General features: G+C 62.9%; 102 protein-coding genes and 1 tRNA gene (1 of these 103 only partly in view). 56 read left to right on the forward strand and 47 right to left on the reverse strand.

Going from position 1 to position 113,370, the window contains the following annotated elements; genetic code table 11:
- Positions 1 to 50: 50 nt before the first annotated feature.
- The 4 genes from RCO31_RS03810 (at position 51) to RCO31_RS03825 (ending at position 4,550) form a co-directional block, all read left to right on the forward strand.
- Complete coding sequence (locus tag RCO31_RS03810) at positions 51 to 1,025, forward strand: glycerophosphodiester phosphodiesterase family protein (RefSeq protein ID WP_308966897.1); 975 nt, start codon at positions 51 to 53, stop codon at positions 1,023 to 1,025.
- 173 nt (positions 1,026 to 1,198) lie between these two features.
- Positions 1,199 to 2,368 carry a phosphoserine transaminase gene (locus tag RCO31_RS03815; protein WP_308966898.1) on the forward strand — a complete coding sequence of 390 codons (1,170 nt, stop codon included), beginning with the start codon at positions 1,199 to 1,201 and terminating at the stop codon, positions 2,366 to 2,368.
- A gap of 133 nt (positions 2,369 to 2,501) precedes the next feature.
- A complete protein-coding gene (gene serA, locus RCO31_RS03820; RefSeq protein WP_308966899.1) occupies positions 2,502 to 4,094 on the forward strand; it encodes a phosphoglycerate dehydrogenase in 1,593 nt (530 codons plus the stop codon).
- Between the two features lie 12 nt (positions 4,095 to 4,106).
- On the forward strand, positions 4,107 to 4,550 hold the full coding sequence (locus RCO31_RS03825; RefSeq protein ID WP_308966900.1) for a GNAT family N-acetyltransferase: 444 nt from the start codon (positions 4,107 to 4,109) through the stop codon (positions 4,548 to 4,550).
- Between the two features lie 15 nt (positions 4,551 to 4,565).
- On the opposite strand, the gene RCO31_RS03830 is transcribed toward RCO31_RS03825, so the two are convergent.
- On the reverse strand, positions 4,566 to 5,009 hold the full coding sequence (locus tag RCO31_RS03830; protein WP_308966901.1) for a nucleoside deaminase: 444 nt from the start codon (positions 5,007 to 5,009) through the stop codon (positions 4,566 to 4,568).
- A 113-nt stretch (positions 5,010 to 5,122) separates the two neighbouring features.
- Here RCO31_RS03830 and RCO31_RS03835 point away from each other — a divergent pair, with 113 nt between their 5' ends.
- Together RCO31_RS03835 and rsmD are read left to right on the forward strand one after the other, a co-directional pair.
- Positions 5,123 to 7,036 carry a pseudouridine synthase gene (locus RCO31_RS03835; RefSeq protein ID WP_308966902.1) on the forward strand — a complete coding sequence of 638 codons (1,914 nt, stop codon included), beginning with the start codon at positions 5,123 to 5,125 and terminating at the stop codon, positions 7,034 to 7,036.
- A gap of 54 nt (positions 7,037 to 7,090) precedes the next feature.
- Entirely contained in the window at positions 7,091 to 7,645 is a 555-nt protein-coding gene (gene rsmD / locus RCO31_RS03840; RefSeq protein ID WP_308966903.1) for a 16S rRNA (guanine(966)-N(2))-methyltransferase RsmD, read from the forward strand.
- 5 nt (positions 7,646 to 7,650) lie between these two features.
- Here the strand turns inward: rsmD and mutL are convergent, their stop codons facing one another.
- A complete protein-coding gene (mutL, locus tag RCO31_RS03845) occupies positions 7,651 to 9,477 on the reverse strand; it encodes a DNA mismatch repair endonuclease MutL (protein WP_308966904.1) in 1,827 nt (608 codons plus the stop codon).
- Positions 9,478 to 9,646: 169 nt separating this feature from the next.
- Here mutL and phnF point away from each other — a divergent pair, with 169 nt between their 5' ends.
- The 6 genes from phnF to RCO31_RS03875 all read left to right on the forward strand — a co-directional run bounded on the left by phnF (position 9,647) and on the right by RCO31_RS03875 (position 15,673).
- The gene (gene phnF, locus RCO31_RS03850) at positions 9,647 to 10,366 is read left to right on the forward strand and encodes a phosphonate metabolism transcriptional regulator PhnF (RefSeq protein ID WP_308966905.1); all 720 of its coding nucleotides are present in this window, start codon (positions 9,647 to 9,649) and stop codon (positions 10,364 to 10,366) included.
- A 141-nt stretch (positions 10,367 to 10,507) separates the two neighbouring features.
- Entirely contained in the window at positions 10,508 to 11,818 is a 1,311-nt protein-coding gene (locus RCO31_RS03855; protein ID WP_308966906.1) for an extracellular solute-binding protein, read from the forward strand.
- A 56-nt stretch (positions 11,819 to 11,874) separates the two neighbouring features.
- Positions 11,875 to 13,056 carry an ABC transporter ATP-binding protein gene (locus tag RCO31_RS03860; protein ID WP_308966907.1) on the forward strand — a complete coding sequence of 394 codons (1,182 nt, stop codon included), beginning with the start codon at positions 11,875 to 11,877 and terminating at the stop codon, positions 13,054 to 13,056.
- Entirely contained in the window at positions 13,053 to 13,988 is a 936-nt protein-coding gene (locus tag RCO31_RS03865; protein ID WP_374991417.1) for a carbohydrate ABC transporter permease, read from the forward strand. The genes RCO31_RS03860 and RCO31_RS03865 overlap by 4 nt, the downstream gene beginning before the upstream one ends.
- Complete coding sequence (locus RCO31_RS03870; RefSeq protein ID WP_308966909.1) at positions 13,985 to 14,806, forward strand: carbohydrate ABC transporter permease; 822 nt, start codon at positions 13,985 to 13,987, stop codon at positions 14,804 to 14,806. Before RCO31_RS03865 ends, RCO31_RS03870 begins: the two co-directional genes overlap by 4 nt.
- Before the next feature lie 21 nt (positions 14,807 to 14,827).
- Entirely contained in the window at positions 14,828 to 15,673 is an 846-nt protein-coding gene (locus RCO31_RS03875) for a phosphodiesterase (protein WP_308966910.1), read from the forward strand.
- A gap of 140 nt (positions 15,674 to 15,813) precedes the next feature.
- Here RCO31_RS03875 and arfB read toward each other — a convergent pair whose 3' ends face one another.
- The 6 genes from arfB to lspA all read right to left on the reverse strand — a co-directional run bounded on the left by arfB (position 15,814) and on the right by lspA (position 22,117).
- Complete coding sequence (gene arfB / locus RCO31_RS03880; RefSeq protein WP_308967057.1) at positions 15,814 to 16,233, reverse strand: alternative ribosome rescue aminoacyl-tRNA hydrolase ArfB; 420 nt, start codon at positions 16,231 to 16,233, stop codon at positions 15,814 to 15,816.
- A 122-nt stretch (positions 16,234 to 16,355) separates the two neighbouring features.
- Positions 16,356 to 17,696 (reverse strand): glucose-6-phosphate isomerase, encoded by a 1,341-nt coding sequence (locus tag RCO31_RS03885; protein WP_308966911.1) that lies wholly within the window; start codon positions 17,694 to 17,696, stop codon positions 16,356 to 16,358.
- A 283-nt stretch (positions 17,697 to 17,979) separates the two neighbouring features.
- Positions 17,980 to 19,302, reverse strand: coding sequence for a pitrilysin family protein (locus tag RCO31_RS03890; RefSeq protein ID WP_308966912.1), 1,323 nt, complete (start codon positions 19,300 to 19,302; stop codon positions 17,980 to 17,982).
- Complete coding sequence (locus RCO31_RS03895) at positions 19,299 to 20,699, reverse strand: pitrilysin family protein (RefSeq protein ID WP_308966913.1); 1,401 nt, start codon at positions 20,697 to 20,699, stop codon at positions 19,299 to 19,301. The genes RCO31_RS03890 and RCO31_RS03895 overlap by 4 nt, the downstream gene beginning before the upstream one ends.
- 114 nt (positions 20,700 to 20,813) lie before the next feature.
- A complete protein-coding gene (locus tag RCO31_RS03900) occupies positions 20,814 to 21,518 on the reverse strand; it encodes a hypothetical protein (protein WP_308966914.1) in 705 nt (234 codons plus the stop codon).
- A 101-nt stretch (positions 21,519 to 21,619) separates the two neighbouring features.
- Positions 21,620 to 22,117, reverse strand: coding sequence for a signal peptidase II (gene lspA, locus RCO31_RS03905; RefSeq protein ID WP_308966915.1), 498 nt, complete (start codon positions 22,115 to 22,117; stop codon positions 21,620 to 21,622).
- A 163-nt stretch (positions 22,118 to 22,280) separates the two neighbouring features.
- Here lspA and RCO31_RS03910 point away from each other — a divergent pair, with 163 nt between their 5' ends.
- A complete protein-coding gene (locus RCO31_RS03910) occupies positions 22,281 to 23,168 on the forward strand; it encodes a TauD/TfdA family dioxygenase (RefSeq protein ID WP_308966916.1) in 888 nt (295 codons plus the stop codon).
- A gap of 104 nt (positions 23,169 to 23,272) precedes the next feature.
- On the opposite strand, the gene RCO31_RS03915 is transcribed toward RCO31_RS03910, so the two are convergent.
- Positions 23,273 to 24,715, reverse strand: a complete 1,443-nt coding sequence (locus RCO31_RS03915) for a glutamate synthase subunit beta (RefSeq protein ID WP_308966917.1) — start codon at positions 24,713 to 24,715, stop codon at positions 23,273 to 23,275.
- Positions 24,716 to 24,805: 90 nt separating this feature from the next.
- Positions 24,806 to 29,548, reverse strand: a complete 4,743-nt coding sequence (gltB, locus tag RCO31_RS03920; RefSeq protein WP_308966918.1) for a glutamate synthase large subunit — start codon at positions 29,546 to 29,548, stop codon at positions 24,806 to 24,808.
- Between the two features lie 447 nt (positions 29,549 to 29,995).
- Here gltB and RCO31_RS03925 point away from each other — a divergent pair, with 447 nt between their 5' ends.
- Positions 29,996 to 30,721, forward strand: coding sequence for a hypothetical protein (locus RCO31_RS03925; protein ID WP_308966919.1), 726 nt, complete (start codon positions 29,996 to 29,998; stop codon positions 30,719 to 30,721).
- Between the two features lie 72 nt (positions 30,722 to 30,793).
- On the opposite strand, the gene RCO31_RS03930 is transcribed toward RCO31_RS03925, so the two are convergent.
- Positions 30,794 to 31,255 carry an Hsp20 family protein gene (locus tag RCO31_RS03930; RefSeq protein ID WP_308966920.1) on the reverse strand — a complete coding sequence of 154 codons (462 nt, stop codon included), beginning with the start codon at positions 31,253 to 31,255 and terminating at the stop codon, positions 30,794 to 30,796.
- Positions 31,256 to 31,448: 193 nt separating this feature from the next.
- On the opposite strand from RCO31_RS03930, the gene RCO31_RS03935 reads away from it, so the two are divergent.
- Positions 31,449 to 32,396, forward strand: a complete 948-nt coding sequence (locus RCO31_RS03935) for an alpha/beta hydrolase (RefSeq protein WP_308966921.1) — start codon at positions 31,449 to 31,451, stop codon at positions 32,394 to 32,396.
- A 25-nt stretch (positions 32,397 to 32,421) separates the two neighbouring features.
- On the opposite strand, the gene RCO31_RS03940 is transcribed toward RCO31_RS03935, so the two are convergent.
- On the reverse strand, positions 32,422 to 33,192 hold the full coding sequence (locus RCO31_RS03940; protein WP_308967058.1) for a sulfite exporter TauE/SafE family protein: 771 nt from the start codon (positions 33,190 to 33,192) through the stop codon (positions 32,422 to 32,424).
- A 59-nt stretch (positions 33,193 to 33,251) separates the two neighbouring features.
- Here RCO31_RS03940 and RCO31_RS03945 point away from each other — a divergent pair, with 59 nt between their 5' ends.
- The gene (locus tag RCO31_RS03945; RefSeq protein ID WP_308966922.1) at positions 33,252 to 34,142 is read left to right on the forward strand and encodes a LysR substrate-binding domain-containing protein; all 891 of its coding nucleotides are present in this window, start codon (positions 33,252 to 33,254) and stop codon (positions 34,140 to 34,142) included.
- A 6-nt stretch (positions 34,143 to 34,148) separates the two neighbouring features.
- On the opposite strand, the gene hisN is transcribed toward RCO31_RS03945, so the two are convergent.
- Both hisN and RCO31_RS03955 read right to left on the reverse strand, forming a co-directional pair.
- Complete coding sequence (hisN, locus tag RCO31_RS03950) at positions 34,149 to 34,931, reverse strand: histidinol-phosphatase (RefSeq protein WP_308966923.1); 783 nt, start codon at positions 34,929 to 34,931, stop codon at positions 34,149 to 34,151.
- A gap of 444 nt (positions 34,932 to 35,375) precedes the next feature.
- Positions 35,376 to 36,263, reverse strand: a complete 888-nt coding sequence (locus RCO31_RS03955; RefSeq protein ID WP_308966924.1) for an N-formylglutamate amidohydrolase — start codon at positions 36,261 to 36,263, stop codon at positions 35,376 to 35,378.
- A 183-nt stretch (positions 36,264 to 36,446) separates the two neighbouring features.
- On the opposite strand from RCO31_RS03955, the gene cpdR reads away from it, so the two are divergent.
- Both cpdR and RCO31_RS03965 read left to right on the forward strand, forming a co-directional pair.
- Positions 36,447 to 36,809, forward strand: coding sequence for a cell cycle two-component system response regulator CpdR (cpdR, locus tag RCO31_RS03960; protein WP_308966925.1), 363 nt, complete (start codon positions 36,447 to 36,449; stop codon positions 36,807 to 36,809).
- 86 nt (positions 36,810 to 36,895) lie between these two features.
- Positions 36,896 to 36,970: transfer RNA gene (locus tag RCO31_RS03965), tRNA-Val, on the forward strand.
- A 51-nt stretch (positions 36,971 to 37,021) separates the two neighbouring features.
- Here RCO31_RS03965 and recQ read toward each other — a convergent pair.
- From recQ to RCO31_RS03985, 4 genes are all read right to left on the reverse strand, one after another.
- The gene (gene recQ, locus RCO31_RS03970; protein WP_308967059.1) at positions 37,022 to 38,881 is read right to left on the reverse strand and encodes a DNA helicase RecQ; all 1,860 of its coding nucleotides are present in this window, start codon (positions 38,879 to 38,881) and stop codon (positions 37,022 to 37,024) included.
- Positions 38,882 to 38,993: 112 nt separating this feature from the next.
- Positions 38,994 to 39,509, reverse strand: coding sequence for a SitI3 family protein (locus RCO31_RS03975; RefSeq protein WP_308966926.1), 516 nt, complete (start codon positions 39,507 to 39,509; stop codon positions 38,994 to 38,996).
- A gap of 12 nt (positions 39,510 to 39,521) precedes the next feature.
- On the reverse strand, positions 39,522 to 40,871 hold the full coding sequence (locus RCO31_RS03980) for a hypothetical protein (protein WP_308966927.1): 1,350 nt from the start codon (positions 40,869 to 40,871) through the stop codon (positions 39,522 to 39,524).
- A gap of 168 nt (positions 40,872 to 41,039) precedes the next feature.
- Positions 41,040 to 41,510 (reverse strand): Lrp/AsnC family transcriptional regulator, encoded by a 471-nt coding sequence (locus RCO31_RS03985; RefSeq protein ID WP_308966928.1) that lies wholly within the window; start codon positions 41,508 to 41,510, stop codon positions 41,040 to 41,042.
- A 101-nt stretch (positions 41,511 to 41,611) separates the two neighbouring features.
- On the opposite strand from RCO31_RS03985, the gene RCO31_RS03990 reads away from it, so the two are divergent.
- Positions 41,612 to 42,811 (forward strand): diaminopropionate ammonia-lyase, encoded by a 1,200-nt coding sequence (locus RCO31_RS03990; RefSeq protein ID WP_308966929.1) that lies wholly within the window; start codon positions 41,612 to 41,614, stop codon positions 42,809 to 42,811.
- On the opposite strand, the gene RCO31_RS03995 is transcribed toward RCO31_RS03990, so the two are convergent.
- Positions 42,808 to 43,842, reverse strand: a complete 1,035-nt coding sequence (locus RCO31_RS03995) for a LysR family transcriptional regulator (protein ID WP_308966930.1) — start codon at positions 43,840 to 43,842, stop codon at positions 42,808 to 42,810. The genes RCO31_RS03990 and RCO31_RS03995 overlap by 4 nt on opposite strands.
- Before the next feature lie 102 nt (positions 43,843 to 43,944).
- On the opposite strand from RCO31_RS03995, the gene RCO31_RS04000 reads away from it, so the two are divergent.
- From RCO31_RS04000 to RCO31_RS04015, 4 genes are read left to right on the forward strand one after another with little or no spacing between them, the layout of a single operon-like run.
- Positions 43,945 to 44,877, forward strand: a complete 933-nt coding sequence (locus RCO31_RS04000) for a tripartite tricarboxylate transporter substrate binding protein (protein ID WP_308966931.1) — start codon at positions 43,945 to 43,947, stop codon at positions 44,875 to 44,877.
- A gap of 25 nt (positions 44,878 to 44,902) precedes the next feature.
- Positions 44,903 to 45,340 carry a tripartite tricarboxylate transporter TctB family protein gene (locus RCO31_RS04005; RefSeq protein ID WP_308966932.1) on the forward strand — a complete coding sequence of 146 codons (438 nt, stop codon included), beginning with the start codon at positions 44,903 to 44,905 and terminating at the stop codon, positions 45,338 to 45,340.
- A gap of 11 nt (positions 45,341 to 45,351) precedes the next feature.
- Complete coding sequence (locus tag RCO31_RS04010) at positions 45,352 to 46,854, forward strand: tripartite tricarboxylate transporter permease (RefSeq protein WP_308966933.1); 1,503 nt, start codon at positions 45,352 to 45,354, stop codon at positions 46,852 to 46,854.
- Positions 46,851 to 47,618 carry a 5-oxoprolinase subunit PxpA gene (locus tag RCO31_RS04015; RefSeq protein WP_308966934.1) on the forward strand — a complete coding sequence of 256 codons (768 nt, stop codon included), beginning with the start codon at positions 46,851 to 46,853 and terminating at the stop codon, positions 47,616 to 47,618. The genes RCO31_RS04010 and RCO31_RS04015 overlap by 4 nt, the downstream gene beginning before the upstream one ends.
- Before the next feature lie 203 nt (positions 47,619 to 47,821).
- On the opposite strand, the gene RCO31_RS04020 is transcribed toward RCO31_RS04015, so the two are convergent.
- From RCO31_RS04020 to RCO31_RS04040, 5 genes are read right to left on the reverse strand one after another with little or no spacing between them, the layout of a single operon-like run.
- Complete coding sequence (locus RCO31_RS04020) at positions 47,822 to 49,105, reverse strand: four-carbon acid sugar kinase family protein (RefSeq protein ID WP_308966935.1); 1,284 nt, start codon at positions 49,103 to 49,105, stop codon at positions 47,822 to 47,824.
- Positions 49,102 to 50,385, reverse strand: a complete 1,284-nt coding sequence (locus tag RCO31_RS04025) for a ribulose-bisphosphate carboxylase large subunit family protein (protein WP_308966936.1) — start codon at positions 50,383 to 50,385, stop codon at positions 49,102 to 49,104. Before RCO31_RS04025 ends, RCO31_RS04020 begins: the two co-directional genes overlap by 4 nt.
- A gap of 1 nt (position 50,386) precedes the next feature.
- Positions 50,387 to 50,926: a VOC family protein gene (locus RCO31_RS04030; RefSeq protein WP_308966937.1), complete on the reverse strand. Its 540-nt coding sequence runs from the start codon at positions 50,924 to 50,926 to the stop codon at positions 50,387 to 50,389.
- 21 nt (positions 50,927 to 50,947) lie between these two features.
- Complete coding sequence (locus RCO31_RS04035; RefSeq protein WP_308966938.1) at positions 50,948 to 52,831, reverse strand: TRAP transporter large permease subunit; 1,884 nt, start codon at positions 52,829 to 52,831, stop codon at positions 50,948 to 50,950.
- 26 nt (positions 52,832 to 52,857) lie between these two features.
- A complete protein-coding gene (locus tag RCO31_RS04040; RefSeq protein ID WP_308966939.1) occupies positions 52,858 to 53,874 on the reverse strand; it encodes a TRAP transporter substrate-binding protein in 1,017 nt (338 codons plus the stop codon).
- Positions 53,875 to 54,018: 144 nt separating this feature from the next.
- Here RCO31_RS04040 and RCO31_RS04045 point away from each other — a divergent pair, with 144 nt between their 5' ends.
- The 5 genes from RCO31_RS04045 (at position 54,019) to RCO31_RS04065 (ending at position 60,735) form a co-directional block, all read left to right on the forward strand.
- Positions 54,019 to 55,062, forward strand: coding sequence for a LacI family DNA-binding transcriptional regulator (locus tag RCO31_RS04045; RefSeq protein ID WP_308966940.1), 1,044 nt, complete (start codon positions 54,019 to 54,021; stop codon positions 55,060 to 55,062).
- Between the two features lie 604 nt (positions 55,063 to 55,666).
- Positions 55,667 to 57,346, forward strand: coding sequence for an ATP-binding protein (locus RCO31_RS04050; protein WP_308966941.1), 1,680 nt, complete (start codon positions 55,667 to 55,669; stop codon positions 57,344 to 57,346).
- A 227-nt stretch (positions 57,347 to 57,573) separates the two neighbouring features.
- Entirely contained in the window at positions 57,574 to 58,323 is a 750-nt protein-coding gene (locus RCO31_RS04055) for a response regulator transcription factor (RefSeq protein ID WP_308966942.1), read from the forward strand.
- Between the two features lie 310 nt (positions 58,324 to 58,633).
- A complete protein-coding gene (locus tag RCO31_RS04060) occupies positions 58,634 to 60,043 on the forward strand; it encodes a type II and III secretion system protein family protein (RefSeq protein ID WP_308966943.1) in 1,410 nt (469 codons plus the stop codon).
- A gap of 14 nt (positions 60,044 to 60,057) precedes the next feature.
- On the forward strand, positions 60,058 to 60,735 hold the full coding sequence (locus RCO31_RS04065; RefSeq protein WP_308966944.1) for a CpaD family pilus assembly lipoprotein: 678 nt from the start codon (positions 60,058 to 60,060) through the stop codon (positions 60,733 to 60,735).
- A 1-nt stretch (position 60,736) separates the two neighbouring features.
- Here the strand turns inward: RCO31_RS04065 and RCO31_RS04070 are convergent, their stop codons facing one another.
- Genes RCO31_RS04070 through RCO31_RS04120 form a run of 11 tightly spaced genes read right to left on the reverse strand, consistent with a single transcriptional unit; the run spans position 60,737 to position 69,251 of the window.
- Positions 60,737 to 61,777, reverse strand: coding sequence for an EscU/YscU/HrcU family type III secretion system export apparatus switch protein (locus RCO31_RS04070; protein WP_308966945.1), 1,041 nt, complete (start codon positions 61,775 to 61,777; stop codon positions 60,737 to 60,739).
- A complete protein-coding gene (sctT, locus tag RCO31_RS04075; protein WP_308966946.1) occupies positions 61,774 to 62,592 on the reverse strand; it encodes a type III secretion system export apparatus subunit SctT in 819 nt (272 codons plus the stop codon). Before sctT ends, RCO31_RS04070 begins: the two co-directional genes overlap by 4 nt.
- Positions 62,593 to 62,608: 16 nt before the next feature.
- Entirely contained in the window at positions 62,609 to 62,881 is a 273-nt protein-coding gene (locus tag RCO31_RS04080; protein WP_308966947.1) for a flagellar biosynthetic protein FliQ, read from the reverse strand.
- A gap of 16 nt (positions 62,882 to 62,897) precedes the next feature.
- Positions 62,898 to 63,554: a type III secretion system export apparatus subunit SctR gene (gene sctR, locus RCO31_RS04085; protein WP_308966948.1), complete on the reverse strand. Its 657-nt coding sequence runs from the start codon at positions 63,552 to 63,554 to the stop codon at positions 62,898 to 62,900.
- Positions 63,547 to 64,650 (reverse strand): type III secretion system cytoplasmic ring protein SctQ, encoded by a 1,104-nt coding sequence (gene sctQ, locus RCO31_RS04090; RefSeq protein ID WP_308966949.1) that lies wholly within the window; start codon positions 64,648 to 64,650, stop codon positions 63,547 to 63,549. Before sctQ ends, sctR begins: the two co-directional genes overlap by 8 nt.
- On the reverse strand, positions 64,647 to 65,171 hold the full coding sequence (locus tag RCO31_RS04095; protein WP_308966950.1) for a hypothetical protein: 525 nt from the start codon (positions 65,169 to 65,171) through the stop codon (positions 64,647 to 64,649). The genes sctQ and RCO31_RS04095 overlap by 4 nt, the downstream gene beginning before the upstream one ends.
- On the reverse strand, positions 65,144 to 66,487 hold the full coding sequence (gene sctN, locus RCO31_RS04100) for a type III secretion system ATPase SctN (RefSeq protein WP_308966951.1): 1,344 nt from the start codon (positions 66,485 to 66,487) through the stop codon (positions 65,144 to 65,146). The genes RCO31_RS04095 and sctN overlap by 28 nt, the downstream gene beginning before the upstream one ends.
- Positions 66,484 to 67,116: a type III secretion system stator protein SctL gene (gene sctL, locus RCO31_RS04105; RefSeq protein WP_308966952.1), complete on the reverse strand. Its 633-nt coding sequence runs from the start codon at positions 67,114 to 67,116 to the stop codon at positions 66,484 to 66,486. Before sctL ends, sctN begins: the two co-directional genes overlap by 4 nt.
- Positions 67,103 to 67,765: a nodulation protein NolU gene (locus RCO31_RS04110; RefSeq protein ID WP_308966953.1), complete on the reverse strand. Its 663-nt coding sequence runs from the start codon at positions 67,763 to 67,765 to the stop codon at positions 67,103 to 67,105. The genes sctL and RCO31_RS04110 overlap by 14 nt, the downstream gene beginning before the upstream one ends.
- 27 nt (positions 67,766 to 67,792) lie before the next feature.
- The gene (sctJ, locus tag RCO31_RS04115; protein WP_308966954.1) at positions 67,793 to 68,668 is read right to left on the reverse strand and encodes a type III secretion system inner membrane ring lipoprotein SctJ; all 876 of its coding nucleotides are present in this window, start codon (positions 68,666 to 68,668) and stop codon (positions 67,793 to 67,795) included.
- 40 nt (positions 68,669 to 68,708) lie between these two features.
- Positions 68,709 to 69,251 carry a nodulation protein NolB gene (locus RCO31_RS04120; protein ID WP_308966955.1) on the reverse strand — a complete coding sequence of 181 codons (543 nt, stop codon included), beginning with the start codon at positions 69,249 to 69,251 and terminating at the stop codon, positions 68,709 to 68,711.
- Positions 69,252 to 69,430: 179 nt separating this feature from the next.
- On the opposite strand from RCO31_RS04120, the gene RCO31_RS04125 reads away from it, so the two are divergent.
- The 13 genes from RCO31_RS04125 to RCO31_RS04185 all read left to right on the forward strand — a co-directional run bounded on the left by RCO31_RS04125 (position 69,431) and on the right by RCO31_RS04185 (position 85,568).
- A complete protein-coding gene (locus RCO31_RS04125) occupies positions 69,431 to 70,216 on the forward strand; it encodes a secretin N-terminal domain-containing protein (RefSeq protein ID WP_308966956.1) in 786 nt (261 codons plus the stop codon).
- Between the two features lie 238 nt (positions 70,217 to 70,454).
- The gene (locus tag RCO31_RS04130; RefSeq protein ID WP_308966957.1) at positions 70,455 to 70,688 is read left to right on the forward strand and encodes a hypothetical protein; all 234 of its coding nucleotides are present in this window, start codon (positions 70,455 to 70,457) and stop codon (positions 70,686 to 70,688) included.
- Positions 70,689 to 70,893: 205 nt separating this feature from the next.
- Positions 70,894 to 71,094, forward strand: a complete 201-nt coding sequence (locus tag RCO31_RS04135) for a nodulation protein NopA (RefSeq protein ID WP_308966958.1) — start codon at positions 70,894 to 70,896, stop codon at positions 71,092 to 71,094.
- A gap of 129 nt (positions 71,095 to 71,223) precedes the next feature.
- Entirely contained in the window at positions 71,224 to 72,219 is a 996-nt protein-coding gene (locus RCO31_RS04140) for a hypothetical protein (RefSeq protein WP_308966959.1), read from the forward strand.
- A 30-nt stretch (positions 72,220 to 72,249) separates the two neighbouring features.
- Entirely contained in the window at positions 72,250 to 72,636 is a 387-nt protein-coding gene (locus RCO31_RS04145; RefSeq protein WP_308966960.1) for a hypothetical protein, read from the forward strand.
- A gap of 6 nt (positions 72,637 to 72,642) precedes the next feature.
- A complete protein-coding gene (locus RCO31_RS04150) occupies positions 72,643 to 73,047 on the forward strand; it encodes a histidine kinase (RefSeq protein WP_308966961.1) in 405 nt (134 codons plus the stop codon).
- Entirely contained in the window at positions 73,044 to 75,185 is a 2,142-nt protein-coding gene (gene sctV / locus RCO31_RS04155) for a type III secretion system export apparatus subunit SctV (RefSeq protein WP_308966962.1), read from the forward strand. The genes RCO31_RS04150 and sctV overlap by 4 nt, the downstream gene beginning before the upstream one ends.
- Before the next feature lie 30 nt (positions 75,186 to 75,215).
- Entirely contained in the window at positions 75,216 to 75,845 is a 630-nt protein-coding gene (locus RCO31_RS04160) for a tetratricopeptide repeat protein (RefSeq protein ID WP_308966963.1), read from the forward strand.
- A 141-nt stretch (positions 75,846 to 75,986) separates the two neighbouring features.
- Positions 75,987 to 79,163, forward strand: coding sequence for a DUF4781 domain-containing protein (locus tag RCO31_RS04165; protein ID WP_308966964.1), 3,177 nt, complete (start codon positions 75,987 to 75,989; stop codon positions 79,161 to 79,163).
- A 29-nt stretch (positions 79,164 to 79,192) separates the two neighbouring features.
- Complete coding sequence (locus tag RCO31_RS04170; RefSeq protein WP_308966965.1) at positions 79,193 to 79,564, forward strand: immunity protein YezG family protein; 372 nt, start codon at positions 79,193 to 79,195, stop codon at positions 79,562 to 79,564.
- A 360-nt stretch (positions 79,565 to 79,924) separates the two neighbouring features.
- Positions 79,925 to 81,232, forward strand: coding sequence for a DUF1521 domain-containing protein (locus RCO31_RS04175; protein WP_308966966.1), 1,308 nt, complete (start codon positions 79,925 to 79,927; stop codon positions 81,230 to 81,232).
- A 91-nt stretch (positions 81,233 to 81,323) separates the two neighbouring features.
- Positions 81,324 to 81,878 (forward strand): hypothetical protein, encoded by a 555-nt coding sequence (locus RCO31_RS04180; protein WP_308966967.1) that lies wholly within the window; start codon positions 81,324 to 81,326, stop codon positions 81,876 to 81,878.
- A 180-nt stretch (positions 81,879 to 82,058) separates the two neighbouring features.
- Positions 82,059 to 85,568 carry a LysM domain-containing protein gene (locus RCO31_RS04185; RefSeq protein WP_308966968.1) on the forward strand — a complete coding sequence of 1,170 codons (3,510 nt, stop codon included), beginning with the start codon at positions 82,059 to 82,061 and terminating at the stop codon, positions 85,566 to 85,568.
- Positions 85,569 to 85,598: 30 nt separating this feature from the next.
- On the opposite strand, the gene RCO31_RS04190 is transcribed toward RCO31_RS04185, so the two are convergent.
- Both RCO31_RS04190 and RCO31_RS04195 read right to left on the reverse strand, forming a co-directional pair.
- A complete protein-coding gene (locus tag RCO31_RS04190; protein WP_308966969.1) occupies positions 85,599 to 87,149 on the reverse strand; it encodes an AMP-binding protein in 1,551 nt (516 codons plus the stop codon).
- Positions 87,150 to 87,224: 75 nt separating this feature from the next.
- On the reverse strand, positions 87,225 to 87,974 hold the full coding sequence (locus RCO31_RS04195; RefSeq protein WP_308966970.1) for a haloacid dehalogenase type II: 750 nt from the start codon (positions 87,972 to 87,974) through the stop codon (positions 87,225 to 87,227).
- Between the two features lie 472 nt (positions 87,975 to 88,446).
- Here RCO31_RS04195 and ykgO point away from each other — a divergent pair, with 472 nt between their 5' ends.
- A complete protein-coding gene (ykgO, locus tag RCO31_RS04200) occupies positions 88,447 to 88,572 on the forward strand; it encodes a type B 50S ribosomal protein L36 (RefSeq protein ID WP_006611362.1) in 126 nt (41 codons plus the stop codon).
- 193 nt (positions 88,573 to 88,765) lie between these two features.
- Positions 88,766 to 89,329, forward strand: coding sequence for a tetratricopeptide repeat protein (locus tag RCO31_RS04205; RefSeq protein WP_308967060.1), 564 nt, complete (start codon positions 88,766 to 88,768; stop codon positions 89,327 to 89,329).
- Positions 89,330 to 89,445: 116 nt separating this feature from the next.
- Here RCO31_RS04205 and pyk read toward each other — a convergent pair whose 3' ends face one another.
- Together pyk and RCO31_RS04215 are read right to left on the reverse strand one after the other, a co-directional pair.
- A complete protein-coding gene (gene pyk / locus RCO31_RS04210) occupies positions 89,446 to 90,879 on the reverse strand; it encodes a pyruvate kinase (protein ID WP_308966971.1) in 1,434 nt (477 codons plus the stop codon).
- Positions 90,876 to 91,454, reverse strand: coding sequence for a DUF1036 domain-containing protein (locus RCO31_RS04215; protein WP_308966972.1), 579 nt, complete (start codon positions 91,452 to 91,454; stop codon positions 90,876 to 90,878). The genes pyk and RCO31_RS04215 overlap by 4 nt, the downstream gene beginning before the upstream one ends.
- A 221-nt stretch (positions 91,455 to 91,675) precedes the next feature.
- Between RCO31_RS04215 and RCO31_RS04220 the strand changes: the two genes are divergently transcribed.
- From RCO31_RS04220 to RCO31_RS04230, 3 genes are all read left to right on the forward strand, one after another.
- Positions 91,676 to 91,978, forward strand: a complete 303-nt coding sequence (locus tag RCO31_RS04220; RefSeq protein ID WP_308966973.1) for a DUF1244 domain-containing protein — start codon at positions 91,676 to 91,678, stop codon at positions 91,976 to 91,978.
- 79 nt (positions 91,979 to 92,057) lie between these two features.
- A complete protein-coding gene (locus tag RCO31_RS04225; protein WP_308966974.1) occupies positions 92,058 to 92,768 on the forward strand; it encodes a class I SAM-dependent methyltransferase in 711 nt (236 codons plus the stop codon).
- 212 nt (positions 92,769 to 92,980) lie between these two features.
- The gene (locus tag RCO31_RS04230; RefSeq protein ID WP_308966975.1) at positions 92,981 to 93,259 is read left to right on the forward strand and encodes a DUF2312 domain-containing protein; all 279 of its coding nucleotides are present in this window, start codon (positions 92,981 to 92,983) and stop codon (positions 93,257 to 93,259) included.
- Between the two features lie 27 nt (positions 93,260 to 93,286).
- Here the strand turns inward: RCO31_RS04230 and RCO31_RS04235 are convergent, their stop codons facing one another.
- The 3 genes from RCO31_RS04235 to RCO31_RS04245 all read right to left on the reverse strand — a co-directional run bounded on the left by RCO31_RS04235 (position 93,287) and on the right by RCO31_RS04245 (position 99,108).
- Positions 93,287 to 94,822, reverse strand: a complete 1,536-nt coding sequence (locus RCO31_RS04235; protein WP_308967061.1) for a DUF882 domain-containing protein — start codon at positions 94,820 to 94,822, stop codon at positions 93,287 to 93,289.
- A 268-nt stretch (positions 94,823 to 95,090) separates the two neighbouring features.
- Complete coding sequence (locus RCO31_RS04240) at positions 95,091 to 97,283, reverse strand: L,D-transpeptidase family protein (protein WP_308966976.1); 2,193 nt, start codon at positions 97,281 to 97,283, stop codon at positions 95,091 to 95,093.
- Positions 97,284 to 97,611: 328 nt separating this feature from the next.
- A complete protein-coding gene (locus RCO31_RS04245; RefSeq protein WP_308966977.1) occupies positions 97,612 to 99,108 on the reverse strand; it encodes a sigma-54 dependent transcriptional regulator in 1,497 nt (498 codons plus the stop codon).
- Positions 99,109 to 99,580: 472 nt separating this feature from the next.
- Between RCO31_RS04245 and RCO31_RS04250 the strand changes: the two genes are divergently transcribed.
- From RCO31_RS04250 to RCO31_RS04280, 7 genes are all read left to right on the forward strand, one after another.
- Positions 99,581 to 101,434 carry a M3 family oligoendopeptidase gene (locus RCO31_RS04250; RefSeq protein WP_308966978.1) on the forward strand — a complete coding sequence of 618 codons (1,854 nt, stop codon included), beginning with the start codon at positions 99,581 to 99,583 and terminating at the stop codon, positions 101,432 to 101,434.
- A gap of 184 nt (positions 101,435 to 101,618) precedes the next feature.
- Positions 101,619 to 101,771 carry an aa3-type cytochrome c oxidase subunit IV gene (locus RCO31_RS04255; RefSeq protein WP_308966979.1) on the forward strand — a complete coding sequence of 51 codons (153 nt, stop codon included), beginning with the start codon at positions 101,619 to 101,621 and terminating at the stop codon, positions 101,769 to 101,771.
- A 145-nt stretch (positions 101,772 to 101,916) separates the two neighbouring features.
- On the forward strand, positions 101,917 to 103,047 hold the full coding sequence (locus RCO31_RS04260) for a Re/Si-specific NAD(P)(+) transhydrogenase subunit alpha (RefSeq protein WP_308966980.1): 1,131 nt from the start codon (positions 101,917 to 101,919) through the stop codon (positions 103,045 to 103,047).
- A 12-nt stretch (positions 103,048 to 103,059) separates the two neighbouring features.
- Positions 103,060 to 103,380 carry a proton-translocating transhydrogenase family protein gene (locus RCO31_RS04265; RefSeq protein WP_308966981.1) on the forward strand — a complete coding sequence of 107 codons (321 nt, stop codon included), beginning with the start codon at positions 103,060 to 103,062 and terminating at the stop codon, positions 103,378 to 103,380.
- A gap of 9 nt (positions 103,381 to 103,389) precedes the next feature.
- Complete coding sequence (locus tag RCO31_RS04270) at positions 103,390 to 104,787, forward strand: NAD(P)(+) transhydrogenase (Re/Si-specific) subunit beta (protein ID WP_308966982.1); 1,398 nt, start codon at positions 103,390 to 103,392, stop codon at positions 104,785 to 104,787.
- Positions 104,788 to 104,952: 165 nt separating this feature from the next.
- The gene (locus tag RCO31_RS04275) at positions 104,953 to 105,762 is read left to right on the forward strand and encodes a hypothetical protein (RefSeq protein ID WP_308966983.1); all 810 of its coding nucleotides are present in this window, start codon (positions 104,953 to 104,955) and stop codon (positions 105,760 to 105,762) included.
- Between the two features lie 69 nt (positions 105,763 to 105,831).
- On the forward strand, positions 105,832 to 106,644 hold the full coding sequence (locus RCO31_RS04280; RefSeq protein ID WP_308966984.1) for an alpha/beta hydrolase: 813 nt from the start codon (positions 105,832 to 105,834) through the stop codon (positions 106,642 to 106,644).
- A 65-nt stretch (positions 106,645 to 106,709) separates the two neighbouring features.
- On the opposite strand, the gene rpsU is transcribed toward RCO31_RS04280, so the two are convergent.
- From rpsU to purE, 3 genes are all read right to left on the reverse strand, one after another.
- Positions 106,710 to 107,003: a 30S ribosomal protein S21 gene (gene rpsU / locus RCO31_RS04285; RefSeq protein WP_308966985.1), complete on the reverse strand. Its 294-nt coding sequence runs from the start codon at positions 107,001 to 107,003 to the stop codon at positions 106,710 to 106,712.
- Between the two features lie 158 nt (positions 107,004 to 107,161).
- The gene (locus tag RCO31_RS04290; RefSeq protein WP_308966986.1) at positions 107,162 to 108,274 is read right to left on the reverse strand and encodes a 5-(carboxyamino)imidazole ribonucleotide synthase; all 1,113 of its coding nucleotides are present in this window, start codon (positions 108,272 to 108,274) and stop codon (positions 107,162 to 107,164) included.
- Complete coding sequence (gene purE, locus RCO31_RS04295) at positions 108,271 to 108,759, reverse strand: 5-(carboxyamino)imidazole ribonucleotide mutase (protein ID WP_308966987.1); 489 nt, start codon at positions 108,757 to 108,759, stop codon at positions 108,271 to 108,273. The genes RCO31_RS04290 and purE overlap by 4 nt, the downstream gene beginning before the upstream one ends.
- A gap of 463 nt (positions 108,760 to 109,222) precedes the next feature.
- Here purE and RCO31_RS04300 point away from each other — a divergent pair, with 463 nt between their 5' ends.
- A complete protein-coding gene (locus RCO31_RS04300; RefSeq protein ID WP_308966988.1) occupies positions 109,223 to 109,783 on the forward strand; it encodes a GGDEF domain-containing protein in 561 nt (186 codons plus the stop codon).
- Here RCO31_RS04300 and RCO31_RS04305 read toward each other — a convergent pair.
- The gene (locus RCO31_RS04305; protein ID WP_308966989.1) at positions 109,773 to 109,979 is read right to left on the reverse strand and encodes a DUF465 domain-containing protein; all 207 of its coding nucleotides are present in this window, start codon (positions 109,977 to 109,979) and stop codon (positions 109,773 to 109,775) included. The genes RCO31_RS04300 and RCO31_RS04305 overlap by 11 nt on opposite strands.
- 256 nt (positions 109,980 to 110,235) lie before the next feature.
- On the opposite strand from RCO31_RS04305, the gene RCO31_RS04310 reads away from it, so the two are divergent.
- The gene (locus tag RCO31_RS04310) at positions 110,236 to 110,421 is read left to right on the forward strand and encodes a DUF465 domain-containing protein (RefSeq protein WP_308966990.1); all 186 of its coding nucleotides are present in this window, start codon (positions 110,236 to 110,238) and stop codon (positions 110,419 to 110,421) included.
- Positions 110,422 to 110,501: 80 nt separating this feature from the next.
- Here the strand turns inward: RCO31_RS04310 and RCO31_RS04315 are convergent, their stop codons facing one another.
- Positions 110,502 to 111,608, reverse strand: a complete 1,107-nt coding sequence (locus RCO31_RS04315; RefSeq protein ID WP_308966991.1) for an NAD(P)/FAD-dependent oxidoreductase — start codon at positions 111,606 to 111,608, stop codon at positions 110,502 to 110,504.
- Positions 111,609 to 111,813: 205 nt separating this feature from the next.
- Between RCO31_RS04315 and RCO31_RS04320 the strand changes: the two genes are divergently transcribed.
- Positions 111,814 to 113,370 carry the 5' portion of an EAL domain-containing protein gene (locus RCO31_RS04320; RefSeq protein ID WP_308966992.1) on the forward strand. The gene runs 1,083 nt beyond the window's last position, so 1,557 of the gene's 2,640 nt are visible here — the first part of the coding sequence; it begins with the start codon at positions 111,814 to 111,816; its stop codon lies off the right edge, out of view.

The raw sequence follows: 113,370 nt of genomic DNA on the forward strand, positions 1-113,370 counted from the left end.
CGCCTGAATTGGAAGTAGGGTGCGTCTCGCAGGTCACTGGGAGACGCACGTTGAGGTCCATCTGGGTGGTGTTGACGCTGATCGCACTGGTCGCGGCGGGCGTCTGGCTCAACAACTCCTCGCTGCTGCATGGACCATCGGCGGAGGCGACGACCCGTGTACTGGCCCACCGCGGCGTCCATCAGACGTTCCCGACGAAGAGCCTCGACAACGACAGTTGCACCGCGACGCTGATTGCGCCGCCGCGCCATCCGTTCCTGGAGAACACGATTGCCTCCATGCGCGCGGCTTTTGACGCTGGCGCCGATGTCGTCGAGCTCGACGTTCATCTGACGCCCGACGGAAAGTTCGCAGTCTTCCACGACTGGACGCTGGATTGCCGGACGGATGGATCGGGTGTCACTGAGCAAACACCGTTTTCCGTCCTGAAGACGCTCGATGTCGGCTATGGCTACACCGCCGATGGCGGCAAAAGCTTTCCGTTTCGCGGTCGGGCGAAGGGTCTGATGCCCGAGCTGACCGAGGTGTTCGAAGCCTTCCCGCAAGGCAAGTTTCTCATCAACTACAAGAGCAGGCGCGCGGAGGAGGGCACCGCGCTCGCAACGCTTATCGGCGAACGACCTGAATTCCGGGCTTCGATCTTCGGTGTCTATGGCGGCGCCGAGCCGACCCGCGCGGCAATCGCTTCGCTCGCCGGTCTGCGGGGCTATGATCGCGATTCAATGAAGGCTTGCATCATGCGGTACGCGGCGCTGGGCTGGAGCGGTTATGTGCCATCACAATGCCGCGAGACCATACTGGCGCTGCCGGTGAACATCGCGAGATGGCTGTGGGGCTGGCCGCATCGCTTCGTCGCGCGCATGCATGCGGCCGGAACGGAGGTCATTCTGCTGGGCCCGTGGGATGGCGGCGCGAGTGCCGGCATCGATCATGAGACGGAGCTTGGGTTGGTGTCTCCGAGTTTCGGCGGCCTGGTGTGGACCAACCGCACCGAAACGATGGCGAAGCCAATCAAAGAGCGCTGACGGCGGGCTCGAAAACCTGCGTTCCTGCGTCGTTTTTGCATCCTGCCCAAGCCGCAGCAGAGGTCCGGAAGTGGGATTCGGGCAGCTTGCGAAGGCGGGTCCTTTGCTATACATCCGGCGGCGGGAAACCTCTCCCCACCGAGAGGCAGCTATCTGGAAGGGTAGATCATAGAATGGCGACCAAGCCTGCTGTGCGGCCGTCTGTGCCGCATTTTTCTTCTGGCCCCTGCGCAAAGCGCCCCGGCTGGACTCCACAAAGCCTCAAGGACGCAGCGCTCGGCCGTTCGCATCGCGCGAAGGTCGGCAAGGCGAAGCTTAAGCTCGCGATCGAGCTGACGCGCGAGGTGCTCGAAGTTCCGAAGGACTATCGCATCGGCATCGTGCCGGCCTCCGACACTGGAGCCGTCGAGATGGCGCTGTGGTCGCTGCTCGGCCCGCGCAAGGTGACGATGCTGGCGTGGGAGAGCTTCGGCGAAGGCTGGATCGGCGATGTCGCCAAGGAATTGAAGCTGAACGATGTGGTGACGCTGAAGGCGCCTTACGGCGAGCTTCCCGATCTGTCCAAGGTCGATCCGGCGTCCGACGTCGTGTTCACCTGGAACGGCACCACCTCCGGCGTGCGGGTACCGAATGCCGACTGGATCAAGGCAGACCGCGAAGGCCTGACGATCTGCGACGCGACCTCGGCCGCCTTTGCGCAGAAGCTCGATTTCGCCAAGCTCGACGTGGTGACGTTCTCCTGGCAGAAGGCGCTGGGCGGCGAAGCGGCGCACGGCATGCTCATCCTGTCGCCGCGCGCGGTGGCGCGGCTGGAGAGCTACAAGCCGTCATGGCCCTTGCCGAAGATCTTCCGCATGACCAAGGGCGGTAAGCTCAACGAAGGGATCTTCGAGGGCGAGACCATCAACACGCCGTCGATGCTCTGCGTCGAGGACTATCTCGATACGCTGAACTGGGCAAAATCAGTCGGCGGCCTGAAAGGATTGATGGCGCGCGCCGACGCCAATACCAAGGTGCTGAGCGACTGGGCGGCAAAAACGCCATGGGTCGATTTTCTGGCCACGGATGCGGCGATCCGCTCCAACACGTCGGTCTGCATGAAGGTGGTCGATCCGCAAGTGACGGCGCTTGCCGCCGACAAGCAGGCTGAGTTCGCCAAGGCGTTGGTCAATGCGATCGAGACGGAAGGCGCAGGTTATGATCTTGGCGCCTATCGCGACGCACCGCCGGGCCTGCGTATCTGGTGCGGCGCCACCGTCGAGGCAAAGGACGTCGAGGCGTTGACGCAGTGGCTCGACTGGGCTTTCGCAGAGACCAAAGCGCAACTTGCGAAGGCGGCGTAACGCCACCTTTTTCGCTTCGTCCCGAACAGGCGGCCAAAGGCCGCGCGGCGCGGGCCCATCACCACAGCGGTGAGCTGGCCCCCGCCGAAGCGCCCAAGGCCGGGACGACAACCTCTTTGTCAGGAATACCTACATGTCCAAACCCAAAGTCCTCATTTCCGATGCGCTCTCTCCGGCCGCTGTGCAGATCTTCAAAGATCGCGGCGTCGAAGTCGATTTCCAGCCGAACCTCGGCAAGGACAAGGAAAAGCTCGCCGAGATCATCGGCAACTATGACGGTCTCGCGATCCGCTCGGCGACCAAGGCGACCGCGAAGGTCCTCGAAAAGGCAAAAAAGCTGAAGGTGATCGGCCGCGCCGGCATCGGCGTCGACAACGTGGAAATTCCGGCCGCCACGGCGAAGGGCATCATTGTGATGAACACGCCGTTCGGCAATTCCATCACCACCGCCGAGCACGCGATCACGTTGATGCTGGCGCTGGCGCGCGAAATTCCTCAGGCCGACATCTCCACCCAGGCAGGCAAATGGGAAAAGAACCGTTTCATGGGCGTCGAGATCACCGGCAAGACGCTCGGCGTGATCGGCTGCGGCAATATCGGCTCGATCGTCATCGATCGTGCGCAGGGGCTGCGCATGAAAGTGATCGGCTTTGATCCGTTCCTGTCGCCGGAGCGCGCAAAAGATCTCGGTATCGAGAAGGTGGAGCTGGACGAGCTGTTCAGGCGCGCAGATTTCATCACCCTGCACACGCCGCTGACCGACAAGACCAGGAACATCATCGACGGGGCGGCAATCGCCAAGATGAAAAAGGGCGTGCGCATCATCAATTGCGCTCGCGGCGGCCTGGTGGACGAGGCGGCGCTGCGCAAGGCGCTCGACTCGGGCCATGTCGCAGGCGCAGCCTTCGACGTGTTCATCGAGGAGCCGGCGAATACCAACATCCTGTTCGGACATCCGAACGTGATCTGCACGCCACATCTCGGCGCCTCCACGACCGAGGCGCAGGAAAACGTCGCCCTGCAGGTTGCCGAGCAGATGTCGGACTATCTGCTCACCGGCGCGATCTCCAATGCGGTGAATTTTCCGTCGATCACGGCGGAAGAGGCGCCGAAGCTTAAGCCGTTCGTGGAGCTTGCGGACAAGCTCGGCTCGTTCGCGGGACAGCTCACCGACACGGACATCGCCAAGGTCACGATCACCTATGAGGGCGCCGTCGCCGAGATGAAGATCAAGGCGCTGACGTCAGCGGCGCTGACCGGCCTGCTCCGGCCGATGCTGGGCGGCGACATCAACGTCGTCTCGGCCCCGGTGGTGGCGAAAGAGCGCGGCATGATCGTCGACGAAATCACGCGGGCGGCGATCAGCGATTACGAAAGCCTGATTACGGTGACGGTGACGACCGAGCAGATGGAGCGTTCGGTCTCCGGCACCGTCTACCACGACGGCAAGCCGCGTCTGGTCGACATCAAGGGCATCCGTGTCGACGCCGAGTTCGGCAAATCGATGATCTACGTCACCAACGAGGACAAGCCCGGCTTCATCGGCCAATTTGCGTCTCTGCTCGGCGACGCCAAGGTCAATATCGCGACCTTCCATCTCGGTCGCAACGAGCCCGGCGGCGACGCCATCGCGTTGGTTGAGGTCGATGGCGATGTTCCGGCCGACGTGCTGGCCAGGACGCTGACGCTGCCGCATGTGAAGCAAGCCAAGGCGTTGCGGTTCTGAAAGGCACGCGCGATGGCGTTGAGGGAAGCACGGCGCGAGGACGTCAGAGAGATCGTCGAAATGCTGCTCGACGACGATCTCGGCAAGACACGCGAAGATCTGAGCGACCTGTCGCCTTATCTGAAGGGGTTCGACGCGGTCGCCGCTGACCCGCTCAACACGCAGTATGTGTGGGAGGAGGATGGCGAGCTGCTCGGTTGTCTGCAGCTCACCATCATTCCCGGTATCGGCCAGCGGGGTCTCTGGCGCGCGCAGATCGAGGGTGTGCGGGTCAAGGGCTTACGGCGCGGCACCGGCGTCGGCCACAAGATGATGGCTGCAGTCGTGGCGATCGCGCGCGAGCGCGGCTGTGGTCAGATGCAGCTCACGACCAACAAGGTGCGGACCGATGCGCAGCGCTTCTACGAGGCGCTGGGCTTTGAAAAGTCGCACGAGGGTATGAAGCTCAAGCTATAGGCAGCGATGCGGGCGCTATCGCTTTGCCTTGAAGAAATCACGCAGCAGCGCTGCTGACGCCTCCTCGCCGACCGCGGAGTAGACCTCGGGAACGTGGTGGCAGGTCGGTGACGCAAAGAAGCGGACGCCGTTGTCCACGGCGCCGCCTTTCGGGTCACTGGCGCCGTAATAGAGGCGGCGGATGCGCGCGAAGGAGATCGCGCCGGCGCACATGGCACAGGGCTCCAGCGTGACATAGAGGTCGCAATCGGTCAGGCGCTCGGTGCCAAGAGCATGGGCGGCGTCCCGGATGGCGAGCATCTCAGCGTGTGCCGTCGGATCGCGGTCGGCAATGGTACGATTGCCGGCGCTGGCGATGACGGCGCCGCCGCGCACCACGACGCAACCGATCGGAACTTCGCCGGCCGCCTCGGCGGTACGCGCCTCTTCGAGCGCCAGATCCATGAAAGATTGCGTCATCTTCCTCGTGTCCGCCTGCAAACTCTGATATCAGCCCCGCAACCCTAGGGCACCCAGAAAGTGGATACCGGTCTTCGGACCGGTCATGCCCCGATGAATAAATGAGATTTTAGATGCCCCGCGACAATGACAGAGACAACCGGCGCTCGTCCGGCAGACGCGGCCCGCCGTCGCGCGGCGAGGGCCGGGAACAGCGTGGTGGGCGCGACGAACGCCGCGGCGGCGGCGGTTTTCGCAAAGGCGGCGGCGATTTCAAGCCCCGCGAGGGACGTCCCGGTGGCCCGTTCCGCAAGGAGCGGGATGGGGCGCCGCGCGGCGAGGGGCGCGATCGTACTGCCGGCAAGCGTTTCGGCGAAAAGCGTTCGTTCGGCAAAAGTGGGGGCGGATTCAAGAAAGACGGCGAACGCGCCCCGCGCCGCGAAGATCGACCAAAGCGGGAGTTCCGTGCCAGGGACGAGCGCGGCGACCGCGTTCCCCGTAACGACGCGCCGCGCGCCTCATACCGGAAAGATGGCGAGCGGCCGCCGCGTCGCGAATTCAATCGTGACGGTGATCGTCCGCCGCGCCGGGACTTCAGCCGCGACGAGCGCCCACGCGGCGGTGGATTCAAGCGTGACGACGCGCGCGGCGATTTCAAGCGCGGCGAAAGTCGTTCGGCAGATCGCGGCCCGCGCAGCGATTTCCGGCGCGGAGAGCGATCCGATCGCGGCGGCGACCGCGCAGGCGCGCGCGATGGTGGCAAACGCTTCGACCGGCCGCGCGGTGACAGGCCGTTTGTCGGCAAACCGCGCCATGGCAGGCCCGACGCAGAGCGTCCGCGCTTCTCCCGCGATCGCGACGATCGTACGCAGGGCGAGCGGCCAAGGCAGGAACGTCCGCGGACCGATCGTACGCCGCGCAAGAGTCACGTCTGGCGCGACCATCCAAGGAATGAGGGTTTCGAAGAACGAGACGAGCGCAATTACGAAGCTCGTCCGGCGTTCGGCGGGCGTGGCGAATATCGCGAGCGCAGGCCGGATCGGGATGGCCGGCGGCGCGAGCTCGCCGACGCTGCGCCGGCAAAGCCGAAGAAGGCCGGCGACCGTATTGCCAAGCTGATGGCACGCGCCGGGCTTTGTTCACGGCGCGACGCTGAAGAATGGATTCGGCAGGGGCGCGTCAGCGTCAATGACCGCATCATCACCTCGCCTGCGCTGGACGTGACTTCGCAGGACAAGGTGCTGGTCGACGGCGCGCCACTGCCGGAGCGTGAGCGTACGCGGCTGTTCCTCTATCACAAGCCGAAAGGCCTCGTGACGACGCACGCCGACCCCGAAGGTCGTCCGACCGTGTTCGACTCGTTGCCCGAGGGCCTGCCGCGGTTGATCAGCATCGGCCGACTCGATTTCAACACCGAAGGTCTGCTGCTGTTGACCAACGATGGCGGGCTTGCGCGCGTGCTCGAACTGCCGGACACCGGCTGGCTGCGGCGCTATCGTGTGCGAGCGCACGGCACGATCGCGCAGGACAAACTCGACGAGCTGCGCAAGGGTATCGAGGTCGACGGCGTGAAGTACGGCCCGATCGAGGCGACACTCGAGCGCGACCACGGCGCCAATGTCTGGATCCTGTTCGCGATCCGCGAAGGCAAGAACCGTGAGGTACGCAACGTCATGGCGCATCTGGGCCTCGAAGTGAACCGGCTGATCCGCGTTTCCTACGGGCCGTTCCAACTCGGCGAACTTGCCGAAGGTGCGGTCGAGGAAGTGCGCAGCCGGATGCTGCGCGATCAGCTCGGCGAGCGGATAGCGGCGGCGGCTGGCGCCGACTTCGGCCTTCCCACGCGTGAAAGCGCGGGTGAAGTGCACGGGGACGAGCCCGGCGAAAGACCGCGCAAGCGCGCCGGCCTGATCGCTGACCGCAAGGGACGCCGCGTAATGGTCGAGCGCTCAGGCCGTGATAGTGATGGCGACGACAGACCGCGTCGCAAGCCGCCCGCCGGCTACAAGGGCAAGCGGGATCGCGCGCCGAAACAACATGAATCCTGAGATGAGCGCGTTCGTGCCGGAAAATCGCTCCAGACCTTGCCGGATCACGTTCTGATGCGCGTGGTCGGAGGACGGCTGCGTGGCCGGACGATCGCCTCGCCGGCGTCGCGCGAGATCCGCCCTACCGCGGATCGATTGCGCGAATCGCTGTTCAACATTCTGGTGCACGGCTACGGCGATCCGATCAGCGGCGCGCGCGTGCTCGACCTGTTTGCGGGTACCGGTGCGCTCGGCATCGAGGCGGTCTCGCGTGGTGCCGCCTTCGCGTTGTTCATCGACAACGGTGCCGAAGCACGGGCGCTGTTGCGCCAGAACGTCGAGGCGCTCGGGCTCGGTGGCGTCACGAAAGTGTTCCGCCGTGACGCGACCAAGCTCGGTCCGGCACACCCGGTCGAGCGGTTCACGCTGGCGTTTCTTGATCCGCCTTATGGCAAGGGCCTGGCCGAACAGGCGCTTGCGTCGCTGAGCGAGGGCGGCTGGCTCGCACCACAGGCGCTGATCGTCGTCGAGGAAGCGTTGTCTGCAAAGTTCGTCGCCCCCGATGCTTTCGAGGAGCTGGAGCGGCGCGCCTATGACGATACGGAGTTTGTTTTTCTACGTGCGGTCTGAGCGCTTCATCGCCGCCCAAACAGCCTCTCGATATCAGCGAGCTTCAGCTCCACATACGTAGGGCGGCCATGGTTGCATTGGCCCGAATTCGGTGTGACTTCCATTTCGCGCAAGAGCGCATTCATCTCCTCCGGCCGCAGCTTTCGGCCGGCGCGCACCGAGCCATGGCAGGCCATGGTGGCTGCGACATGCATCAGCCGCCGCTCCAGCGGTAGCGACCCGTCCCATTCCGCCATGTGCTCGCCGAGATCACGCAGCAATGACTTGGCGTCGGTTTTGCCGAGCAGCGCCGGCGTTTCGCGTACAGCGACGGCGCCGGGGCCGAAGGATTCGATCGAGAGGCCGAACCTTTCAAGCTCGGCCGCCCGCTCGACCAGCCGTTCGACGGTGGCTTCGTCGAGTTCGACGATTTCCGGGATCAGCAGCATCTGTCGCGCAACGCCGTCACGCGCGAGCTGGGCCTTCAGCCGCTCATAGACAATGCGCTCGTGGGCAGCGTGCTGGTCGACGACCACCAGTCCGTCGCGGGTCTGCGCGACAATATAGGTTTCGTGGATTTGTGTGCGGGCGGCGCCGAGCGGGCGATCCAGCATGTCTGCCGATGCCACATCGTCCGGCCTGATGTCCGCGGACGGTGCGCCAACGTCGAATGCCGCCTGGGCGGCTTCGGCAAAACCTCTCATCGACGAGGCGTCATAGGTGGCGGGCGCAGGTCCGGTCGGGTAGGCGGGCGAGGTGCGCCAGTCCCACTGCGAACGTGGCACGTCGGTGCGCGGCAGGCCTTGCGGGCGGAACGACGTGATGACAGCGCCATCGCTGTTAGCCGCGGTGCGACGGCCTTCGCGGGCAAGTCCGTCCTTCAGCGCATGCACGATCAGTGCCCGGACAAGGCCTGCATTGCGGAAACGCACTTCGGTCTTCGCTGGGTGGACGTTCGCATCCACCTCGCGCGAATCGAGCGTCACGAACAAGGCCACGACCGGATGCCTGTCGCGCGGCAGGTAGTCGGCATAGGCCGCACGTACAGCGCCGAGAATCAATTTGTCACGCACCGGGCGGCCGTTGACGAAAAGATACTGGCCGAGCGCATTGGCGCGGGTCAGCGACGGCGCTGCTGCAAAACCTTCGACGACGGCGCCCTCGCGCTCGCTGCGCACCTCGATGGCATGGCTGCGGAAATCGCCGCCAAGAATAGCGCCGAGCCGGGTCAGCCGTCCGGCAGCGCCGGGCAGCGCTGCGTTCCAGGTGATCGGCGCGCGCTCTTCGCCGGACAGGGTGAAGGCGATGTCGGGTCGCGCCATGGCGAGGCGCCGGACGACCTCGCGGATCGCTTCGGCTTCTGTCCGATCGCTCTTCAGAAATTTCAGCCGCGCGGGCGTTGCGTAGAACAGATCGGCCACATCGACGCGGGTGCCGTCGTTCAGTGCCGCAGGCATGATGCCCGACTTGGCGCCGCCATCGACACTCAGGCTCCAGGCATGCGTTTCGCTCGCATGGCGGGTGGCGATCGACAGGCGGGCGACGGCGCCGATCGACGGCAGCGCTTCGCCGCGAAAGCCGAGCGTGCGAATGCGCAAGAGGTCCTCGTCGTCGAGTTTCGATGTGGCGTGACGCTCGACTGCAAGCGAAAGATCGGCACGGGTCATGCCGGAGCCGTTGTCCGAGATCGTAATCCGCCGGCGGCCGCCGCCATCGGCGAAGATGTCCAGTCGCGTCGCGCCGGCGTCGATCGCGTTCTCCACAAGCTCCTTCACGACACTCGCGGGCCGTTCGACCACTTCGCCGGCGGCGATGCGGTTGACGATGGTTTCGGGGAGCTGGCGGACCGGCATGCGCGGAATTTTAGGCGTTTGGCGAGGCTGAGGGGAGGGTGAATGCAGGCTTATCCGCGGTTGTTCGCGAAGCGGAAGGGATTGGGTAGAGCGTTCCTCAACCCCTTTCTAATCCCGGACTAACGATCTAGATGATTGATCGCCGGCAACCAAGGGGCAAGGGCATTCAATGCGAAAGGCGGGAGTCCTGCTGTGGCGTGAGGTCGAAGATGCATTGAGCCGTGACATTGCTGCGGGCGTGCATTCGCCCGGCTCACGATTGCCCACCGAGGGCGAGCTTGCCGTGCGGTTTGGCGTGAACCGACACACGGTTCGCAGGGCGCTTTCGGCGCTGCAGGAACGCGGAGCGATCACGATCGAGCAAGGTCGGGGCATGTTCGTTCGGACGCCGAAACTCGCTTATCCGATCACGCAACGTACGCGGTATTCCGAAAACCTCGCGCGGCTGAGCCTGCCTCTGGCCGGCCGTGTCTTGCGCAATTGGGAAATGCCGGCGACAGCCGCGCTTGCACGTGATCTTCAAATCGATGAGGGCAGTCTCTGTCTCGCGATCGACGACCTCCGCGACATCGATGGCGAGCCGATCAGCTTCACCACGCATCACTTTCCTGCCGCAAGGTTTGCTGGGCTGGCCGAAGCTTTTATCGAGCTCAAATCGATCACCGAGGCCCTGAGGCACTTCAATGTCACGGACTACACGCGGAAGTTGACGCGGGTGCATGCGCGCCCCGCGGACCTGGAGGAGGCCGCGGCGCTCAGGATCCCAAACGGCGCGCCTGCATTGGTCGTCGAAGCGATCAACGTGGATCAGGACGGCATACCCATCGAATACGGTTACACGCGCTCGGCTGGAGGCCGTTTCGAGCTGATCATTGAAGCTCAACGGTGAAATTGATCTATTCATCTAGATGTAATTACGGCGTCACGAGCCGGTTTTAGTTTCCAGGCTGTCCGCAAGCCGGACCCGAGCAGCGGATGGGCGGAGCAGGCGCTCCGCTTTGCACCCGTTGCCGACCTGAAGGGGACAGCTATGAAACAACATGTCAGCCGCCGCGGCGCCGTCGTCGTATTCGCCGCAACTGCCGCGGTCGCTGCGGGACTCGCGACGCCCGCCAGCGCGCAGCGTGCGATCGAAGTGGTGGTTCAGTACACACAGCCTCAGATCTTCGACAAAGTCTTCGATCAGCTCAAAGCCGATTTCGAAGCAGAAAATCCTGACATCAAAATCAAATTTCGCGGCGCTCACAAGGATTACACCGCCGGCATCCAGGCGTTGTTGCGCGAGGCGGTCGTCGGCGAGATGGCGCATGTGGATTACGTCGGGCTATCCTACGTTTCGACCATCGACCAGCGTGGACTTGCGGTGGATCTCGCCCCGCTGATGCGCGCCGACAATTCGACCTTCGAGAAGGGCGGTTGGACGCCACCGCTTCAATCGCTTGGCAAGGTCGGCGAGAAGCAGCTTGGACTTCCGTTTGCGCTGTCCATGTCGCTCGTCTACTTCAACGCTGATCTCGTGCGGAAAGCAGGCTTCGATCCCGCCGCAATGCCGCGGGATTGGGACGGCCTGCTGAAGGTTGCGGGCAAGGTGCGCGCACTCGGGCCCGACATTGCCGGCATGTATATGCCGTATGCGAGCAACTGGTACGGCGCGTGGTATTTCCAAGGCGTCTTGTTTGGTCTCGGCGGAGAGATGATGCCTCCCGGTGCGCAAGCCGTCGCCTTTGACAAGGATCCGCATTTTCAGAGGGCCTTCGGCCTGTACCGACGAATGGTCGATGAGGGCGGTTTTGTGCCGCTTGCGGACCAGGCTGCACGACAGCAGTTCATCGCCGGGCGGATGGGCCTGTTTATCGACTCCATCTCGCGTCTCAATAACTTTTCCGAATCGATCGGAGACCGCTTCAGGCTTGGTACGAGCCCGCATCCGGTGGGATCGGAGGCCGCGCGATTGCCGAGTGGAGGTAACGTTGCGATCATTACCAAGGCCGCCGAAAAGGACCCCGCGGTGCTGGCCGCAGCCTGGAAATGGCTGAAATACTCGACCGGACCTCATGGTACGAACCAGGTCATCCGCAATGTCGGATATACCCCGGTCAATGTCCTTGCACTGGAGGATCCCAAGCTCCTCAAGGGCTATTTCGATGATCGACCACTGCACAAGACCGCAGTCGACCAGCTTCCTCTGGTTCGCGAGTGGTTTCAGTATCCGGGCACGAACGCCATCAAGATCGATGAAGCCATCGGCCAGCATCTCGAGAGCGTCGTTGACAAGTCCATGACGCCGGATCAGGCGCTTGTGTCCCTGACCAAGGAGGTTAATCGCCTGCTGCCTCGATGAGTGTTCACAAGAGAAGGCGCCGGAACATCATCCTCGCTTGTGAGCGGAGCAATGCGATGACCGCGGTGAGCCTCACGGGCATCACAAAAGCGTTCAAGACGACGCCGGTGCTGCGCGGCGTCAACCTGACGGTAAATGGCGGCGAGTTCCTTGCGATCGTTGGTCCGTCAGGATGCGGAAAGTCGACGTTGCTGCGCATTGTTGCCGGCCTGGAAGAACACGATGGTGGTGAAGTCCGTATCGGCGGCGCTGTCGTTGACGAGCTTCCACCGGGCGCGCGCGACATAGCGATGGTGTTCCAGTCCTATGCCCTCTATCCGCATATGACCGTCCGCGAGAACATTGCGTTGCCATTGGCGATGCGTGATCTTTCCCGAGTCGAGCGGTTGCCGTTGACTCGCTATCTCAGCCGCCGTGTTGCCGACCGGCGCCTGAAGATCCGGGCTGCCGTCGCCGATGCCGCCGCGCTCGTCGCGCTTGACGGCCTCTTGGATCGAAAACCGAAGGAGCTTTCCGGCGGCCAACGGCAGCGTGTCGCGCTCGCCCGCGCACTGGTCCGTCGACCACAGCTTTTCCTACTGGATGAGCCACTGTCCAATCTGGATGCCGCTCTTCGCACAACGACGCGCGCCGAGATTGTAGAGTTGCAACGCCGTCTCGGCATCGCGACGATCTACGTGACGCATGATCAGGCCGAAGCGATGACCATGGCGGACCGGATCGCCGTCATGATGGAGGGCGCCGTCGTTCAGGTGGGAACTGCAAAGTGCCTGTACGATACTCCGGCCGATATCCGCGTCGCCCAATTCATCGGCACGCCGCAAATGAACTTTCTGCCGGCGATCGTCGCTCGCGGTGCCGTGCGCGTCGCCGGATTGCAGGCGCCGATCGGCCTCGCACCGACGGCGGCTGACGGCTCAGCACGGCTCGGTATTCGTGCGGAGCACCTGCGCCTGGCGATTCATGGGCGTGGCTGGCTTGCCGGCACGGTGCGGCATCACGAGTTTCTGGGCGCCGAGCAACTGATCCACGTGGTCGCCGACGGCATTGCAGCTCCACCGATGTTGGTGCGAGCGGCAAGTGACGATCCGTTGCCGCCATCCGGCACGCGGGTGGGGCTCATACCGGCATGGCACAGGATGCACCTGTTCGATGCGAGCGGCCGCAGGCACGAGATCGAGGCCGCTGAGTCGACCGCGACCCAAGCCGGCTCACGAAGTCTGTGGGCCACGTCGTGAGTCTCGCGCTTGCCGGTCATGCTAGTTCGGCCGCAGGTGTTCCGTCGGTGCGCGGTCGTCGCGCGCGCGAGAGGCGCAAAGCGTGGCTGCTCGTTGCGCCGCTATCCATCGGTTTGGTGCTGTTCCTGGTGCTGCCATGCCTGGGTGTCGTTGCGATGGCCTTTTCCGACTGGCATCTCGGCCAGGAGAATATTGGTTTTGCCGGGCTGGATAATTTTTCCGAGCTCGCGAACGACGCCGTGTTTCGCCGTTCGGCGCTGAACACCATCATCTACGCACTCTCGGTTACGCCGTTGTCCGTACTGCTCGGCTTGATGCTCGCGCTACTGATCGAAAGTTCCACGCTCGGTCGTGCCTTCTTCCGGTCGGCCTTCTTTCTGCCCGTGATCTCCACGACGGTCGCAATGGCGATTGTCTGGGAGTTTCTGCTTCACCCGTCACTCGGCCCGGTCAATGCTCTTATTGCGGCTCTCGGGTTGCCGCGGCAAGGCTTCCTGAACGACGCGGCGTTGGTCCTGCCGACGCTCGCCGGCATCGGCATCTGGGAGAACACAGGCTACAACATGGTCCTCGTGATGGCGGGGCTAAAGGCTATTCCGCAGGATCTCTATGATGCGGCGGCGGTCGACGGCGCGCACCGCCCATGGGAACGCTTCTGGACCGTCACGTTACCCCTGCTTGGGCCAACACTTGTCTTCGTCGTCGTCATCTCGTTCCTGCGCTCGTTTCGGGTGTTTGAAACAGTCGCAGCGATTACCCAGGGCGGGCCGCGACGCGCATCCGAGGTCATCCTCTTCACCATCTACCAGGAGGGCTTTGTCTTCTTTCGTATCGGTTATGCCTCGGCGTTGACGGTGGCCTTTGTCGTGGTGCTCTTCGCGCTGACGTTGGTGAAATTCAGGTTTCTTGATCGCAGGGTTCACTACGGATGAACTGTCGCGCGATACTGCGTCTCGCCTTGCTGATTGGCCTCGTGGTGCTCTTCCTGGCGCCGTACGCCTACATGCTCGGCTTTTCCGTGAAGCCGGCGAGTGAGATTTTCGGTGGCAGCCTCTCGCCGCTGCCGACGAGCTTTGCCGGCTTTGCCAACTACGTTGGCGTTATCCAGCGCCGCCCACTTCTTCTGCATCTTGCGAACGGCGCCGTCGTTTGCGCCGGGATCCTGTTCTTTCAACTGCTATTTGCGCTGCCTTGTGCCTATGCGCTCGCCAAACTCCGTTTTGCCGGTCGCGAAGCCGTGTTCGGCCTCGTGCTGTTTGGCTTGCTGATCCCAATCCAGGTCACTGCGCTGCCGATATATGCGGGCTTTGCCGGCCTTCGCCTGCTGGACACGTATGGCGCGCTGATCGTGCCGTTCGTGTCATCCGCCTTTGCGGTCTTCCTGTTTCGCCAGTTCTTTCGCAGCATCCCCGACGAAATGATTGACGCTGCCCGGCTGGACGGACTTGGCGAAATCAGCATCCTCGTGCGTGTTGTCCTGCCGCTCACCCTGCCGGCTGCCACCGCGTTCGGGATTTTTTCGGTCGTGTCGCATTGGAACGACCTGTTCTGGCCCCTGATCGTCGTCCGCTCGCCGGAACTCAATACGCCGCCACTCGGCCTGCTCGCGTTCCGGTCAGCGGAAGCCGGCGATCGTTACGGCGAGCTGATGGCGGCCACCGTTCTTGTGACGGCGCCGCTTATTCTCGTCTTCCTCGTCGCCCAAAGACGCTTCGTCGAGGGCATCAGTCTTGGCGCCCTCAAGGGGTGAATTTCCTGGGAGTAGCTTACCGTGCTGAAGGTTATCCAGATCACCGATTGCCACCTTTTACCGTCCGGCGAAACGGTCTTCGGCTCGAACCCTGAGACGCGGCTGCGTGCCTGCATCGCCGACATAAATCGCAATCATCCCGACGCTGCGCTCTGCGTTCTGACTGGCGACCTCGCCCATCACGCGGACCCGCGCGCCTACGCGATCCTGAGCAACTGCCTGAGGGAGCTCGTCATTCCCTATCGATTGATGATGGGTAATCATGATGACCGGGCCGCGTTGCGTGCCGCCTTTCCCGAGGTGCAGATGGACGAACATGGTTTTGTGCAGTCGACCTTCGTAACCCCTGAGGCGCGCCTGCTGTTCTTGGATACCACAGAGCCTGGCGTTCACACTGGCGCGTATTGCGAACGCCGGCGAGCGTGGCTGAAAGGCCGCCTCGATGAGCACAGCAGTGGGACGCCGGATTATTTGTTCATGCATCATCCGCCGTTTGCGATCGAACTGCCACATATCGACCAGTACGTTATGGCCGAAACAGACGCGTCGGCGCTGGGTGATTTGCTGCGGCAGCGGCGCGCCCCGCGGCACATCTTTTTTGGACACGTTCACCGGCCAGTCTGCGGCTCCTGGCTTGGCATCCCGTTCAGCGCGTTGCGCGGGACCAATCACCAGTCCTGGCTGGACTTTCATGCGGTCAAAGAGAACATCTGCAGTCTCGAGCCGCCCGCCTATGCAGTCATCTTCATCGGGCCGGATCGGACCATCGTCCATTTCCATGATTACATGGATGACACTCCGAAATACGTCTATGACCCGTCCGCACCGGTCGAGCATCAGGTCAGGCCGCTGGTGTCGATCGGCTGAAGATAGCGGCGGTTCGATACTCGCAACGACGTCGCTTCGCTCGCCCATGGAAAGCGGGGATCCACTATCCCAGTGCCGCAGCGTTCTTATCGCAATGTTGCGGAGTACTGGATGCCCGCCTTCGCGAGACTCATCATGTTCTAATCGTCGAACCTTCGACCGCCGCGCATCGACTTGATGTTGCCGCGCCGCTTCTTGCCCTCGAGCCGGCGCTGCTTTGAGGCAAATGTCGGCCGCGTCGCGCGGCGCGGCGTGGGTCGGATACTGGCCTCGCGCAGCATGTCGACCAGCCTGTCGATTGCATCCTGCCGGTTCCGCTCCTGAGTGCGGAAGCGCTGGGCATGGATCACAACCACGCCATCCTTGGTCAGCCGCTGGCCTGCAATGCGCGCGAAGCGCTCATGTACATCCGGCGCGAGATTGGCGCGGGCGATGTCGTAGCGCAATTGCGCCGCGGTCGAGAGCTTGTTGACGTTCTGCCCGCCGGGGCCGGAAGCGCGAACGAACGAAATATCAAGGTCGTTCTCGTCGACGACGATATCGCGGGTGATCCGCAGCATGGCTGCCCAACTAGAGCGCATTCCGTTCGGGTTGAACGGGGATACGCTCCAGATTCCTTTCATGGTCGCATTTTCTCGCAGAAAGCCGATGTCCGCCTTTCCGGAAAATGCTCTAGGGAGAATCAATCCTCTGCAATATAGCGCTTTGCGAGGATCTTGCCTTCTTCAACGGCAGGCTGGTCGAACGCATCGATGCCGAGCAGCTGCGCTGCGATCATCGTCTCCAGCATGTAGTGCATCAGGAATTCACCCATCGTCACTTCGTCGACGATATCCATATGGAAGGTACGCACCGGGCAGCCGTTCTTCGCCAGCGTCTCGGCGGTGGCGCGGCCCTGGGCGGCCACAAGATCGCCGATGGTCTTGCCGCCGAGCGCGTCCTCTCCGCAGAGCTTCGCCAGATCCTTCGGCATCCGCGGCCCTTTGCCCTTGGTGCCGACGGTCACGATGGTGAACAGCTTGTCACGCGGACCGGCGATGAAGAGCTGCAGCTGGCTGTGCTGATCGACAGGGCCTAGCGCCGCCAGCGGCGTTGTACCCTTGCCGTCCTTACCGAGGCTTTCCGCCCAGAGCTGCACGTACCATTTGCCAAACCACGCCAGCCGGTCCGCATACGGCATGAGCACCGTGATGGATTTGCCGGTCGCAGCCAGGGCAATCGACAGTGCGGCGCCGACTGCCGGCAGCACATCCGCGGCCGGCGTTTTCGCCAGCACCGGCGCCACCGCCCTTGCCGCACCTGCGCGGATCGCCGTTATGTTGAGACCGGCGACGGCCGCGGGTAGCAGGCCCACATTGGTCAGCACCGAGAAGCGGCCGCCAATGCCGGTGTGATGATCGAGCATCGGTACCTTGAAGTGCTCGAGCATGCTCCGCAGGCCGTTTTTGCCGCCTGCTTTGGCGGGCTCGGACAGGCCGAGCATCAAGTCGGGGATTTTTGCCTCCAGCCCTGCCGACTTGATGGCGTCGAGCACGGCCATCGTCTGCATCAGCGTTTCGCCGGTGCCGCCGGATTTCGAGATGGCGACGAACTTCGTCGTAGCAAGCGGGAGCTTGCCAAGCATTTCGGCAAAAGTTCGCGGGTCCAGGTTGTCGAGGAAATGCAGACGCGGCTTGTCGCGCAGCGCGCTGAGGCCGGGAATGTTGAAGTCAGCGAGCTGCAGCAGCGTCTGGCCGCCCAGGCTGGAACCGCCAACGCCGAGGAAGACGATGTCGCTCGCGCCGTCGCGCAACCGCTTCGCTGCGCCCTCGATGGCCGGCAGGTCGCCGCGCTCCTCGGGAATCTTCAGATGAGGCAAACTGCCGTTCGCATAGCCGGCCCGCAACCAGTCGAGCGCGGGCTCGGTGCGCTTCAGCATTGCATCGAAATCCTTCGTCGTCACACCGCGCGGGCCGACCCTCTCGGCACGCGCAAGCTCGATCGATTGGACAAGCGAAGTCGAAGATTTTGCGGCATCAGGCATCTATGGGATTTCCAGAAGTCGGGGGTGTATTCGAAAACGCCGTCGCCTTATACCAGTTCCGCGCGCGTGAGTGTCCTGTTTCTGACCCTCCCGCGACCTCGCCGAGAGGACTGCGTGCAAGCGCTAGAAACAACAAGGATACTGGCAACCTGATAATTCCGGTGTGGCTTTTGTTTTCTGACGTTCCGATGACTGAGATTGCAGCAGGGTGATCAGAACTCAGAAATAGCGCACAAGCCCTTGTCGACCAGGCAGCCGTGACACCTGCTTGCGGTTAAGGTGGTTAGTTGCCGGTCGGTTGCGCGACGCGGCCGACCGCAACGGTCAAAAACCGCTGGTCCCACAACCGTTTGGCGACCCGCTTGGCGTCGTCCAACGTCACGGCATCGATCAGGCCGTTGCGGCGGTCGATATAGTCGATGCCGAGATCGTCGATCTGGTATTGCAATAGCGCACCGGCGATCTTGGACGAGGTGTCCAGCGAGAGCATTTGCGAGCCCTTCAGGTACGACTTCGCTTCGTCGAGTTCCTTCTGGGAGGGGCCTTCCGCGGCGATGCGGTGGATCTCCTTCTCAATCGTGTCGATCGTGTCGTTGGCACGATCGGCGCGAGTCGCGGTCGACCCCATGACGAAGGCCGTCTGGCGAAACCAGACGAGACTCTCGGAGATCGAGTAGACGAGACCGCGCTTCTCGCGCACTTCGCGATAGAGGCGCGATGTCATGCCACCGGCCAGAATATGATTGAGCACGTAAGCCGTCATGAAATCCGGATCGGATCGCACGATGCCCGGTGCGCCGAACAGGACTACGGTCTGCGGTACGTCGAGCGTGACGTTGACGCGGGACGGCGGCACGTGCAGTTCGACCGGCGGAATCGGCTTCAGATCGGATTTTGCAGGAAGGCCGGCGAATACACGATCCAGCATCGCGCCGAGGGTTGCCGGATCGATATCGCCGACCACCGAGATTTTCACCGTGTCGCGCGCGATCACCCGCTTGGCGTGATCGCGCAGGTCGTCGGCTGAAATCTTCGGCACGCTGTCCAATGTGCCGCTGGGAGGCGACGCGTAGGGATGGGTGCCGAATCCGACCTCGAAGAAGCGCTTGCTGGCGATGTCGTTCGGGCTTGTGCTCTGGCGGCGCAGCGTCGCCATCACCTGCGCGCGAATACGCTCCAGCGCCTCAGCGTCGAAGCGTGGTTGCGCCAATGCGAGCCGCAACAGGTCAAAAGCCTCGTCACGATGCTCCTTCAGCGTCCGCAGCGACCCGCGCAGATGCTCGCGGGAATCATTGAAGCTGAGGTCGATAGCGCGTCTTTCAAGCCGCTCGCGAAACGCCTTGGCGTCGAGATCGCCGGCTCCTTCGTCGAGCAGGCTCGCGACCAGGTTGGCGACGCCGGGCTTGTCCGGTGGATCCTGGGTTGATCCGCCGGCAAAGGCGTATTCCATGGCGATGATGGGAACGGTCGTATCCTGCACGAGCCAGGCTTCGATGCCACCGGGCGAAACGACGCGCTGGATGTTGGTGGCTTGCGCAGATGCAAGCGACAGCAAGAGGCCGCAGACGGCAGCGATGCCGAGATACGACACGCGGGCGAGCCTCATGAGCGCTTGTCCTCGCGCTTCGCCGTAGTGTCCTTGATCAGGTAGCCGGTCACCGAGCGATTCTTCTCCAGCCATGTCCTCGCCGCGTCGCGCACCTGGTCACCGGTCACCGCGCGTACCCGATCCGGCCAGCTTACGATCTGGTCGATCGTCAGCCCGATCGTGAGCGCGCCGCCGTACCAGCGCGCCATCGTGCTCTGGTTGTCACGGGCGTAGGTCGCCTCCGAGATCAGCTGCGTCTTGACGCGATCGAGATCTTCGGCGCGCACGCCGTTCTGCGCAACGTCGGCGATCACCTTTTCGATTGCGTCCTCGATCTCGGGGAAGCCGATGCCGGGCTTCGGTACGGCAGACACCGCGAATTGCGTGGGATCAAGCGCCGAGCCATTATACCAGGCGCCGGTCGATATCGCGAGGCCACGCTCGACCACCAGCGAGCGATAGAGGTAGGAGTTGCTGCCCGCGCCAAGCACTTGCGCCAGCACTTCGAGCGCCGGAGCTTCGCCCGCAGCTGCCGTCACCGCCGACGGCACGAGATAATAGCGCCGCAGGCTCGGCTGTTCGACCCGCGGGTCGGCGAGTGTCACCGTGCGCGGTGCGATCGGCGTCGGTTCTTGCGGGCGGATGCGTTTTGCCGGGATCGACGGTTGCCGCACCTGCTGGCCGTAGGTCTTCTCGGCAAGCTTGCGGACTTCTTCCGGTTCGACATCGCCTGCGACCACCAGCGTCGCATTGTTTGGCGCGTAGAAGCGTTTGTAAAATTCCAGCGCGTCTTCCCGATTGAGCTGCTCGATCTCGTGCCGCCAGCCGATCACCGGGCGGCCGTAAGGATGATTGAGATACAGTGCCGCCATGATCTGTTCCGACAGCTTGGCGTCGGGATTGTTGGCAACGCGCATGTTGTATTCCTCGAGCACGACGTCGCGCTCGGGCAGCACGTTTTCGTCCTTCAGCGTCAGACCGGTCATGCGATCGGCCTCGAACTCCATCACGGTCGCGAGCTTGTCGCGCGGGACGCGCTGGAAGTATCCGGTGTAGTCAGTCGAGGTGAAGGCGTTCTCCTGCCCGCCAATCCGGATCACGGTTTGCGAGAACTGGCCGGCGGGGAAGCGCTTGGTCCCCTTGAACATCAGATGCTCAAGGAAATGCGCCAGGCCCGACTTGCCCGGCGTCTCATCCGCCGAGCCGACCTTGTACCAGATCATGTGGGTGACGACCGGCGTCCGGTGGTCGGGGATGACGACGATCTGCAGGCCGTTCGCAAGCGTGAAACTTGCGGGACGCTGCACCTCCGCCGACTGCGCGCGCGCAACTGTGCTGCCCAGAGCGACAAAAAAACTGAGAAAAGCGAAGATGGCGAATGACGCTTTCGGGGAACGTCGGAAGGACTGCGTCATAATGCCTTTTGGTGTCCGGGCCCCTGCGATTGATTAAGAGGTGCGGCACCTTCGGCCGCAACTCACGAGTTCGCGATCCCGCCTTACGAGTCAGTAATGTTTGGCCGCGTGAAGCTAAAATTTTCCGGGTGCAAGAATTCCGGAAGGATTCGTTACCTGTTCATTGAGCGGTTGCGCCCTGTCGACCTCAGAGATGCCATAGGCTTGATTGGATGAGGGCGTCTGATAACCGGGCGGCGGCTGCGTCAGGCTCTCGCGCGTCGGCTCGCTGGTGAAAGGTACGTTGTCTTCCCGCTTGGAACCGAACAGGCCGAAAAGGTTCTTCGTCACGCCAAGCTGCGACGGGCTGAGAATGCCGCTACCCTCGTTAATGAGCCGGCGCTCCTCGCTGAGACCGGGCTGAGGCGCGGCGGTCGCGGTCCGAGCACGTGCCTGCCCAAGCGGCTCCGGCTGGATCCGGATCTGCTCGGCGGGCTCATTCTCCAGCACCTTGTTGCGCTTCTTGATGGCTTCGCGCGCTGCACGGCGCTCCAGCACATCCGGATCCTTCGGCCAGTTCGCAGCGGTCGGCCGCTGGGTCTCTGGCGGCGGCAGCGTGAGCTGCCGCGGTACGACCAGCGGCGAGCGCTCGCGGTAGTTGATCCCGTTGGAGCCGTCAGTGGCGCCGAGCCCGCGCATCAAATTGCCGATGAAGCCCTCGTCGCGGGCCGGTTCGTCGTCATCGATCGCAAAGGCTGGCGCTGCCGTGAACAGCACGCCGATCGTGGCCACTGTGGCGATGGTGTAAAGCAGGCGGTTCGTGGTTTTAAAATCGCGCATCGAATGACTCACCCTGATCGCGTTTGTCTTCGAAGGGGTTTCCTTAGACCGGGCGATCCCGCGCCGTACGGTCAATTCCGACAATAGCTTATCGGCCGGGATCACGGCGCTTTTGCGGCTCCAGGACCAAGAACTGAATCATACAACAGGCCGATCACGCCGGCAACAATGGCTACGTCAGCAAGGTTAAAGACATACCAGTCGAAGCGGCTATCGCCCCATTGCAGGTGAAAAAAGGCAAAATCCATCACCGCGCCGTAGGCGACGCTGTCGATGCCGTTGCCGATCGCCCCACCGATGATCAGACCGAGGCCAAGTGCGGTGACGCGGTTGTGGGCGTGCCACAGCCAGATCGCTAGCGCCGCGATGGCCGCGACCTTGATCGCCAGCAACAGCGCCTGGGCCGCGGCCGTCTCGGCCTGAAACCAGCCGTAGCTGATGCCCCTGTTCCAGGTCAGTGTCAGGTCGAAAAACGGCGCCACCCTGACGGCACCGCGCGCCGCGATGTCGTAGACGAACAACAGGTACAGCTTCGACGCCTGGTCTAGAACGAGCACGACCAGCGCCGTCAACAGTCCCAGGCTGACTTTTGCGTTCATCTGCGATGCCGGTGTGTACACGTTGCGATTTTCGCAACAGTCCCTAAGCCAGCTCGGCGGGCTTTGCAAAGTGAGGCGGGCCAGCGTTGCAATCGGAAGGAGAAATGCTCATGCTGGTGCGTAACCGGCAGCCACACGCCGGATAAATCAAAGGAGGATCGCCATGCCCGTCAGCATCCGTCCGCTGCACGACCTGTTCGTCGGCGAAGTTTCAGGCATCGACATCGCAAAGCCGCTTACGCCGGACGAGGTCACGGCGCTTGAAACCGGCATGGATCGCTACGCGGTGCTGGTTTTTCACGGCCAGGCCCTTTCCGACGAGCAGCAAATGGCATTTTCGCGCAACTTCGGTCCGCTGGAGGATGCGCGCGGCGGCAACGTCACCAAGCCGGGAGACAAGCGCCTCGGCACCGGGATGAACGACGTGTCAAATCTCGGCAAGGACGGTAAACCGCTCGCGCGCGACTCCCGGCAGCGGCTGTTCAATCTCGGCAATTCGCTCTGGCATTCGGATTCCTCGTTCCGCGCCACGCCGGCGAAATATTCGCTGCTGTCGGCGCGTATCGTCAACAAGAAGGGCGGCAACACCGAATTTGCGGACATGCGTGCAGCCTATGACACGCTCGATGACGAGGTGAAGCGCGAGATCGAGGACCTCATCTGCGAGCACTCGTTGATGTACTCGCGCGGCTCGCTCGGCTTCCTCGACTACACCGACGAAGAGAAACAGATGTTCAAGCCAGTCAGGCAGCGTCTGGTGCGGACCCACCCGGTCACCGGCCGCAAGTCGCTCTACCTGTCATCGCATGCGGGCGGGATCGTCGGCATGCCGATGCCGGAAGCGCGGTTGTTGCTGCGCGATCTGAACGAGCATGCGACGCAGCCGAAATTCGTCTATGCCCACAAATGGACGCTGCATGATCTCGTCATCTGGGACAACCGCCAGACGATGCACCGCGTGCGGCGGTACGACGAAAGCCAGCCGCGCGACATGCGCCGCACGACCGTCGCCGGAGACGCGCCGACGGTTGCGCAGCAGGCCGCGGAGTGATGGCGAAGCCGTCATTGCGGGTCCGCATGGCCCGAAGGGCGAAGCCGGGGTCGCAAAGACGCTGAGGGGCTGTTGCGCAGTGGGTGATCCCCGCGGGCGCCTCGCTACAACGGCAGCGTTGACGACCCCATCAGGAAGCGATCGACCATGTGGGCACACTGACGGCCCTCACGGATGGCCCAGACGACCAGCGACTGGCCGCGGCGCATGTCACCGGCGGTGAACACCTTCGCCAGCGAGGTCTGGTAGTCATTGGTCGAGGCGCGAACGTTGCCGCGCGGGTCGAGCTCGACACCGAGGCCCTTGAGCAGGCCATCGTGCACCGGGTGTACGAAGCCCATTGCCAACAGCACGAGGTCGGCCTTGATGATGAATTCGCTGCCGACGATCGGCTGCATCTTGCTGTCGACGTGCACGCAGTGCAGCGTCGTGACCTTGCCCTTCTCGCCGGAGAAGCGCTGCGTGAGAACGGCGAATTCGCGCTTCGCGCCTTCCTGATGACTGGACGAGGTACGCATCTTCAACGGCCAGTTCGGCCAGGTCAGCAGCTTGTTTTCCCGCTCCGGCGGCTCCGGCATGATCTCAAGCTGCACAATCTGCTTGGCGCCGTGACGCGCGGAGGTGCCGATGCAGTCGGAGCCGGTGTCGCCGCCGCCGATCACGACCACATGCTTGTTGGTGGCGAGAATGTCCTTCCCGGTCAGCGGCTCGCCGCTGACGCGGCGGTTCTGCTGCGGTAGGAAGTCCATGGCGAAATGGATGCCGTCGAGGTCGCGCCCCTGCACCGGCAGGTCGCGCGGCGCCTCGGCGCCGCCGGTCAGCGCGATCGCGTCGTAGGTCTTCACGAGCTCCTGCGCGTCGACGGTGGTGCCGACATGCGCCCCGTAGTGGAACGTGACGCCTTCGGCTTCCATCTGCCTGACGCGGACGTCGATCAGGTCCTTTTCCATCTTGAAGTCGGGAATGCCATAGCGGAGCAGGCCGCCGGCCTTTGCATATTTCTCATAGACATGCACATCGTGGCCCGCACGCGCGAGCTGCTGCGCGCAAGCCAGGCCTGCCGGACCCGAGCCGATCACAGCGACCTTCTTGCCCGTCTTTTGTGAAGCCGGCTCCGGCTGCACCCAACCGTTCTTCAGCGAACGGTCGGCGATCTCGCATTCGATGCTCTTGATCGTGACCGGATGGTCGTCGAGGTTCAGCGTGCAGGAGGCTTCGCACGGCGCAGGGCAGATGCGCCCGGTGACCTCGGGGAAGTTGTTGGTCGAGTGCAGGTTGCGCGCGGCCTCTTCCCAGTTGCCGTTGTAGACGAGGTCGTTCCAGTCCGGGATCTGGTTGTTGACCGGGCAGCCGGGCGTTCCGGGCTGCACCGAACCGGTGCCGTGGCAATAGGGAATGCCGCAATTCATGCAGCGCGCAGCCTGATCACGCAGGTCCTGCTCGCTCAAAGGAACGACGAATTCCTTCCAGGTCTTGATGCGGTCGTTGACCGGCTCATAGACCCGGTCGCGCCGTTCGAATTCGAGAAACCCGGTCACCTTGCCCATAACTGAAACCAACGCCCCGAAACTTAAGTTACGTTCTCTGCCATCCCGACAGGCGCGCGAGGCGCGCCTTGCAGGGGTGACTTGTTTGCGCTACGCGCCGATCGCGATCTTGGGATGCTCCGCTTCCTTGACCTTCAATTCCAGCAATGCGCGCCGGAATTCAACCGGCATCACCTTACGGAATTTCGTCAGCGCGGTTTTCCAGTTGGCGAGAATGTCGGCTGCACGCCTCGAGCCCGTGTACTTCGCATGACGCGAGATCAAAATGTGCAGCCGTTCGACATCGAAGCCTGTGAGGTTGGCGAGCACGTCGACCCGGCCGTGCGCTTCCAGATCGCCGGACTGATGGAACGCACTTTCTGCGACCATCTCTTCCGACAGCAACGGCTCGAGCTCGACCATCGCCATGTTGCAGAGCTTCGGGAAGTCGCCCGCCTCGTCATAAACATAGGCGACGCCGCCGGACATGCCGGCCGCGAAGTTGCGCCCGGTCTTGCCCAGCACGACGACCACGCCGCCGGTCATGTATTCGCAGCAATGATCGCCGGCACCCTCGACCACGGCGACCGCGCCGGAATTGCGCACGGCGAACCGTTCGCCGGCGACGCCGCGGAAATAACACTCGCCGTCGATCGCGCCATACATCACGGTGTTGCCGACGATGATCGACTCTTCCGGAACGATGCCGGAATGAGCCGGCGGCCGGACGATGATCCTGCCGCCCGACAGGCCCTTGCCGACATAGTCGTTGCCTTCACCTTCAAGGTCGAAGGTGACACCACGCGCGAGCCACGCGCCGAACGCCTGTCCGGCCGTGCCGGTCAGCTTCACATGAATGGTATCATCAGGCAGACCGGCATCGCCGTAGATCTTCGCCACGGCGCCCGACAGCATCGCTCCGGCGGAGCGGTCGGTATTGTTGATCACGGCGTCGATCTTCACAGGTGCACCCCGGTCGAGCGCCGGCTGCGCCTTCGCGATCAGCGACCGGTCGAGCACCTTGTCCAGATGATGGTTCTGGCCTTCCGAACGATAGAGCGTCTCGCCCTTCGCCGCCTTCTGCTTGAAGAACAGCTTCGAGAAATCGAGGCCCTTGGCCTTCCAGTGCGCGACCAGCGCATTCTGGTCGAGCATCTGGCTCTGGCCGATCATCTCATTGACGGTCTTGAAGCCCATCGCCGCCATGATCTCGCGCACTTCCTCGGCGACGAAGAAGAAGAAATTGATCACATGCTCGGGCTGGCCGACGAAGCGCTTGCGCAGCAGCGGATCCTGGGTCGCGACGCCGACAGGGCAGGTGTTGAGGTGACACTTGCGCATCATGATGCAGCCGGCGGCGATCAGGGGTGCAGTGGCGAAGCCGAACTCATCGGCGCCGAGCAGGGCGCCGATGACCACGTCGCGGCCGGTGCGGAATCCGCCGTCGACCTGAACGGAAATGCGGCTGCGCAGCCGCTCGCGCACCAGCGTCTGGTGGGTCTCGGCGATGCCGATCTCCCACGGGCTGCCTGCATGCTTGATCGACGTCAGCGGGCTCGCGCCAGTGCCGCCCTCGAAGCCCGAGATCGTGACATGGTCGGCGCGCGCCTTTGCAACGCCCGCGGCGACGGTGCCGACGCCCACTTCCGAGACGAGCTTCACCGACACATCGCCGTCCGGATTGACGTTCTTCAGGTCGTAGATGAGCTGCGCCAGGTCCTCGATCGAGTAGATGTCGTGGTGCGGCGGCGGCGAGATCAGGCCGACGCCGGGGGTCGAGTGGCGGACGCTGGCGATCGTCGAGTCGACCTTGTGGCCGGGCAACTGGCCGCCTTCGCCGGGCTTGGCGCCCTGCGCCATCTTGATCTGCATCATGTCGGAGTTGACGAGATACTCCGTCGTCACGCCGAAACGGCCCGACGCCACCTGCTTGATCGCCGAGCGCATTGAATCGCCGTTCGGCAGCGGCTTGAAGCGGTCGGCTTCCTCACCGCCTTCGCCCGTGTTCGACTTGCCGCCGATGCGGTTCATGGCGATGGCGAGCGTCGTGTGCGCCTCGCGCGAGATCGAGCCGAACGACATGGCGCCGGTGGCGAAGCGCTTGACGATCTCCTTCGCGGGCTCGACCTGGTCGAGCGTGACCGGTTTGCGCTTGTCCTCTTCGGCGCTCTTGATGCGGAACAGGCCGCGGATGGTCAAGAGTCGCTCGGACTGCTCGTTGAGGATCTTCGCATAGGCACGGTAGCGCTCCTGCGAATTGCCGCGCACCGCATGCTGCAGCGTGGCGACCGACTCCGAGGTCCAGGCGTGGTCCTCACCGCGCGTGCGGTAGGCGTATTCGCCGCCGACATCGAGCGCGGTCTTGAAGATCTGCGCATCGCCGAAGGCGTCGGCGTGACGCCGGGTCGTCTCCTCGGCGATCTCGGTGAGACCCACACCCTCGATGCGGGTGTGCGTGCCGGCGAAATACTTCGCAATGAAATCTGCCTTCAGTCCGACGGCATCGAAGATCTGCGCCCCGCAATAGGACTGGTACGTGGAGATGCCCATCTTGGACATCACCTTCAGGATACCCTTGCCGATCGACTTGATGTAGCGCTTGACGATCTCCTTGTCGTCGAGCCTGCCCGGCAGGCGATCCTTCATCGCGATGATGGTCTCGAACGCGAGATAAGGATTGATCGCTTCCGCTCCGTACCCTGCGAGGCAGGCGAAGTGATGGACTTCGCGCGGTTCGCCGGATTCGACCACGAGACCGACCGAGGTGCGAAGTCCGGTGCGGATCAGGTGATGATGCACGGCGGCAGTCGCCAGCAGCGAGGGGATCGGAATACGATCCGAGCCCGCCATCCGGTCGGACAGGATGATGATGTTCACGCCTTCGCGGACTGCAGCCTCGGCGCGTCCGCACAGTTCGTCGAGCACCTGCTCCATGCCCGCGGCGCCGAGGCCGGCATGGAACGTCGTGTCGAGCGTGCGCGAGTTGAAGTGCGAGGTCGAGATTTCCGAGATCGAGCGGATCTTCTCCAAATCGCCATCGGTCAGGATCGGCTGGCGCACTTCGAGCCGCTTGGTGCCGGCGAGACCTTCGAGGTCGAACAGGTTCGGCCGCGGCCCAATGATCGACACGAGGCTCATGACGAGCTCTTCGCGGATCGGATCGATCGGCGGGTTGGTCACCTGGGCGAAATTCTGCTTGAAATAGGTGAACAGCAGCTTCGGCTTGTCCGACAGCGCCGAGATCGGCGTGTCGGTGCCCATCGAGCCGGTGCCTTCCTCGCCGGTCGAGGCCATCGGCGCCAACAGGATATTGATGTCTTCCTGGGTGTAGCCGAACGCTTGCTGCCGATCGAGCAGCGACAGGTTGGAAAGCGGGCCCTTGTTGCTGGTCTCGGGGAGCTCTTCCAGCACGAGCTGGGTGCGATCGAGCCACTCGCGATAAGGATGGCTTTTTGCGAGCTCCGCTTTGATCTCATCGTCGGGAATGAGGCGGCCCTGATCGAGGTCGACCAGCAGCATCTTGCCCGGCTGCAGTCGCCACTTGGTGACGATCTGGTCCTCCGGAATCTTCAGGACGCCCATTTCCGACGCCATCAGGATGCGATCGTCGCGCGTGACGAGATAGCGCGCCGGCCGCAGGCCGTTGCGGTCGAGGGTCGCACCGATCTGACGGCCGTTGGTGAAGGCGATCGCGGCGGGACCGTCCCAGGGCTCCATCAGCGCTGCATGATACTCATAGAAGGAACGGCGCTCCTCATCCATCAGCGGATTTCCGGCCCATGCCTCCGGAATCATCATCATCACCGCGTGCGGGAGCGAGTAGCCGCCCTGCACCAGGAACTCGAGCGCATTGTCGAAGCAGGCGGTGTCGGACTGGCCCTCGTAGGAGATCGGCCACAGTCGGTTGATGTCTTCGCCGTACAGGTCCGACTGCACCGAGGCCTGCCGCGCCGCCATCCAGTTGACGTTGCCACGCAGCGTGTTGATTTCACCGTTGTGGGCGATCATCCGATAGGGATGCGCCAGCGACCAGGTCGGGAAGGTGTTGGTCGAGAAGCGCTGATGCACCAGCGCCAGCGCGCTTTCGAAGTCCTTCTCGCTCAGGTCGGGGTAGTAGGTGCCGAGCTGATCGGCAAGGAACATGCCCTTGTAGACGACCGTGCGGCACGACAGCGACACCGGATAGTATCCGGCGAGGTTGCGGTCGCGGCGCTGGTAGATCGCATTCGAGATCGACTTGCGCAGGATGTAGAGGCGGCGCTCGAAATCGTCCTCGGTCTTGATGCGATCACCACGGCCGATGAACACCTGCATGTTGAAGGGCTCGGTCGGCTTCACGGTCTCGCCGAGCGTTGAATTGTCGGTCGGGACTTCGCGCCAGCCGAGCAGCTTCAGGCCTTCCTTTTTCACCTGCTCGGTGACGATGCTGCGGATCACCTTCCGCCAGGCGGTGTCGCGCGGCATGAACAGCGCGCCGACCGCATATTCGCCAGGCTTCGGCAGCGCGAAACCGAGCTCTTGGGCCTTCCGTGCGAAAAACGCATGCGGGATTTGCACCAGGATGCCGGCGCCGTCGCCGGCACGGGGATCGGCACCGACCGCGCCGCGATGTTCGAGGTTGCACAGCACCGAAAGTGCATCGGCGACGATCTGATGCGAGGCAACGCCCTTGATGTTGGCGATGAAGCCGACGCCGCAGGAGTCCCTTTCCAGTGACGGATCATACAGGCCTTCGGCCTCTGGTCGCAGAAACTGTTCGGGCGCGAAAATCGCGCGATCAACAGGTTTGGTTGCCGGGGCTGCCGACTGTGCATTGGCGACAATTTGATCGCGATCTATCCTGGCCCCGCTCATGTCAAACCTCGCACCCCCGAAACAGTCGGTTGCCAGCCGCACCTTTGGCGCTCCGCGGCACCCTTAAGGCCACCGCTCGCGCCCAAGCGAGCCGAATTCAGAAGATGCAGGCGCCGACGGTTACCGCGTTCGGTAAACGACCTGCCTGCCGCTATGCGTCCGCATCTACAGCCGAATTGCGCTGCAGACGTTATGCCGAGTTAGCCGGCAAATGGGACAGTGATGCTGTCCTAACGCACACACTGCCAAAATTCTGTCTAACACACAAGCGTCTGGAAGTCCTCTAAGCAACGAATTCCCGCCCACAACGTTGCGGCCGCGCAGAAACGAATTTAGGCGGCTCGTGCTCCGTTTCTCGCCCCGGCGCGGCCTAAGCTTGGCCGGAATTGCCCGCGAGTTTCATTCAAATCAAAGCTCACGCAAAGCCGATCGCAGGAGGCGATTTTGATGAAGCAGGGGACAACCGCGCTGATTGCAGCCGCCATCGTGCTGACGGGCACGAGCGCACTGATCGCACAGCCGCTCCCACCCATGGAGGGGCCGCCGGTCTATTACGGCGCGCGCGTCTATTACGGCCGATTGCCGCCGCCGCCGTATGTCTACGCGCCGGACGATCTCGCCGTGCCGCCTTACGAAGTCGCCGCGATCATGCAGTCGCGCGGATTTCGACCTCTGAGCCGGCCGGCGCGACGCGGCGACTTCTACGTCGTTTCGGCGATCCATCCCAATGGCGACGACGGGCGGCTGGTGATCGACGCGTATACGGGCCGAGTCGTGCGGTTCGTTCCGGCATCGGATGCGATCCGCGCCTCGCGCCGCGACGGGATGGAACAAGTCTATCGGGGGCCAACATTCCCGCCGCCGAATGCGCGAGCCGCGGCACCGCCGCCGAGCGCGCGGGGTGTTCCGCGGCCGCCTCGGGCGGTGCCGCAGGTAGCTAACCGCGCTCCGTCGGCAGCGCCGCTCGCGACGCCAAAGCCGCGTCCGCAGAGCGCCCCGCGACAGCCAGAGACGGCACAAGCGCCGCCCGTTCCGGCGCCGGTCGACACCAAGCCGGCAGCCGTATCGCCGGCGCTGGAAAAGCCGGCGGAAAAGAAACCGTCGGACGAGGCTGCATCGAAGCCTGCCGTGCAGCCGACACAGCCGCTGCCGCCGGTGCAGACGATGGAATAACCGCAAAACGAAAAGCGCCCCGGTCGATGACCGGGGCGCAAACGTCTAGAAGGTTGTTTCAGGTCCGAGGCCTCAGGCCGCGACGCTGACCTTCTCCGCGATCGCCTTGCTGTTGATCGGAATGCTGCGGGGCTTTTTCGCCTCCGGGATCTCACGCACGAGGTCGACATGCAGCAGGCCGTTCTCAAGCGAGGCGTCTTTCACCTGGACATGGTCGGCGAGCTGGAACACGCGTTCGAACGCGCGGGCGGCGATGCCACGGTAAAGCACCTCGGACTGGTCCTGGGCGTTCTCGTTGGCGGTCTTCTCGCCCTTGATCGTCAGCGTGTTTTCCTTCGTGACGATCGACAGCTCAGGCTCGGCAAAGCCGGAGACGGCAACGCTGATCCGGTAAGCGTTCTCACCAGTGCGCTCGATGTTGTAGGGCGGATAGCCGGGAGATGAAGATGAATCAGAAACCTGGTCGAGCAGCGAAAACAGCCGGTCGAAGCCGATGGTCGAACGATAGAAGGGGGTCAGATCGAAAGTACGCATGGGTAGTCCTCCATTGAGCGACTAAGATTTAGAGCCCGCCGCTATGGCCGGGCTTTCGTGCGTGCAGCCTAGTGGAGTGGCCTGCACGAGAATGATATGGGGAAAGCGCCTTTTGCGTTCAAGAGGTTCCGGAGTGATTCGGGGCCGATTGCAGGCCCGCCTCCATGATTTCCACCTCCACGCCCCTGGTTTCATGACACTGGTTTCCATCCCCGCAAATCCGGTCCCCGAGAACGCTGTGAGCGGGACGATCAAGACGCCGGATGGAGCCGAGTTGCGGTTCGCCCGCTGGTCGCCGCCAGCGAACCGCAAAGGTACGGTCTGCGTCTTTCAGGGACGTGGCGAGTTCATCGAAAAATACTTCGAGACGGTGCGCGACCTGCGCGCGCGGGGCTTTGCGGTGGCGATGATCGACTGGCGCGGGCAGGGCCTTTCGTCGCGGCGCCTGCGCGATCCGCGCAAAGGCTATGTGAGAGACTTTGCCGACTACGAGACCGACGTCGAGACGTTTATCCGTGACGTCGTAATGCCCGACTGCCCGCCGCCCTTCTACGCGCTTGCCCATTCGATGGGCGGCGCGGTGTTGCTGCGCGTCGCTCACGCGCAGAAGCGCTGGTTCGACCGCATCGTGCTGTCGGCGCCGATGATCGACCTGCCGGGGCGCACCACCGGCCTGCCGGCGCGCATGCTCTTGCGCGCCATGCGCTGGATCGGCCGCGGCGGACAGTATGTGCCAACGGGCACCAGCGAATTGGTCGGCACCGGCGCCTTCGTCGGCAACCCCGTCACCAGTGATCCGGTCCGCTACGCGCGCAATGCAGCGGTGCTAGCGGAGCATCCGGCCCTGGGTCTGGCGGCGCCGTCGATCGCGTGGGCGGACACTGCGTTCCGCGCCATGCACAGATTCAAGCAGACGAAGTATCCGTCGCAGATCCGTCAGCCAGTGCTGATGCTGGCGGCGGGCGCCGACACCATCGTCTCGACTGCGGCGATCGAGGAGTTCGCCTATCACATGCGCGCCGGTTCGCATCTGGTGATTCCCGGCGCCAAGCACGAATTGCTGCAGGAGCAGGACCGCTATCGCGAGCAGTTCTGGGCGGCATTCGACGCGTTCGTGCCCGGCACGCCGCTGTTCAAGTGAACGGCTGATCCGCTGATCGCACTGCTCAGCGCACCAGCGGTGCGGCGATGAGATAGATCCCGAGCAGCAACAAGCCGATGAAGAACCAGCGGCGGAACGTCGCCTGTTCGAGCCGCAGCCGCACCACCTGTCCAATCCACATGCCGGCGAGGGCTGCGACGAGTGCAATGATCGCAGTTGCTGCCAGCGACACGTTCAGGACGCCGGCGCCGATCAGGTTGAACGAGAGCGCAACGGTCGAGATCGTGAAAGACAGGCCGAGCGCCTGCACGAGTTCTTCCTTCTCGAGACCAATTCCCTGCAGGTAGACGATCGCTGGAATCACGAAGACCCCGGTGGCCGCGGTGATCAAACCGGTGAGCAGCCCAACGATCGGACCCAGCCAGGCCTCCTTGTCGTGCGGAACCTTGAAGCGCACGGCGCTCAGGCCAAGCACCGCATAGACGATCAGCGACAGGCCGAGGGCAATGGCGCCGAAGCGTGCATACGGCCCCGTCAGCCAGCCTGCGCCAAGCCAGGTGCCGATGCAGACGCCGGCCAGCATACCAGCGAGCCGTTTGAGGAGCCCGCGCAAGTAAGGACCGCCAACCATCTGCCAGAAGTTCGTAGCGAGCGACGGCACCACCAGCATCGCCGCGGCTTGGCCGGGCGGCATCGCGATTGCGAGCAATCCCATCGAGATCGTCGGCAGCCCGAGGCCGAGCACGCCTTTGACGAGGCCGGCCAGCAGGAATACGGCGGCAATGATGAGCGCGGCAAAGTCCAGCATGGGCCGGACATTGACGGCATGAGCCACCGCGCGCAATCTGGAGCATCCGGAGATTGCCTTCGGGAATGCCGAAGGATTGACGGCAGATGCATTTCGACCTGGTCGACCTGAGGCTGTTCATTGCCGTTGCTGAAGCGCGCAGCATCACCCATGGCGCCACGCGCGTTCATCTGGCGTTGGCGTCGGCAAGCGAGCGCATCAAGGGGCTCGAGGCTGCGCTGGGAATTGCGCTGCTTGAGCGCGGCCGGCGCGGCGTCACGCCCACGGCGGCTGGCGAAAGTCTGCTCGACCACGCGCGGCTGGTCTTGCGGCAGGTCGAGGTGATGCGCGGCGATCTACTCGGCTTCGCGCGCGGGCTGCATGCCAGGGTGAAGATCCTTGCCAACACCTCCGGGCTCTCGGAGCATCTGCCGAAAGCGGTGGCGAGCTTCCTGGCCGAGCATCCGACCATCAGCATCGAAGTCGAAGAGCGCGAAAGCGTCGATATCGCCCAACTGATAGCTTCCGGCGCTGCCGATATAGGCGTTGCGGTCGAGGACATGCTGCCCGCGACAGTGAAGCGATATCCTTTCTGCGACGACAACCTCGTCCTGGTGGTCCCGCGCACGGATGCGCTGGCGCGGCATCGCCGCGTCGCCTTCGCCGACGTCCTCGGCCGGGCCTTCGTCGGCTTGTCGGGGACGAGCGCGTTGCACGATCACGTCGTCAGGCAGGCTGTGCAGCTTGGCGCGCGCCTGCGTTTCCGGGTGCGGATGCGCTCTTTCGATGCAGTCTGCGAGCTGGTTGCCGCCGGCGCCGGGATCGCGGTCATTCCCGAGGCCGCCGCGCGTCGCTGCAGCCGCGGCATGGCGATTCAGCCGATCAGACTGCGGGAGCGCTGGGCGCAGCGGAAGCTCGTCGTGTGCACCCATGATGGCGGGACGATGTCGAAGCCGGCTCAGCAGCTGTTCGAACATTTGCGCCGTGCGGCCCGCTGACCGGGCTCAAGAATTGAGCAGCTTCATCGCTTCTTGGTGGATGCGCGGATCGCCGGCGGCGATGATGTTGCCGCCGCCATGGGCGGGCTTGCCGTCCCATGTCGTGACGATGCCGCCGGCGCCGGCGATGATCGGCACAAGGGCGGCGATGTCATAGGAGTTCAGCCCCGCTTCGATCACCAGGTCCACGTGACCGGCGGCGAGCATGCAGTAGGCGTAGCAATCGCCGCCATAGCGCGACAGCCGCACCTCTTGTTCGACCTGGCCGAACAGTGCGCGCTGTGCCTCGTTCATTAGCAGCGGTGTCGTGGTGTAGAGCGTGGCCTCGCGAAGCGAGGAGCAGCGGCGGACGCTGAGTTTGCGTTCGCCGACGGGGCCGCGATAACGCGCGGAGCCGTTGTCGCCGGTGAAGCGCTCGCGAATGAACGGCTGATGCATCATGCCGAATGCCGGCTCGCCGTGATGCAGAAGTGCGATCAGCGTGCCCCAGACCGGGAAGCCGCCGATGAAGGCCTTGGTGCCGTCGATCGGATCCAGCACCCAGACATACTCGGCGTCTGGACGTTCGCTGCCAAACTCCTCGCCGACGATCCCGTGTTGCGGGAAATGCATCGAGATCAATTTGCGCATGGCGGCTTCAGCCGCGCGATCGGCCTCGGTGACCGGATCGAATTCGTGCCCGGACTTCTTGTTCTCGATTCCAAGTGACGTGCGGAAGAAGGGCAGGATGGTCTCGCCGGACGCGGTGGCCAGCTTTTCGATGAAGGCCGCGAAATCGATGACCGTCACGGATGGGTCCTGTCAGAGGTGCCGGTAAAGCCCGGCCATCGTCCTCCATGGCCGTATAAGAAAGCCTGCGCTGCGGCAACGACGATTGTCAGTCGCAGCCTTTGCCGTTATTTCACCAACGCATGGCCCGCGGCCTCGAGCGTGCGGCGACTTCAGGAATCGAATCGACGGATTCCCCGCCGGTAGAAATTTACGCCTCGTTTCGTGACGATTTCGCCCATCGGAAGGGCGCAATACGGAAGAACCGATATGCGTAAATTGCATAAGTAACGGGTGATTAGGACTTGATTTTTGTGCGTCGCGGTCGCATATTGTTGCGGTGCGGTAGTGCTCTGCACCACCGCTGCCCTCCTTGGGCGTTTCCTCCCTAGACTTGGGCCGCTTGTTTTCACAAGCGGCCCTTTTTTCTTGCACGCCGTTTCTTGGGCTTCCGGTGGCTGAGGCTTACTCGGCCGCCGTCTGGAAAGGTCCAAGATCGGACAGAGGGATAGCTGCGCACGCCTCGGCAAGCGCCGCGAGGTCGGCTGCGACCTTTGCGAAATTCGCGTTACGCTCACGGGTACGCTCGTCCATGTAGATCGCACGGTTGAGCTCGATCTGGATCGCGTGCAGACCGCTGGCCGGATTGCCATAGTGCTCCGTGATGAAGCCGCCTGCATACGGCTTGTTGCGGCCGACGGTGTAACCGAGGCGTTGCATCGTATTCTGGATCACATCGGCGAGCAGCGGGGTGCAACTCGTGCCGTAACGATCACCGATTACAAGGTCGGGCCGGCGCGTCTCATCGCGCGAAACGCCGACCGAAGGCATCGAATGGCAGTCGATCAGGATCGCTGTCCCGAAGTCGTTGTGCACCTTGGCGATCAGCCGCCTGAGCGCGCGATGATAGGGCTTGTAGAGACTCTCGATACGCTGCAGGGCATCCTCGATGGAGAGGCGGTCCGAATAGATCTCCTGTCCGTCGCCGACCACGCGCGGAATGGTGCCGAGACCGCCGGCGACCCGCATCGAGCGGGTGTTGGCGAAGCTCGGCAGGCGGCCGGCAAACATGCGCGGGTCGAGCTCATAGGGCTCGCGGTTCACGTCCACGTAGGAGCGCGGGAAATTCACGTTCACCACCGCAAGGCCCCGGCCGCTCAGGCCCGCAATCAACTCGTCCATGAACGAGTCTTCGGACTTGCGGAGCGCGGCCATGTCGATGCGCGCGGCCATCAGGAATTCGTGCGGGTAAACGGTCCCGCTGTGAGGCGAGTTGAAGATGATCGGTGCCCGCCAGCGCGCGGGCTCGGTGATCTCGAAGGGCGGGGACAGATCGCCCCTGAATTCGTTCATTGCGGCGCGTTCGCTTCCACCAGAAATGCCGGCAAGATCCGGCTGGCTTTCGTCACTTTAGCCAGCCATTGTGGGTCAAACTTAGCACTCCTGCCAAGGGGCACCTAACCTTCACCCGAAATTTACCTAAAATCGGCCTAATAGGCGGCACTCTCCATGACGGCAAATCACCTCGAAGGCCAAATGAACAAGAAAATCCTGCTCGCGGAAGACGATAACGACATGCGACGCTTCCTGGCGAAAGCGCTGGAGAACGCCGGCTTCGAGGTTTCCTCCTTTGACAACGGCCTTTCCGCTTACAAGCGACTGCGGGAGGAACCTTTCGAAATGCTTTTGACCGATATCGTGATGCCGGAAATGGATGGTATCGAGCTCGCCCGCCGCGCTGCCGAGCTCGACCCGGATATCAAGATCATGTTCATCACCGGTTTCGCGGCCGTGGCGCTGAACTCGGATTCGCAGGCGCCAAAGAACGCCAAGGTGCTGTCCAAGCCGGTCCACCTGCGTGAGCTCGTCAGCGAGGTCAACAAGATGCTGGCGGCCTGAGGATTCGGGACACTAGGACCGCATTGCCGTCCTTGCCTGCCCCGGATTCAGTCGTTATAGGACGCGGACCCCAGAAGACCGGTCAAGGGCGCGTAGCTCAGCGGGAGAGCACTACGTTGACATCGTAGGGGTCACAGGTTCGATCCCTGTCGCGCCCACCACGCTTCGCCCTGAGGGGCTACGTGTCAAAGCCAGCCTTCGCCGGCTACCGCTCAGGTGTTTCCGTCAGCGCGCACCAACTGCAGCAGCGCATCGCCATAGCGCTCGAGTTTTTTGTCACCGATCCCGGGCACGGACCGGAGCTGGTCCCGGCTCTTGGGCGATGCCGCAACGATTCCCTCCAGCGTGGCGTCGTGCAGGATGACGTAGGCCGGCACGCCGAGTTCACGCGCCATTCCTGAGCGCCAGTTGCGCAATGCCGTGAGCAAGGCGGAACTTCCGGACCCGCCGGGGGCGCCGCTCGCGGGCACAGCCCTGGCTCGTCTGTTTCGCTTCGTGCTCGCAGATGTCTCCTCGCGCAGCATCACGGTGGTCTCGCCCCTCAGCACGCCGCGTGCCGATTCGGTCAGCTTCAGCCCGCCAAAGGCTTCGCTGTCCGATTGCAGATGGCCGTGCGCGACAAGCTGGCGGATCACCGCGCGCCATTGCCGATCGTTCAGCTCGGTGCCGACGCCGAACACCGAAAGCTTCTCGTGTCCAAGCTGCGTGACGCGCTCGGTCGAACGGCCGAGCAGCACATCGATCAGGTGCATCGCCCCAAAACGCTGTCCCGTCCGATACACGCACGACAGCACCTTCTGCGCCGCCACCGAGCCATCCCAGACGCGAGGCGGCGACGTGCAGTTGTCGCAGTTGCTGCAACTGGGGCCGTCGCAGGCCTCGCCAAAGTAACCGAGCAGCCGCTCGCGTCGGCAGCCCGCTGTCTCACACAATCCTACCAGCGCATCGAGCTTGCCGATCGAGACGCGCTTGAACGCGTCCGATCCGGTCGACTCGTCGATCATGCGCCGCTGCTGCACGATGTCGGACAGGCCATAGGTCATCCACGCGTTGGAGGGTTTTCCGTCGCGACCCGCGCGGCCCGTTTCCTGGTAGTAGGCCTCGATGCTTTTCGGCAGATCGAGATGCGCGACAAAACGCACGTCGGGCTTGTCGATACCCATGCCGAACGCGATGGTCGCGACGATGACGATGCCGTCTTCGTTGAGGAAGCGATCCTGGTGGCGGGCGCGCAAGCTTGCGTCCATGCCGGCATGATAGCTGAGCGCGGGGATGCCGGCTTTGACGAGCGCAGCGACGGTGTCCTCGACCTTGGCGCGGGACAGGCAATAGACGATGCCGGCGTCGCCGGCGTGCCGCTCGGCGATGAACTCCTGGAGCTGCGCCTTGGCGTTCCGCTTCTCGACGATCTCATAGCGGATGTTCGGACGATCGAAGCTTGCGATGAAGCACGGAGCGTCGTCCAGCCCGAGGCGCGTTGCGATTTCTTTGCGGGTGAGATCGTCCGCGGTGGCGGTCAGTGCGATCCTGGGCACGTCCGGAAACTGCTCTGCCAGCACCGACAGCCCGATATACTCGGGACGAAAATCGTGCCCCCATTGCGAGACGCAATGCGCCTCGTCGATCGCAAACAGGGCCAATCGGGTCCGCTTCAACAGGCTGAGGCAGCGCTGCGTCAGCAGCCGCTCAGGTGCGACATAAAGCAGGTCCAGGTGGCCTGCGAGCAGACGCTGCTCGACAGCCTGAGCTTCCTCCCACGACAGCGTCGAGTTCAGGACTGCCGCCTTCACGCCTGCATCGAGCAGCCCGGCAACCTGATCGCGCATCAGCGCAATCAGCGGCGAGACGACGATGCCGCAGCCCCGGCGCAGCAGCGAGGGCAACTGGTAGCAAAGCGACTTGCCGCCGCCGGTCGGCATCAGCACCATACAGCTGCCGCCGCCGGCGACGTGACTGATGATCGCCTCCTGCTCGCCGCGGAACGCGGGCAGACCGAACACGGAGTTCAGGAGCGAGATGGCGGTGGGAGCAATGCGACCTGCGTCGTCACTCGAGCCCGGTTCGAGCTGTATCGTCACTGGTCTCACTCGCTGGCGCCGTTCGGGGAGCTTGCTGATTCGAAGGAGCTCACTTTAGGATATCGAGGCAGCCGTGACGATTGGCGCCGGGACGGAGGAGACAGCTTCAGGAGGGGGCTTTGCCTGCTGTCTTTCGCCAGGGCTGAAGCGGCTCGAAGGTATAAGGAAGATCGATCAAAGCGAGGTAGGGCTGGCGCGACGCGTCCCAAAGCTGGCCGTCCTTCGCGTATTCCTGGGCGAGCACCAATCGCCCGTCCTTGCGTAGCAGCGCTTCCTTGTCGGAATAAGCCTCCAGCAGCGCATCTCCTGGAAAGGCTTTCAGCAACGCCACGACGGATGAGATCACGTCGACGTCAAATCTGTCGGAGATCGCGGTGTTGTGACAACGAAAAGAAATGGAACGCGTCGGTCTCACATCAAAGCTCAGCACCCTCGCCCTCGGCCCGCCCGGCCACTGCGGGTCGGGAAGCTCAGTGATGCTCAGAAGTGTTGCCTCGTTCTCTGCCTGCTTGATGTGCTTCCAATCCTCCAAGTCCTCGAAGCGGCCGAGCTGCATGACCACGTCCTTCACCGCAGCGGTGTCAGCTTCGGTGTCCATGTAGAAGTCGTGCTCAATCGCCATCGCCGTCTACCTTTAAGGAAAGGCGCGCCCGAGGCCCTGATCGGTGAGGGTGATCACCTCCTTCAGCCCGGGAATGGGGGTGGCGCGTATCGCCGCCCGCACGTCCGCCTCGATCACCGAGGTGCCGCGGAGGTCGACGACCACGCGATCGGTCTGGTTGTATCTGACCACCTTTTTGGCGATTCCATCCCTTACGCTGCGCACGTCATCTTTCTCCGGCGTGTAGATGTCGAACACCCGACCTTCGACCAGCAGATCAGGCTTAGCTCTTTCCCGCAAGCCGAGCGCCCGCATCCGCTCGGTCGTGAGAATCGGGTTTTCGCCTGCTGCCGGCTGTTCAATCACCCTATAACCCTGGGCCGCGAGCCTGTCGGCGACCTCCTGCTCGGATGCGATCTGGGCCTTATCGTCGGGGGTCGCCCCCTTGCGGTTGACCCGTCGCGTGCCGGTTGGAGCCGCTCCGATCTCGCCAGTGGGACGAGTCAAACCGGGGTCGCCTCTGTTTTCCAAGATCAACGGCCCAGGCTCGACCGGTGTCGAGTCAGGAACGGTCGGTAGCGGTGGTGCGACTGTGCGGCCCGGGAGCTGCGGGAGCGGTTCGGCCACCGGCAGCTCTTCGCCGCTGGGCAACGGCTCCGCTACCGGAAACTCTTCGCGGTTGGGCAACGGCTCCGCCGGCGGGATCAAGCCCGGCGCTGGCGGGATCGGCGGCGCAGCGGAGCGCTCGGCGCCCTCCCGCATGGCGCGCTCCTGCGCATCGTCCGGGATCGATCCGAAGTTGAAGACCTCCGAAGCAAGGCCCGCGACGAGCGCCGGCGTTCCCACGAACCGCGCGACCCATGGCAGGCCGCGGGCCAGGGCCTGCTGCGCGGTGGCCAGAGATGCGGAGGACATTTCCGGCGCGGCTGCCGTCGCGGCGACGCCGAGGGCGGCCGCTTCGGGTCGAAGCTCCGAAGCCGGCGATCCCGTGTTGCTTGATCCGGCTGATGGTGCTGCAGACGCCGGCGCTGTTGCAGACGCGGCTGGCGGTGGGATGAACAGCTCTGGTTCCGCCGGCGCGATAATGGGCGGCGGCGCTGGCAGCGGCAGCGGGACCGTCGGTACGGGCGGCGGTCCCATCACTCTCATCCGCTCGATCGTCGCATCGATCTGTTGCGACAGGCCGTTCACCGCCGCATTGATCTGCGCGTTGGTAGCTTGGAAGCCCGCAATGGGGTCGCCAAAGGAGCCATCGCCCGGCAACGAGGCGCTCGGCAACGGGTCGTCCGGAGTGACCTCTATCGGGTCAAGCTGAACTGGGTCGACCTCAATTGGGGGGAGCTCGACCATAACCGCCGAACCAATGCCGCCGATGCCGTCCATGGATTTGCTCCTCAGATCGCTCGTACCCTCCTTGGGCGCTGTCGCCCCACGATCTGAAGGTCCTCCCGACGCCTGACGAGAACCTGTCAGGTGGAGGGCGTGATCATCAAGCTTCTCGCTCTCGGTGGAGTGCGGCTCTCAGGCGCAAAGTTGGTTATCGAGATCAGATCAAGGCAGAGGAACCGACAAGCCCACCTTGACGCGATCCATTGCGATCAGGGTGCGGAAACGTTTGACGTTGTTGTTGCCGAAGAAAAGTTGTCGCGTGAGCGCCTCGTAGGCCGCCATGTTCGGAACAAGCATGACCAGCATGAAATCGAATTCGCCGGTGACGTAGTAGCATTGCTGCACCTCGGGCGCGGCGGAGAAGGCGCGTTTGGCGGCATCGACTTCATCGGCGCGTTCGCTCTCCATCTCGACTTCAACGAGGATCGTGATGGCGTGTCCGAGCTTCACGGGATCGACGACAGCGACATTGGCTTGAATGACGCCGGCCTGCTCCATGCGCTTGACGCGCCGTTGCACCGCCGGCGCGGAGAGATTGATCGATTCACCGATGACCCGCTGGGGCGTCGTGTTGTCCCTTTGGACCACTGCGAGGATCGCGAGGTCGAATCGATCGAGGCCGGCATTTGCCATGGCTCACCTGCGTAAGAAACAAACTTGCATTCGATGCCCGGATATTCAGCGCTTCTTTCGCTTACGTTGCAATATTGTTGCGACTGGCAGGAGAGACCGTCATGTTCATCAGCAATACGCATCCCGACTACAACACGCCCCTTGAGGCCGCCGATGTCGAAACCCTTGGGCCTGTTGCCACAGATCGGGTCGAGCGCGTGCTGGCCCGGCGCGAGAACCACACGCCGACTCCGTTGCACGCGCTTCCGGCCCTGGCTCGCGAGCTTGGCCTCGGCGCGATCCAGGTGAAGGACGAAAGCGTCAGGTTGGGGCTCGGCAGTTTCAAGGCGCTGGGTGGCGCCTATGCGGTGATCGTTCTGGTGCTGCAGGAGGCGGCAAAGCGGCTGAGCCGACCGGTGGATGTCGCCGAGCTTCACACGCCAGACGTTCGCAGCATTGCGGCCGGCATGACCTTCGCCTGCGCGACAGATGGCAATCACGGCCGCTCGGTGGCGCAGGGAACCAAATTCGTCGGTGCGAAATCCGTCATTTTTGTCCACTCGGGCGTGAGCGAGGAGCGCATCGCGGCCATCGCGCAGTTCGGCGCAGAGATGGTTCGCGTCGACGGAAACTATGACGACTCAGTTGTAGAAGCCGCACGTGTCGCGACCGACAAGGGCTGGGAGATCGTGTCGGACACCTCCTGGCCCGGCTATGAACGCATCCCAGGCCTGGTGATGCAGGGCTATACCGTGATGGTGCGCGAAGCGCTCGCGCAGATGGGCCGGCCGCCGACACATGTTTTCGTGCAGTCGGGCGTCGGCGGCGTCGCCGCCGCCGTGGCGGGTCACCTCGCTGTTCTGCTTGGCAACGAGCGGCCGATTTTCATTGTCGTCGACCCGGCTCGGGCGGCCTGCCTTTACGAATCCGCAAAAGCGAACAAGCCCGTGAAGATCGCCCATGGCGAGCCGACGGTAATGGCGATGCTGGAGTGCTACGAGCCATCACTCGTCGCCTGGCGCATCCTGAGTCACGTCGCCGACGGATTCATGATCGTGGATGAAGAAGACGCCATAGCCGTCATGCGCAGGCTCGCAAGGCCTGCCGGACGCGATCCCGCCATCGTTGCCGGCGAAAGCGGCGGTGTTGGCCTCGCGGGATTGATCAAGGCCTGCAAGACTCGCGAGTTGTGCGACAAGCTGGGTCTCGGGACGGCGGCTCGGGTGTGGGTGATCAATACTGAAGGCGCGACAGACGCTGCGCGATACCAGGCGCTTGTCGGTCTTTCGCCGGCGGAGGTTTTGGCGCGGCGCGCTCGCTAATCGCCGGGCAGCCGCCGCTCGCGATTGGTGCGCAACGTCAGCTTGCTTCCTTTGCGGGCTTGTCGGGAATGACGTCGACCCGTGTTGTTTTGCCTTTTGCCGGCGCGTGTGGGGTGATCGGCGCCGCTCCTGCGCCATAGGCCGGACGTCGAGCGGGCCGAATCCTGCAAGCACGCGACAAAAGCAGACAGCGAAGCAGGACGATGTCGTTCGAGATTCCAGATCGCCGAGACGGGCCGGTGAATAGGCTTGCCGGCGAGTGTCACCGGAACGGGTGGCGTCGAGCGAATGCCATTCGCGGCCGAAGACGACAGGATCGCGAGGCCGTGTCCTGCCTCGACCATGGCGACAAGCGCGTGCGGACTGTCGCTCTCAAGCACGATGCGCGGGCGGATGCCCGCCTTGCGGCAGGCCTGATCGAACATGTCGCGGGTCATGAAACCTCGCCGCAGCAGCAGGAAGGGCATGTCGCGCAACGTTTCGATCGGCAATGCAGACGCACTCGCGCGTCGATCTCCCGGCGGGAGATAGGCGAGCAGCTCGGCGCTGAACAGAGGTGCGCTGCCGAATGCGTTCGGATCCTCTGAGCCGGCGATGGCGACGTGCACGGCGCCGCGCTCGACCATCTCGATCAACTCGCGGTTGGCGCCTTCGAGGAGCGCCACCTCGATGAAGGGATGGTCCACCCGGAAGGCCTTCAGCGCCGGCGCGATCAGTGCGGCGATGGTCTGCGGGGTCGATCCGATCCGCAGATGTCCGATCCGTCCGCGTGCGAGGTCGTCCACCCGCAACGACAGCGTCTCGGCCTGCTCGACAAGGCCGGCGGCGCGCGGAAGCATCTCCTCGCCCTCGGCTGTCAGCACCAGTCGCTTGCCGACCCGGTCGAACAGCCGCAAGCCGATCTCATCCTCAAAGGCCTGGATCTGCCGAGACAACGCCGACTGGCTGATGTTCAACGCCTCGGCGGCCCGCGAGACATTCATCAATTCGGCGACGGTCACGAAGAAACGCAGCTGACGGAGGTCTCGCATCTTAATGCGCCATTTGCATATACGAATGCCTTATATTTGCATTGGATACACGAACGCCTCGCGTCCACAATGGGTTTGCCGGCCTAATAGGGGAAAATTGCCATGCTGAAGAAAACGGCGCTGTTGGGCGCAGCCCTTCTTGCTCTCACGTCCACCGCCCATGCCGCGTGGCCCGAAAAGCCGATCACGATCACCGTCGGGTTTGCCGCCGGCGGCACCACCGATGTGGTCGCGCGGGCCGTTGCCGATGTTGTTTCCAAGAAACTTGGCCAACCGGTCATCATAGAGAATAAGCCGGGTGCAGGCGGTGCCGTCGCCGTCACGACGCTCAAGTCGATGCCGGCAGACGGATACAATCTCGTCGCGACCACCTCGACGACCATCACGCTCGATCCGCAAATGACCCAACTCGCATTCGGCGTTTCGGATTTCACCTATATCGCCGCAACGGGGGAGTTTCCCGAAGCTTTCATCGCCAAGCCGGAAAGCGGGTGGAAGACGCTCGCCGATGCGTTCAAGGCGATTAAGGCGTCGGGCGGCAAGTCGACCTATTCATCGAGCACCTCACTGGACCGCATAGTAACCGCGGCACTCGGCAAGAAGGTGGGCATTTCACTTGTCCCGGTGCCGACACGCAGCGGCGCCGAAGTGGTGACCCAGGTGCTCGGCGGGCACACTCAGCTCGGCTATTCCTCCGGCGCATATTATCCGCAGGCGAAGGAGGGCAAGCTCGCCGTCCTCGCCGTGCTTGGAGAACAGCGTCTGAAGGGTCTGCCGGACGCGCCGACGCTGAAGGAGCTCGGCTATGGCCTGTCGAGCGTCAATGTCGTGCTGTTCGTTGCACCGAAGAACCTGCCGGCCGAGGTCGCGAAGACGCTGACCGATGCGTTTGCTGCGGCGAACGCGGACCCGGCGATCGTTTCATTGATGGAAAATCGCAGTCTCAACGCCTTCACCGAAACGGGAGCGGCGTTGCAGAAGACGATGGTGAGCCAGAGCGAGGCGTTCAAGCAGCTCATTGAAGCGGCCAAGTAGCGGCGCGCCCTGCAGGAGGATCACGATGACCGACGGACAGGCCAGCGCTGCACATCGCTCCCGCGCCTCGCAGCTCATCGAGGCGGTTGTGCTGGCCGGCGCCTGCCTTCTGGCGTTCGTCTGGCTCATTCCGGCTCAGACGAGTGAAGGTGGGATCGGTCTTTCGCCGGCGTTCCTGCCGAAGCTCTGCGCGGCTGCCGCAGGGCTTCTGATCGCCGCCGACGGCGTTCTGCGGTTTGTCCGGCAGGCGCCCCAGCCGCGCTATGCGGAAGGCTGGGGGGCTTTCCTCCGCCTTGGCATCGCCGCGTGCCTTGGAACGGTTGCGCTTCGATTTGGAGGCATCGTCCCGGCCGTTGCGGTCTGTTGCATTGCGACCGCGCTGGCGCTCGGCGAAAGGCGGCTGCCGTACGTTCTGCTGCCCGCGCTGGCATGCGCTGCGGCGTTCTGGCTCGTCTTTCGCTAGGGGCGTACCGCATGGAGCAACTGCTGCTCGGGCTTGGCGATGCGCTCGCGCCGAAGGCCGTTCTGTTCGTCTTCCTCGGTGTGCTGCTCGGTTATGTGATCGGAGTCCTTCCCGGTCTCAATCGCCCCGCCGCGCTCGCGATTGCGATACCGCTCAGCTACTACATGACGCCGCTGACCGCCGTCGCCTTCCTCATCGGCATCGCCAAGGCGAGTGGGGCCGGTGGAGCGACCACCGCGGTCCTGATCAATGTGCCGGGAGAGCCGAACGCCGTCGTGACGTGTCTCGACGGTTATCCGCTCGCAAGAAAAGGCAAGGCAAAGCTGGCGCTGCAAACCGCGCTGTACGGCTCGGTGATCGGCGACGTCATCGGCACCCTCGCGCTGATCGTATTGGCGCGGCCGCTCGCACATTTCGCGCTTGGCATCGGGCCGGTCGAAATGACTGCGTTGATGCTGCTCGCCCTGACATTCATCGCCGCGCTCGCCGGAGCATCGCTGTTGCGTGGCTTGGCTGCAGGGATTCTGGGTGTTTTCGTCGCGACCATCGGCCTCGACATTGAAAGCGGCACGCCGCGCATGACGTTCGGTTATACCGAACTGATGGATGGCATTCCGCTTCTTGCCGTGACGATCGGGATGCTCGCCTTGTCGGAAATGGTCATCCAGGCGGAAGAGCTTTTCTCGCGCGCGCCGACCGACACGGTCATGGTGCGGACCGGCGCGAAGGACGAAAGCTTCGGTTGGCAGACGCTGCGCCGGCTATATCCGACGTTCCTCAGTTCGAGCATCGTCGGCACCGCGATCGGACTCATTCCGGGCCTCGGTCCAAGCGTCGCCTCCTTCGCCTCCTATGGTCTCGCCAAGCATTTCGCGCGGCCCGGCGAGGAGTTCGGCAAAGGCGAACTGAAGGGGGTTGCCGCCGCCGAAACGGCAGACAATGCCGTGGTGCCGGCGAGCTTCGTGCCGCTGTTCGCGCTCGGGCTGCCGGGTTCGGTGTCGGCGGCGATCCTGATCGGCGCGTTGACGATCCACGGTCTGACGCCGGGGCCGCGGCTGTTCGATGAGCACCCGCGTCTCATTTACGGCATTTTCGGCACGATGATCGTCGCGGCGATCCTCATGCTGATTGTCGGGCGCATCGGGCTCGTAGCTTTCGCGAAGCTGACCCGCGTGCCGGCGACCGTCATCATTCCGGTTGTCGTCATGCTCTGCATCGTCGGGTCCTACCTCGAAACCCGTTCGGTCTTCGCCGTGGTCCTGATGATTGGCTTTGCCGCGCTCGGTTATCTGATGCATCGGTTCGACTATTCGCGCGTGACGTTTCTCATCGGCTTTGTCATCGGTCCGCAATTCGAGCTCTCGCTGCGACAGTCGCTGATCCTGACCGATCGGGATCCTGCAGCGCTTCTCGCTCATCCTTTCGCCATCGCAATTCTGGCCGTCGCGCTCGTAGTGAGCGTCCTGGTCATACGCGCGCGAAGTGTTCCCCGTTTCGAAGGAGACAATGCATGAAGGTCAATATCAACGCCGACATCGGCGAGAGCTACGGCAAGTTCGTCATGGGCAATGACGACGAGCTGATGACGATGATCGGTTCGGCAAACATCGCCTGCGGCATGCATGCGGGTGACCCGACGATCATGGTCCGGACGGTGCGGCTAGCTCTTGATAATCAGGTCTCGATCGGCGCTCATCCGGGGTTCAACGATCTCTGGGGCTTCGGCAGGCGGCAGATCCGCATGCGCCCGCTCGATCTCGAATATCTCGTCACCTATCAGATCGGGGCGCTGCAGGCGCTCGCAGGGTCGCAGGGGGCGAAAGTCACGCACGTCAAGCCGCACGGTGCGCTCAATAATATGGCGCATGACGACATCGACTACGCGCTTGCGATCGGGCGCGGCATCAAGGCCGCCGATCCGGACCTCATCTATGTCGCCAATGCCGGCTCCCGCATGACCGAGGCCGGCGCCCAGCTCGACCTTCGCGTCGCCAACGAGGCCTATGTCGATCGCCGCTACGACGACACCGGCAAGATGCTCTCGCGCGAAAGAGGCAATGCCATGATCGTCGATCCCGAGATGGCGGCGAAGCAGGTGATCGGCATCGTCGAACAGGGCGCGATCACGAGTGTCACGGGACGGAAGATCCCGGCGAACGTCCATACGCTTTGCATCCATGGCGATGAACCGACCGCTGTCCCGGTCATGCGTGCTGTCCGCGCAGGACTGGCGAAAGCAGGCATCGAGATCGTTCCGCTGCCGGCGATGTTCAACTAGTGTCCCGAATCCGAAGTTCGCCGTACTTTGCAGCGAGCTCGGAGCGAACTTCCGATTCGATCAGGACACTAGCAAGTTTGTGATTCTAGTGTCGTTTATGGATCAGAAATTCGCACGTTGGACTCGCGGCAACGATGGCGCGAATTTCTGATCCACGACACTAGGAGACCGCAGGTTTCACGCGAGCTTGTCGCCAGGGTTCGTCACAATCCGAAAAAGTTCGGCGGACCGATCTGTCCGCCTTTCAGCACGATATCGAGACCGTCGAGGCGCGGTTCGTCGCTGTGGATGCGGCAGAGTGGTGCGCCCGGCACCATCGGTGCGCGGTAGGACAATCCCCAGACGTCGAGGGCTGCGATGGCGTGGCTGGAGGTGTCGCCGCCTGCGACGATGATGCGCGACACCGTGGCGTCGGACAGAATCGCGCGGAGCAGCTTGCCGGTGGCAAGCGCAAGGTGTTCGGCCTGCTTCGGCTGGTGCCGCGCAGGCTCGGTCAGCAGCATGACATTCCGGCCTGAGAGCAGGCGGAGCGACTGCCGACACGTCGCGTCCGCGTAGGCGGCGTCATTCAGCAACCGGGCGGGATCGACTTCGACGCGTGCATAGTCTGACGCCGCATCCACCTGGGCCCGCGTGATGGGCGAAAGACTGCCCACGAGCGCGAGGGTCGGTCCCTCGTGCCGCGCTGGCGTTGCGGTGGGAGCGAGATGCCGTTCGTGCAGCGACAGTGCGGCCAGGGCGTGCGCAACAGAACTCGGGCCGACCGCCAGCATCGGTCCCGCTCTCAGACGACCCGCAATGAGGCGGCCGATGATCGGAAGGTCTTCCGCGTCCGCGACATCGAGCAGCACGGCGTCCGGTCTGCTGGCGAGACATGCGTCCAGCAGCGCGTTCGCCTGGCTCGTGGCGTAAGCGCGATAATCCACCAGGGCGAGGCGGGCGAGTCCCTGCGCGGCCAGATGCTTGCGCAGGTCGGCTTCCCCCATCGGGGTCACCGGGTGGACGCTCATGGTCGGATGGCGATCGATGCGGTAAACGTCGCCGCCCGTTCCCGCTGCGGCGAACAGCGTTCCGAACAGGCAGTAGCGGCCAAGATTGGGTTGTCCACCAACGATCGGGACGAAGGCGTTCGGGAAGTAGGGTGCGAGCGTTTTGACGGCGGCGCCGATGCTTCCGACATGGGCTGCGCTGTCGAAAGTCGAGCAGCACTTGTAGTGCAGGAGCTCCAGCTGTTGCCCGGCGAAGAAGCGGCCTGCCGCGTCGAGGTGGGGCGTTGCCGCGGCCGGCGGCATTGATCGCGTCGCGCCGGCGATGCCGATGGCGTCGAGCGGGCCGGCAGCGGCAAGCTGTCTGGGCGTCGGTTCGCGCAGGAACAGCAGCGCCCGATAGCCGCGCTCGGCCCAGGTGGCGAGGGTATCGGTTGCCCCGGTGAAATCGTCACCGTACCAGCCGTAGCGTGGCCGGCTGCACTCCGTGGCGATGATCATTTGGAGGTCCCGAAGAAGTCGAGAGCCTGCCGCAACTCTGCCTGCGACTGCGCAGCGATATTCAACGGGATGTCCGCGGTCACCGCGTCCCAGGCCTGGCGGATGCTGGTGACGCCCGCCGCCGGTCCTCCGGGATGCGCCATGATGCCGCCGCCAGAGAGGAACAGCACGTCCGTATGGCCGACCGCATCGAACGTCGCGTGTGCCGTGCCGGCCCACTGACCTGATGAGAAAGCCGGCAGCACGCGGTCGTCAAAGCCGCCGGTCAGTGGCGTAACGCAATCGCGCGCCGACGAGGCGACCTCTTCGTCGTCCTGCGCGAATTTTCCCTGGACGCCGTGCACATGCATATGGTCGACGCCGGCGAGACGCCAGAGTGTCTGGTAGGCCTGAAACGAAATGCCGAGCAGCGGATGGCGCGAGAAGGCGCCAAAGCCGTTGCGATGGCCATGCAGCACCAGATCGGTCGAGCGTCGCAATGTCTCGACGGCAGAGAAGCCGCACCAGTTCAGGCTCACCATTGCGCACGTGCCGTGCTCGCGTGCGATGGCGTCTGCGTGGCGCCGCATGGCATCTGTCTCGTCGGTGATGTTGAAGGCGACCATTACCGCCTTGCCGGTCGCGTCCTGATGTCGGCGCACCGCCGCCATCACGGCCGGTATGCGCTCCGCCAGCGGCGCATGTGCCGGATCGGCGCACACTTCGTCGTCCTTGATGAAATCGAGCCCGGCAGCGCATAGCCGCGCAACCAGCGCGGCCGTATCGTTGGAGCTCAATCCGACATTCGGCTTGATAATGGAGCCGACGAGCGGACCTTGGGCGACGCCAGTCAGCTTGCGCGTGCCGACGATGCCGTGTGCAGGCCGCGCAAACCGACGGCGAAACTCAAAAGGAAGCGTGATGGTATCTAATCGAAGCCCGGTCACTTCGCCGAGATCGTAGAGGTTGCCGGCGACAACGGCGGCGAGCGTCGCCAGGTTGACGCCGACATTCTCGATCGGAAACGAGATGGTGACGCGCGCACGCCGGTAGGGACCGGACGTGCGTCTGCGCGCCAGCCACGCGTTCGGCAGGCTTGGCGCAGGCGACGGCACCAGTTCCTCGATCGCGGTGACAGTAGCCCTCGCGCGTTCGCGCAGCAGGTCAGTCTCGCCTTCGACGCGCGCGAAGGTGCCGCACGACTGTTCGCCGGCCATGATGTCGGCGACCTTGACGAGATCGAGCGGCGTCTCGATCAGGTAGGTCGCGTTGAACCGGTCGGGCGGCGGGCTGAAATGCATGTCAGAGCTTGTTGAGATCGGGGAAGGGACGCACCGGATCCTTGCCGTCCCAGTTCGCGCCGGCCTCACGAATGATCCTGAACATCTCGCCCTTCGGTCCTGCGACCTCCGACAGCTCGATGACCGTGCCGGGATGGTAGTGCGTGTCGAAATAGATGAAGCGCCCGCGCTCGCCGACTTCGCCGCCCATTACAGGCTCGAAGCCTTGGGCGAGGAGACGTTCGAGATCGGTATCGTAGCTGTCGGTCCAATAGGCGACGTGCTGAAGTCCGATATGGCCTGCGCGCGTGAAGTCGCGATACATGGAAGGCACGTCATTGCGGCATTGGATCAGTTCAATCTGCAGCGGCCCTGAGTTCGCAAGCGCTACCGAGTTGTGCGGCTCGTAGCTCTCGCCGTGGTACTGATAATTCCTGATCGGTACGCGCTCATTGTAGAAGAACGGACCGACGCCGAGGACGTGCGTCCAGTAATCCATTGCCGCCTCGATGTCGGGTACGACATAGCCAGCCTGGCGGATCTCGCCGAAGAAACGGCTCATGGAAGATGCCTTTCATGCAGTTCAGAATTTCAGGAAGCCGATGGAGATCCACGGGACTGCGGCAACGACGACGAGACCGATCAGCAGGGCGAGCATGTAGCCCCAAATGTATTTCATTCCGTCGTCCGGGTTCACCTTGCTGATTGCGCAGGCGCCGTAGTAGCCGACGCCGAACGGTGGCGCGAACAGGCCGATGCCCATCGCGAAGATCACCACCATCGCGTAGTGCACCTCGTGCACGCCGATCTGCTTGGCGATCGGGAACAGCAGCGGGCCGAACAGCACGATCGCCGGGATGCCTTCGAGCACGCTTCCGAGAATGACGAAGGCGACGATCGAGATCGCGAGAAAGCCCCAGGTGCCGCCGGGGATGCCCGCCATCAGCCGGGCCAGATCCTGCGAGAACCCTGATTGCGTCAGGCCCCACGCCATTGCGGTTGCGCATCCGACGATAAAGATGATCGCGCCGGTCAGTGCTGCGGTATCGACCAATATGCCGGGCAGGCGGCGCCAGTCGAATTGCCGATAGACCAGAAGCCCCATCACCACGGAATAGGCGATGCCGATGGTCGAGACTTCCGTTGCCGTTGCCACGCCCTCGACGACCGCGGCGCGAATGACGAACGGCAATGCCACGGCAGGAAGAGCGATCAGCGCCAGCCGTCCGATCTCCCGCCACGAGTAGCGCGCGCCCCGACCGAGATCTTCGCCGCGATGACGCCACCAGACGACGACGCACAGCGCAAGCCCGAGCACCAGCGCCGGAAGCAGGCCGCCGGTAAACAATGCCGCGATCGACACGCCGGTGACGGAGCCGATCGTGATCAGCACGATCGACGGCGGTATCGTCTCGGTCTGGGCGCCGGTCGCCGAGAGTAGTGCCACCAGATCGCCGGGCTTCGCGCCGCGCGCTTTCATTTCCGGAAACAGCACCGGCGCGATCGCCGCCATGTCGGCGATCTTCGAGCCGGAAATGCCCGAGACGAGATACATCGCTCCGATCAAGACGTAGGAGAGGCCGCCGCGCACGTGGCCGAGCAGCGAAGCAAGGAACTGGATCATGGCTTTCGCCATACCCGTCATCTCGATCAGCGCGCCAAGGAAGATGAATAGCGGCACCGCGAGAAGCACGAGATGGCTCATGCCTTCATCGAGGCGGCCGACCATCACGAGCAACGGGGTCGACGTGGTGAGCGCGAGATAGCCGAAGGTGGCAAGAGCGAACGAGAATGCGATGGGCACGCCGGCGAAGACATTCAAGCTGACGACACCGACGAAGAAGATGATGAGATTGAGCTTGCCGAGCGGCTTTAGCGCCGGGCCGGCAAACCAGAACAGCGTCACGAGGATGGCCGTGATCGCAACCGCCAGCAACACGGCCTTGATGGCGTTCAGACGCAACAGGCGGAACACGGCGGCAACCAGCATCAGTGTGACGCCGACCGGAATTGCCGCTGCGCGCCAGGCGTTGGTGATCTCCAACGCCGGCGTGACGATGAAGCGCTCTTCCTCGGCATATTCCCATGCATGCGGGAGGATCAACAACAAGAACGCGATCGAGGCCGTCACCGCGAGCGCTTCGAGCAAGGCCCTTGCCTGCGGCGGCACGCGCGCCGCGATGCCGGTCATGCGCATGTGCTCGCCGCGCCTGAGCGCCACGACCGAACCGAGCATCGACAGCCAGAGAAACAGGATCGAAGCGAGCTCATCCGACCAGACGAGCGGAGTGTGCAGGACATAGCGTGCGGTCACGCCCGCAGCTAGGATGATGACTTCAGCAAGCAGGATCAGCGCCGCCGTCAGCTCGACCGTCCGGCCGACGGCGCCGTCCACGGCCTCTGCAACGCGGGCGGCCCTGCTGACCTGCCCGCTCGACGCGGGTATGGCGACGGCATGTCCATCCATCGGAGCGTCTTTCCAATCGTGGCCGCTCAGGCGAGCGCGCCAACCGCGCCCTCGAGCAGGCCCCACGCCTCGGCGCCGAAGCGGTCCTTCCAGTCCTTGTAGAAGCCGGCTTCGCGCAACTTGGCGCGGAAGCTGTCAGGGTTTGTCTTGTTGAAGGACAATCCTTTGGATTCAAGGTCGGTCCGGACCGTGGCGTTCAGTTTTTTGATGTCCTCGCGTTGCTGCATTCCGGCGTCGTTGATCGCTTCGTTGACGATCTTCTTCACGTCGGCAGGCAGGCCGTTCCAGGTACGGCCGTTTGCGATGAACCAGAATCCATCCCAGATGTGATTAGAGACGGCACAGTGTTTCTGCATCTCGTAGAGCTTCGCGACCTGGATGATTGGTAGCGGGTTCTCCTGCGCGTCGACGACCTTCGTCTGCAGCGAGGTGTAAACTTCGCTGAACTGCAGGCTGACGGGAGCGGAATCGAGCGCCTTGAACATGGACAGGCTGAGCGGACTCACCGGCACGCGGATCTTGAGACCCGCCATTTCCTTCGCGCTCTCGATCGGTCTGCCGCTCGTCGTCATCTGACGGAAGCCGTTGTCCCAGACTTTCTCGAATGCAAAGAGGTTCACCTTCGAAATGGCGGCGCGAACATGCGCGCCAAGCGCGCCGTCCATCGCTTTCCAGACCTGGTCATAGTCAGCGAACGCGAAGCCGACCGCGTTGATCGCCGCAACAGGCACCAGCGTCGCGATCACGAGTGCCGACGGCGTAAAAAACGTGATGCCGCCGTTGCGCACCTGGCTGAGCATATCGGTATCGCCGCCAAGCTGATTGTTCGGAAAGATCTTGATCTCAACCCGGCCGTTGGTTTGCGTCTTCACGCGATCGGCCGCTTCCTGAGCGCGGACGTTGAGCGGATGGCCGAGCGGCAGGTTGTTGCCGTATTTCAGCTCGATCTCGGCAGCGCGGGCGATCAACGGCATGCCGATGACGGACAAGGCGGGCGCGCTTGCGAGTGTGCCGAGCAGGGCACGGCGGGTCACCTTGGTCATCATCACCTCCCGGATCGCGATTTTGATCGGCGGTTGCCGTTTTCGTGGGCCGACGATAGAAATCCAGATTGATGGCCGTCAAACTCATTTATTGATGGATTTTGATGGTATTGACCGTTGGAGAGTGCCGTGTCCGGAAAGTCGATGACCGAACCTCCAAGGCGCCGTCGCTTGGCGCGCATCGAAGACGTGGCGCATCTCTCGGGCGTATCGACCGCAACCGTAGATCGCGTGCTCAACCAGCGTCCCGGCGTTCGCGCAATTACGGTCCAGCGCGTGCTGAAGGCGGCGGGCGAGCTCGGTTACCTGATGGATGGAGCACTGCCTGCGCAGGCGCTCAAGCCCTGGCGCCTCGGCTTTCTGCTTCCCGCGGGCACGAACCGATTTCTGGCATTGCTCGGTCGATTGATCGGCTCATCACAGGATCAACTCGCCTCATTCAACATGCGCGCGCGCGTCGACCGCGTCGAAAGCTTCAGGCCTGAACTGCTTGCGCAGGCGCTGCGTCGCGTTGGACGCGACGTCGACGGCGTCGCCTGCATGGCGATCGAACACCCGGCGGTGCGCGAGGCCGTGGATGCCCTGGCCGACCGCGGCGTGCCGACAGTCACGCTCATTTCCGACATCATGAACACACGTCGAGTGGCGTATGTGGGCCTCGATAATCGTTCTGCCGGTCGCACCGCCGCCTACCTCATCGCACGTTTCATCGGCGCGCGCCCCGCGAAGGTCGCGATGATTGCCGGAAGTCTGAGCTATCGCGCGCACGAAGAGCGGGAGATGGGCTTCCTGCATTTCTTCGAAGAGATGTTTCCGCAGATCGAAGTGGTGGGCCTGCGCGAAGGTCACGACGACGAGGCGAAGAATTATCGGCAGACCAAGACACTGCTTGCTCAGCATCCGGGCCTTGCGGGAATCTACAACATCGGCGGCGGTGCGGATGGCATCGGCCGTGCGCTGAAGGAAGCGGGACGTCAGCGAGACGTGGTTTTCGTCGGGCACGGTCTTTCGCCCGACACCCGAACAATGCTGATCGACGGAACGATGGATGCCGTCATTACGCAAAATCCGCAGACGTCGCTCATGGACTGCGTGGCGATCTTCGCGAACCTCCGAGCGGGACGTGCACCTCTGGAAGGCACGACGCGTTCGCGAACGGAGATCATTCTGCAGGAGAATCTGCCCTGATCATTGGTCGCGCGCACCCTTTGCCACGCAATGCCGTGCCAATGAAGCTGCCGGGTCGGCCTGAATTCTCAATGAACCGGATGGCCGCAGGCTTGTGCATGAATGGCTGCTGCCGCACTGAACTGGGGACGGCGTTTCACGAACGATATTTACATGACGGGCGTGCGATGCCGCGGCGACTTTCTCTTTCTTGGTTGTGAACAACACGATCGCGGATCGCTCATGCACTGAAGACTATTCCTGACGTGAAGCTGACGAAGTTGCGTGACGACGTGCACGCGTTTCTGAAAAAATATGTCTGTCACAAATTTGCAAGCGCACTTTCTTGCCTGCGGCTCGGCGACCAGGGAACTTAATTCGCGGGTTGCGATTATTTTAGGTCCGGGCTGCGGTGCTCGAGCTATTCCAAATAATCTGTTGCTTGCTGACGAATGATCTTAGTCTCTCCACGATTGATGGACAGAGTTGTCGAGCGACGATGTCGCGTCCTGAAATCGGCTGTCATCGTGATCATTCGCAACGCCGTACCGCTATTTCATTCGGCCCTCGCAATCTGGGTATCGCGCAAGCGATCCTTGATTGTTTCCGGTGGGAGTTGCGACGAATGCTGATCGAAACTCTGGCGCCCCGGATTTCGCATCAAGCGAATGATGCGGTTGCGAGACCCAAGATCCTGATTGCCGACGATGATTCCCGAAACTTGATGGTGCTCGATACCATTCTGACGGCTCCTGATCGTGAAGTCGTTCAGGCCCGATCTGGATGGGACGTTCTGAGCCAGGTTCGACAGAACGACTTTGCAGTCGTCATTCTTGACGTGCGGATGCCCGACCTTGATGGATTTCAGGTGGCTGCCCGTATGAAGACGGATCAGCGCACATCGCGAATCCCCGTTATTTTTGTAACGGCTTACGATCGCGATGAACCGCAGATCGCAAGCGGCTATGCTGCCGGTGCAATCGACTATGTTTTCAAGCCGATCAATCCAAAATTCCTCCGCTCAAAGGTCGACATCCTCCTCGATCTTTATCGAAAGACCGAGGAGGTGCGGTGGCTCGCGCAGCAGGAAAAGCGGTTGCTCCTGGAAAATCTGCGCATTCAGAAGGAGAAGACCGCCGCCGAGCAGCGGCTTCGGGAGCGCGAGGAGCATCAGTCGCTCGTGTTGCAATCGTTGCCGATCGCCCTTTACACCGCAACGTGCGGCTCTGGTTTGCGGCGTCTGCGCTTTACCAACGACAGCATCCGTCGCCTGTCGGGTTTTTCCAGCGCAGATTTCCTGAGACAACCAAATCTGTGGGAGGCCCGGCTCAACCCTGAAGAACACGGACGGGTGACTCGGGCGTTCGCGGACATCGACAAAGCAGGCTCCGTCAGCATCGAGTATCGCTGGCGTTGCGCCGACGGCAGCGAAAAATATGTCTTTGATCATGCGGTCCTGAGCGAACTCCGGGAAGATGGCAGCCGCGAGCTCTTTGGATTCTGGCTCGATGTCAGCGACCGCAGATCACTCGAGACGGGGCTGCTTCATGCCAGCAAGCTGGAGGCTGTCGGTCGACTGACCGGGGGCATCGTTCACGACTTCAGAAATATGCTGAGTGTGGTGATCGGAAATCTCGATTTGCTTCAACTGCTTATTCGCGACAATAGCGGTGCCTCCCGCCGCCTCCGCTCAGCGCTTGAAGGCGCGCAGACATGCGCTGAGCTGACCAGTCGCTTGCTCGCTTTCGTCCGCCATCGCTCCATCGAAACCGATGTTGTCGATGTCGTCGAAACCGTCGAGTCGATCATGGATCTGCTGGACTGCGCGCTTGGTGCCAACATCAAGCTCCATACGAACTATGACAAGGAATGCTGGCCTGTTTGTGCCGACCGGCCGCAGCTTGAGGCCGCCATCGTCAATCTGGCGATCAATGCGCGCGATGCCATGCCCGACGGCGGCGAGTTGAGCATTCGTGTGGAGAACGTTTGCCTTGCGGCGGATCACCGAGATCGACAGGACGAACAGGCGCCCGAGTATGTACGCATCACCGTAAGCGATACAGGCGTAGGCATGCCGGCTGCGACGGTGGAGCGAATCTTTGAACCCTTCTTCACGACGAAAGACAACGGCAAGGGAAATGGCCTCGGTCTCAGCATGGTCAGGCATTTCGCCAGGCAATCGAACGGCAATGTCAGCGTTCGCAGCGTTCCTAACGTCGGAACTCGAATCAGTATTGAGCTTCCTCGAGCCCGATTGGAGCCCCCGTACGAAGTGGAGCAGCCTTTGTTTGACGTATCCGCATGACAGCTCCTCGCCTCAAGCAGGTCGGCTGACTTCGTCCCGATGCCTTCGTCAGAACGTCACTGAAAAGAGGTTCAACGCACCTGAATGTCGGGTGCGCACGTTCTGAGCGAAGCCTCACACGCGATCGCATGTATCGTCTTTCCTGAGACGTGCATTCAGTCGGTGCCGAAGGTTGATCGTAGAACGGGTTTGATGCGGCACGGCAGTTTGTCTGGGGAGGGCAAAAGATGCGGGTGCTTCTGGTCGAGGACGAGCCGAAGGTCGCCGCCGTAATTTCCGATATCCTGCGATTCAACGGTTTTACCGCAGATGCGGTAAGCACGTTGGAGGACGCATCCGAATCCGTTGCAGTAGTGACCTACGATGCGGTCCTTCTCGATCGTAAGCTGCCGGACGGAGATGGGCTTCATTGGCTCCGTCATCGGCGGCGGTCCAGCTGGTTCGTCCCTGCGCTGATCCTGACGGCCGAAATGGATAGCGTTGACGATCGCGTCGAAGGCCTGAACGCGGGTGCCGACGACTACATATTGAAACCTGTCAATATGGATGAGCTGATTGCGCGTTTACGCGCCGTCTTGCGGCGGCCGACTACCGCTTTGGGACCGGTGATGCGCGCCGGCAATGTCGAGTTCGATCCCGCCGGACGGCAGGTGTGGATCGACGGCGTTTCGGTCAAGGTCCCACGTCGAGAGGTCTGTCTGCTTGAAGTACTGATGCGCCGATTTGGGCGCGTGGTCCCGAAGGCTGCGCTGGAAGAGAGTCTGTTCAGTTATGACAACGAAGTCTCTTCCAATGCGCTGGAGGTCGGCATCTACCGCTTGCGAGCGCACCTTTCAAAGGCGGGAGCGTCCGTTTCGATCAGAACCGATCGCGGTATCGGCTACATCCTCGTGCTTACACGACCAGAAGTTTCGGAAGCGAAGCATGCGAGCGGCAAGAACTCGGAGGTTTCTCCGAGCCTCGTGCAACAGAAATAATACTGTGAGATGACTCGAATGTGACAGTGTTGAGTAGGTTTGATGAATGTGTGTCGTCTCGACCACATCTCGTTCTGTTTAGATCATCTGAAGCACGTCACGTGCTGACCGCAGGTCGACAGGTGATAAACATAGGCGACGCAATCCGACGCTTCTCGCGCTCTCACTCGGTCAGAATACTTGGAAGGCATGAAGTCGAGAATTCAACCGAGCATCAGCAGCCGCAGTCGACCTCACGACGCTTCGTGAAGCGTAATTCTGAAAAGGCCGACGATAAGTGAAGCTTCGACCATCAAGAGTCTGGACGTTGTTGTTCTGCGTTCTTCTCGGAGCTGGCGCAACCGAGACGCTGGCAGCCGAACAGCCGTCCGTGCGTGTGGTGCCGTTGCGCAAGCCGGCGGCACAAGACACCGCGGCAGTTGTCGCAGATCGCGGCCAAATTCGTCTGAATGTCTCGCGCGGACAGACCATACGGCTTTCGCAGCCGGCGAAGACGATGTTCATCGCCGATCCCTCCATCGCCGATATCCAGACGCCGTCCAACGACGCAGCGTTCGTCTTTGGAAAGAAGGCGGGCCGAACGAGCTTCTTTGCGCTCGGTGAGGATCAGCAGGCGATCGCCGAATACCAGGTGATCGTGACCCAGCCAATCGAGGATTTGCGCGAAATGCTCCGCAGCGAGGTCGGCGATTATGCGATCCAGGTGTCCTACACGCCGAACGGCGCAGTGTTGAGTGGCACGGTGCCCAATGCCGCCTTGGCGGAAAGCGCGAAATCGATTACGGCGCAGTTTTTGGGGCAGGGTGCCATCATCACCAACAAGTTGCGTGTCGCCGGTGCGTTGCAGGTGAACCTCAAGGTGCGGGTGGCGGAGGTTGCCAGAAACGTTGCCAAGGAGTTCGGCTTCAATCTTAATGCGACTGCCGAGACCGGAAATTTCCGCTTCGGCTTCGTGAACGGCCGTCCGGCCGTTGGTGCGCTGGGGCAGATCATCCGATCGCCGACAGGAGCTGGTTCTGCGTTCGTCGGATTCGGCGCGGGCGGCACCAACATCTCCGCCGTGATCGACGCGCTCGCAGCCGAAGGCCTTGTGTCGATCCTAGCGGAACCGAACCTCACGGCGGTCTCCGGCGAGCCGGCGAGCTTTCTGGCGGGTGGCGAGTTTCCAATTCCGGTCGCGCAGGGCCTTGATCGCGTCGGTGTCGAGTTCAAGCGGTTCGGCGTTAGCCTTGAATTCATACCGACGGTTCTTGCAGGTGAAATGATCAGCGTTCGGGTGAAGCCGGAAGTCAGCGACATTTCCAGTCGTGGCCAGGTGCAGATCAACGGCTTCATGATCCCGGCGCTTGCGACGCGGCGTGCCGACACGGTGGTTGAACTTGCAAGCGGACAGAGTTTCGCCATCGGCGGCCTGATCCGCAAAGGCTTCAGCACCAACATCTCGATGTTCCCCTGGTTGGGGGACATTCCGGTCCTCGGTGCGCTGTTTCGCTCGAGCAACTTCCAGAAGGACGAAACCGAGCTCGTCATCATCGTCACGCCTTATATCGTACGGCCGGCCATCAGCGCGTCGCAGATGCAGGCGCCGACCGATCGCGTCGCACCGCCCGCCGATGTCGATCGTGTGTTTCTGAACAGGGTTGGATCACCCCCACCGGGCCGTCAGGCTCCGAAGGTGAAAGTTCCGCGACCGCTCCAAGATGGATTCATCCTCGAATGACAAGGACAAACCGGATGCGCGCGTCCGTCGCACTGCTGGCTGTCGGTCTGACCGCGCCGCTTCTCTCTGCTTGCAATACCTATATCGAGACGCCGCCGGTTGCGCTGGTCGAACCTGCGCCGCATATTCTTTTGCTTTCCAGCGGTTCAGGTGGGACCCTGGCGTCCGCCGACCGGCGCCGGCTGGAGGATTTCCTGTATACGGCCAGCTATGGCCGGCTCGACGCCATTCACGTTCACGTCGTTGGGATCAATCCGCGTGCTCGCTACGCCGTGGCGCGAAGCGCGATCCGCATGGGTGTCGCGCCCTTCAAGGTGAAAGAGATCAACGAGCCGGCCGATGAGCGTTACCGCTTTACAACGCGTGTCGTTGCCGTGCGCTATACAGCAATTCCACCAGGATGTCCCTCGCTGAAGATCACGTCATCACCAAACGACAACGACTTCGAGCCGACGCTCGGTTGCTCGAACCTGGCGAACCTTGCCACCATGGTCAACGATCCGAAGGATCTGTTGGTGAATTCTGCCGTGCCTCCGTCTGATGGCGAGCGGGCAGCCATTCCGGTGGCGCGCTATCGGGCCTTCCGCAGCCCGACGACGACGGCGCCGCAGACGTACGGAAGCGGTGCGGCGGTCCCCGTTATCGTGCCACCGCTTGCTCCTGCGGCACCGGCCGCGGCCGCCGGGCAGTAGGCTACACAAGGCCTGCAGCCAGCATCGCACGCGCAACGCGTTCGAACTGCTGGCTGGCAATCGCGCTTCCAAGCCGAGGCTTCCGCCGCAGGCTGCGGGCAAGCGCCGCTTCCGCCACCACCGGGATCTGAGCCGATGCGGCAATGTCCAGAAGTGATTGAACAGCCGTGCCTCGCACACGGTGAACGACGATCGGCACGGACGTTTCGCCGCGAACATATCGAAGTCCGATGACGACATCTTCGCCGCGGATGAACAGCGTCGCGTTGCGTGCACCGATGGGAGGCTCTCTGGCCTGCTCTTCCCGCTGGCGTCGACGGCTGCCGCGCACTTGCGGATTGCCTTCCTGATCCTGCACTTCTCGCTTGCTTTCCGTCACTGTCATGCGCATCTCGCGCAGAAACAGCCAGCGTTGAAGCAGAATGTCGATCAGCCCGGTTGCAAGAAAGAAGCCAATGCCGATGGCGAGCAACAGCTTCGCCATGCTGCCGAACACGAAGCCGATACAGCTTTCGCCGCAGATCGGCAGCCGAACCAGCGTGCTCAGCGTGCCTGCGACTACGATGACCAGCGTGGACCCGAGGAGCAGGCCCTTGATGATGGTCTTTGCAAGTTCGACCCAGTTCTTGAGACCGAAGATGCGCTTGAACCCGGTGAACGGATTGATGTGCTCCAGACTGGGGATCATCGGTTCAAGCGAGAACAGAAAGCCGCGATTCATGACGAGGTTGGCAAGCGTCCCGGCGGCGACGGCAATCGCCAGCAGCGGGAGAACCGTGCGCCAGCACAGTGCGATGAGAGCTGCGCCGAGCTGCGGCAGCGCCACCTGAAACGGTTCGTTCTGCAGGTCTGCGGCAAGCAGCAGCGCTTCTCGCCAGAGGCCGATGATATTTGGCGCAAACGACCATAGATACGTGATCGCCGCCACCGCGCCGACTGCGCTGACGAAGTCGTGGCTATGGGCGATCTGCCCCTTCTCGCGGGCGTCCCGAAGCTTCTTGGCAGAAGCCGGCAGGGATTTCTGTTCGCTGGTGTCGCTCACTGCAGAAACCGCTCAAGATGGGTCTTGATGCCATGCGTTCCTGCGAGCTCGTCCCGCATGTAGTCCATCAGGTATGTGACGTAAATGCCGATGAAGAGCACGAACACGACATTCTTCAGCGTTGGCGGCAGATCATATGCGTTCAGCTGTGGAGCCGAGCGGCCGATCAACATGACCGACAGATCCAGCAGCAGGAACAGTGCGATGACAGGACCGCCGACCAGGAGCGCATAACCAAGGATGTGATCGAGCGTCTTGGCGACCGAAAGCGCGCTGTCGAGCGTGAGCCTTGGCGTAAAGCTTGTCACAGGCCAGATCGCGTAGCTGTCATATAAGGTCCCCGCCAGGATGCGCATGCCGTCGGCGGCGACGAAAACGGCAATCGCACTGATGCCGAGAAAGAGGCTGAGCGATGATGCCTGCGACCGCGTTGCCTGATCGGTGGCTTCCTCGTTGGTTACGCCGCGCTGCTCGTCGATCAGCTCACCCACTGCCTGAATGGCCCAGAACGGAACGCCGAACATGAAGCCGATCAGCGTGCCGACGAGCAGTTCCTTCATCGCGATCAGCACGAGCTGGGCGCCCTGATTGGGCCCCAATGCGGCAGTGCTCTCGATCGCGTGCCACATCACAGGAAGACCCAGGGCGAGCGCAAAGCCCGACCGGAGGATGCCGCCAAGCTCCGCCTTGGTGAATACCGGGAACACCAGCGTGACGCCCAGGGTGCGCATGGCGGCGATGCCCAAGCCCAGCAATGCCGTCAGTGCGTTGTCGATGAACTGCTGAAAATCCGTCGATGAGAACAGCATCATCATCGCAGGCGACCGTCCATCAACGCGTCGTGAGCGCAGGAAATTCCGTGAACACCCGTCGGGCGTGATCGATCAGCGGGCCGGCAAGCAGTGGAGAGAGCAGGCCGAGAACGGCGACAACGACAAGCAGCTTGACGGTTTGCGGCAGCGTCTGGTCCTGGATCTGCGTGGCAGCCTGCAGGATCCCGACGATCAATCCCGCGGCCAGCGCTGCGAGCAGGGGCGGCAGCGTTAGCACCAGAAACAGGCTGAGCGACGTGCTCATGTGTGTCAGAATGCTGGCCTCGTCCATATCGGTCTTCCCTCAATTACTGGGCGTAGCTCAGAACGAGCCCGTGCATCAGTCGCGACCAGCCGTCGATCGCGATGAACAGGAACAGCTTGAACGGGACCGAGATCACCGTCGGTGAGACCAGCGACATGCCCATCGCCATCAAGATTGTCGTCACCACAAGGTCGATGGTGATGAATGGAAGATAGAGCAGGAAGCCGATTTCGAAGGCGCGCTTGAGTTCGGCGAGCAGGAACGATGGTGCGAGGATGGAGAGATCGTCCTCGGTGGCGCGATTGCGCATATCGGCCGGCCAGACGCGTTCGGTGGCCGATAGAAAGAACTGCCGCTCTTCCGGCTTGGTAAAGCGCTTCAGGTAGTCGCGAACCGGTTCCTGGGCGCGTTTCACCGCAACGCCCCAGTCGTCGAAGGTCCTGTACTGCAAAGTCGGATCGTTCAGTTGCCCGTAGACCTGCTCGATGATCGGCGAGCTGATATACACCGTGAGAATCAACGCGGCACCGTACAGAACGATATTCGGAGGCACCTGCTGGGCGCCGAGGGCGTTGCGAACGAGGAACAGCACCACCGAGATCTTCAGGAAGGAGGTCGTCGTCACGACGACAAAGACCAGCAGGCCCAGGCCGAAGGTGATCGCGATAAGTGCAAGAATGCCGGGCTGTATGTCAGCCATGGTCGAACAAGCGAATCAGACGGACCCCCAGGCCGTCGCCGACGCGGACGATCTCGCCACGGCCGATGCGGCGTCCGTTGGCCACGATGTCGACCGGATCGTCGGGCGATCGCCCGAGCGGAAACACATAGCCAGGCGCTATCGTCCGCAGCTGGTCGAGCTCGACGATCTGCCGTCCGAGCTCGAACGTCAGCTGAATTTCAAGGTCGCCAAGTTCTGTCTCGACGGCGCGGGGCGCGCTTTTGGCCTCCATAGTATTGATCTCCTGAACGAACTTGATGCGCTGAAGCGCGGATCGAACCTGCGCGCCGTCTTCTTTCAGGTGCGCAATAGCCTGATATCGATGCCCAAAGGTGAGAACCACCTCGCCGCGCTCAAACGGAAATTCATCCGGTATCAGCACGTCGCCATGGTGCAGGTCTTGCAGCACGCGTACCGGTAGCCGCACAGTTCCCGCGCTGAACAGCGCTATGATCGGTGCGGATGTTTCCGCGAGGGGGCGCCTCGCCGATGCCGCATGCTGCAGAAGCGCCGCGAAACTTTCGAATGCACGGCCGTCGAACTCAAACACAAGCTCGAAAGGAGTGCCGTCCAGCTTGCCGTGGAACACAAGCCAGTGCGAGCGCGGATCAGAGGCCGCGGGATCATTCGACGCACGGCGGGACGGCGACCGAACTGCCAGCGACGTTCCGCTGGACCTCTCGATCTTCGCGAACAGGGGGGCGAGGGCGAGCTCGATGAGCAGGGACAGGGTCGGCTCACCGGGAAGATCCTCGGAAAGACCGGGCTCAATCAGGTCCAGAAGACGGAGGACGTTCGCGCAGGCCAGCCTGACCCTCGCACTGGCCTCGCCCCAGCTGACGATCGCTTCGAAATCGAGATTGGCCGCGGGAGATCTCGTTGCATGAATTGGGGACAAGTCGAATTCGATCGGCAAGCCTTCGACCAGCCCCTTGAATGACCCACGTCGGACGGAGCAGGCATTGAGGACGGCAAGATCTGGCTGATCGTAGATCGTTTGCGGGTGCCACGGCGTTACGTCGGCGTCCTGCCGCGGCTCGCGATGGAGCCCAAGCGCGCGTCGGGCGCTGGTCACAACCAATCTCCCTGAGCGGTGGTCTTGTTCGTGTGCCGGATGCCGCTCTGATCTTCTGTCTCCAGTTCGTCGACCAGCTCCATCCGCGAACGGATGGCATCCTCAAGCTTTGCCAGCAGCAGATGCGATTTTCTGACCTCACGATGCCTGGCGCGATACGTCGCCGAGGATCGAAGCAGTTCCTCCTCACGGTGTGCGAGTGTCGTACCTGCGGTTTTGGCGAGACGCTCCGCGCCTTGCACGGTCTCCGTCAGCCGGGCCAACTCCTCGTGCGCCCGATACAGCATGTCGATTGTCAGTCTCGCACCATGGGCAAGCTCGCCGTAGTAGCGCTGTTCGCCGACCAACCGCGCTCTCTCCGCAGAAGCGAGTGCGGCCGCGGCCGCATCGCGCGCGTCACGCGCCCGGTCGCGCGCTGCAGCATCGGCCTGCATGATGCGGCAGGCCTGTTGCTCGCGTTGCGAACGATAGCGCGACAGCGCGCGCAGGTTGGTCATTGTGAGGCGAGGCGCGCCATCCATCGTCTGGTTTCCTCGAAGGTGGTCCGTTCATCGGGCGATTGCCTCAGGAACGATCGAAGTTCGCCGATCTTGGCGACGGCTTCGTCCGCCAATTTGTCTGCGCCCTGCTTGTATTCGCCGACCTGAATCAGAAATTCGATCTCTGCATAGCGGGCGAGCAGGGAGCGCAACCTGCCGGCATCGATGGCATGTTCGCGGGAGACCACTGCCTCCATCAGCCGGCTGCGGCTTGCGAGCACGTCGATGGCCGGAAAATGCCCGGAGCTCGCGAGCGTGCGAGAGAGAACGATGTGGCCGTCGAGGATGCCCCGCGTCTCTTCCGCGATTGGATCGCCGGTGCCATCTCCCTCGACGAGGACGGTATAAAAAGCCGTCACCGAGCCGCGCTCACCCATGCCGGCGCGTTCTATCAACTGTGGCAGGGTTGCGAAGATCGACGGCGGGAAGCCGCGGCGGGTGGGTGGTTCGCCGGCAGCCAGGCCGATTTCGCGCGCCGCACGCGCAAAGCGGGTGATGCTGTCGATCAGAAGCAGCACGCGTCGGCCGCTGTCACGGAAATGTTCGGCAATCGCGGTTGCGACATACGCCGCCTTGAGCCGTTCGATCGGAGACTTGTCGGAGGTTGCAACGACAAGGACGGAGCGTTTCAAGCCCTCCTCGCCGAGTTGTCGAGCGATGAACTCCCGGACCTCGCGGCCGCGTTCGCCGATCATGCCGACGACCGCGACATCGGCATCCGCATTCTTGACGATGTGTGCGACCAGCCAAGATTTGCCGCTTCCTGGTTCGCCGTAGATGCCGAGCCGCTGGCCTTCGCCACAGCTCAGCAGGCCGTCGACGGCGCGCAATCCGACGTTGAACGGGCGATCGATCAGTTGCCGCGATAGCGGGTTGGGCGCGGGGCCGTGCAGGGGGCGCACGCTCTCTCGGCGATTGATCGGTGGACCGCCATCGAGCGCCCGTCCGAGGCTGTCGATGATGCGCCCGAGCAGATTATCGCCGACGGGTGTCGTCATGGTCCGACCAGTCGGTATCACCTCGCTGCGCATCGACAGTCCGTGAAGTTCACCGATCGGCGTCAGCAGCACGGCTTTGCTGGTGAAGCCGACGACCTCGGCACTGATCGCATGGCCGGCCTGCGCGTCCGCGATGGTACAGAGTTCACCTATCCGGACGTTCGGCACCACCGCGTGGATAAGCGTGCCGACCGCTTTCGTGACACGACCTCTGACGGGGCGTGTGTCGATCTGTTGAACCGCGTCACGTAGCCGCGGAAGCTGCGACGAGAAACGAATGGAGAGCCGCTCCTCCGTCATGAGGCACGCTGCCAATTGGTGCCGGCCATTTCGAGCGCGCCCAGTCGCTGCTGCAGGTCGTTTCGCAGCGCTCTGCTCTGGGCGGCGAGACCGACATCGATGTTGCCGGCCTGCGTCACGATCTGGCAGTCGCCAGGCTCGATGCCGGTGTCGGCCTCTATGCGCAGTTGGAGAGCGTTGCTGTCTCTGTCCAACGATCGTCGCAACGGTTCGACCATCTCCGGCGCGACGCGGAGGCAAATGTCGGACCCGGCGAGTGTTGTTACGGCCTGCCGGACGGCTCGCGTGACGAATTCCGTCTCGTCGAATGCGCCGAGAATGCGCTCGACGATCATCATGATCATGGATGGAACGGCGCGCTCGATCTCGTTGAGATAGCGCGCGGCTTCGCCGGCCAAATTCGTTGCGACCTGTGCTGCTTCCTTTGCGCCGGCCTCACGGCCGTCGGCAAACCCTCGCTGCCTTTCCTGCTCGTAGGCAGCCTGGGCCAGCTCCTGCATTGATTTCAGATACTGGTGTGCCGCATCGACCGCGCGCGATGCCTCGCGCCAATGATTGAATTCTTCGGCTCGGACAACGGGGCCGCATGGTTTGAGCTTGGGGCGCACCGGCGGCTCATTCGAAGGCATTCATCGACTCATCGAGTTCTGACAGCACCGGATCGATCAAGCCGAGTGCCAATTTCTGTTGCGCATCGCTCAGATCGGGGGTCTCGGCGGCGGTGTCGGGTGGCAACCGGAGGTAAAGTTGTTGCCGCATGGAGGAAGGAAAGGAAGAAAACCAGACGCCAAGACACGCGTGCCCGTCGCGTTCGATCTGTTCCGCCAGAGCGTCGGACGCAGGGGAGCGCATCGCGGGCGCCACGCCGCCGCGTCGCAGGCCGAAGGCATGAGCGCGTCGTCCGATCCGGGCGATCAGATCGGCGACGTCGCGACCGTGAATGATCTGGCGAAGCGAGTGCGCGTGCCACGCCGCGCCGGCCAGGTGCGATGCTTCCTTCAGGTCGACTTGAAAAAGGCGTTCGAACGTCTCTCGTCGCTCTGCCGGCGCGTTGTCTGCAATCGAGCCGCTCGAATCTGCGCCCCGCTGATGGAGGAGCAACGTTGCGATGCGCTCGTGAAGGCGAGGGCAGCCTTGCAGCCGGCTGACAACGGCAACGGAAAGCCGACGGTCGAATGCGTCCGCCAGTCTTTGCGGGTGGGCGGCAAGGGCGAGCCGGCTTGCGTCACGCGTAAGCGCTTCCTTCCCTGCAGATCCTGGAGTGGATGTGGCTGGCATGAAAATCCTCTGCCGGAAGCGTCACCCTCAGGCAGCGCGCTGCGCGACTGGCCGGTCGGCGCTTCGATCGTGCGACGGTGGGCGTTCGATCCTGGCCGGATCGTTACGGACACTGGCTGCTGGCGGCGAGTTCTTGGGCGCGTTTCTGCCTTGACGGCGACCGAACCAGAAGGCCGACATGCCGGTCAGGAGCAACGCGGCAAAGCCCGCAAGTGAGAGATAGAGCGTTTGCGATGGACCACCGAGCGCCCGAGACGGTATGAAGCCGCTCTGATTTGTTGCGCTGGCCATCCTCGATGCCGCCGACTCGGTAAGCGGCCGCTCGACTGGTACCAACACGACCGAGACCTTTTCGTAGGACAGGCCTTCGATACTGTTCGCCACCAGCATCTTGACATGTGGAAGCAGCGATTTCAGCGGTGCGCGAGCATCATGACGAATGAAAACGGATGCGGATGACGGCGTCGCATCCTGACGCAGCAGATCGTTCTTCGGAAGGACCACGTGAATCCGCGCCGAAAGAACGCCGTCGATATCGGAGATCGTTCGCGACAGCTCTTCACTCAGTGCATAGATGAAGCGCGCGCGTTCCTCTGTCGGTGACGAAATCAGTCCGCTGCTTTTGAAGACCTCTCCCATGTTGGTGAACGTCTGGCGCGGCAGGCCGTTCGCCTTGAGGAGCTCGATGGCCTGGGCGAGTTGGCTTTCGTCGACGCTGATCTGGCTGGTTCCGTCCTTGGCGAACGAACGCTCGACGCTGATACCGTTCTTGTGCAGAAGCGCAATCATATCGTTCGCTTCGCGCTCGCCGAGCTTGGAATAAAGTTCCGCCTGGCATCCTGCCAACGTAGAGAAGACGAGTGCAAGAATTGCCACTTTCACCAATGCACGGATGGCGGTCATGAACGTCTCCGTTTTGGGGCCAAGGATGTCGTGCCGCGCGTCACGCCGAAGACATCAGTTTGTTCATCGAAGTGGTGAAAGCGCCCGTGCTCTTGGTCATCAGGCCGACCTGAATGGACTGCTGATAAACCTGCTCGAAATTGCGCAGCATGATGTCGAAGCTGTCAGCGGATCTTGCTGCCCGGTCCAGCGGCGCCGCGGCGGGCCCGCGCGGGAGTCCGGCGCCGGCCAGAGCCACTGGCGGTGTGTCGGTCGCGCCATGCGCATTTGCCTGTCGAAGCCGCTGATCGCCGCGGTAGAGCGTTTCTAACCGGTCCAGAACGTGGTGCCCCATTCCGTCTTGCTGATTTCGCGGCAGGGATGTCAGCGAGTATTCTCTCACGGAGGCCACCCGCGTGAGCTCAGGCCTGCTTTCTTGCGCGCGCGCTGGCACCTGCGTGGTGATATTGGCCGCCTCTGACGAGGTGTTTGCGACCACGCGGGAAAACGTGCCGTTGGCTTGGTCGGTCGGCACCGTGCTTGCGTGCGTCGGCACGGTGCTGGAAACCGCGCCGTTGATGGCCGCCAGCGGATCAAAGGACATGGTTTGACTCAAGGCTTGACGTTCGAGGAGTCGCGTCGCGTCACGCGCGATGCGGGGAGGCTATGGAGCGTAGCTGACCGGAAGGTGACGAACATGCCGGTTCAAGCCGTGTCATCGATTCGATAAATATGTGTCGGATAACGATCAAACGATGAGCTTGCGCAAGCGACAGGTTTACAATGACATCAGTTCTCGAGCAGAGTTTCAGCGCCTCGCGTGGCACGACATGCCGCTCTTTTACGAAGTCGGTTCTTGCCAGGTGCTTTTCGGCAGCCGTCGGGGCGGCGGCTACGGTTCTGCTGCCATCGGCGGCAGCCATCGGCGCGCAGCTCGATCTGCCGAATACCACCTATACCTACACTGTCATCAACCAGGATTTGTCGGCGGCCCTTCTTGAGTTCGGCAGCAACCTCAACATCAAGGTGAACGTGAGCCAGGAGGTGCGTGGTCGGATTCAAGGGCGCCTTCCCGATCTGCCACCGCTGGCCTTCCTGAACAGGCTTGCCTCACTTTATAATCTTGAGTGGTATTTCGACGGACAGGTGTTGCACGTCACGTCCGCTCGCGAGGCGCAAAGTCGGCTGCTTGTTCCGGGCCCGGTCCCGTTCGAGCGATTGGCATCGACGCTTGCAGCGTTCAATGTCGCGGATGAGCGATATGAGGTGCGGCCGGCGCCCGATACACAATTGGTGCTGGTCACCGGACCACCGCGATTCGTGGCATTGGTCGAGCAGACGCTCAACGGATTGATCGCCGAAGAACAAGCGCGTCCGAAACCGGCCGAGGCGCGGGCCGAGCCGCCGCTGCTGCGCGATGCGGTTCTGACGGTCTTTCGCGGCTCGCAAACGACGATTCTCCGCAACGGACGACTGGAATCGACCTTCGGCACGAACGAGTCGTCCGACGGGCCGGCTCAGCGCGACGGCGATCCTAGTTCACCCAATGGACGGCAGGATCCACGCTGACCGTGCCTGATCCGAGTCATGTCTTCCTGTTGCTTCCTCAAAAAGCCGGTCTCTCGTCAGCTTCCTGAAAGCTGAGGCTCATAGCCTGTTCACCATGAGGTCCGTTGAGGCGACAGCCCGCGCGGACGGATCATCGGTCAGTCGCGGCGATCCGCGACAGCACGATCGCATTCAAATCCGCGCAGCGCTCGGCCAGATCGGTCGGTCGCACCGCGAGATGAGCGAAGGAGAATTCATCATGGGTATACTCGGAGCGGTGGGACAAATCGCGGGAGGTGCTCTCGGTGGTCCGGTCGGCAGCATGGTGGGGGGAGCCGTCGGTGGCGCGATCGACGGCAATGGTGGCGGCGGTCAGGCGTCGCAGGCCTTCGAGGCGGAGCTGCAGAAGGCGATCGGCATGATGTCGATGCAGCCGCTCATGGACATCATGGATATGGGCCGGGAAGCGCTCGAAGAAGAAGAGGATTCCTAGAATTTCAGGGCGTCGCTCGTAAACGAGCGAGCGTAGCTCGGACAGGCCGAATGCCTCGGCGCCAGCGCCTGTCGGAGTGCACGGCTTCAGGCTGCAGCTTGCGCGCGGCAGCCTGATGGACGTCGCGTCGGTCGTCGGCAGCAGTCGAGATCGTGCGCGGCGGAGATCGCGAAAACATCGAAGACATCAACGACAGGAGATGAAGATGAACGGAATTGGTGCGGTCGGCAACGCAGCAAACGCAGTCGCTGGCGGCGGCGGTGGTGCAGCGGGCGGTGACTTCCAGGGCATGATGGACGAGCTCAAGAAGACCTATCAGGAGTCCATGCAGAAGAGCATGGAGCTGCGTCGCGTTCAGGTCGACCAGAATACCCAGAAGAAGGTGGCTGACGAGCGCGTTCAGTAATCGTCGACTTATTGCTTGCGGTGCGCGCATCCCGCGCACCGCAAGCGTTCGCGTCTGTCTCGTTCGTCCCGCCTTGGCACGGCCTTGCAGAACGCCGGGTTTCCAGTCTCGAAGAATTCGGAGCGCGCCATGTCAATGCCATCCCCATGCCTGACGATGTCGATCGAGTCGGGGCTGTATGCCGGTTCGTCGCACGCGTTCGCGGCGGGGCGCTATACGATCGGCAGCTCGGTGGATGCCGACATTGTGCTGATGGAAGCCGATGTCGAGCCGCTTCACGCCGTGATCGACCTCTCGGGACCGAACCTTCAGATCGAGGCTCTGGCGGGCCGAATTTCCGTGGAGCCGCAGAAATATCTCGCAGCGGGCGTCCGGCAGACGGTCACCACGCCTTGTCACATGAAGATCGGCGCAGTCGAGGTGCATCTCAGCCGCTCTGACGATGCCAGCATGCCGACACGAGGCGGCCCGTTCGGCGTCTCGCTGACGCGATCGCGCCTGCTCATGGGCGCCGGGCTGGTCAGTCTGGTCAGTATTGTTTCGATTGCCCTGATGATGCATTCGCTGGCGGACACGCCGCTCTCGCAGACGGCGAGCGTATTTCGTGGCGATCTGCGGCAGACGCTGCTCGCATCGGCGGCGAATCCGGCTGATATCCAGCTGCCCGGCATTGCCAGGGAAGCCGCACCGCGTGAGCGCGAAGGCGGCATCATGGTTCCCGATCTTGCGTTTGATACAGTCAAAGCTGCAGCCGATGCGATGCAAGCAGAAATCGAGCGCCTGGGCATCCTGAATGTCCAGATCGAACCCGGCGCCGGAATCGTCGCGGCGACCGGGACCATCGATCCGAAGGTTGCGCCGCAGTGGCAGAACGTCCAGCGGTGGTTCGATGAACGCTTTGAAGGCGACATTACCCTTGTGAACGGCGTCAGCGTCAAGGAAGAGAAGCTGCCGGGATCGCTGTCGATCGAAGGCGTGTGGCGGGGCGACCATCCTCATCTTTTGATCAGAGGTCAGAAGTATCTTGAGGGCGCGATGCTTGATGGCGGCTGGGCTATCGAGCGCATCGAGGCGGAAAAGGTGCTGCTGCGGCGCGAGGGGAAGCTTGTCGCCGTCCGTTACTGATCAATTCACGTTGACCGGAGCAGGGCGAAGATGCCCAAGCTGACCAGTCTGCCACCTGGCGTACGGCTCGATGCGGCGATCGAACGCACGCTCGCTGCGCCGAACCTTGACGGCATCACCAGAAGGCATCTCGACGAAGCGCAGACCGTCATTGCCCGTATCGATCGGCGGGACACCGCTTCCGGCTTTGCCGGCCGCAATCTCGTCGATGCATTGATGACTTTCGTGATGCCGACTCTGCAAAATCCGCATGTCCTGCAGGCCGAGCGTCATCGCACATTGCTCGAACAGTTGCAGTCGGATCTCACCGGCGGCGGCGACGATCCACTTGTTCGCGAAGGCGTGTTGATCGTCCGGCGCGAGCTCAAGCGGCTCGCGCAGTTGCGCCAGAACTGCAACAGCCTGGTCGAGGGCTAGCCCGCCATGCGCGACGTGATGCGCAAGCCCGAGCCTGCCGGTGATCCGTCATCCCATGGAGCGGATGCGATCGGCATGGATCAGCGTGATCTGCTCTGTGCGCTGGCCTATGTCTACGTGGCGTGCGGACAATGCCGCCGCGCGCTGCCGTTGCTGCGTCTTGTCGTGCGCGCGCGCCCGGATGATGTCGAGGCGGTCAGGTTGATGGCCTACGCGCATCTCGCCAACAACGACGGTGCAGCTGCGCTCGCAGCTGTCGATCGTCTGGATGTACTCGATACCGACGAGGCCTCGCAAGCGCCGCGGCTGCTACTGCGCAGCCAGGCGTTGCGCCTGCAAGGGCAGATGGTCGACGCACGCCGGCAGTTCGATCGGTTTGTGGCTGTCCGGACGCATGGAGGGCACGAATGATGGAGAGACTGAAGTCGCTGGTCGTACGGGCTCCCGGCAGCCCGGATCTCATGATCGCGCTGGTGCTGGTGCTCACCATCGCGATGATGATCCTTCCGATGCCGCTGCTGCTGGTCGATCTGCTGATCGGCTTCAATCTCGGATTTGCGGTCCTGCTCTTGATGGTCTCGCTTTATGTGCGGAGCCCGATCGAGTTCTCGACGCTGCCAGGCATTATCCTGCTCTCGACGGTCTTCCGCCTTGCGTTGACCATCACCACAACCCGCCTGATTCTCGTCCAGGCGGATGCAGGCGATATCGTCCGGACATTCGGCGAATTCGTCATAGCCGGCAGTGTCCTGGTCGGGCTGGTGGTCTTTCTCATCATCACGGTGGTGCAGTTTATCGTGATCGCCAAGGGTGCGGAGCGAGTTGCCGAGGTGGGCGCGCGCTTCATTCTCGATGCGTTGCCGGGAAAGCAGATGGCGATCGATGCCGAATTGCGAAATGGCGATATCGATCAGGTCGAGGCGAGGCGCCGGCGCGGCCGTCTCGAGCAGGAAAGCCAGCTCTACGGCGCGATGGACGGCGCAATGAAGTTCGTCAAAGGCGACGCCATCGCCGGGCTGGTCGTCATTGCCGTGAACCTGATCGGCGGTATCGCCGTCGGCACCTTGAGTCGCGGCATGCCGCTCCTGCAAGCCGCTCACGAATACACATTGCTGACGATCGGCGATGCGCTGATTTCGCAGATTCCCGCCCTGATGCTGTCGATCACAGCGGCCACCGTCGTTACGCGAGTCACTGGCGACAGGCAACTGGATCTCGGCCGCGACATCGCCGGCCAGCTTTCCGCGGATCGGCGCGCGCTGCGACTTGCTGCAATTGTTCTGCTCGCGATGGGGCTGATTCCCGGCTTTCCAACGGCGGTGTTCGTGGTGCTCGCACTGGCGTTCGCCGCTGCGAGTTTGGTTGCGCGGGCGAGATCTGACGAGGACGGTGCCGCTGTCGGCAACGACAACAGGGACGAACAGGCCGAAGCGGGCGTCGCGCCGACGCGTGCCCGCGACGTACGTCAGGCGGTGCCCGCAGAGGTGCCGCTTGTCAGCGTGTTGCTGTCAGACGATCTGCATTCGGTTGAGCAGATGCGCGTGAAGCTCGACGAGGCGCGGGCCAAGTTGGCCGATGCACTTGGGATTCTTATTCCGGACGTTGGCCTCGCGTTCGATTCCGCTGTCGGCGTTTCGCGATTTCGCATCGAGGTGGAGGGCGTCCCGGTTGAGGAAGATCACGTCGATCCGCAACGGCTGCTGTTGTGTGACGATCCTGTGAATTTGGAACTCGCCGGAATCCCGGCGCAGGCAGATGCCGCCAAGCCTTCCGAAAAGATCTGGATCGATGCTGCACACGAGAAGGCGTTGCTTGCAGCCGGCATCGGCTATCACGACTCTGCGGATATCATTGCCACCTGCGCGCGAGATGTTTTGGCGCGCAATGCGGCCCGGTTTATCGGCATTCAGGAAACGCGAGCGCTGCTCTCGCGACTGGAGAGCCGATATGGCGATCTTGTGAAGGAAGTGGCGCGTACCACGCCGGTGCAGAAGGTGGCTGATGTGCTGCGGCGTCTGGTCGATGAGGGAGTTTCCGTCCGCAATCCGCGTCTCGTTCTCGAAGCGCTCGCCGAATGGGGTGAAAAGGAGCCGAATGTCGTACTCTTGACCGAGTATGTGCGCGCCGCGCTGAAGCGACAAATCTGTCACAAATACGCAAATGCTCACAGGATTGTGCCAGCCTACATGATCGAGCGGGCCGCAGAGGACATCATCCGCAGCGCGGTCCGCGATACCGCGGTGGGTCCCTATCTGGTTCTGGAGGACAAGGTATCGGAAGGGCTATTGGAAAGGGTTCGCCGCATCGACAAGACGACGGTTTCCGATCGTGATCGGCCGGTGATCTTGACGTCGATGGATGTTCGTCGCTTCGTGCGCGGATTTCTGGTCCGCAACGGTCTGGACATTCCGGTTCTTTCGTATCAAGAGTTGGCAAGCGACTTTACCATTCAGCCGGTCGGTACGATCGGGCTTGCCGGCAGCTTCGGCTCCGATTCAGCTCCGAGGACCGGATCGTTTCCGCAAAGTGTCGTACCAGCCGTCGGCTGACCGCACGGCTGGATAGCCGTGAGGTGTGTGTTGAGTCAGAGTCCGCAGCCGTCGGGATCGTACGCGGCGTTGAAGTGGCTGCGTGCGCTCACAGCACCGCTTCTTGCCCTTGGCGTCAGCGCCTGCGCAGGAGTGCAACTCGATACCGTGGTTGGATCATCCGATCCTCCGACCACAAGCGCCGATCTCGACACTGCGGCGCTTACGCGGTTGGCGCAAGCCGCCGAAAGCAACGGCAACGCGTTGAACGCGGCAAATATCTATCGTCGGATTGCGGAACGCCAGCCGTCTGCAACGCAACCCAAGATCGATCTCGGGCGGGCGTTGATCCGCGACGGCAACCTCGACGGAGCGGATGCTGCGTTTCGCGAGGCGCTTGCGGTCGCTCCCGGCAACACCGACGCCCAAGTCGGCCTCGCGCAGATCATGCTCGCACGACAGCAGCATACAGAGGCCCTTGCCGCGTTCGGCGCCATTCTCGAACAGCATCCGCAGAACGTTAAAGCGCTTAACGGTGCCGGAATCGCGTCGGATGCAATCGGCCGGCATCAGGAGGCGCAGGAGTATTATGGTCGCGCGCTTGCGGTTGCACCGGACAACCGCGCCGCACGCAACAATCTCGCGCTTTCGAAGACGTTGGGCAGCACGAACGTTCGATAGTTCGCCCGAACCGCAACGTCAGCTTCACATCAGATTTGCGCGCTAGCCTCCAGGCGACTGCCGCGGTCGCTGATCATTGCGTGACGATCACCGAGCCGGCCGCGGCGAGCTACCGACACTCCGCATACGAACGGAGGCCACATGTCGCCGCGAGCCAGCGCCGTCTCAGCCGATCGGCGTGACACACCAGGTAACGTCGATCGAGCGGAAGCGCGAGGCGCAGCATTCCAGGGCGCTCTTGATGCGGCGCGACTTGCCTCGAACGAGTCGAAACCGACCACGTCGCGTGAGGTCTCGCTCCGACGCGCCAACGATAATGCCGAACACCTCACGCCGGCAGCGCAGGACGTCGCGCCGCAGCGCCGACAACAGATTGCCGAGTGGGTCGAGCGGCAGTCCGACCCGAGCGGAGGTTTTCTCGGCATCGGCCAGACGTCGACCGCGGAGAAGGCCATCGGGGCGTTGCGCGGCCAGTCCGAGCTTGGAGCGCTCGATCGGCCACAGCAGCAGTTGCTGATGGATGGCGTGCTCGATCGCTGGACGGCGGGCGAGGGTGAGGGACCGGGCGGTGCCGCGCGTCTCGTCCGGTCGCTGGACGATGCGCCCGAGTTGCGCGCCTTCGTCGCCGAGCGCACCGCGCTGGAAGCGGCGGAGCTTGCACGCGCGCCTGCGATCGAGGCGACGGCATCCAGCGATCAGCGGCAGCGCCGGATGACGGCTACGTCCTACGCCGTTGCCGCCGTCACCGCCGTCTCGGGCCCGGTGGGGAGCGCAGCCGCGAACTTGGAGCCGCTGCGGAAGATGCTGACAGGGCTGAGGCCTGAGGATACGGCCGCATTCGCGCGCGCGCTCTCGACCGATGCGTCGGTAGGAATCGCTGGGCGGATGACCGCGTCGATGCGCGAGCGCGCGTTGTCGGCGATCAATCAGGGAGCCCATTCGGAAGCCGCGAGCGCTTTCGTGCAGAATGCGTTCGCGACAACATCGGCGATCGACTACGGCAGTGTCCCGGCACTGCGCGGCGCGATGGCGCATGCGCTTGCACGCGAATGGCATCCCGAAGACTCGGCACAGCAGCATGCCGAGGCTGAGCGGCTGACCGGCATTCTCGAAACCAGACAAGGACGAGAACTGTTGGGCTCGCAGGCCGCCGACAAGGCGCCGATCGCGGCGCGTGTGAATGCACTTGCGACCATCCGCATGAATTCGGCGATCACCGCCGATACGCTGCGGCAGACGGAAGACCCCTGGACCAACCGTGCGATCGTCGAACCGCAAGCGCAGGCATCCGCACAGCGTCTTTTTTCCGGGCGTGGCGACGCGCCGCAACTCTTGCAGGGAACCGATCTCGATAACACCATCGGCTACGCCATGGGCCTGCCGCCGGTACTCCCGCCCGGCGCCAGTTTTGAGCAAGCGCAGGCGGGCATCTCGCGTGGCGAGCTTTCGCTGTATGCGCAGGGCGAACATGCGGCGCCGGTTCGCGCCGTCGTCGATCAGATTCGCACAGTTGCCGGCGGTGGCGCCGCACGGGTGACGGTACTGCCGGTCACCTATTCGAGCGCTGAGACAGGACCGGTTCAGTTGCCACTCTTTCGCGTGACGGGCGCGGACGGACGTGAGCGCTTTGTCGACAATATCGGGCGCGCCTACGACGACTTCGGCGACTGGCGGAAGAACAACCAGCTTCCGCCGGGATCGATGACCTATCCATCGGCTGGACATCTGAGCACCCGTCCAGAGGGGAGCATCGCGCTCGAGCACGGCAATACGCCGAAAACTGTCGATACGTTCGGCGAGCAGTTCAGCCAGGTTGTCGACAAGGCTGCGCTGGTCGGCGGCATCGTCGCCGGCGGGGTGCTGATCATCGGCACGGGAGGTCTCGCAACACCGATTGTGGTCGGCGCCGGGGCGGTGGCGGTTGGTGCAGGTGCATGGGGCGCATATCGCAGCGGCAGCGAGCTTGCTGACCGCGCTGATCACGGTCAATCGATCGATCCTTTCAGCGATGAGACGGCGCGCGGACTCTGGTTGAACGTTGGGGCGAACGCGCTGTCGATCGGTGCATTCGGCAGTGCTGCCCGGCTGGCCCAGCTGGGACGTGCCGGTCGAGCCATCGCGCCGATCGAAGCATCGGTTCACGGCTACGTGCAGGCCGGGGCCGCAATTGTCGACACCGCGGCCATCGCCAACGAGAGCATAGGCCTGTCGCGCCACTGGAATGAAATGTCCGGCGAGCAGCGCGCACAATCGCTCTTGTCCATGGGTTTCTGGGCTGCCGGCACCGGTGCTGCCATGCGCACCGGCGGGCTGCGTCCGGGTGACATGTTCAATCCCATCGCCGTGCGCGACGGGCTGCTGCGCAACTTCGCGCCGCAGGTTACGCCTGACAGTTCGCTCCGCGGGAATGCGGTTCAGATCGACTACGATCCGACGACGGGCGCGGTTCGCGGCATCCGTCATGGTCCGCAAGCGACGGCAACCGACATCGATCTGCATGTCGCGACAGCCCAGAACATCCAGCGAAGTCTCACGCTCGAGGGACAGCTCCGCGCCTTCTTTACCGAGCACGGTGAGCCCCCGGCCGGGACGGTCGGCTGGGCGGCGCGGATCGACATCAGCAAGATCCGTGAGCGAATGGAAGTACGTTCGCGCGAATTGACCGACCCCGGCATCACCGCTGAGCGTCGGGCCGACATCGGCCGTGCGAACGCACTCGACCAGCAGCACCTGGATCAGCTGGCAAACGATGTGAGTTCGATGGTGCGCGACCCGAGTCGCGCGGTGATCGAAGCGCGCAACACGCGCCAGGGAGCTGAGCGCGATCGCATCGTGCTCGAACCGGGTGACAAGGCCGGTGGCTGGAACCAGGCGTTGAACGGCGAGTTGCAGCCTAACACCGAGTATGTCGTCGGACGCTATACATATGGCACCGACGACGCCGGCCGGGTGGTGGAGGCGCGAGGCCGCGTCCACCTGCAAACCCACGACCGCAACACTTATCAGCAGGGGAAGGCGGCCAAGGTCGGCGGCATCAAGGATGCCATCGAGGGCGACGAGGGCGGGCATCTTTTTGCCGCGATGTTCGACGGTCCCGGCGAACAGATCAATTATCATCCAATGGCGGATGATTTGAACGGGAGTGGCGGCGACTGGTATAATATGGAGCAGGAGTGGAGGTCCGCGCTCCAGCAGGACAAGAGGGTAGATGCGCAGATCCGGGCCGAATTCGACGGTGACTCAAGGCGGCCGGTGGCCTTCCGGGTGACATTCTGGATCGATGGCAAGAAGCATGTGCGCTTCTTCGAGAACGAGTAGGTTGCACAACGTCGACGGGAGCAGGTGCGATGGCTGAGTTGAACACCGTCGAGGAGATCTACGATCTCGTTGCGAATGCGCTCGCGGCTGCGGTCGATGAGCCGTGGACGGAAATACGGTTACAGGCCGAGGTCTGGAAGACGTCGACGGGATTTACAGGCGACATCACGCGGGATCCCGCCGAGCGAGGCGTTGCCGAGCTGGATGTCGATCGTCTCGACTACGCGGTCGCAAAGGCCATCAAGAAGCTGCAGACGATCATGAAGTCGGATTCGCACGAGCCATGGAATCGGGCGACGTTTCGATTGACGCCGGACGGCGAGTTCTCCGTCGCTTTCGCTTATGACGCTGATCTTGCCGCACGCCTGGAGGCGTCGGCTGCGCGCGCCCGTGCGCGTTGAGATGCGCCGGATTCCCCGCGTATCCATGCTGAAGGCGGACTTGTCTCGGTCATGATCGGCACGTGACGACCACTCGATCTCGAGAGTGGAAGGTCGCCGCTGCAAAAGCGCGCATGATGTCCTTAATCGTTGCGATGCCACGGCCGGAAAGTCTGCGTCGCCGTCAGTTTCTCGAAAGCTTGCATCCCTATCGTAGAACCATGAGCCGGCGTGCTGAGTGGAATGTGCCGCATGCTACAGGCTCATCGATCAATTGACTCGAATCTGCACCGAGCTCACGGGCATCGCGGCGGGATCGGGACGTGAACCGAGTTCGGTCGTGTTGCGACCGGCAATCATGGGATGCGAAGGAGCAAGCAAATGATCTCAGACGTCGCGCAGCGTATGATGGGCAATGCCGATCGCCTCAACGAAATTGCGGCAGGTGGCGTTCAGCAGAATGAACAGCAGAACCTGGAGTCGATCTTCTCGACGATCCTGCAGAGTGCAGGCCAGTCCGGTGACCAATGGAGCGACGGCGAGCGCGTTCGGTTGATCACGGGAGCCCTCAACTTCGTGTCGGCCGGCCAGGATCCGAATGCGCAGGGTTCGGCGCTCGAGACCTTCTCCGGTCTCGTCCGCAACCTCGCCAGCGACGATGCCCTGGGTGGCGGCAAACCTCAGACAGGCGGCGACTGCGGCTGCAACGGCGGGGCTGAGCCGACCGGGACTTCAAGCTCCGGTGGACCATCGTCGGGTGGATCGTCGGCCAGCGCGTCGGGTGAAGACTTCAAGGTCAATGGCAACACGGTCGACACCGGCCGCTACTGCATCACCGCCAGCAATGCGCAGGGAGGCCGGATCGAAGTCACCGACAAGGAGACCGGCAAGAAGTTCAAGGTCTGGGGTGATCCCCACATCCACACCGGCGACGGTGACAAGACCGATTTCTACAGCAAGCCGGCGACGTTCGAACTGCCCGACGGCACCAAGATCACGGTCGATCCGACGAATGGTGAAAAGAAGACCTGGATCGAAAAGGTTGCCATTACCCGCGGTGACCAGGCTGCTGAAATGACCGGCTTCCGCGGCGACCTGAAGACGGAGCTGAAGTCCGGGCAGGGCCAGGCGCTGGATCAGCAGTACGAAGACGGCACGGTGATGAAGACGAAGAACGGCGAGATCGATGACCTCGTCCTGCCGGACGGCACCGAAATCACCGGCAAGAAGATCAAGAACATCGACAAGTACGCCGGGACCGGCGGCCCCAACGGGGGTAGCACCGACGAGCAGGTTCTGCAGAACCTCAACGGCGTGATCGATGGGTTGAACCTGTCTCCGCAGGAGAAAGACGCGCTGAAGACGGTCGTGTCGCTGCTCGGCCGTGTGATGAACGGTGCCGGCGGCGCCGGTGGCCAATCGCCGCAGCCGCTGCCCACGGCGGCGGCCCATGAGGAAGGAGCCCATGGCGCCAACGGAGGAGGAGAGGCCGGCCCCGCCGAGGCCACCTCCGCTGAACAGCAGGACGGTAGCGATCCGTTCCAGCAGATCATGAGCACGCTTTCGTCGCTGATCGAGCGGCTCAACCTGCCGCAGAACGAAAAGGACGCGCTGACGACAGTGGTATCGATGCTCGGCCGCCTGCTCGGCGGTGCGGGTGGACAGCAGGAAATGCCGCAGATGGCTTAATTCCGCCAGAGTGAATGTAGAGTGGTTGGCCCTGACGGTCGATACCGTCAGGGCCAAGGCCGTTTCAGGATGCGTCGGCCGCGGGGAAAACATGACGGTGTTCAAGCATTCGATCCATGCGTGCCTTGCGCTGACGTTGATCGCGCCGGCCACGGCTCAACCGTTGCGCGACCAGATCACGGGGCTCGCGGTCGATCCTCCCGAAGGTTATGTCGCCCGCACGCTCGGACCGACGCCGACCTTTGTCGTGCGGTTCGAGGTCAAGAAGCCGTCCGATCGCGATACGGGGTGCCAGGTCGCATTCACGCCGCTTCCGCAGAACACCGAACTCAAGCAGAACGAGATCAACGACATCGTCGAAGGACCGCGTTGGCTCGACCTCGCCCGGGCGACGGTCTCCATCAACTATGACGTGTCCGCGACCGATCGTTTCAACGTCAACGGAATCGGCGGCGTGGCAATGGTCGGAGACTTGAAGCCGCGCCCCGGCCTGCCGGCGCGGGCGCAAGAGGTTCGGACGCTCTTCATGCTGCTCGAGACGCCAAAGGGGCGAACGACCACCATCTGCGTGGGCGAGAAGCAGACATTCGACGCCAGGCGAGCGGAGTTCGAACTGATCGCGCGCTCGGTCTCGGCGCCGCATTGACGACGCTCTCAGCGTCAGCTTGTCATCAGCTTTATTGGTTAGAAATCAGCTCGATCGCGCGACATCGTGCCTCGCCGTGATTGCGAGCTCGGCGCGAATCGCGCGCACGGCCCGGGACGGGTCTGCAGCGAGGCTGTGGCATTCAAGACTTCATTAGAGTGGAGTGCGGAGCAAAAGGCGATGTCTGGCACAAGTGCGGCCGTGAAGGGCGCCACCGAAAAGCGTCCAGCGTCTGCCGAGCGAGCTGCTGACGAGGGCAGGACAGCAGCGGCCAATAACAACCAGATGCAAGCGGGCGGGGCTCAGGATAACCACCCGTCGCCCGCAGCCCAGGCGGATCCAGAATTCGATGCCGCCCTGCAGAAAGCGCAGCACGCGCGGAGCCGAGCAGATGGAAATCCGCAGCCGGTTCGCGGCAATGAGGTTCCGCACGAGGTTAGACCCGGCGACACTCTTCACGGCATAGCGCAAGAATATCGCGCGCCGTTTTCCGATGTTCTGAACGCTAACGGGCAGTTTCGCGATCCCGATCGCATCAGGCCCGGCGATGTGGCGTTCGTACCGAATGCCGATCCGCGCGTCGTAAGCGCGCGCGAGCAGGTTGCCGGTGCGCATCGCGCAGAAGAAAACGTCGTTTCGCTGGAACAGATGGCGCGCGCCTCCAACTCCACGCCAGCCGCGCGCGAGCTTGCGAGCATCGAACTGGATGGCGCCCGCGGCGAGGTCGCGCAGCGCTGGGGCGACATTCAGCGTTCCGTGGAGAACGAATTGCGGGAGGCCGGGCGCAATGCGGCGCTTCCCGACCTCGCCGCTCGTCCTGCGCTCGACGAAATACGCGGCCGCGTTCCTGACGATCCGAAGTATCAGGAAACGGTCGAGAGAGCGCGCGCCGCGGTCGACGCCGAATGGCGGCAAGGGGGGACGACGCAGGCCGAACTGAGCGGCCTGGTCGGTGATGCGCGGACGGCCGATCGCTCGCTCGCATCCCTGGAAGCTACCGCGCATGACACTGATGCGACGTCCGGCCAGCGCGCGCTTGCGGAAGCGCAAAGCGCCTCCAGCGCTGCGTGGACTAACGTCCGCAGGGAAGTCGAAGGGCATCTCCGCCTGCTCGGCACCGGCCAGCCATATCCCGAGGAAGCTGTCCGTCCACAGCTCGACGAACTGAGGCGGACTTTTCCCGATGATCCCAAGGTCAGGGATACGATCGACGCGGCCTACCGCAACGTGACCGGCGATTGGCGCAAGCAGGGATGGACGCGCGATACGCTTGGCAGTGTCGTCGAAAAATATGGTTCGGTTGAACAGGCGCAGCGCGACGTCGATGCGGCGCGCGTCGCTGGTCCGCAAGCGCAAGCCCGTCTAGCGGGCCTCGAATCGCATCTGGAAGCGCAACGAACCGCCCTGCGCGAGGAGATCGAGCGACAACTTGATGGTGTTGCCGGCCAGGTACCGGCGCAGCAGCGTGAAATGGCGATCGGCGCGCGTGCTACCCTGATCCAAGAGCACGGTCCGGACGACGCGGCATTCAAGGAGATCGTTGACCAGGCGACCTATAATAAGACCGTGCAGCCCGGCGTCGACGCTGTGCGCAATGCTTACCAGACAGATGGTGCACAGGCGGCGGCCGAGACGCTGCGCCAGCAGACCGAAAACGTCTCGCCGGAGACAGCGGAACGGATTGTCGCGGCAACTCTGCCGACGATCGACAGAATCGCCGGCGACATGAAGCAGAGCCTCACGGAAGGCGGCCCGATTGAGTATCAGGACGTCGCGGGCGTTTACGGCAATATCGCTACGGCAACGGACTACGCCGCTCGCGGAAACGATGGCGTCCAGGTGGCAGGCCAGGTGGCCGCAACGATGCTGCGGCATCTTCCAAGTGAGAAATTCCAACCGCACGTCCAGGACAGCCCGGCCTATCCGTTGCCTGCCTATCAGGAAGCCGTGATGCAGTCGGTGAGCGGCGGTGCCGGCGCGACACTTGCGCTGGAGATGGCGACGCAGCTCAAGGACGCCGATCGGACGAGCGAGGCCGACAGTCTGCTCAGCGCCACACGGGTCGGCGTTGAAGTCCTGCAGGGCAGGATTGAGGACGGCGTCAGGGCCTTCGGCGATGCGACCGCGGACGTGAGCCGCCTGCGTGCTGATTGGTCGGGCATAATGTCTCCAGAACAACTGGATCGCGCGACGGTCGAATACGTGGCCAACAGGCCGGACCTTCTGCCCAACTTCGATCGGACCTACAGTGCAATCGATGCGCTGGGTTATGCAGCGGTGCGCACGAGCATGGCGCTGAACTCCGCGTTGCCGCGGCTGCAGGGGTTGCCCACGACAGAACGGCTGACGCAGACCCGTGACGGGTTCGTCGCCAGCAAGGAAACCCAGTTTGCGATGGGGCTGAGCGACAGGGGCAGCAACGAGGTGCTGCGCATCGTGCTTGGCCAGGAGGCGGGGACGCTGTTGCCGTTGGCCTCGCCAAATTCGTCGGTCGGTAGCACCAGAGGTTTCGTCAAGGAGCTTGGCAACGCATTGATGACCTCGCAGCCGTCGTCGTCGGCCGCCATGGTTGATCTTGGTGCCGGTACGAGCGCGGGCATTCCGTCGGCAGGAGCGACAGCATCGAACACCGTCCGCGATATTTTCGGAACGGGCCAGGAGGTCAAGCTCGATCCGAAGAAGGCATCCGTGTTCCTTGGAAGCATGAACGGACTCGGGGCTGCCTTCAACGGCTACCAGGCGGCCCTGGCCTGGGACAAGTTCGCGCAAGATCCCGGTCGTCTGCTCGATCTGACCAAGGCGGTCTATTATTCGATCGGCACGGGCAAGGAAGCGGCCGAACTCCTTGCTGTCAGCGCCCAGCGCGGCTGGCTCGGACCGGGTGCGATCCCGGGCACTGAGCGCCTCTCGATGTCCATCCTCGCGAGGGCAAACCGCACCGGACTTGCGCTCGAGCCGGGTTGGGTCAAGTTCAGCACGTACTTCAAGATCGGCGGCGGATTGGTCGATGGCGCATTCGCCATCGACGCGGCCGCCCGCGGCGACTGGGGTGCGGCAGGCATCTATACCGCAAGTGCCGGTGGCGGCTTTATGATGGCCGCCGGTTCAGTTGCCTCGAGCGGTGGATGGCTCGCGAAATGGGGCGGTCCGGTGGGCGCAGGTTTGGTCCTTGCATCCGCCGTTGGCCTCTATCTCTATAACGATGTGAAAGACAAGGAACGGTTCGAAGAGCCGAGCCGCGAGTTTCTTGAAGCGGCCGGTTATCGGCCCGAAATCGCCGAGGCGCTCTCCGACTACAGCAAGATTGATGGTGGCAGCGCCGGGCCCGCACTTGCGGCGACCGCCAGACAGTTTGGCGTCACGCCGGAACAGCTGATGCAGCGGCTCAATCGCATGGATCCCGAGAAAGTGCGCAATCTTGTTGACCAGGCGCAATCGGTCGATCAGGACAATACTGGGCGCTTCCCGCTCACGGCGCTTAACGATCGCAACGTTTGGGGGCCGCCGGGTAAAGATCCTCAGCTCGGCGGAAGCTATCTTTATGATCCACAGGACAACCGTTTCCGAGGTGAATATCGAGCCATACCCGGAAGCTGGTACCCGGGGCGAATGGAGGACGCCAACCCGCGAAGCATGACAGCGCTTCGCGACTATGCACGAGCTCTCTTCGGTGAGGCTATTCTGGGCTGATCGTCCTCGCTGGGACTGCCGGACGCTCCGTCAGACGATTTTGGTTTTCCGGTCACCCCAATAGCGGTCGCGGAGCAGGCGCTTGTAAAGCTTGCCGGTCGGCAGGCGCGGCAGTTCGGCCTCGAAGTCGATCGACCGGGGACACTTGATGTGTGACAGATTGGCTCTGCAAAAAGCGATCAGCTCGTCGGCGAGGTCGGCGTCGGCGGCGATGCCGGGCATGACTTGCACGACGCCCTTGACCTCTTCGCCCAGATCCTCGTTCGGGACGCCGAAGACGGCCGCGTCCGCAACCTTCGGATGGGTGATCAGGAGGTTTTCACATTCCTGCGGGTAGATGTTCACGCCGCCGGAAATGATCATGAAGGTCGCGCGATCGGTCAGATAGAGAAAGCCATCATCGTCGACGTAGCCGACGTCGCCGACGGTGCTCAAGGAGCCGTCCGGCGAGCGGGCCTCGGCGGTCTTCGCCGGATCGTTGAAATACTGAAAAGCCGTAGCGGTCTTGAACCACAGCGTGCCCGGCGTTCCTTTGGCGCATGCCTGCATCTCCTCGTCCAGCACATGCAACTCGCCGAGCAGAACCTTGCCGACGGTGCCTCTGTGCGTCAGCCACTCACCCGTATCGCAGGTCGCGAACCCCAGCCCCTCGGTGGCGCCGTAATACTCATGAATGATCGGCCCCCACCAGTCGATCATCTGCTCCTTCACCTGGACCGGGCAGGGCGCCGCGGCGTGGATTGCCACCTCCAGTGAGGAAACGTCGTAACGTTTGCGTGCCTCCTCAGGCAGCTTGAGCATGCGCGAGAACATTGTCGGCACAAGCTGGCTGTGCGTTGGCCGGTATTTCTCGACCAGCCGCAGATACTGCTCCGGATCGAAACGCTCCATGATGATGGCGGTGCCGCCGCAGCGGATCACCAGATTGACCGCGGCCTGGGGCGCGGAGTGATAGAGCGGGGCGGGCGAGAGGTAGACGAGCCCTTCGCTATAGCGCCAGAGTTTCTGCAAGAAATCGAACAGCGGCAGCTGCTGCGACGGCGGTTGTTCCGGCAGTGGTCGCAGGATGCCCTTCGGCCGGCCGGTCGTGCCGGACGAATACAGCATCGCTGTGCCCAGGCTTTCATCGGCAATCGGCGTCGCGGGAAGGTCGGAGGTGGCCTCGTCGAGGTTGAGAATGCGTTTGCCGTCGCCCGGTCCGTTGACGACCAGCACGGCCTCGACCTTCGGGCACAGCTCAATCGCCTCGAGCGCGGTCGCCCGGCTGTCCTGCGAGACCATCAGGATCCTGGATTCGCTGTTGTTGACGATGTAGGCGACTTCGGCCGCGGTCAGGTAGGAGTTGATGCAGGTGAAGTAGAGGCCCGCGCGTTCGCCTGCCCCGCAGCATTCGACGTAGCGGGCGTTGTTCTCCATGAAGATGGCGAAGTGATCGAGCCGGCGAAGGCCGCGATTGCGGAGCAGATGCGCAAGCCGGTTGGTGCGTGCTTCAAGCTCGGCGTAGCTGACCGTTTCGCCGGTCTGCGCCATGATAATGGCCGGTTGATCGGCGCGCGCCTTCGCGTGGATGCCTGGATACATCGAACATTCGCTCCCTGATTATCGGTCTGGGCCGAGTTGGTTTCGGCTCCTTGTTGTTGATGGTTGAACGCCGTCTTATTGCATTCGCAGGCCTGCCAGGAGCGACGGCAACTCTGACAACGTGCCGATCGTCCAGTCCGGATCGAACCCGAATGGATCGGGCCTGAGCCGCGTGGCCTTGAACATGGCGAGCGGAGAGATAGCGCGCGGATCGCGTGTCTCGTCAGCGAGCGCTGCGCCGGTCACGCGCTCGATCCAGGCGACCTTGAAGCCGAACGCTTTTGCCCCGCTGGCGTCAAAGGGATTGGACGACACGAACACGACCTCGTCCGGCCCGGCGCCAAGCGCTTGTTCGACCAGCGCGTAGGTTTTGGGGCTGGGCTTGAAGACCTGCGCGTCGTCGACGCTCAGCACGGCATCGAGCAGCGGCACCATACCGCTGTTCTGCACCAGAGCCGCAAGCATGTTGCGGCTGCCGTTCGACAGGATCGCGCGCTTGCTTTCCTTCAAGGCCGCGAGCGTCGCCTTCGCATCCGGATAGGGATCAAGATGCAGATACTTGTCCATGATCTTTTCGAAGGTCGAGGCATCGTGCGAAAGGCCGAGCGCCTCGAGCGTGTAAGCGAGCGATTCGCGTGTCACGGTCGAGAAGTCCGCGTAGCGCTGCATCAATGAACGCAACCAGGTGTATTCGAGTTGTTTCATCCGCCAAATCTGGGTGATGACTTCACCATATGCGGGAAAGGCCTGTTCCGTGACGGATGCGACCGACTGTATGTCGTAGAGCGTGCCGTAGGCATCGAAGACAACGGCTTTGATCGTCATCATACTTCCTCCGGCAGACGTGCGCAGCGATAGTCAAAGACTTGAGCCCCGCTGCATCTTGACGACGATTACATGAAGGGCAACTTCGGCGAGCCCGGTTTTGGCTGGATCATTATGTGGGCAGCACCATCCAGCGGTCCGGACCATCAAGGCCAGAGCAGGCCACTCCGGAGAGAGCGGTGAGGTCTGACCAACGTGGCCGCGGAGAACCGGAGCGAGGCGGTCGTGGCGGCCCGGAGCGGGGTATAGTCGAGTTCCCGCCAGGCGCTGGGCGTCTGACGGGTGAAAATCGGCCGGTTTCGTGTCGTTTCGACACCCCAGCATGGCGGGGCCGGATTGACAGTCCGGCCACGCTTGCCTTAAACATCCGGCCAATTCGGGCGGCTTGGCCGCCCGCTTCCTTTTCCAGGATACCCGGGTCCAGGACCCGGTTTGGCCGCATACGGCCTTCGAAAGTGTTAGGATTCGACCCATGAAGGTCCGTAACTCGTTGAAATCGCTGCGTGGGCGCCATCGTGCCAACCGCCTGGTCCGTCGCAAGGGCCGGGTCTATGTGATCAACAAGGTCCAGCGCCGTTTCAAGGCGCGTCAGGGCTGATTGCAGCCCGACTTCCGGGCCCTGATTCACCCGCGGTTACCCATCTCACACAGGCTTGAGCGTTTCCGCGCTTTCCAGCGCGCGGAAGCGCATCTAGACTTTGTGCATGGCATCGGTCTCCCAGAATTCGCGTCGACTGTCGGCCGTCCTCGCGTCCGCGTTGACTGCGGCGCTCGTCGTTGCGGCCCCGGCGATGGCGCAGAACACAACTCCGCCGACTGAGCAGAAGAAAATCCCCCAGGCGCCGGAGAAGCTGCCGAACATCGGCGCTGACCGCTCCCGCGGTCTCGATTTCCTGTTCGGTGCGTTGAAGGCGGCGCCCGACGAGGCCAGCGCCAAGCATGTCGAAGGACGTATCTGGGCGCTGTGGACGCAGACGCCGAGCGACACCACGATGCTGCTGATGACGCGCGCGAAGACGGCAATCGAGCGGAAACAGCCGGAGGTGGCGTTGAAGCTGCTCGACAAGGTGGTCCGTCTCAAGCCGGACTATGTCGAAGGCTGGAATCGACGTGCCACAATCTACTATCTGCAGAATGATTATGCGAAGTCGCTCGCTGATATCCGTGAGGTTCTGAAGCGTGAGCCGCGTCACTTCGGAGCGCTCGCCGGGCTCGGCATGATCATGCAGGAAGTGGGCGACGACAAGCGCGCGCTGGACGCCTTCCGTAAGGCGCTTGAGATCAACCCCCATATCGAGAAGCTGCCTGAGATGGTGAAGAGCCTGACCGAGAAGGTCGAGGGCCGACCGATCTGATCCGGTTGCCCCGTCGGACGCGATCACACGCGCCGAGCCGCTACGAATCTCGCTGATCGCAAGACGTGCAGGGTAGACGTTGCGCCGCCTGGTGGCGGTGCCGCCACGCCAGTTGGCTATAGGTCGCTGTCGTCGCTGCCCACATACGCGATGCGCACCATATTGGTCGCACCGGGCGTGCCGAGCGGTACGCCGGCGACGATGATCACCCGCTGGCCCGAACGCGCGAAGCCGTCGCGGAAAGCGATGCGGCAGGCACGATTGACCATGTCATCCAGGTCTCTTGCGTCCTCGGCGACCACACAGTGAACGCCCCAGACCAGCGAGATCTTCCGCCCCGTCTGAATCCTCGGCGTGATGGCAACGACCGGCGGCTTCGGCCGCTCACGCGCCACACGCAGCGCCGTTGATCCCGAATCGGTCCAGCAGATGATGGCTGACAGGTCGAGGGTTTCGGCGATCTGACGCGCCGCGTCGGCGATAGCGTCACCGGCGGTCGCCTCCGGTTCGGCGCGCTGGGAGTTGATGACCGAGCGGTAGGTTGGATCGCGCTCGACCTCCTCACCGATGCGGTTCATCGTCGCGACGGCTTCCACCGGGTACTTGCCCGCCGCCGATTCGGCCGACAGCATCACGGCGTCGGCGCCTTCGAACACCGCGGTAGAAACGTCAGAAACCTCCGCGCGCGTCGGCACCGGGCTCATGATCATTGATTCGAGCATCTGCGTCGCGACGACGACCGGCTTGCCGGCACGCTTGGCCATCCGCGTCATCTGCTTCTGCAGGCCAGGCACTCGTTCCAAGGGCATCTCGACGCCGAGATCGCCGCGCGCCACCATCAAAGCATCGGAGACGTCGATGATCTCCGCCAAGCGCTCGATCGCCTGCGGTTTTTCGATCTTTGCCATCACCGCGGCGCGACCGCGCACGAGTTTCTTCGTTTCGATCACGTCGTCGGGACGCTGCACGAACGAGAGCGCGATCCAGTCGGCGCCTGCCTCGAGGGCGGCTTCAAGATCGGCCCGATCCTTCGATGTCATCGCCGAGACCGGCAAGTCCGTATCGGGGAGACTGACGCCCTTGCGATCCGAAAGGCGGCCACCAACGGCGACGCGCGTGATCGCGCGGTCGCCGGTCGCATCTTCGACGATCAGCCGCACCTTGCCGTCGTCGAGCAGCAGCGCGTGACCGGCCTTCAGTGCCTGCAGGATTTCCGGATGCGGAAGTTGTACGCGGTTGCGGTCTCCGGGTTCGGGATTGCCGTCCAGGGTGAAGGTCTCACCATTGTTGAGCTGGATCGCGCCGTCAGCGAATGAGCCGAGCCGGAGCTTTGGGCCTTGCAGATCGACCAGCACGCCGATCGGCCGCCCGTAGTTGCTTTCGATGTTGCGGATCGTCGTCACGAACTCGCGCATCTTGTCATGCGACGTGTGCGACATGTTGATGCGAAAGAGATCCGCGCCCGCCTCGAACAGCTTCCGGATCGTGGCGCTGTCGGAAGAGGCTGGGCCCAATGTTGCGAGAATCTTGATGCGACGCAGCCGTCTCATTTTTTCGGTGCCCCGGGAGGGGGCAGCGACGGCGACACTGGCGATCCGCCAGGAATTCCGCCCGAGGGCGAGGCGCCGCCTGGCAGACCCGGCAGCGATCGCTGGGCGTTGTTCTGCTCGCCTGTTTCGGTGAGCTGCACGGTCCAGGCGCGCTGCTCGCCCGTATCGACCTCAAAGAAGCCGGTACGATCAAAACCGCGTGCGAGGCAATCCTCCGTGCCGCGGATGGTGAATTCCTTGTCACGTGAGCACATGAAGGCTTGTCCCGACCACTCTCCGCCACGATCGTAGTCGATGGCATAGATATAATAATATCGTGCGACCAGCGTTCCGCGCAGCAACGTTTCGCAGCTCTTCGCCGACACGTTCCACCACCCTTCGGTGGTCCAGCCTTCAGCGTCCTTGTAGCCGAGCGCGATGCCGACGCGGCTTGCGGTATTGTTGCAAAGGCGGAAATCAGCCTTCGCCGGCGGCGCCCACAGGAAAACGATGGCAAGCGTCGCGACCGCTGCAAGCTGCGCCAGCAGGCAGCCGCGCCGGCCTTCGTTCGATCGGATGTCGCCCAACACGCTCATGCAGTCCGAAATTGCACACCCCGGCAAGAACCCGAGGCGAATCCACCTGATTTCGCGTAACCGTCCCTCGGCTGTCAACGATTCTCGCGTTAATTCCGTGTGACATGAGCCGCCACAGTTACGGATTTGCCTTCAAGTCTTCGCAATTGCCCGGCCGGTATGGCAAAATCCAGAATGTTAACTACTTCAAGCTGATCACCGCTGCAGATTGAGGCAACACCATGCCGCTCGACGACGCCACCCGCACCGAACTGGAAGCCGCCGCGTTCCGTACCTTGGTGCAGCACTTGCGCACGCGCACCGATGTGCAGAACATCGACCTGATGAACCTCGCAGGATTCTGCCGCAATTGCCTCTCGAGCTGGCTGAAGGATGCCGCGGACGCCCGAGGGGTTGCGCTCAGCAAGGACGAGAGCCGCGAGGCGATTTACGGCATGCCCTATGAGGACTGGAAGGCGAAGCACCAGAAGGAAGCGACCGCCGACCAGCTTGCAAAAATGGCATCCGTCAACCATAAGCACTGACCCCTGATTCCACGCCACATCGCCGGCCTGCAACTCGGTCGCGAGGCAGCAGCGACGCCTGCCATCGGATGGGACTTCGATGTCGAACGGATGGGACGAGTCCGCAGCGGCCTGGATCGCGGATCAGGGCGAGCGTGGCGACTTCAGCCGTGAGTTCGTCCTCGACACGGTGATGCTGAAACGCATTGAGGGCCGCGATTTCAAGACGGCGCTCGATGTCGGCTGCGGCGAGGGTCGCTTCTGCCGGATGCTACGGGCCAGGGGGATTGCCGTCACGGGCGTCGACCCCACGTGCGCTTTGTTGCAGAAGGCGCGCGAACTCGATCCGGAAGGAGACTATCGCGAGGGGCGAGCCGAAACGCTCGAATTTGCCGATCAGAGTTTTGACCTTGTTGTCTCTTACCTGACGCTCATTGATATGCCGGATATCCGGCGAGCTATTCCGCAGATGGTGCGCATCCTGAAACCGGGAGGCTCGCTGCTGATCGCCAACGTCAACAGTTTCATTTCTTCGTGTGCGCATCTCGGCTGGGTGCGCGACGCCGACGGCGTGCATCTGCATTATCCAGTGGACGACTATCTCGATGAGCGTTCCGCAAACGTAAGCTGGCGAGGCATCCAGATCGAGAACTGGCATCGGCCGCTGAGCGTCTACATGAAACTTTTGCTCGAGCAGCATCTGCAACTGGTATATTTCGACGAACCTGCGCCGCATGGTGGCGACGCCGAGCGAGCGCGGCGCTATCGTCGAGCACCATGGCATCTGGTGATGGAGTGGCGGAAGGGTTAGCCAGCGAATCCAGCGCGCAGGGAACCGTGTAGGCGCAAGAGAATTCAGCATCCGCGTGACGAGGCATTGAATTCGTCTGTGGGTCGCTGTGGATGAGCGCGCGCGCAGCTTGACGCAACATGCTCCGTTGAATGAGGGTGATCCTGCAAACGGGCGCGCTCGATGAGCGCGGCGCTTGCCAGCAATCCCTCTTCTTGTTTCCGGAGTATTCGATGGCCAGTCCTGCCGCTGCCGCCGCTATCACGGAGGAGCCCTCGACGAGCTTCGCCAAAGATCAGCTCAAGGCCATCATTGAACGCATCGAGCGGCTGGAGGAGGAAAAGAAGACGATCTCCGATGACATCCGTGACGTCTATGCCGAGGCCAAGGGCAACGGCTACGAGGTCAAGGCGCTTCGCGCCATCGTACGTATGCGCAAGCAGGACGCCGACGAGCGCAGGGAGCATGAGACGATCTTGGAGACCTACATGCACGCCTTGGGAATGCTCTGAGCTGTGAGGCTTAATGAGCGGTGAGGCCTAGTGCAATTCTGCCGTTTGCATCCTGAACGACACTTTCGGCAGGGTTCCGAAGGCCGAGCCGGTAAAGCTGTCGCAACGAAGCCCAGGTGTGGCGTCCTCAGCGAAAGTCACAGCGATCGCCATCAGCGGCTTTACGAAGTGCGCGCGCAACGCGGTCATGTCGGGTTCGCCGAGCACGGTGGGCAGCATGAAACGGTAGCTGTTCGGCGCCAGCACCATGGCACGCACCCAGACCTCGCTTTCCGGCTTCGATCTGGCGGTGCGGGTGATCAGTGTCGGCACGGACTGCATCCCCTTGGCGACGATCGTATCGGCCGCCATCGGGTTTGCGCCCGCATTCACCGGCCTGGCGCTTCGCGGAAGCGGCGCGCTGGCCGCTACGATGTTGCTGCGATCGAACATCGCCGACGGCGGGGCATAGGCGAGCGCTTGTGCGGTCGCGGGCGTGACGTTTGCGCTCGCCCGCGCATCTGCGACGGCTGCGCGCGCCGCGAGCGCTGCGACCTGGGCGGGCGTCGCCTGCTTCGGCGCGGCCACCTCGTCCCAGAAGCCGCGCGCGTTGATGAGGTCGGCAATGGTCTGGGGCTTTGTATCTCCCGTCGGGCCGTTTGTCGGCTGCCCGGACGCAGACGCGACCTGATAGGACGCCTGCGGGCGCATGCGAGGAAGCGGAACGGCTTCATTTTTCGCTGGCCGCGATGCCTGCGCGACCTTTTGATCCTTCGGCGCAGGCTCGTTGGCCGGCGCCTCGTCATCCTCGTCCGATTTGGAGCTGAACAGCGAGGCGAGGAACCCTTTGGTCCCGCGTGCGGATGTGAAATCGCCGCTCTTTTCGCGGCGTTCGATATCAGCGGCCGCGAGATCATACCCCTTCAGCGGGTTGCCGTTGGAAGGGATGTGCACGGTGCGACCGTTCGGGAAAACTGCGGCGAGCTGATCGTGGGTCATGCGCGGCCAGTGCCGAACGCTACCCGTATCGAGGTGCACGAACGGCGAGCCTGATGAAGGGTAGAAGCCGACTCCGCCCCGCTGCAGGCGGAGACCTGCGGTTCGAATGTCGGATAGCGCGACGCCCGGGATGAAGAAGTCGATCGCGTGGCCGCGCATGTGCTGGCTGAAGCGGGCGACGCCGCTCGAGCGACGGCGCAGCATCGCGTTGGTCTGCGGTGAACGGTAGGCGGAGATGATGTTGATCGGCTGCTTGCCGCCGACGTCGCGATAGACCTCCCAGAGGATGTCGAACAGACGCCGATCCATCGTCGTCGAATCCTGGCTGCGCCAGTCACGGAGATGATGGTTAAGCTTCTTCAACGCGTCTTCGTCATAGCGGCCGTTGCGCTTGAAGGTGACGGTCAGGTCTTCGCCCGAATGGGTATGGTGAAAGGAAAGAGTACGTGTTTCGTTGAGCGCCGTGGCATCCTTCACCGAGGAGCCGGCCGCAACAACCAGCAGGGTGGTCAGACTGAGCCCCAGTCCGATCCGCGAAATTGCCCCCACATCAATTCTTCGCGTACCGCGAACAGCCACGTGCATTCCCGTGAAAGAGAAGTCGGAAGACCCCACCCGTCGCCCGTCACGGCGGAAGAGATGAACGTAGTCCTAGATCAGGATGGTTAATCGAGATTTACGTCCCCACGTACCCACCCAAGTGACCCTTTTTGAGTAGAAGTTGAGTATGGCAAAAAAGCGCCGCCGAGTAACGCGCGGTAACGTTTCGATCACGGCGCAGTGGACGGTGGTTAATAAAAAGGCCTCGCCGTAGGGCGAGGCCTTTGATTTCCTTAGAGATTTCAGGTGGGCGCTACCAGCCCGCGGCCTGGCGTTGTGGAACGCGCCGTTGCGGCCGCTGCGGCGGCGGTGCCGGCTGGCTCGGAATTCCGAACAAGGCCTCGAAGAAATTCCGGGGACCGCCGCTTGAATAGCTGTTCGCTCCAGCGACGCCCGGTGGAAGGGTCGTCGGCGGCCGGCTGTAGCTCGGCTTGGCGTGGTTGACGGCGATCTCCATGCTCTGCCGGTCGCCGCCACGCAGCACATCGATCAGGCGGGCATCACGGCCATAGATGTCCCGGCGCGTCTGCAGGTGGCCCGTGTCGTCGATGAACGCCGTATGATAGACGAGATGCACGGGGATTGGGGTCGGGAAGCGGATGTCGACTTCGCTCGAACCGAACATGCTGCGGATCCGTGCCGCCGTGTAGTTCTCCTTGGGCATCACGATGCTCAGGAGCGTCTCAGCGTAATTTTCCGGGTTCTGGACGCGCATACAGCCGTGGCTGTAGGCGCGCGTCTCATGGGCGAACAGGTGCTTGTCCGGCGTGTCGTGCTGATAGACCAGGAACCGGTTCGGGAAGTTGAAACGAATCCGGCCGAGCGCGTTGCCGGCGCCAGGAGGCTGCGAGATATGCACGCTACCGTCGCTTCTCTGCGTCAGCCGCAGGCCCATGCGCTCCAGCACGGTTGGGTCCTGTTGCAGGGCCGGCAGATATTCGCCGTAAACGATTGACGGCGGCACATTCCAGGTCGGATTGACCGTGATGTACTTCATCGTTTCGGTCAGCTCTGGCGTGGCCTGCTTGCCGGGCTTGCCGACCACGACCCGGGTGGTCCAGGCCTGCGTGCCGTTATGCATCACCTTCAGCGTGAAATCGGGGATGTTGAGCATCACATAGGCGTTGCCGAGCTTGGGCTCGCCGAGTTCGCGCGGCAGCCAGCGCCAGCGTTCCATGTTGGCAACGATCAGATCGATCGTCCGCCCGCGCTTCGGGCTGTTCATGGCCCGAACGGTTTGACCGTCCAGCACGCCGGTGACCTTCAGGCCGCTGTCTGCCTGGAACCTGCGCACCGCGGCGGCAACAGTCTCGTCGTACTTCACGTCGTCGGCGCTTTCGCCGATGCCGAGTCGCGCGCGCAACTGCGGCACGCGGGCGTCCTCCATCACCGCCACCGGCTTCCGGGCGTTCTTTGCGTTCTTGACGAACCGCAGCGCTGGGCCTTCCTCGATCTTGGGCAGGGTCGTCTCGGACGTCCCGCGCAGTTCGGCGAGCTTGGCCTTCAGAGCCTTGTAGCCTTTGTGCTGCGGATTGTAGCTGTCGAGCGCGGCGGCCGCGTCCTGCGTCGTCGCCATGTTCGACAGAATGTCGGCCGGCTCGGGATTGTGTTCCGGATAGGCGATGTCGGCGCTCACCCGCGTGTAGTGCAAGCGTCCGCCTTGGGCATGCCGCGCATAGTCGAGAACGCTTGCCGTGAGCCTCAGATCGGCGTCGGCGAGTGCGTCAGGAGTGGAGTCCGCAGCGAAATCGGGCACCGGATAATCGGACGCCATCAGGCCGTCGGCATCGGCAACCTTCAGGCGGACGATGGCCGCCTTGGCGCGCACCGACACGGTGCCGTTCTCGATCCAGAGCGGTGCATAGTCGCGCGCCTTATAAAAGGCTTCGGCAGCGGTGCGGTCGTCCTTGCGATCGAAGACGCGCGCAGCGCGGGACGCCAGCAGGTCGCTGATCCGTTCGGCGATCGGCTGATCAGCGACGGCGATATTGGTGTTTGCCGGCGCCGCCGCCGTGTCCCTGGCAGGCTCGTCCTTGGCAGGCTCGGCGGCGGGGGCGGCGGTTTCCGGCGCGGTGGCGACCGACGGCTTTGCCGCAGTGTCGTCCTTCTTTGCTTCCTCCGGCTTCCGATCGTCCTGCGTCGGCGCGGTTGCGGTAGCCGTCGGTGCGGTCGCGGCGGGCGTCGTTTCCGCCGTGGCTTCGGTGCCCGATTTGGCCGATTCGCCGGTTACGTGTCCGCTGGCGAGCGCATTGACATCTGCCCGCGACGGCGGAGGTGCGTTTGCCGGCTCCGGCATCGGCACGGCGGCGTCGATGGCGAGTTCTGCGGGCGTCGTTGCGGGATTTGACTGGGCGGAAGCGTTGCTCGCTGCCATTGCGACAATGGCGACTACGGCCGCGGCGATGATCCGATCATACCCGCCGCGGTCATTTCGAACGTTTCGCATTTCTCAAAACCCCCTTGAGCGAAGCTGATCCTCGGCTGGACAGCTCTATATGCAGAACACGGTCCGCGTTTGTCGGTTCCGTCTTCAGTGCCGCACGCACGGCAGCGCCGCGACTCTCGGCTCAAAGATAACACAGCACTGTCGGACGACCAGCACCGCAGAGTTGATTCACGAGAAACTGACTGCAGTTTCGCCTGCTTTGCAATGATTTGCACGGTTTTGCCGCGTGCTTTTCGGCGAGCTGTCACTGCTCGGCCACGGTAAAATTGTGGCAAGAACATGCGTGGCCGCGACAGGCGGCAACTTCACAGGCCAACCTGCAGCCCGCTCACTCGTCAGCGGGCTGCGTTGCCTTGCCGTCCATGCTCTCGAGTTTGCGATAGAGGGTCGAGCGTCCGATCTTGAGCCTGCGCGCTACTTCGGACATCTGGCCTCGGTAATGCGCGATGGCGAAGCGGATCACGTCGGTCTCGATATCGTCGAGGGGCCGCACCTCGCCGTCCGCCAGCAGCAGGTTGAGGGCGGCGGCGGGAGGGGCGGGCGCAATCGGAATGTCGGTACCGATCATCTGTGGTTGCTGCCTCACCAGCGGCTCAAGCGGCACGTCTGTCGGAGCGATCGATGCGGCGACGAGTGCGGTATCGGCGCTCGTTGCAAGAAGCGGGAAGTCCCGCAGGCCGAGCGTTCCACCGTCGCTGATGACGACAGCACGATACACGGCGTTCTCGAGTTGGCGCACGTTGCCGGGCCACGGAAAGGCCGTCAGCGCAGCCAGCGTGTCGGCAGATACGGCGGTGATGCTGCGGCTTTCCTCAGCGCAGAAGCGCGCGAGAAAATGGCGCAGCAAATGAGGGACATCCTCGCTGCGTGCGCGCAGGGGCGGCACGGTCAGCGGCAGCACATGCAGCCGGTAGAACAGATCTTCGCGAAACTGGCCGGACTTCACGCGCTCGAGCAGGTTGCGGTTGGTGGCCGAGATGATGCGGACGTCGACCTTGACCGGCCGGCGTCCGCCGACCGCCTCGACCTCGCCTTGTTGCAGCGCGCGCAGGAGCTTCACCTGGGCCGCGAGCGGCAGTTCGCTGACCTCGTCGAGAAACAACGTTCCTCCGGATGCTTCGACGAACTTTCCGACGTGACGCTCAGTTGCGCCGGTGAACGCACCCTTCTCGTGGCCGAACAGGATCGACTCAACGAGGTTGTCAGGGATTGCACCGCAGTTCACTGCAACGAACGGTTTCGCTGCCCTCTCGCTCGATCCGTGGATGGCACGCGCGATCAATTCTTTGCCGACGCCGGATTCGCCTTCGATCAGCACCGGAATCGACGAGCCCGCGGCTTTTTCGGCCGTGCGGAGTACGGACGTCATCGCCGCGCTGCGGGTGACGATGTCGGCAAAGGTGAGCCGGCCCTCACGGCTATGCCTGATCCTGAGCAATTCGCCCTTCAATGCACTCGCGTTCAGAGCGTTGCGCAGCGACACCTGAAGCCGTTCGAGACCCACCGGCTTGACGACGAAATCTTGCGCACCCGCGCGCATCGCCGAAACCACATTGTCGATGCCCCCGTGCGCGGTCTGCACGATGACGGGCAAGGTAATGCCGGCGTCGCGCAATTTTGTCAGCACGCCCAGACCGTCGAGACCGGGCATGACGAGGTCGAGCACGATGGCGTCGATACGCGGCTCGTTCTCGCTCGTGAGATGTGCAATAGCCGCATCGCCGGAGTCCACGGTCACGGCCTGATAGCCGGACCGCTGCACCATGTTTTCCAGAAGCCGCCGTTGCACCGGATCGTCGTCAGCAATCAGTATAGTGGCAGCCATCTGCGGCAAGTCCCGGTCAGTGTCCCGAATCGAGGCACTGTGAAGGGAGCGCATTAATGAGCCATTAATCGGGCACCAACCGGTTTCAGCAACGATTAAGGAAAATGACGTTGTTCTTCGTGGTTGTGCTGGCGACTGAGCGCGCACGATCACGTCATCTTCGAAAATGTTCGGGCGTCGTGGGCAACGGCCCTGCACGCCGTTGCCTCGGTTGCATGATGCGCCGTCGGGATGGAGGCGTGGTGGCGAAATCGTGGTGCGGGCGCGGTCTCGGCAAGTGTCGGATGGATTTTCGCCGCGATGCCGACCATGGCTTCGATATTGCCGCTCTCGTTCTATCTGATGGACTCGAGAGGCCGCATATCCCCACTGAGCGCAAGCCACGGCGCAATCTGCACCTTCATGTGTCGTTGCGGCGTCAACGTTTCGCGCTTATTTTGTTCACTACGCCGACAACAGCATCGAGACATTCATGGCCTCGCGTTCCACGTCCGCTCTCCGCAAGCCCGCCTCCAAGCCAAAGTCCACAGCGAAACAGAAAGCAGCATCGAAACCGAAGCTTCCGGAATGGAATCTGAGCGATCTGTACGCATCGATCGATGCGCCGGAGGTGAAGCGCGACCTTGAGCGGCTCGACGAGGAATGCGTTGCGTTCGAGACTGCCTACAAGGGCAAGCTCGCCGAAGAGGTTGCGAGGGAAGGTGGCGGTGAATGGCTCGCCGCGGTCGTCAAGCGCTATGAAGCCATTGATGACCTGATGGGCCGGCTCGGCTCCTATGCGGGCTTGATCCACGCCTCGGATACGGTTGATCCGACGATCTCGAAATTCTATGGCGACGTTTCGGAGCGGCTGACGGCTGCTTCTGTGCACCTGTTGTTTTTTACGCTGGAGCTCAATCGGCTCGACGATGCACTGCTGCAGAAGGCAATGGAGACGCCGTCGCTCGGCCACTACCGCCCCTGGCTGGAAGACATTCGCAAGGACAAGCCGCACGAACTGGAAGATCGCATCGAGCAGCTTTTTCAGGAAAAGTCGCTGACCGGGCGCGGCGCGTGGAACAGGCTTTTCGACCAGACGATCGCCTCGCTGCGCTTCAAGGTCGGCACGAAGGAACTCGCCATCGAGCCGACGCTGAACCTTCTGGCAGACCGGGCCGGGCCGAAGCGCAAGCAGGCCGCACAGGCCCTGGCGAAGACCTTCAAGGCCAACGAGCGCACCTTTGCGCTGGTCACGAATACGCTCGCCAAGGACAAGGAAATTTCCGATCGCTGGCGCAGCTTTCAGGATGTCGCCGATTCACGCCACCTGGCCAACCGTGTCGAGCGCGAGGTGGTCGATGCGCTGGTCGCCGCCGTGCGCGCGGCGTACCCGCGGCTGTCGCACCGCTATTACGCGTTGAAGGCCCGCTGGTTCAAAAAGAAGAAGCTGCCGTATTGGGACCGCAACGCGCCGCTGCCGTTTGCGGCGGCCGGCAATATCGCCTGGTCGGACGCCGAGAAGCTCGTGCTGGCGGCCTATGACGCGTTCTCGCCGGATATGGCGGCGATCGCCAGGCGCTTCTTCACCGACCGCTGGATCGACGCACCCGTGCGTCCGGGCAAGGCGCCGGGTGCGTTCTCGCATCCGACCACGCCTTCGGCCCATCCTTATGTGCTGCTCAACTATCAAGGTAAGCCGCGTGACGTCATGACGTTGGCACACGAGCTCGGTCACGGTGTGCACCAGGTGCTGGCCGCGCCAAATGGCGCGCTGATGGCGCCGACGCCGCTGACGCTGGCTGAGACCGCCAGCGTGTTCGGCGAAATGCTCACGTTCAAGCGTCTGCTTGCGTCTGCGAAAGACAAGAAGCAGCGGCAGGCCCTGCTCGCGGGCAAGGTCGAGGACATGATCAACACCGTGGTGCGGCAGATCGCGTTTTATTCCTTCGAGCGCGCGGTCCACACCGAGCGTCGCAATGGCGAGCTCACCGCCGAGCGGCTCGGCGAAATCTGGATGAGCGTGCAGAGCGAGAGTCTCGGGCCGGCAATCGAACTGAAGCCGGGCTATGAGACCTTCTGGATGTATATCCCGCACTTCATCCACTCACCGTTCTACGTCTACGCCTATGCCTTCGGCGACTGCCTCGTGAACTCGCTCTATGCGGTCTATGAACGTGCGGCGGACGGCTTTGCCGAACGGTATCTGGCGATGCTGTCGGCAGGGGGTACGAAGCATTATTCTGAACTGCTCATGCCGTTCGGCCTCGATGCCCGTGAGCCCGCGTTCTGGGACGGCGGCCTGTCGGTGATCGAAGGTCTGATCGCGGAGCTGGAGGATATGGGTTAGCTGAGCGAGGACAAACCTGACGCGCTGGAGCCACGACAGCCGGCCCGGGATGCAAGCTAAGGGTTGAAAACGCGCAAATTCGGCCTACGATCCGCTGATGTCGGAAACGGCCCGGCCGTTGCTCTCGCCATGCGATTGCGCTAATTGCGGCGGCAATGGATGGACTGTCCGGCTGGAGGGACTGATGGCGGATCACAATGAAGTGGCGTACACAACCGCGGATGGCAACGACTACGTTGCCCATGAGCAAACCTATCTCGGGTTTCTCGCGCTGGTGAAGTGGGGCACCATTGCCGTCATCGTGATCCTCGCGCTGATGGGTATCTTCCTCACCTGATCGGCTTTCTCTTCGCTGTTTTCAGGCTGGCGCGACTGCGCGCTTGCCGGCGCATGATCTCCGGACGATCGGGATCGATTTTCGGATAGGATCGCGCTTCGCTCGGGGTTCGTGTGGGCGCGGCAATTCTGCCGCGGGAGGCGCCATGAAAATTGCAATCGCCCGCGAAATCGCGGCAGGCGAGCCGCGCGTTGCGGCAGTTCCCGATACCGTCAAGAAGCTCAAGGCGCTCGGCGCAGAGGTTGCGATCGAGCCCGGCGCCGGCGTGCAGTCCGGCGTACCCGATGCCGACTATGAAGCGGCCGGCGCCTCGATCAGCGCCGACGCTGTCAAGGACGCGGATATCGTCCTGAAGGTGCGCCGCCCCGAGGCAGGTGAGCTCGCGAAATACAAGCGCGGTGGGCTCGTCATCGCGATCATGGATCCTTACGGCAACGATGCCGCCCTGAAGGCGATGGCCGACGCGGGCGTTTCAGCCTTCGCGATGGAACTGATGCCGCGCATCACCCGCGCGCAGGTAATGGACGTGCTGTCATCGCAGGCCAACCTCGCGGGCTATCGCGCGGTGATCGATGCTGCCGAGGCGTTCGGCCGCGCGTTCCCGATGATGATGACGGCGGCGGGCACGGTGCCGGCGGCGAAGGTGTTCGTCATGGGCGTCGGCGTGGCCGGCCTTCAAGCCATTGCTACCGCGCGCCGGCTCGGCGCAATCGTCACCGCGACTGACGTGCGTCCTGCCGTGAAAGAGCAGGTTGTGAGCCTCGGCGCCAAATTCATTGCGGTCGAGGACGAAGAGTTCAAGCAGGCGGAGACGGCTGGCGGCTATGCCAAGGAAATGTCCAAAGAGTATCAGGCGAAGCAGGCCGCGCTGACCGCCGACCATATCAAGAAGCAGGACATCGTCATCACGACGGCGCTGATCCCGGGGCGCCCGGCGCCGCGGCTTGTGTCGGCCGACATGGTGAAATCAATGAAGCCCGGTTCCGTACTGGTCGACCTCGCCGTCGAGCGCGGCGGCAACGTCGAAGGAGTGAGGCCGGGCGAGGTTGCCGAGATCGGCGGCATCAAGATCGTCGGCTACACCAACGTTCCGGGCCGTGTGGCGGCGTCCGCTTCCAGCCTCTATGCAAAGAACCTGCTCGCCTTCGTCGAGACATTGGTCGACAAGGAGACCAAGGCCGTGGCGGTGAAATGGGACGACGAGCTCGTGAAGGCTACCGCGCTGACAAAGGAAGGCGCGGTCATTCATCCGAACTTCCAGCCGAAGACCGCGTAAAGGAGCGCCGCCATGGATCATGTCATGCAAGCCGTCGATCCGTTCGTGTTCCGCCTGTCGATCTTCGTGCTGGCGGTGTTCGTCGGCTACTATGTCGTCTGGTCGGTAACGCCGGCGCTGCACACGCCGCTGATGTCGGTGACCAACGCGATTTCTTCCGTGATCGTGGTCGGTGCGCTGCTCGCCGTCGGCGTGGCCCTTGCCGGTAACGACGATGGGCCATTGTGGTCGCGCATCTTTGGCTTCATCGCGCTGATCTTCGCATCGGTGAATATCTTCGGCGGGTTTCTCGTCACGCAGCGCATGCTCGCGATGTACCAGAAGAAGAAGTAGGGGCTGACGATGAACGCCAATGTCGCGGCGCTGCTGTACCTTGTCGCCGGAGTGCTCTTCATCGTCTCGTTGCGCGGGCTGTCGAGCCCGGCCTCGAGCCGCCGCGGCAACTATCTCGGCATGGTCGGTATGGCGATCGCCATCGCCACGACGCTCGCCGCTCACCCGCCGTCGGATTCGATCGGCTGGCTGCTGGTCGTCGGCGGCATCGCCATCGGCGGCAGCATCGGTGCGCTGATCGCGCGCCGGGTGCCGATGACGTCGATGCCGGAACTGGTTGCGGCTTTCCACTCGTTGGTCGGTATGGCGGCAGTTCTGGTCGCCGCTGCCGCGTTCTACGCGCCCGGCGCGTTCGACATTGGCAGCCGTGGCAACATCAACAAGGCGAGCCTGGTGGAAATGTCGCTCGGCGTCGCCATCGGCGCGCTGACCTTCACTGGTTCGGTGATCGCATTTCTCAAGCTGTCAGGCCGGATGAGCGGCGCGCCGATCATTCTGCCCGCCCGCCACATCATCAACATTGTGCTGGGACTGGCGCTGGTGTTCTTCATCTACGGCCTGGTGGTGTCGCAGAGCGCGATCGACTTCTGGCTCATTACGCTCATCGCGCTCGTGCTTGGCGCGCTGTTGATCATCCCCATCGGCGGCGCCGACATGCCGGTGGTGATCTCGATGCTGAACTCGTATTCGGGCTGGGCCGCGGCCGGCATCGGCTTCACGCTCGGCAACTCGGCGCTGATCATTACCGGCGCACTGGTCGGCTCGTCAGGTGCGATCCTGTCGTACATCATGTGCCATGCGATGAACCGCTCGTTCGTCTCGGTCATTCTCGGCGGCTTCGGCGGCGAGTCCTCGGTCGCAGCCGGCGCTGGCGCCGAGCAGAAGCCGGTGAAGCTCGGATCTGCGGACGATGCGGCCTTCATCATGAAGAATGCGCAGAAGGTCATTATCGTGCCGGGTTACGGCATGGCCGTGGCGCAGGCGCAGCATGCGCTGCGGGAAATGGCCGATCACCTGAAGGCCGATGGTGTCGAGGTGAAGTACGCCATTCATCCGGTCGCCGGCCGTATGCCCGGCCACATGAACGTACTGCTGGCCGAGGCCAATGTGCCCTATGACGAGGTGTTCGAGCTCGAGGACATCAACTCGGAATTCGCGCAAGCGGACGTCGCGTTCGTGATCGGCGCCAACGACGTGACCAATCCGGCTGCCGAGGAAGACAAGAGTTCGCCGATCTACGGTATGCCGGTGTTGCAGGTGTGGAAGGCGGGCACCGTGATGTTCGTCAAGCGCTCGCTTGCCTCAGGCTATGCCGGCATCGACAACACGCTGTTCTATCGCGAGAACACGATGATGCTGCTCGGCGACGCCAAGAAGGTCTGCGAAGCCGTCGTCAAGGCGATGTGACTGCCGCACGCGATCCGGCTGGATGCCGTGCCAGCGACTCCGGTGGGACCGCTGGGTGCTCCGACGTGCTTCGGGCTGCACTTTGCCATCGATCCGTCGTAGTTGATCCCTCAATCGGCCCAAAATTTCGCGCAGAAAGTTCCCGGGGTGGCAGTGGGGACGTCGATGCTTAGTTATCTCTCGAAATTCATATTGCAGATGCTGCCGACGATCTCGGCGACCGTGATCGGCGCCTACATCGTTGCGACCTGGATCAACCCGAAGACCCCGCCGGAGCCGGCCAAGGCGGCGGCCCGCGCCCAAAGCCAGGACGCTGCCAAGGCGGCATCCGCGGACAAGGCTGCCACCAAAGTGCCAGGTGCTGAAAGCCCGGAAGCCCGGGCGGCTGCGACGAAGGCCGCTGCGGCGGTCGAGACGGCGAAGGAGGCCGACGCCGCCAGCCCACCCGACAACGTCCGGATCATCCCGATCGTGAAGGAAAAGGCGCCGGCTCCCGAGACGCCGACTGCTGCGGCTACGCCCGCTCCCGAGACCGCTGCGGCGGTCGAAGAGAAGAAGGATGTGAACGAACTCGCACGTGCGGCGATTCAACGGTTGCGCGCCAGTGCAGAGGCGGCGCGCCCGGCGGATGAAGCGGCGAAGCCGGCCGTGTCCTCCGTCCGTCAGGCGCGTACAGCTGCCGAGCCCGTGCAACTTGCACCGGCTGCGATCGTCACGTCCGCTCCACCGCTGCCGCCGCCGGTCACGATCGACGCGCCGCGATATGCGCAAGGCGGCGACGAGCAGGTTGCGGCCGATCAATGGGACCGCATGGCTCCCCCGGGTGAAATTCCCACCGCGCGTAATCCGCTCAGCCTGGAGGCGCGCCACCGGGTTGCAGGGAGCCCATCGTTCGCCGATGATGTCCTGTCTGCGACGAAGTCGCTTTTCCGCGCGATCACGCCGCCGCAGGTCCTGAGCGTCGACGGCAAGTAGACCGCCGGCCGTTCGTGACCGTCTGCCGGGGTCTTTGCGCCTCGGGCGGAGCCGCAGTTCCGGGCCGACATGATACTGTTGCGATGGGCCGCCTGTCTCGTCCTGCTCTATGTCGCCGTGGTCGCGGTGATGTACGCGGCTCAGCGCATGCTGCTCTACCCCATTCCACAAACCACGCGGACGACGCCCGCTGCAGCGGGCTTTGGCGAGGCGGAAGAGGTCGTCGCCCACACCCGGGACGGCGAACAGGTCATCCTGTGGCACGTCCCGCCCAAGGCGGGCCGGCCTGTCGTCATCTTCTTCCATGGCAATGGAGAGGTTCTGGCCTGGCGCGTCCCACGGTTTCGTGCGCTGACCGCCGACGGCACCGGTCTCGTCGCCCTGTCGTTCCGTGGCTACGCCGGCTCGACGGGCAAGCCGACCGAGCAAGGCCTGCTCGATGACGGCGCCGCCGCCTACGCGTTCGCGGCAGGCCGCTATTCGCCCGACCGTATCGTGCCCTGGGGCTATTCGCTGGGATCAGGCGTCGCAATCGCCGTCGCGACGACGCAGCCGGTCGGCGGGGTCATCCTGGAGGCTGCCTACACTTCGATTGTCGATGTTGCGGCCAGCGCTTACCCGTTCCTGCCGGTGCGCTGGCTGATGCGCGACCGCTTCCAATCCGACGCCCGTATTGGCGCGTTGCAGGCGCCGTTGCTGGTCATGCACGGTGAAAAGGACAGTGTCGTTTCGATCGCATTCGGCCGGCGCCTGTACGAACTCGCACCGGGGAAAAAACGCTTCGTGGTGTTCGAGAACGGTACGCATCTCGATCTCGACAGCCAGGGCGCGATCGGGGTCGCTCGGGCGTTCCTGGAGGAGATCGGGCAGAAGCGCGAATAAAGCTATCGCAAACAAAAACGCGGGCCAGCCGGCCCGCGTTCGCATTCAAACGATCGTCGATTTTATCAAGGGCGCGGCGGGCGCGGACCTGCACCCGGGCCGCCACGGCCGGCACCCGGACCGCCCGCGCGAGCGTCGGTCTTCGGCTTCATCGGCAGCAGACCTTCGCGCTGCAACTTCTTGCGCGCCAGCTTGCGCGCGCGGCGAACAGCTTCCGCCTTCTCGCGGGCTTTCTTTTCAGAGGGCTTTTCGTAGTGGCCGCGGAGCTTCATCTCGCGGAAAATCCCCTCGCGCTGCATCTTCTTCTTGAGCGCCTTGAGGGCCTGGTCAACATTGTTATCGCGAACGAGAACCTGCACGCAGCATCCTTTGCTTTGGCCGAACAGTTGATCGGTTTGGAATTCGGGTGACCAGGAAGGGGCCAAAAACGGCCGAAAACTTCTGATCAGGCCGGCGGATGTAGCAGACAAAACAGCAATTGTCCACCGTCAGTTAACCGGCCGCCGGAGCCTAAAATCTAACGCTTTTGCGACCTGGAGCGGGTTTTGACCTCGGTTATATGGCCCATTTTCCGGCCTTCGCGAGCGATGCCCTTGCCATAGAGATGCACGGTCACCCCGGGCTTTGCCAGCCACGCACCGTAATCGTCGATCTCGTTGCCGATCAGGTTGGTCATGGCCACCTCTCCGTGCCGATGCACGGGGGCCAGCGGCCAGCCGGCGATCGCGCGGATGTGCTGTTCGAATTGCGACACCGACGCGCCGTCGAGCGTCCAGTGCCCGGAATTGTGCACACGCGGTGCGATCTCGTTCACCATGAGCGATGGGCCACTCGGGCCCGGCACGACGAACATCTCCACTGCGAGTACGCCGACATAGTCGAATGCATCGGCGATGGTTGTTGCGATTGTGCGTGCCTGCGCGGCGAGTTCGTCCGAGATCCGCGCCGGGGCACGCGAGGTCTTAAGAATGTGATCGCGGTGTTCGTTCTCCGTCACGTCAAAACATTCCACGCGGCCGTCGGCGCCGCGCGCGGCGACCACCGAAATCTCCCGCTCGAACGGAATGAATTTCTCGAGGATGGCTGAATTGGTCCCGAGCTCGCTCCACAACGCCTCGAGACTGTCCGCATCGCGGATGATCGATTGTCCCTTGCCGTCATAGCCGAAGCGGCGCGTCTTCAGCACCGCGGGCAAGCCAAGCCTGGCGACGGCCTGTTGCAGCGTCTCCAAGGAAGAAACGTCGGCATAGTCGGCCGTAGCGATGCCAAGCCGCCGCACGAAATCCTTTTCCGCAAGACGGTCCTGCGTGGTCTGGAGCACGGCGGGATCGGGCAGGACCGGACGCCGCGCAGCGAGGATCATCGCGGTGCCCGACGGAACGTTTTCAAATTCGTATGTTATGACGTCGACTTCCGAAGCAAACAACTCGAGCGCTGCGACGTCGGCGTATTCAGCGCAGGTCGCGCGCTGCACCACGTCGAAGGCGGGTGAATCCGGATCGGGCGAATAGACGTTGCAGCGCAGGCCGAGGCGCGCGGCAGCGAGCGCGAGCATGCGCCCCAATTGTCCACCGCCCAGGATACCGATCGTATCGCCGGGCCTGAGCTTTACCGGATTCAATGATGTCACGCAGGATCCTCTGGCCGCTCTGCGACGGCGGCGGTTTGTTGCTGTCGCCAGGCTGAAAGCCTGCCCGCCAGCGCCGCATCGCTCAGCGCAAGCACACTCGCCGCAAGCAGGGCCGCGTTGATAGCGCCTGCCTTGCCGATTGCCAATGTTCCGACGGGTATTCCGGCCGGCATTTGTACGATGGAATAGAGCGAATCGACGCCGGAAAGCGACTTGGATTCGACGGGCACGCCAAATACCGGCAATTCGGTTAACGACGCAGTCATACCTGGAAGATGCGCCGCGCCGCCGGCCCCGGCGATGATCACCTTGAAGCCGGCGGCCTTCGCCCCTTTGGCGAACGTGACCAGCCGCTCCGGCGTACGGTGAGCGGAAACGATTCGCTGCTCATGCGAAACGCCGAGCGCCTTCAGCGTTTCCGCCGCGTGACGCATGGTGTCCCAATCGGACTGGCTGCCCATAATGATGGCGATGAGGGCGCTCATGCTGGTGTCTCGGTTCTACCTTCGTACATTCTGCAGTAAACCATGCTACGAACGCTGGAACCAAAGAGACGCGGGCGGCTCCAGGATTCCATTGCGACTATGGATCAACGCTCGTACGCAGGACTGGCGAAAACGCTTGTACGAATATCAAATCCGCCGCGCGCGTCATGTTTCAGTCTGCAAAAAAAAGAGCGCGGATTATAGGGATCGACCCCCTGGAAGCAAGCGCATTGGATCGTCTTTTCTTCGATCTTGGTCAACGCGGCGCGCGTGTGTCTTGTGGTGACGCGACATGGCGAAGGTGAGGGGGCGCAGCGCCGACAACGGTGCTCAGGCGCCCCGCCGGACGCGTCTGGTCGACGCACCATTCCCCAGCAAATCTGCAGCCGCAAAGCGAGGATCGGCTGCTCGGCTGGGAAAAGATCCCCCTGCTGCGGCGGTCAAAGGAGCACCGGCGGCTTCGATGGTCGCCGCGCTGACGAAGCGGCTGGCACAAGCGAAGCGTCGCATCGCCAAGCTGGAAGCACGGGCCGATACGGATTACCTCCTCGATGTTCCGAATCGGCGCGGCTTCGAGCGCGAACTGGCCCGCTCGATCGCCTATGCGAAGCGATATCGGGCGTCGGCTGCACTGTTGATCGTCGATGTCGACGGGCTGAAACCGGTTAACGACCGCTTTGGTCATGCGGCCGGAGACCACGTCCTCAAAGCGGTTGTCGGCGTCCTGTCCCGGAATATTCGCGAATCCGACATGCTGGGGCGGCTTGGTGGGGACGAGTTCGGCATCCTGTTGTGGAACCTCGGCGAGGAGGAGGCGCTGGCCAAGGCCGCAGCACTGGAGCGGGTGGTTGACGCAACGGCCTGTGAATATCGGGGACGGCGCATTCCGCATGGCATATCGATCGGCGTGACGGTGCTCGATGCGGATGACAAGGCGGCGACCGCGCTGGAGCGCGCCGACCGGGCGATGTACGCGCGCAAGCAATCGCGGCGACAGAAGCGGACCGCCACTGTCAGGCGATAATGTCAGGCGTGATCTGATCTTCGATGAAGGCGATGCGGTCGCGCAGTTGCAGCTTGCGCTTCTTCAAGCGCTGCAGTTGCAGAACGTCGGGCGCAGGTGACAACTGCAGGGCGGCGATCGCCGCGTCCAGATCGCGATGTTCCTGCTGCAGCCGCATAAGCTCTGCCTTGAACTCACGGTCGTCGTCGTCGGTCATCGTCTGGATTCGATTCGTGAGCGCGTCGCTGTCGGAAACACCCGGGTGGAGCGGCACAGAGCCGCACGGGCGGGCCTTTGCAGGGTCCGCGGCCGGGAGTTTCTTCAGGAATTATCTGCGGTTCCGGGGATTGTGGCAAGCGGTCGTGACGAGGAATGCCTTTGGCAGCCTGTGCCTTCATGCAGAACGCAGCATCGACAGAACCTGCCAGTCATGTACAATCAATTGTCCAGAGCGAAGTCAGATGGAGGTGCCGATGGCGATCCAGGCTCATCTTGCGGAACTGGAACGTAAGCACGAAGCGCTCGAAAATCAGCTACATGAAGCGCTCAATCATCCTTCCACGGATGACATCACGATCATCGAAATCAAGCGCCGAAAACTGCAGGTCAAGGACGAAATCGAGCGTCTGCGCATCGCGGCGAGTGACACCGTCCACTGATTTAGTTCTCCGATCAGACATTTTGCATTGCGGGATCACTTCGGTCACGGCGACCGAGGCATAATCTTGCGCGGGCCGATTTATGCTGCCGCTGCAAGCTCGGCGACGTAATCGGCAATCGCAAGCGAGGAGGTCAGCCCGGGCGATTCGATGCCGAACAGGTTGATCAAGCCTGGGACGCCATGGTCCCGCGGTCCCTGGATCACGAAGTCTTGCGCGGCCACTGCTGGTGGCACGATCTTCGGGCGAATGCCGGCATAGGCCGGCACCAGAGATCCGTCCGGCAAGCCCGGCCAGTACTTGCGGATCGCCGGATAAAACAACTCCGAACGCTTCGGATCTACCGAATAGTCTATGTGGTCGATCCACTCGACGTCCGGTCCGAAGCGGGCGAGGCCCGCCATGTCCAGCGTGAGATGGACGCCCAGGCCGCCCGCAACCGGCACGGGATAAATCAGTCGCGAGAACGGCGAACGCGCCGTGCAGCCGAAATAGTTGCCTTTGGCAAGGTACGGTTTTGGAATGTGCTCTCCCGGCATGCCGTCGATCGCCCCTGCGATCTGTGGCGCGCTGTGCCCTGCCGCATTGATCAGCAGCCGACAACCGATCGTCATGGGCGTCTCGCCGCCGACGGCCAGCGTGATGCCGCCGCTTCTGCGTGCCGCGCGCTGCAGCGGCGCATGAAATGCGAACAGCGCGCCGGCGGCCTCCGCGTCGCCGCGCAATGCCAGCATGTAGGCGTGGCTATCGATGATCCCTGTGGACGGCGACAGCAGTGCGCCAACGCAGTTCAGTGCGGGTTCAAGCGCGCACGCCTCGGCATCGCTGATGACCTTCAGGTCAGCGACGCCATTCAGGCGTGCCCGCTCGGCGATCGAGGCTAGCCGTTCGCGCTCCTCGCCTGTCGTCGCGACGATCAGCTTGCCGCACTTGCGGTGCGGTACGCCGTGCTCTTCGCAGTAATGGTACAGTGCGGCGCGGCCGCTGACGCAGAAGCGCGCCATCAGGCTGTCGCGTGGATAGTAGATTCCGGCGTGGATCACCTCGCTGTTTCGCGAAGATGTCACTGTGCCGATCTCGCCTTCAGTTTCGAGAACGACGACCTCGCGTCCCTCGCCGGCGAGCCGCCGGGCAATGGCGAGGCCGATCACACCAGCTCCGGCAACGACACACTCGACGTGATCCATCAATGCATATTCCGCAATGCTCAGGGTTTGCTACGGGTTCGGCTCGACCCTGCATAGGCCAGTCGTTTACGCCCTGTTAGCCATCGTAATCTGATAGGGATCAATTTATTCAACTTCTGCGACCGTTCGCGGGCAAATTTACCCGATTAAAAGGTACGGACGCCGACAATGAATATGCCAACTCGGCAACATTGTCATAGCGGTCATGCAGGATTGGATTGTCAGGTACGAGCGGAGTCTCGCGGGGCTTGTAACATGCATCGGCGCGTCGGTGTGGTTCAGCTCGGCCGCGCACGCGTTCGACCTCGCGCGCTCCTACACCCTGACGATCTGGGAATTGATCGCTGCGGCCGGAATTCTGGCAGCATTCTTCGTTTCTGTTCTGATCTGGATCTATTCCGCCCATCGCCGTCTGAAATTGCGTCAGCGTCGCCGGGCGAAATTCGCCTCGTCCGCGCTCAACAACATGCCGCACGGCATCGTCATGGTCGATGCGCGCCGACGCATGGTCTTCTGCAACGATCGATACCTGGAGATCTACCGCTTGTCGCGGTCGGAACTTCGCAATCGCATGCCGTTCTCCGAGGTCCTGGCGCTCCGCAAGGCGCGCGGCACTTTTGACGGCGATCCGTATGTTGAGGCGCGCCCCGGAGAGGCCCCCGACAACTACATCCGCGACATCGACGACGGCCGCGCGATCAAGGTGTCACGGCGGTGGCTGCCGGGCGGCGGCTTCATCACCGTCCACGAGGACTTCAGCGAGCAGCGGACATTGTCGCGCCAGCTTGCCACGACCAAGAGCTTCCTGGAATCGGTGATCGACAACATCCCGGTCTGTGTTGCCGTGAAGAACATCGACGACGGCAGATACGTCCTTGCCAACCGGGCTTTCGAACAGTTCAGCCGCTTTGCGCGTCGGAAGATCGTCGGCCATCGCGCCGAAGAGATTTTCACACCGCAATCGGCCAAAGCAGTCGTGCAGGCGGATGAAGAAGCGATCGCTTCGCCGAGCGGCGATCTCAGCATGGAAGTCGTCGTCGAGCGTGGATCGCAGAGGCGCGTGCTCGGTGCGCGTCGTGTGGTCGCCCGCGACGAAACCGGCGACCCGAAGTTTCTGATCACGCTGTTCGAGGATGTGACCGAGCAGCGCGGGCTGTCGAAGGAGGTTGAAGAGACCAAGAAGTTTCTCGAGCTCGTGCTCGACCATATCCCGACCTCGGTGGCGGTCAAACGCGTCGACGATCGCAAGTATGTGCTTGTCAACCGCCACGCCGAGAAGTTCATGGGGCGGTCGCGCCAGCAGATGATCGGGCAAAGGATCGAGAATTTCGATTCGAAGGACCGTGCGACGTTCATCAATCACCGCGACAGTACGGCGATCCGCATGAAGGGCGAGGTCATCAGCGAGGAATATCCGGTGCCGTCGGAAGCCGGGTTGCGTCTCTACATGTCCCGCCGCGTCGCCATTCTCGATGACAAGGGCGAGCCGCAATACCTGATTCAGACCAACGAAGACGTCACCGACCGCCGCCAGACCGAGTCGCGGATGGCGCATATGGCATATCATGACGGCCTGACCGATTTGCCCAACCGGGTCGCGTTCGTGCAGGCACTGTCGCAGATGATCGATGCCTGCGCCGGATCGGACGAGTTCGCCGTGCTGTCGATCGATCTTGACCGGTTCAAGGAGGTCAACGACGTCTTCGGTCACGAGGTCGGCGACAAGCTGCTGGTCGAGGTCTCGCGCAGAATCCAGCTTGCC

The sequence above is a fragment of the Bradyrhizobium sp. LHD-71 genome, assembly GCF_031157255.1.
Taxonomy (GTDB): Bacteria; Pseudomonadota; Alphaproteobacteria; order Rhizobiales; family Xanthobacteraceae; genus P52-10.

Excerpts from the sequence above, each read along its gene's own strand:
- RCO31_RS03815 (WP_308966898.1), top strand. The coding sequence starts at position 1,199 with ATGGCGACCAAGCCTGCTGTGCGGCCGTCTGTGCCGCATTTTTCTTCT.
- serA (WP_308966899.1), top strand. The coding sequence starts at position 2,502 with ATGTCCAAACCCAAAGTCCTCATTTCCGATGCGCTCTCTCCGGCCGCT.
- RCO31_RS03825 (WP_308966900.1), top strand. The coding sequence starts at position 4,107 with ATGGCGTTGAGGGAAGCACGGCGCGAGGACGTCAGAGAGATCGTCGAA.
- RCO31_RS03830 (WP_308966901.1), bottom strand. The coding sequence starts at position 5,009 with ATGACGCAATCTTTCATGGATCTGGCGCTCGAAGAGGCGCGTACCGCC.
- RCO31_RS03835 (WP_308966902.1), top strand. The coding sequence starts at position 5,123 with ATGCCCCGCGACAATGACAGAGACAACCGGCGCTCGTCCGGCAGACGC.
- rsmD (WP_308966903.1), top strand. The coding sequence starts at position 7,091 with ATGCGCGTGGTCGGAGGACGGCTGCGTGGCCGGACGATCGCCTCGCCG.
- mutL (WP_308966904.1), bottom strand. The coding sequence starts at position 9,477 with ATGCCGGTCCGCCAGCTCCCCGAAACCATCGTCAACCGCATCGCCGCC.
- phnF (WP_308966905.1), top strand. The coding sequence starts at position 9,647 with ATGCGAAAGGCGGGAGTCCTGCTGTGGCGTGAGGTCGAAGATGCATTG.
- RCO31_RS03855 (WP_308966906.1), top strand. The coding sequence starts at position 10,508 with ATGAAACAACATGTCAGCCGCCGCGGCGCCGTCGTCGTATTCGCCGCA.
- RCO31_RS03860 (WP_308966907.1), top strand. The coding sequence starts at position 11,875 with ATGACCGCGGTGAGCCTCACGGGCATCACAAAAGCGTTCAAGACGACG.
- RCO31_RS03870 (WP_308966909.1), top strand. The coding sequence starts at position 13,985 with ATGAACTGTCGCGCGATACTGCGTCTCGCCTTGCTGATTGGCCTCGTG.
- arfB (WP_308967057.1), bottom strand. The coding sequence starts at position 16,233 with ATGCTGCGGATCACCCGCGATATCGTCGTCGACGAGAACGACCTTGAT.
- RCO31_RS03885 (WP_308966911.1), bottom strand. The coding sequence starts at position 17,696 with ATGCCTGATGCCGCAAAATCTTCGACTTCGCTTGTCCAATCGATCGAG.
- RCO31_RS03890 (WP_308966912.1), bottom strand. The coding sequence starts at position 19,302 with ATGAGGCTCGCCCGCGTGTCGTATCTCGGCATCGCTGCCGTCTGCGGC.
- RCO31_RS03895 (WP_308966913.1), bottom strand. The coding sequence starts at position 20,699 with ATGACGCAGTCCTTCCGACGTTCCCCGAAAGCGTCATTCGCCATCTTC.
- RCO31_RS03900 (WP_308966914.1), bottom strand. The coding sequence starts at position 21,518 with ATGCGCGATTTTAAAACCACGAACCGCCTGCTTTACACCATCGCCACA.
- lspA (WP_308966915.1), bottom strand. The coding sequence starts at position 22,117 with ATGAACGCAAAAGTCAGCCTGGGACTGTTGACGGCGCTGGTCGTGCTC.
- RCO31_RS03910 (WP_308966916.1), top strand. The coding sequence starts at position 22,281 with ATGCCCGTCAGCATCCGTCCGCTGCACGACCTGTTCGTCGGCGAAGTT.
- RCO31_RS03915 (WP_308966917.1), bottom strand. The coding sequence starts at position 24,715 with ATGGGCAAGGTGACCGGGTTTCTCGAATTCGAACGGCGCGACCGGGTC.
- gltB (WP_308966918.1), bottom strand. The coding sequence starts at position 29,548 with ATGAGCGGGGCCAGGATAGATCGCGATCAAATTGTCGCCAATGCACAG.
- RCO31_RS03925 (WP_308966919.1), top strand. The coding sequence starts at position 29,996 with ATGAAGCAGGGGACAACCGCGCTGATTGCAGCCGCCATCGTGCTGACG.
- RCO31_RS03930 (WP_308966920.1), bottom strand. The coding sequence starts at position 31,255 with ATGCGTACTTTCGATCTGACCCCCTTCTATCGTTCGACCATCGGCTTC.
- RCO31_RS03935 (WP_308966921.1), top strand. The coding sequence starts at position 31,449 with ATGACACTGGTTTCCATCCCCGCAAATCCGGTCCCCGAGAACGCTGTG.
- RCO31_RS03945 (WP_308966922.1), top strand. The coding sequence starts at position 33,252 with ATGCATTTCGACCTGGTCGACCTGAGGCTGTTCATTGCCGTTGCTGAA.
- RCO31_RS03955 (WP_308966924.1), bottom strand. The coding sequence starts at position 36,263 with ATGAACGAATTCAGGGGCGATCTGTCCCCGCCCTTCGAGATCACCGAG.
- cpdR (WP_308966925.1), top strand. The coding sequence starts at position 36,447 with ATGAACAAGAAAATCCTGCTCGCGGAAGACGATAACGACATGCGACGC.
- RCO31_RS03975 (WP_308966926.1), bottom strand. The coding sequence starts at position 39,509 with ATGGCGATTGAGCACGACTTCTACATGGACACCGAAGCTGACACCGCT.
- RCO31_RS03980 (WP_308966927.1), bottom strand. The coding sequence starts at position 40,871 with ATGGACGGCATCGGCGGCATTGGTTCGGCGGTTATGGTCGAGCTCCCC.
- RCO31_RS03985 (WP_308966928.1), bottom strand. The coding sequence starts at position 41,510 with ATGGCAAATGCCGGCCTCGATCGATTCGACCTCGCGATCCTCGCAGTG.
- RCO31_RS03990 (WP_308966929.1), top strand. The coding sequence starts at position 41,612 with ATGTTCATCAGCAATACGCATCCCGACTACAACACGCCCCTTGAGGCC.
- RCO31_RS03995 (WP_308966930.1), bottom strand. The coding sequence starts at position 43,842 with ATGCGAGACCTCCGTCAGCTGCGTTTCTTCGTGACCGTCGCCGAATTG.
- RCO31_RS04000 (WP_308966931.1), top strand. The coding sequence starts at position 43,945 with ATGCTGAAGAAAACGGCGCTGTTGGGCGCAGCCCTTCTTGCTCTCACG.
- RCO31_RS04005 (WP_308966932.1), top strand. The coding sequence starts at position 44,903 with ATGACCGACGGACAGGCCAGCGCTGCACATCGCTCCCGCGCCTCGCAG.
- RCO31_RS04010 (WP_308966933.1), top strand. The coding sequence starts at position 45,352 with ATGGAGCAACTGCTGCTCGGGCTTGGCGATGCGCTCGCGCCGAAGGCC.
- RCO31_RS04015 (WP_308966934.1), top strand. The coding sequence starts at position 46,851 with ATGAAGGTCAATATCAACGCCGACATCGGCGAGAGCTACGGCAAGTTC.
- RCO31_RS04020 (WP_308966935.1), bottom strand. The coding sequence starts at position 49,105 with ATGATCATCGCCACGGAGTGCAGCCGGCCACGCTACGGCTGGTACGGT.
- RCO31_RS04025 (WP_308966936.1), bottom strand. The coding sequence starts at position 50,385 with ATGCATTTCAGCCCGCCGCCCGACCGGTTCAACGCGACCTACCTGATC.
- RCO31_RS04030 (WP_308966937.1), bottom strand. The coding sequence starts at position 50,926 with ATGAGCCGTTTCTTCGGCGAGATCCGCCAGGCTGGCTATGTCGTACCC.
- RCO31_RS04035 (WP_308966938.1), bottom strand. The coding sequence starts at position 52,831 with ATGGATGGACATGCCGTCGCCATACCCGCGTCGAGCGGGCAGGTCAGC.
- RCO31_RS04040 (WP_308966939.1), bottom strand. The coding sequence starts at position 53,874 with ATGACCAAGGTGACCCGCCGTGCCCTGCTCGGCACACTCGCAAGCGCG.
- RCO31_RS04045 (WP_308966940.1), top strand. The coding sequence starts at position 54,019 with ATGACCGAACCTCCAAGGCGCCGTCGCTTGGCGCGCATCGAAGACGTG.
- RCO31_RS04050 (WP_308966941.1), top strand. The coding sequence starts at position 55,667 with ATGCTGATCGAAACTCTGGCGCCCCGGATTTCGCATCAAGCGAATGAT.
- RCO31_RS04055 (WP_308966942.1), top strand. The coding sequence starts at position 57,574 with ATGCGGGTGCTTCTGGTCGAGGACGAGCCGAAGGTCGCCGCCGTAATT.
- RCO31_RS04065 (WP_308966944.1), top strand. The coding sequence starts at position 60,058 with ATGCGCGCGTCCGTCGCACTGCTGGCTGTCGGTCTGACCGCGCCGCTT.
- sctT (WP_308966946.1), bottom strand. The coding sequence starts at position 62,592 with ATGATGATGCTGTTCTCATCGACGGATTTTCAGCAGTTCATCGACAAC.
- RCO31_RS04080 (WP_308966947.1), bottom strand. The coding sequence starts at position 62,881 with ATGGACGAGGCCAGCATTCTGACACACATGAGCACGTCGCTCAGCCTG.
- sctR (WP_308966948.1), bottom strand. The coding sequence starts at position 63,554 with ATGGCTGACATACAGCCCGGCATTCTTGCACTTATCGCGATCACCTTC.
- RCO31_RS04095 (WP_308966950.1), bottom strand. The coding sequence starts at position 65,171 with ATGGATGGCGCGCCTCGCCTCACAATGACCAACCTGCGCGCGCTGTCG.
- sctN (WP_308966951.1), bottom strand. The coding sequence starts at position 66,487 with ATGACGGAGGAGCGGCTCTCCATTCGTTTCTCGTCGCAGCTTCCGCGG.
- sctL (WP_308966952.1), bottom strand. The coding sequence starts at position 67,116 with ATGCCTTCGAATGAGCCGCCGGTGCGCCCCAAGCTCAAACCATGCGGC.
- RCO31_RS04110 (WP_308966953.1), bottom strand. The coding sequence starts at position 67,765 with ATGCCAGCCACATCCACTCCAGGATCTGCAGGGAAGGAAGCGCTTACG.
- sctJ (WP_308966954.1), bottom strand. The coding sequence starts at position 68,668 with ATGACCGCCATCCGTGCATTGGTGAAAGTGGCAATTCTTGCACTCGTC.
- RCO31_RS04120 (WP_308966955.1), bottom strand. The coding sequence starts at position 69,251 with ATGTCCTTTGATCCGCTGGCGGCCATCAACGGCGCGGTTTCCAGCACC.
- RCO31_RS04125 (WP_308966956.1), top strand. The coding sequence starts at position 69,431 with ATGACATCAGTTCTCGAGCAGAGTTTCAGCGCCTCGCGTGGCACGACA.
- RCO31_RS04130 (WP_308966957.1), top strand. The coding sequence starts at position 70,455 with ATGGGTATACTCGGAGCGGTGGGACAAATCGCGGGAGGTGCTCTCGGT.
- RCO31_RS04135 (WP_308966958.1), top strand. The coding sequence starts at position 70,894 with ATGAACGGAATTGGTGCGGTCGGCAACGCAGCAAACGCAGTCGCTGGC.
- RCO31_RS04140 (WP_308966959.1), top strand. The coding sequence starts at position 71,224 with ATGTCAATGCCATCCCCATGCCTGACGATGTCGATCGAGTCGGGGCTG.
- RCO31_RS04145 (WP_308966960.1), top strand. The coding sequence starts at position 72,250 with ATGCCCAAGCTGACCAGTCTGCCACCTGGCGTACGGCTCGATGCGGCG.
- RCO31_RS04150 (WP_308966961.1), top strand. The coding sequence starts at position 72,643 with ATGCGCGACGTGATGCGCAAGCCCGAGCCTGCCGGTGATCCGTCATCC.
- sctV (WP_308966962.1), top strand. The coding sequence starts at position 73,044 with ATGATGGAGAGACTGAAGTCGCTGGTCGTACGGGCTCCCGGCAGCCCG.
- RCO31_RS04165 (WP_308966964.1), top strand. The coding sequence starts at position 75,987 with ATGTCGCCGCGAGCCAGCGCCGTCTCAGCCGATCGGCGTGACACACCA.
- RCO31_RS04170 (WP_308966965.1), top strand. The coding sequence starts at position 79,193 with ATGGCTGAGTTGAACACCGTCGAGGAGATCTACGATCTCGTTGCGAAT.
- RCO31_RS04175 (WP_308966966.1), top strand. The coding sequence starts at position 79,925 with ATGATCTCAGACGTCGCGCAGCGTATGATGGGCAATGCCGATCGCCTC.
- RCO31_RS04180 (WP_308966967.1), top strand. The coding sequence starts at position 81,324 with ATGACGGTGTTCAAGCATTCGATCCATGCGTGCCTTGCGCTGACGTTG.
- RCO31_RS04185 (WP_308966968.1), top strand. The coding sequence starts at position 82,059 with ATGTCTGGCACAAGTGCGGCCGTGAAGGGCGCCACCGAAAAGCGTCCA.
- RCO31_RS04190 (WP_308966969.1), bottom strand. The coding sequence starts at position 87,149 with ATGTATCCAGGCATCCACGCGAAGGCGCGCGCCGATCAACCGGCCATT.
- RCO31_RS04195 (WP_308966970.1), bottom strand. The coding sequence starts at position 87,974 with ATGACGATCAAAGCCGTTGTCTTCGATGCCTACGGCACGCTCTACGAC.
- ykgO (WP_006611362.1), top strand. The coding sequence starts at position 88,447 with ATGAAGGTCCGTAACTCGTTGAAATCGCTGCGTGGGCGCCATCGTGCC.
- RCO31_RS04205 (WP_308967060.1), top strand. The coding sequence starts at position 88,766 with ATGGCGCAGAACACAACTCCGCCGACTGAGCAGAAGAAAATCCCCCAG.
- pyk (WP_308966971.1), bottom strand. The coding sequence starts at position 90,879 with ATGAGACGGCTGCGTCGCATCAAGATTCTCGCAACATTGGGCCCAGCC.
- RCO31_RS04215 (WP_308966972.1), bottom strand. The coding sequence starts at position 91,454 with ATGAGCGTGTTGGGCGACATCCGATCGAACGAAGGCCGGCGCGGCTGC.
- RCO31_RS04220 (WP_308966973.1), top strand. The coding sequence starts at position 91,676 with ATGCCGCTCGACGACGCCACCCGCACCGAACTGGAAGCCGCCGCGTTC.
- RCO31_RS04225 (WP_308966974.1), top strand. The coding sequence starts at position 92,058 with ATGTCGAACGGATGGGACGAGTCCGCAGCGGCCTGGATCGCGGATCAG.
- RCO31_RS04230 (WP_308966975.1), top strand. The coding sequence starts at position 92,981 with ATGGCCAGTCCTGCCGCTGCCGCCGCTATCACGGAGGAGCCCTCGACG.
- RCO31_RS04235 (WP_308967061.1), bottom strand. The coding sequence starts at position 94,822 with ATGCACGTGGCTGTTCGCGGTACGCGAAGAATTGATGTGGGGGCAATT.
- RCO31_RS04240 (WP_308966976.1), bottom strand. The coding sequence starts at position 97,283 with ATGCGAAACGTTCGAAATGACCGCGGCGGGTATGATCGGATCATCGCC.
- RCO31_RS04245 (WP_308966977.1), bottom strand. The coding sequence starts at position 99,108 with ATGGCTGCCACTATACTGATTGCTGACGACGATCCGGTGCAACGGCGG.
- RCO31_RS04250 (WP_308966978.1), top strand. The coding sequence starts at position 99,581 with ATGGCCTCGCGTTCCACGTCCGCTCTCCGCAAGCCCGCCTCCAAGCCA.
- RCO31_RS04255 (WP_308966979.1), top strand. The coding sequence starts at position 101,619 with ATGGCGGATCACAATGAAGTGGCGTACACAACCGCGGATGGCAACGAC.
- RCO31_RS04260 (WP_308966980.1), top strand. The coding sequence starts at position 101,917 with ATGAAAATTGCAATCGCCCGCGAAATCGCGGCAGGCGAGCCGCGCGTT.
- RCO31_RS04265 (WP_308966981.1), top strand. The coding sequence starts at position 103,060 with ATGGATCATGTCATGCAAGCCGTCGATCCGTTCGTGTTCCGCCTGTCG.
- RCO31_RS04270 (WP_308966982.1), top strand. The coding sequence starts at position 103,390 with ATGAACGCCAATGTCGCGGCGCTGCTGTACCTTGTCGCCGGAGTGCTC.
- RCO31_RS04275 (WP_308966983.1), top strand. The coding sequence starts at position 104,953 with ATGCTTAGTTATCTCTCGAAATTCATATTGCAGATGCTGCCGACGATC.
- RCO31_RS04280 (WP_308966984.1), top strand. The coding sequence starts at position 105,832 with ATGATACTGTTGCGATGGGCCGCCTGTCTCGTCCTGCTCTATGTCGCC.
- purE (WP_308966987.1), bottom strand. The coding sequence starts at position 108,759 with ATGAGCGCCCTCATCGCCATCATTATGGGCAGCCAGTCCGATTGGGAC.
- RCO31_RS04300 (WP_308966988.1), top strand. The coding sequence starts at position 109,223 with ATGGTCGCCGCGCTGACGAAGCGGCTGGCACAAGCGAAGCGTCGCATC.
- RCO31_RS04305 (WP_308966989.1), bottom strand. The coding sequence starts at position 109,979 with ATGACCGACGACGACGACCGTGAGTTCAAGGCAGAGCTTATGCGGCTG.
- RCO31_RS04310 (WP_308966990.1), top strand. The coding sequence starts at position 110,236 with ATGGCGATCCAGGCTCATCTTGCGGAACTGGAACGTAAGCACGAAGCG.
- RCO31_RS04315 (WP_308966991.1), bottom strand. The coding sequence starts at position 111,608 with ATGGATCACGTCGAGTGTGTCGTTGCCGGAGCTGGTGTGATCGGCCTC.